A 112901-nucleotide genomic window follows, 5' to 3' on the forward strand; every position below is an offset into this window, starting at 1 on the left:
CGTCTCCGCGTGAGGTGGCTACCTACGACCTCAAGCCGCAGATGAGTGCGGATGAAGTCGCGGACACATTGATCGGGAAGTGGGGGGGCTATGACCTTGTTGTTTGCAACCTGGCCAACCTCGACATGGTCGGTCATACCGGCATTATCGAAGCGGCCAATCAGGCGTGTGTCACGGTTGACGCCTGTGTGAAGCGCATCGTTAACACGGTCATCGAGTCCGGCGGACGCGTTCTGCTTACGGCGGATCATGGCAATGCGGAGCAGATGATAGCCGAAGACGGTTCGCCGCATACGGCCCATTCCCTGAATCCGGTGCCTCTTGTCTATATTGAAAAAGGGTGCGAAAGTGTGGCCCTTGATGAAGGAATTCTCGGCGACCTCGCACCCACCATTCTCGGATTGTGGGATATTGAACTGCCTGCTGCGATGACAGGCAGAAACCTGGTGAAAAAAGGATGACAATGGCTGACTCAAAGAAACCACTGACTCCGGTCAAACCTGCGGCCATGGAGATGATCTTTCTCTATCCGTGTCCCCACTGCAGCCGTGAGGTTCCGCTTATCGCACCATCCAGACCTGCCATGGCCCAGTGTGATGCCTGTCGCGAAAACTTCCCCATTGTCCCGGTGGATGACCGCACTATCCGCTATATGAAGCTTATTTTGGCAGGTGGTAAAGCGGGAATTGATCCCGACTTTTTGTAAAATTTTGTATTTTATCCGCCAGCCAAAGAAAATCCCTTGTTTTGGCTGGCTTTTTTTATGCTAGAGATTTTCTAGAGTTTGTCTGGAAAATGCTGTCTGCTGTGATCGTTGACAAAATTATTGGAAAATAATTTCAGACTGTTTTGGTCTGGTCTGTGAATTGCTATGTCTTCCCCTGTTGATTTTAGATAAATTAATGGGAAATGGTGTATAAATGATAGGGAAAAAATCCTATATGGCGGTAAATATGAGAGTATTTGGAGCAGTGCTTTTACTGGCAGGTTCCGCAATCCCGGCATGGGCGTCAAACGATCAGGTTACAATTCTGTCAGCAGAGGTGGACCAGCTTCAGTGGTTGCTCATGGCAACAGGGGTGCTGGCCATGGTGGCTTGTATGCTTGCCGTATTGGTGACTCGGCGATATTTCAACAGTAAATACAGCGTGTTGATAAAGTTTGTCTCGCTTCTTTCGCGTGGGGAAAGTCCTGCGCAATTGCCTGAAGGGAAAGATGACAATTTTGGTGTAATTTGTAATGAGTTGAACCAAATTGTTAATAAGATTGAGCAGTTAGATTCGCGGGTAATTGAGTGCGAAAATGTAGCTCAAGCTGCGGACAGCAAGACATGTGAAGCCTTGGAGCAGGCTGCAACTGCTCGCGAACAGGGGGAACTTGCCCGCTGTCAGGGCCTTCTTTCCGCAGCCGAGACACTGGATCAGTCGGTCCAGTCCATACGCAATCAATCCAATCAGCTTGAGACCGCTTCTACCAAGGCCCAGGAAGGGGCCGCTGAACAGCAACGGTTTATTTCCGAGGCCGCGTCGGCAATGGAAGAAATGAATGCGGCTGTCAGTGAGACCGCTGAAAGCGCAGCGTCTGCGGCTTCCGAAGCGCAACAGGTTATGGAGCGAGCCTCCGACGGTTCAGGCGTGGTCAGCAAGACCCTGCAATCCATAGGCACAGTGTCCGAGAATGCCGTGTCGTTAACCGATCAGGTCGCCGGCCTTGGCACACAGGCTCAGGGCGTGGGGCAGATCATGGGAGTCATCTCGGATATCGCGGATCAAACCAATCTTTTGGCGCTCAATGCTGCCATTGAGGCCGCCCGTGCCGGTGAAGCCGGACGAGGGTTTGCGGTCGTGGCCGACGAAGTGCGTAAATTGGCTGAAAAAACCATGGACGCTACCAGAGATGTCGGTGTGGCTATCGAGGGAATTCAGGCGCACGTATCCCAAACCATTGAAGGGGTTCAGTCCATTGCCTCGTTGGCTGATGAGGCTTCCGGTTTGGCTCAGGAATCCGGTCAGGCCCTTGAGGAGATTGTTTCTCATTCGGGCGCCAGCGCACAGCGTATCAGTGGCATTGCCGCTGCCACGTCTCAACAGTCGATCGCAAGTGAAGAAGTCACCAGAACCATCTCGGAGATCAATTCGATTTCCGCTGAAACCGGCAGAGGTATGGCGGAAGCTGCCGAGGCCTTGAATAAACTGGCCGGTGGTGTGGATGATCTGACAACCATGACCGGAGTTTTTCGTCTCGTGGGTAATGGCAAGGTTCAGGAAATACTTGGCGAAATGGCTGGCACTCAGGATATTCAGTCCGGGGAACGGGCGCGTCAGGAGAACGCCATGCGTCGCGTACTCAGAAGCACTGAGTATCTCGAACTGTTATATATCACTGATGAAAAAGGTACGCAGACTGTCAGTAATATCGGTGGCCATGTGTCAGGGTATAGTGAGGATGCTTCGGCTTTTGGGTCGAACTGGGCGACACGTCCCTGGTTCCGTGGAGCCATGGATAACCGGACATACTACATTTCGGATGTCTACACTTCTTCTGCATCGGGTGAGAGCTGTATCACTGTTTCCAGCCCTTTCTTTGACGGGAACGGTAATCCAAAGGGCGTCATCGCCGCCGATGTCAGGGTGGCCATCTAGGACTTTCGGGCGCTTTTGGGCGAATACTGCATCAGGGCGTTGCCCGCAATGATCAACCCGAGGCCGGCAACGGTGGCAGGCAGTATCTCCTCTCCCAGAAGGAAGTAAATGAATATGAGGGAGAGGAAAGGGGAGAGGAAAATCAGATTGGCGACTCTGACGGTTCCGCCGCCATCCGGTTGTGCCGCGTATTTCATTGCCGTGAGCCAGAGGGCAAAGGTGATGCCCATCTCGAAAAATCCGACGTAGCCCGCTGCCAGTGTTGAACTCAGCGTGAGTGCTGGGAGTTCCGAAAAGAAGAGTGTGGCGCTGAGAATGAATGGAAAACCACAGAGAAAGCTGAGGAGAAGTCCTGCTAAAGGGTCGGCTGTGCTTCTGGTGTTGAAAATCCAATAGAGCGCCCAGATGATCGTGCTTGCCAGTGCCAGTCCCACGCCGGTGAGATTGGTGAAATGAAGGGATAGGACATCGCCGTGGGTCGAGATGACCACCACGCCGAAATAGCTGAGCAAAATGGCTCCCAGGTCCTTGAGAGAGAGTTTTTGTCCAAGCAGAGGTACGGACAGGAGCGACAGGGTGATGGCCCACGTATAATTGATGGGCTGCGCCTCCTGCGCCGGTAGCAGGTCATACGCCTTGAAAAGAATCATATAGTACAAAAACGGATTGAGTAATCCGAGCAGGAAGCATCTGGCTTTTTCGCGCGTTTCCATGTGCAGGAGTGTACGCAATTTCCCCTGGTAGGCCATGATGCCGCCGAGCGCCAGGATGGAGGCGATACAGGCGCACAAAAGGAGCTGGAGGGGGTCCAGGTGTCTGAGTGCGATTTTGAAGGCCGAGGCTACCGTGGACCATATGCCCACGGCAACCAGGCCGAATATGAGCGCTTTTTGCTGATTGGTCACAACTAGATAATGACGTGTTTCTTGATATGGTTGACCACTTCATCGATTTCGTCAGTAAGGATGAAGAGATCAAGATCTTCTTCCTTGCAGAAGGCATTGCTGATCAACTGTTTTTTAAACCAGTCGATGAGGCCAGACCAGTAGTCCACACCGAACATGACGATGGGGAAGGGCTTGATGCGGTGAGTCTGGATAAGCACCAATGCTTCTGACAGCTCGTCCAAAGTGCCATAGCCTCCAGGCAGGGCCACGTAGGCCATGGCGTACTTGATGAACATCAGCTTGCGAATAAAGAAATATCTGAAATCACTGCGTATATTTAGATATGGGTTGTTGTGCTGCTCCATGGGCAGGTGGATATGTAGTCCAATGGACTCACCGCCGTTTTCATATGCGCCTTTGTTGCCGGCTTCCATGAGACCGGGGCCGCCTCCTGTGATGATGGAGTATCCTGCCTCGGAGAGCGCCTTGGAAAGCTTGACAGTCTGTTGGTAAAGCGGGTCCTCGGGCTTGGTCCTGGCCGATCCGAACATTGATACGGCAGGGCCGATGTCGGACAGGTTTTCAAAACCATCCACAATCTCGGACATGATCTTGAAGAGCCTCCAGGACTCCTTGATGGAGAGGTCGTCGATGAGGAACTGCTTAGAGCGTTGAATCATTGTTTCTCCTTGGATTATCAAAGTGAATTGTTGCCTGAATGCGGTTAATGAGGCATGTAATAGTGACAGCTAACACTGTGTTTCGATGTCAAATCACTACACTTATTTCGTCATGTGCGGAAGTGGATTGTTCATACTCCTTCCAATAGAACTCATCATGGGGATCATTAATGAAAATTACTTTCATGGGCGCAGCCCGAACCGTCAGTGGCTCCTGTTATATTCTTGAATGCGGCTCAACACGGTTCGCGCTTGATTGCGGTCTGCATCAGGGTAACAAGGAGATCGAGAAGCGCAATTGGAATTTTGATCAATATAATGGAAAACAGCTCGATTTCATTTTGATTACTCATGCGCATATAGATCACACCGGTCTGCTTCCGGCCCTGGTCTCCAAGGGATTCAAAAATCCTATTTATTGTACGGCGGCCACGCGGAGCCTGCTTGAGATCATGCTCCTCGACAGTGCGCATATACAGGAGATGGAGGCTGAATGGGCCAACCGGAAGCGCCTGCGTGTCGGGAGTCAGCCCATCAGGCCGCTGTACACCACCACGGATGCTGAAAATACGATGCCTCTTCTGGCAACCGTTGAATATGCCAAGACATTTGAGCCTGCTCCAGGTATTAAAGTCACCTATAAAGATGCCGGGCATATTCTCGGTTCTGCATTTATTGAAGTGGAGTACGAGCAGGACGGCAAGTCGACCAAATTGGTTTTCTCCGGAGATCTCGGGCGTCCGGAACAGTTGATCATAAGCGACCCGACAGAGGTTGATTGTGCTGATTATCTCTTTCTTGAGTCCACATATGGCAACCGAAATCACAAGGATGAGGCGGGCAGTATGGACGAGCTCGCCGAGGCTATTGCCTATAGCTATGAGCATAAGGAAAAGGTGGTTATCCCCGCATTTGCCGTGGAGCGTTCCCAGCAGTTGATCTATACCCTGTTCCTTTTGCAGAAGCAGGGTAAAGTGCCGGCGGATATGCCAGTCTATCTGGACAGTCCCCTGGCGATTCGAGCTACGGAAATCTTTCGCAAGCATCCTGAATTCTTTGACGAAGAGACGCGGAAGCTCTTGGCGAATGGAGAGAACCCACTGGACTTGCCGAATCTGCATTTCACGGAAAGCCGGGAGCAATCCCAGGCCATTAATGAAACACGCGGCCCTGCCATCATTATATCTGCCAGCGGTATGGCGAACGCCGGTCGCATCAAGCATCATTTGCGTCATAACCTGTGGCGCCCTGGAGCCAGCGTGGTTTTTGTCGGCTGGCAGGGTGTCGGTACGCCCGGCAGAAAGATTTTGGGGGGTGCCAATAAGATTCGCCTCTTCGGTGAAGAGGTTGCGATTAATGCCAAGATCTTTACCATTAACAGCTTCTCTGGCCATGCCGGTCAGGATGAGCTGATGAACTGGCTCGGCACCATGAAAGGCAAGCCGGTAAAGGTGATCCTGGTCCATGGCGAGGCTGAGGTCCAGGAGGAATTCGGTGCGCTTATAACTGATAAATTCGGTTTTTCCGTTCATATTCCGGAATACATGGAAGAGCTGGAACTTGAACCCGGGGCCGAATTCATGTCTGTGGTGGACATGGAGGTCGCGAGACCGCGTGTGGACTGGGAATTCCTGCTGGCAGATTCTGAGAATTTGTATGCAGAATTGAAGAAACGTGTTCACGATGTGGAAAACCGTCCCTGGGTGGATCAGGCCGAGCTGCGAGACAAGTTGCTTGACATCAATCGAAATATCGTTGAGCTCGTCTCCGAGATGTAAATATGCGAATAGTTGGTGGACAATATAAAGGCCGCAGGATCAAGACCTGCGAAGGGCCGGGATATAGACCCGCTACCATGAAAGTGAGAGAGTCCATCTTCTCCATGCTCATGGCGCGTGGTATATGCTTTCCCGATGTCCGGGTCATCGACATGTTTGCCGGGTCCGGCAGTCTGGCTCTGGAATGTTTGAGCAGGGGAACCACAACTGCGTGGTTTGTCGAGAAAAGTGCCAAGGCCGCGGGGCTGATCAGGAAGAATCTGGCAGAGCTCAATGTGCCGAAACAGTACTCCAAGGTGGTCAGCAAGGATCTTTTCGGCGTTCTGTCCAAACAACCGGAAGAGCCCTTTGATCTGGTATTCATTGACCCGCCTTACGGGAAAGATCTGTTGATTCCGGCTTTGGAAAAAGCGCTGAAGAATGGGTGGATTGCTTCGGGAGCCTTTGTGTTGGCCGAAGTTGAAACTGCGATAGAGGCTCCCACCGAGGGGCCGATTGCTGATATGGAATTGTTAACAGACCGAGAATATGGTCAGACCAGGATATTTTTATGGCGGAATTGAACCCCAGATTGGCTGTGTACCCAGGCACCTTTGACCCGTTGACTATGGGACACGTCAGCTTGACGCGGCGTGGTCTCAAGGTTTTTGATAATGTTATTCTTGCCGTTGCCAAGTCCACGCCCAAGAAAACCCTTTTCTCCATTGAGGAGCGTGTCGCTCTTGCTCGGGAAGTGTTCAGGGATGAACCTCGAATCACGGTCGAGCCTTTCGACTGCCTGCTCATTGATTATGTAGAGTCCGTCAACGCGGGGTCCATCATGCGTGGCCTGCGTGCTGTGTCGGATTTCGAGTATGAGTTTCAGATGGCCCTCATGAACCGTAAGCTGGAAAGAGAGATTGAGACGGTCTTCATGATGACGGATTTCAAGTGGATGTATCTGAGTTCCACCATCGTGAAGGAAGTTTCCCAGTATGGAGGGGATGTCCGTGGATTGGTTCCGGGGCCGGTGATGAAGGCTCTGGCCGTGAAGTATGGTTTCAAACCAGCAAGCGGGAAAAGAAAAGGGCATGAGTAGCAAGCCTCCCATTGTCTGTCTGTTGGGACCTACCGGTACCGGCAAGACCGCTGCGGCCATTGCCATTGCAGGGCGAATGGCTGCCAGTGTTATCAATTTTGATTCCCGTCAGGTGTATGCGGATTTCCCTCTCATTACGGCACAGCCCGATGCAGAGGAGCAGGCCGCATGTCCCCACTTGCTGTATGGTTTTCTGGCCACGGAAGAGAAAATGACGGCGGCCCGGTTTGTAGAGTTGGCCGTGAAGAAGATCGAGGAAGTCCGCGCAGGTGGAAGGCTGCCTATTCTGGTGGGAGGGACTGGTCTCTATCTGCGCTCCCTGCTTTCGGGGATTGCGCCTATCCCCGAGATACCGGAGGAGATTCGGGCGCAGGTTCTTGCTCGTGTGAAAAAGGACGGCCCACAGGTGATGCATGCGGAGTTGGTGAAGACTGACCCTGACTATGCGGCCAAGATTCATCCCAATGATACCCAGCGCAACGCCCGTGCAGCCGAAGTCTTTCTGGCAACCGGCAAGAACATGACCTGGTGGCATACGGAAAGTGAGCACACGCCCGCCCCCTATGATGCCCTCAAGATCGGCATGAAGATCAGGCTGGATGATCTGGAGCCGCATTTGGCCAATCGCATCGGCAGCATGCTGTCGCACGGTGCCATTGATGAATCCAGGGCAGCCTATGCGAAATGTTCGGACAGGAACGCTCCCGGATGGACCGGTATCGGCTGTGCTGAGCTGTTGGGATTTCTTCGTGACGAGTTGTCATTGGAAGAGACCCGGTATCGTTGGGTCAAGAATACGCGGGCCTATGCCAAGCGTCAGATCACCTGGTTCAACAAGGAAACCGACATCCACTGGTTTACACCAGGCGAGAATGATCGCATTGCAGATCTTGTGGAGACGTGGTTGGCAGAAAGGATTTAATCTGTCGCGATTGCACTGAGTTGCGAAGGGGTCAGATACCAATTCAAGGTCCCTTTTTTTTCGCTGACAATCATTTTGAGTTGTATGATCCCGCCATTTTCGATGGCAATATCCACATTATTCCCCGGCACGAGAATTTCCGAGGCCACTGAACCGAGCGAAGGCAGGTGCCCGGCAATGAGAATGGACTCCAGGCCGTCATATTCCCGAATATAGTGAATTGTTTCAGTGGCGGGAGTCATCGCCTTGACAGATTCGGTTACCTGAATTCTGGATGTGGGGTAGCCTGTATACTGGGCCATTATTTCGGCTGTCTGAATGGATCTGACCTTGGGGCTGGCAACGACCAGTTCAAAACGCAGGCCCAGCACTCTGGCAGCCCGTGCTGATTTTTCTACCTGCTCACGTCCTACAGGGCTGAGGGGCTGGGTGGGATCGAGTTCTTTGGACAGGCATGCGCCATGTTGCATCAGGTGGACAAGCATTCAGTCTCCAGTGGTTTGAGTGCCGCAACGCATCCTGTAGCATCCACGCAGGGGAGGGGCAAGCGGCTTGCAGAAAAGCATCAACCACGATACATGCGGTGAAGCATTGATAGTATCTGCCGGTCACGGCATTGAATATAGAGGATAGCACACCGATGTCATTTCGATTGTATTTATTTATTGCCTTGTCGTTAATCACTTTTTCCGTCCCTGCACAGGCTTTTACCGGCTTCGTGCAATACTTTGACAATGGGGGAACCATTGCCTGGGGTGACGGTGCGCTCACGGTTGTGAGAGGCATGGAAAAAAGCCCGGGTAGTGGAAAAGTGACAGCTTCTCCGTTTGCCATTCGCAAGGCCACTTCCCTGGCCCGCAAGCAGTTGCTTGGCATGATCATGGCGACGCGCATTGACTCAAGGCAGACTGTCAGCAGTTATCTCTCCGGTGAGGCGGGGGTTGCAGCACAGGTTCGGGGGCTGGTTCACAATTCATTGTTTACGGGCCCCGGCATCTATGATGAAGGTGGTACGGTAAAGGTGTCCGAAACCTTCAGGGGCAATCTGGCTGATCTCGTTTTTCCCAAGACCATTCAGTTCCAGAGTGGAATTCCGCCCAAACTGTCAACTTCGTTGGAGAAAAGTTTTGATTTTTCCGATGATGAGCCCTTGCCCGCTGGCGATGCAGCCAGTTATACCGGGGTCATCATTGACGCCCGCGGCTTGAAGATCATCCCGGCTCTGGCTCCGGTCATTTATGGTCAGGATGGATTGGGAGCATACGGGACCTTCCTTGTGAGTCGGGAGAATGTTGTCAATAAGGGCCTGGTGGCCTATGCCAAGCGCATGGACAAGCCCGTACTGAGCAGTCGGGTAGGCAAAAATCCCTTGATCGTTAAGGCCATGAGCACCTATGGCTCCTGGCGAACCGATTTGATTATTCCCACACCCATGGCGCAACTGGTCAGGGCAATCATGGAAAATGATGCCATAGCAGCCAATTGCAGGGTGGTTATTGTTGTGGATAAACCCACGATTTTGCAGGGTGAAAACTCTGCCTTGATGGAGAAGTGTAATGAAGATGCGTAAATTTTCGATATTCTTATTCCTTTCAGTTCTTTTCCTGCTTGTTGCTATCAACCCTGTGTTGGCTGCAAAAGTCACGGTTTTTACTCCTCTGAAAGAAGATATGTCTGCCATGGAGTTGCGGAAACAGGCCCTTTCCGAGGGATTTGCTCAGGCGATCATGGAAGAGGCGCAGCGCATGCTTTCCTCCAAGCTGGGGGCTGAGCGTGCAGAACTCTTCAGGCAGTATCTTGTCAATCACGGGCGGCCGTATGTTCAGGGATACAAGATTTTATCCTCCAAAGTCGTTGAAGGCGGGCTGGATATGAGTCTGGATGTGCGGGTGAACCGCAGGTCATTGCGTGACGGTCTCAAGCATATGGGTATTGTTTCTACCCTGGAGACATCGCAGCCAGCGTCTGTCATCTGGCCCAGTTCCATCAAGGAAGAGGACTTGCTCAGATTGCAGGGGCTCATGCTGTTGACAGGGCTGGAGTCTGCCGGTGACGTGTTCCCGGCCTTTACCCTGGAGAAGACGGCCGAGGGCACTTACAAGGGGCACTTGGTCGTCGAAGATCGTGAATGGGTCAGCATCAACAAAGACATGGCTGTGGTCTGGTTCGATCTCTGGTCCAAATATTTTTCTCGTACACAGAAAACTGCTGCAAAGGGCCCCTCCGAGCTTCTGACCATTTCCGGCTGGTTCTCACCTGACGGGGTCTTGGAGTTCGACAGGGTCTTGAAAAAGTGGGATGGAGCCGTCCAGAACGTCAAACTCGTCGATATGGATATGCAGGCCTCCGGTGTTGGTGCCACCTGGGGCATGAGTGTCACGGATCATGAGCGGCTGAATATGTTGTTGACCAGTTTCTTGCCGCAGCGTGGTTTGAGTTTTCATCTGCATCAGGAAGACAAGTAGAGGACTGTTGTGCCCGGGGATACCATTTGGACCATTCCGAATATTCTGACTATCCTCAGGATTTTCCTGACGCCACTCTTTGTCATGGCCTATATCAGCGAGAACTTTAACCTCGCGTGGATTCTTTTTGCCATAGCAGGTCTGACGGATGCCCTTGACGGGTTCCTCGCCCGTATCTGGAATCAGCGTACCCAACTCGGGGCCATGCTTGATCCGCTTGCAGACAAGGCTCTTCTCGTTACTTCATTTATTTGTCTGGCCATAAAAGGCTGGATTCCCAGTGGATTTACCGTGCTGGTCGTCAGTCGTGACGTCATCATCATCGGCGGACTGGCTGTGCTCAGTTTTTGGGGTGTGGATGTCAGAAGCCGCATCAAACCCATCTGGATCAGTAAGATGACCACAGCCGCTCAGATTTTCCTGGTGATTTTCGTGATGATTCAGCGTTCGTTTGATCTGGATTTCCCCGGTACCACCGGAGCCTTTGTCTGGATAACGGGCGCGGCAACTGTTGTGTCGGGGGTCGCGTACGTTCGTCGAGGCTTTGAACTCTTTTCCGAAGAGAGTGGCGAGGTATAAGAAAAGCCCGACTGCATGACAGCCGGGCTTGAAATTTTCGTATGCGAGCGGGTTAGCTTTCTTTCTTGTCTTCACTCTTATCCGATTTAGGGGTGACATCAATTTCTTCAGGCTCATTGGTGGCCTTTTTGAAGTTGCTGATGGCTCTGCCGATGCCGTCGCCGATCTGCGGTAGTTTTTTCGCGCCAAAGATGAAAACAGCAATGGCGAGAATGATAAGAAGTTCAGGTACTCCGAGTCCGAACATATATTGCCTCCAATTCGGTGAATGTCTTCACGATTATACGATGTCAGTGCATATACACCCGGGCCATAACACAGTCAAGGACTCCGATCTCTTTACGTGTTGGCATCAGGGTGAAATTATGCATGGTTTCCACCTTTACAATTAGGTGTGTGGGTCTTACATCAAACCAATCGGCATGCGGCCAGAGTTGGCATGCAAGTCCGTATGAATACGAACAAAGGTGAACATGGGCAATATCAAGAGACTCCCCGGCGATTCATGCCGACACTATGCGTTGGGTCACTGTTCCTATCAGGAATGGCTCAATCCGGGGTACACCCGCTCTTGGCGATGTCAGGTTATTGAACGATGGGAATCCGCCTTTGATGATTTTTTGGCCCGAGCAGAGGGCTTTGGTGTGGAGCAGGACGCTGTCCCCGATCTCTGGAACCGACAGTTTCAACGGTTGGCCCGAGAGGTGTTTCACTGTCAGCGCTATGTTTTTGAGCCGGGGGCTCCGGCCCTTGCTTGTCGCCATCAGGCTGAGGGCGTCTGTATTCTGTCGCAGCCCAAGTGCCATGGGCGATGTCGCCATTTTGAACGTGATGCTCATGAAAATGAGACTAAATAGCTAGTCAAGGAGTCTTCATATGCTGCTCTCTTTTCCGTATCTGCACCCCTCGTTGTGGTCGGGGGAACCGCTTGAGGGGCTCACCTTTTTTGATCCCGGATTGGTGGAAAAGCCTTTTGATAACGGTTTCCGGCCCGACAATCTGCCCTTGGATTTCAAGAATGCCAACGCATTGATCAATGATTGCATCAACTTTGGTGAACAATTCAAAGATCCCAGCGAAATGGCCTATTTCGGAGCGGTCACTGCCGACGATTTTTACGAAGGGTCGTCCATGTCCATCCAGGCGCAATTGACGGAGCGTTTTACGGACGTTCTGGAGAAGAACCAGAAGGAGCGAGAAGAAAAGGAAGCGCGCTCCAAGGCGCAGTTCGTCCTGTTGCTTGCCTGGTTTTTTGAAGAGCGCATGATTGAACTGCAAGGACTGGAGCAGGGCGTCAAGGATTCATGGAAGTCCATGGATAAGACCATGGGCGTTGAGGATGAAGATCGACTGGAAAAAAGGGTGGTGGACCTTGGCAGCGCCGAGAGCCACACCGGAGGCGTATCCGACGGACAAACCATCCCGCTGCCCTGGAAACGGGTTATAGAAGCCTTGCCCGGTTTTATTCCTGAAGGGACGGTCCTTGTCTGTGGAGACAAGGAGGTGCAGGAGGCATGGGAAGAGTACGGTATTGAGTTTTCGCAGGAGAAAGACGGCTTGTTCACAGCTACGCTGCCTGCCTGGAAGTTTGCCGGACGCCGTCGGGCGCCCGAAGATATGCCCCTCGCCCTCAGGGATGTGACCGTTGCGGTCATAAAATAACAAACGGAGTTGTTCATGGCGCTTGCCAACCCAATAATGGACCTCAGAGTGCTTGAAGGGGTGAAGACCGTTGTCTTTGACTGTGATGGCGTGCTCATCGATTCCTATGAAGCGAACATGCGCTATTACAGCGCTATCAAGGAGCAACTTGATCTGCCGCCACTGACGGAATCAGAAAAGGTTTTCGTGCATAGCCGTACCCACAAGGATGCCGTGCAGCATATTGTGCCGGAAGGGCAGTTTGACGAGGCATGGAAGGTGGTTCAGAATTTTGATTCCACTTCCCTGTATCAGTATCTCAAGCGGTCTGAAGGTATTCGTGAATTTGTCTGGTGGCTGCGGGATGCAGGGTTTAGGCTGGCCGTTAATACCAGTCGAGGGGAGTCCATAGGGTTCATCCTCAATATGATGGACCTGGAAGGCTTTTTTCTCCCGGTTATTTCATCCGAAAAGGTCTGCGCACCCAAGCCGCATCCTGAAGGGTTGCATACCATTATGCGCGATCATGACATAGAGCCTCATGAGCTTGCGTATATTGGCGACTCCAAGGTTGATGAGTTGGCGGCACAGGCCGCTGGCGTCCGTTTCTGGGCCTATAAGCACAGTGCCTTGAGGGCTGATGTGCACATCGAGAGTTTTTGGGACATCAAGGCCGCTATGCAGCGGTGTTATTAAGCGCGAATTCGGCTATTTTAAGCTTGATTCTTGCTATTCGCTGTGCGAAATTACCATCATTGATAATACTGGCGGGCTTTGTGCTCTGCCACCCGGAGGAGATATGGAAGGGTTCTTGGGCTCAATCGTCCAGGCTACGGCTTTTATTTTGGATTCTGTTCTTACAATTTATATGTGGGTTGTCATCATCTCCGCGTTACTCTCATGGGTCAATCCAGATCCATACAATCCTATCGTACGCTTTTTGCGAGGCGTGACTGAGCCTGTTTTTTACAAGATTCGCAGTTGGATGCCTTTTGCCGTTATCGGTGGTTTTGACCTGTCTCCGATAGTGGTTCTTATTGCTATTCAGGTGTGTAAGATAGTTGTTGTCCAAAATCTCATGAGACTCGCACTCTCCTTGAGTTCCGGGTATTCCATGTAGTCAACGAAAAGGAGGACTGTCATGACAGTTTCCAAGATTGATTTGCTCAATAAACAGTTTTCACGAGGGGTGTTCGGATATTCCCGAGTGGAGGTCGATCAGTTCATGCTTGAACTGGCCGAAGTGTTGGGCGACGCAGCGGATAACCAGAAAAACATGCAAAAGAAAATCAAGCGCATGGAGAAGACGTTGAGAGAGTTTCGTCAGCGGGATGAAACCCTGCGAGACACTCTCATGTCGACCCAGAGAATGGTGGATGACCTGAAGGTCACCGCCAGCAAAGAGGCGCAGATCATTCTGGATGAGGCCCGCGTCAAGGCTGACGCGACCGTCCAGAAAGGGCATAGTAGACTGGCCCAGATTCATGAGGAGATCGAGTCTCTGAAACGGACGCGGACACAGTTTGAAATCCAGCTCAAGGGGTTGTTGAATTCACACCTTGAAATGTTGGAAATGTCAGATCCGGAGCGGGACAAGATCGAAGAGATGGAGTCCAAGCTCAAGTATCTGCAAAAGGTTGACTGATACGGAGTGTGAAAATTTCAAAGCCGGAATTTGTCAGAAAACACAGTGATGGGTGGCGTTTGTCAGTCTGGGTACAACCCGGAGCTCGCAAGAGTGAAGTCGCCGGGGAGTATCAGGGATGTGTAAAGATTCGCCTTGCCGCTCCTGCTGTTGACAACAAAGCCAACAAAGGGCTGGTCAAATTTCTGGCCGAAAGGTTGAAAATGAAAAAAAGTCAGGTAGCTATCATATCCGGTTTTACCAATCGGAAGAAGCTGTTGACATTGGATACGGCAGTTGAGCCGGATTGGGGGATTCTTCTTCCAGATGGCAACTGCGATAACCTGTAAAAAGGAGTAGCACATGGAAGCCAGTGACCTTGAACTCATTGAGAAGCACGGGGTGGAAGACACTCAGATTAAGGCTTTGTGGGATCAACATTCTGTGTACGAAAAAATGTTGGAAAAACTCGAAGCCAAGAGCTACCAATCTCCCACCGAGATTCAGGAGATAAAGGAACTCAAGAAAAAGAAGCTGGCAGGCAAAACTCAATTGCAGGGCCTGCTCGATAAATACCGTACTTCGGAGGCATAAAATGAAATTGACCGGGGCCCAGATTCTTTTGAAGTGTCTGGAAAAGGAAAATGTTGATGTCATGTTCGGTTTCCCCGGGGGAGCCGTGATTGACATTTATGACGAGATTCCCAAATCCTCTGTTGAGCATATCCTAGTGCGTCACGAACAGGGTGCCATTCATGCTGCAGACGGATATGCCCGGGCCACTGGCCAGGTTGGAGTCTGTCTCGTCACTTCCGGTCCCGGTGCTACCAACACGGTAACCGGTATTGCAACAGCATATGCCGATTCCATCCCGGTAGTCATTATAACTGGCCAGGTGCCACGGGCGCTCATCGGCAACGATGCGTTTCAGGAAGTGGATACCGTGGGCATCACTCGGCCATGTACCAAGCACAACTATCTTGTTCAGGATATCTCTGAACTCCAGAGTGTCCTCAAGCAGGCATTTTACCTGGCCCGGTCCGGTCGCCCCGGACCGGTCCTGGTAGACCTGCCCAAGGATGTTCAGCAGCAGTTGATTGAATTCGATTATCCGGAAGATGTCTCCATGCGCAGCTACAAGCCAACCAAGAAGCCGCACATCGGGCAGGTTCGCAAAGTGGTCAAGCTGCTCAAGAATGCCAAGAAGCCGCTTTTTTATACGGGCGGCGGCGTTATTACGTCAGGTAGTCACGAAGAGCTCACATGGCTGGGCAAGGAGCTTAATATCCCTGTGACTTCGACCCTCATGGGGTTGGGCGCCTTTCCCGGTGATGATGATCTTTTTCTCGGTATGCTGGGCATGCACGGGGCGTACGCCGCAAATATGGCAGTGAACAACTGTGATCTGCTTCTGGCCGTTGGCGCACGATTCGATGACCGTGTAACCGGCAAGGTGGACACCTTTGCGCCCAATGCCACCATCGTACACATTGATGTGGACCCGACTTCCATTCAGAAGAACGTGTCTGTGCATGTGCCGCTGGTTGCTGACTGCAAGTCGGCTCTGGCTGCCCTCAAAAAAGAGACTGAGGCGACTCTCGGTGACTTTGACTGGGCGGAAAGCTATGGGGACTGGGTGGAGCAGGTTAAGGGATGGGCCAAGGAACATCCGCTTACGTACATCGATGACGGTGAGGACATCAAACCGCAATACGTTGTCGAAAAAATTTATGAAATTACCAAAGGCGATGCCATTATCGCTACGGAAGTCGGTCAGAACCAGATGTGGGCTGCCCAGTTCTACAAATACACCAAGCCCAACACCTTGTTGACTTCCGGTGGCCTTGGGACCATGGGCTATGGTTTTCCCGCGGCTTTGGGGGCGCAACGCGCATTCCCGGACAAACTGGTTATCGACATCGCCGGTGATGGTTCGATTCAGATGTGTATCCAGGAAATGATGACCGCGGTCTGCAATAAGCTGCCCGTGAAAATAGTCATCCTCAACAACGGCTTTCTCGGTATGGTCCGTCAGTGGCAGGAGCTTTTCTATGAGAAGAACTACTGTTCCACCTGCATGGACGCTCAACCCGATTTCGTTAAACTGGCCGAAGCTTACGGAGCGGTCGGGTATCGAGTGACTGAGAAGGACAAGGTCGAGTCAACGCTGCGCGAAGCCTTTGCTGTGGACAAACCGGTCATCGTGGATGTTCGTGTGACCAAGGAAGAAAACGTTTATCCCATGGTTCCGGCTGGCGCGTCGCTGACCGAGATGCTGTTGGTTTAGGAGGACGCCATGACTAAACACACACTTTCCGTCACCGTTGAGAATGAACCGGGAGTCCTCTCCCGAGTGGTTGGCCTGTTCAGTGGGCGTGGATTTAATATCTTTTCTCTGAATGTGGCTCCAACGCTGGAAAAAGACGTCTCGCTCATGACTATCGTAGCCGAGGGCGATGATAATATCGTGGAACAGATCGTCAAACAGCTTCGCAAGCTGGTTCCCACAATAAAAGTCAAAGATCTTACCGAATTAAAGTCCGTGGACCGCGAAATGGTCCTTCTCAAGGTCAATGCAGAGGATTCAAAACGCGCAGAAATTCTGCGAATTGTTGACATCTTCAGGTGCAAGGTTGTAGACGTCAGCGTCGACGAGGTAACCATTGAGGTAACGGGCGACCAGGGAAAGATAGGCGCACTCGTCAATCTGCTCACCCGTTTCGGCATCAAGGAGATCGCTCGGACTGGTAACGTTGCTATGCAGCGTTCCATGCAGCTCGACCTATAATTTGCAATCAGGTAAAACACCGGGCCAGGGGTTTTTACCCCTCGCCCGGGTTTTGTACGTGTTTATATAATCAAGACATTGTGGCCCGTATGGGCAAAAAATACTGAGGAGTTATTCCAATGAAAGTGTATTATGAGAAAGATGCTGATCTGAGCCTGTTGAAAGATAAGACCGTGGCCGTTGTGGGTTACGGCAGCCAGGGCCATGCCCATGCTCAGAACCTGCGTGATTCCGGTGTCAATGTCATCGTGGCACAGCGTCCCGGTGGCCCCAACTATGATCTCGCCAAGGAACACGGCTTTGAGCCCATGTCCGTAGCCGACGCTTCCAAGCAGGCTGACATGATCATGATTCTGCTGCCCGATCAGCACCAGGCTGCTGTCTTTGCAGCTGAGATTCTCCCGTACCTTGAAGAAGGCAACGTCATCGCCTTTGGTCACGGTTTCAATGTTCATTTCCAGCAGATCGTTCCTCCCGCAGGTGTCGACTGCGTCATGATCGCTCCCAAGGGCCCCGGTCACCTCGTGCGCCGCACCTACACCGAGGGTGGAGCTGTTCCCTGCCTCGCCGCTGTCGCCACTGACGCTTCCGGCAAGGCTATGGATATCGCTCTGGCATACGCCAAGGGTATCGGCGGCACTCGCTCCGGTGTTATCGAAACTACTTTCAAGGAAGAGACCGAAACCGACCTCTTTGGTGAGCAGGCAGTGCTTTGCGGTGGTTTGACCGCTCTGTGCAAAGCCGGATTCGATACGCTGGTGGAAGCCGGTTATCAGCCTGAAGTCGCGTACTTCGAGTGCCTGCATGAGCTCAAGCTCATCATTGACCTCATGTACGAGGGCGGCATGGCCAAGATGCGTTACTCCATCTCCGACACCGCTGAATACGGCGACTACGTCACCGGCCCCCGCATCATCACTGACGAAACTCGTGAAGAGATGCGTCGTGTGCTGAAAGACATTCAGGAAGGCAAGTTCGCTCGTGACTTCATTCTGGACAACAAAGCCGGTCAGGTTGGCCTCAAGACCATGCGCCGCATCGGTGCCGAGTCTCAGATCGAAGAAGTCGGCGGTCGTCTCCGCGAGATGATGAGCTGGCTGAAAAAGTAGTTCTGGTAGATAAAAAGACTATTCCAGGTCCCTGCCAGCGTGCTGGCAGGGACCTTTTTTTATACCCTGAATTCTATTTTCCTCTCATCATTTTCTCGTGCTCAACTGGTGGCTGTTCTCGTTGTGTGAATCGTCATTGATTTGTGACTCAATATTTGCTTGACCCCAAGATAAAACGTCTATAAACCACGCTCTTCAAATCGCTTGAGAGGGTAGTTTCATGACAATGGATGTTCTGTTTTTAGGGATACTTATATTTCTGGCCGAAGTTGCGGTGTTGACCCTGGGTACTGTCCGCACCATGGTGACCGTACTGGGTGAATCAAAAGCGGCCTTTTTTTTGGGCTGTCTGGAGATGACTCTGTGGGTCTTCGGTACGGCTGCGGTGATGCTCAAAGTCGGTGACGAACCGTTTTTGGGGGTCTGTTATGCTGTCGGATTTGCCGGTGGCAACGTTGTTGGCATTCTGGCTGAAAAAAAGCTCGCGCTCGGCAATGTCGTTGTGCGCATCATCAGCGCATGGAAAGGGCATAGCATCGCCGAGGCAGTGCGTAATGCCGGTTTCATGATCACCACAGTGGCGGGCGAAGGGTCGGATGGCCCGGTCACAGTCCAGTTTGTCGTCTGCAAACGAAAGGACATGAAACACCTACTGGTTGTTGCCCGTGAAATTGATCCTGATCTCTTTTATACTTTTGAGACTGCGGGAGGGGCGAGTGAAGTCCTTAGCCCGTCCGGTAGTCGTGTGGCTAAGCTTCTTGGTCCTATCAAACGAGTTGTTCCACAGATGTAAAAAAAAGCCCGGCTCATAAAGCCGGGCTTTTTTGTTGTAGTAGCTGCTGAATCACATGCTCTTGATGTTTGTTTTGGCAAGAGACTGTCGCTGTACGGTTCCTGATTTTGGAGCAGACTATTGACCGAGCAACGCTTCCTTGAAGTTTATCCCCGGGCCGGGGTTAGGGCCGATCCAGGTTGCGAGAATCGCATCCGCAAAATCCTTTCCCGGAATAGTTCCCTTGGTCGCTCTTTTGACAATCACGGTTGTCCCTCTGCGGGGTTCATAGATGAAGGTCATGGATTCATCTTCCTTGATATCACTCATCATTTCGGCCAATTGGTCGAATTTGGCCCTGAGTTCAGGCGATATCGGAGCGACGTTATTTTCCAACCCTTCATACCAGGCGTCGTTGATTTTGCTGGCTTCAACATCATGTACGAAATACATGACCAGCATGCGAGTTTCGTCTTTCTGCAAAATAGCGTCAGGATCTGTCGATTTCTCAGCGAGATACAGCCCCGCGACGTACACATCAACAAAGAACTTTTCGCGCAGGGCAATGCCGTTCAGGTGCAACATCTGTCCTGCTACGGTCTGTGAGTCGAGCATAATCACACCTGCCTCCTCGGCACTTCGGGCCGGGGTGATGCAGGCCAGTGATATAAGCAGGGCTACGATGATGGACGCGTATTTCATGAATCCTCCCTTAAGAATCCAGTTGGTCGATGAATTGGCTTAGAGCCGCATTGAATGTTTCGGCTTGTTCATAAAAAGGCAAATGGCCGCTTTTGTCCAGAATCACGAACCGCGATTCCGGTATGGAGCCAGCGATATACCTGCCTGTGGAAGGCCCGTAACACATGTGTCTGGAGCGGCCATACATAACGAGTGCGGGAACGGTGATGGTAGGCAATACCGAGGTATAGTCACGCTGTACATAGTCTTCATAAATGTCGGTGGCAATGGATGCCGGCACACGTAATTGCTCCGACTTCATCCATTTACCGGCATGAGAGGGCGCATCATCCGAAAGATGCATGGCGTTGATGAAGCGGTCTGCAAATCCTTCACGATCATCTGCAATTGCCTTGAAATCCGCATGCATCGCAGCGGTGTCGTGTCCTCGGCATGTATGGGGATTCCACTGAGCCGGGGACATGGGGTAGGGAGCTGACTCCACCAACCCGATGGCTGCAAGTTTGTTTGCGCCATACTTTGACCAGTATTCCAGTACAATGGAGCCGCCCATTGACCACCCAAGGAGCATGATGTCCGTCAACCTGAGCGCACAGATGACTTCGCGAACATCAGTCGCATAGCGAGGAATAGTATGTCCGCGCGGCGTTGTTTGAGATCGGCCATGCCCCCGCAGGTCAATGGTGATTATCTGATATTTCTCGGCCAGGAGGTGCTGCCGCCTCCAGAAGAGGGAACTCATGGTCCAACCATGGATGAACACGATGGGACGGCCCATGCCACGTATGTCGACCCAGAGTCGAACGCCGTCTGTTGTCTGCACCCATCCGGCCACCTGATTTTCATCAATGGTTTCCACAGCCTCGAATAAATCCATGCCGTTACGATCCCTTTGGGACTGGTTTGATATCGATGACCGGTGTGCCGTCAATGGCTTCCAGCGGTTCGATTACCAGAGTCAGCGGTTCCTCTATGGCGACCAGTGTGACGCGGTGTAACCCTATGGGGTTGGGACGGAAAGGGGAGCGTGTGGTGAAGACCCCACGCTTGGGACGTTCCGTCTTGCCGCGAGGGTGTACCATGAGCACGTCGCGTTCCGCTTTGTGGAACCATGTGAATATTTCGAGTTGCGCACCGGGAGCCATGGAATCAAGGCCTTGGGCATAGGCCGGATCGATGACGATTTTTGCCCTGACTGCACCGGGTTCCGTTTCCATTTTGGGCGCATTGGTCAGGTCTTTGATGTTCGAATGAATTGTTCCGATAATGACGAGTTCCTTGTCCATGTCTTCCTCCGATTATTTTCCGAAGTGATCGAATCCGGTCGCTGTGAAAGGAGCCCCATTGAGCGTGATCCCTGCTGATTCGGTGACGGTCCCGATGATTTTCAAACCGGGCACAGAGCCGACCTTGTCCAAGGCATCCGGACTGACCGCGCCGAGCAGGGCATAGTCTTCCCCTCCCAGCATGGCCACTTCAAGAGGGGCGGTTCCGATTGTCTGGGCAAATGAAAGAACATTACCATGGAGAGTGGTTTCTTCTATTGTCAGGTCTGCACCACGTTCGGGACCAAGCAGACGCGGAAGGTCCCGTGCGAGTCCGTCTGACAGATCCATGAGAGATGTCACTCCGGCAGCGTTGAGCAGGGTGCCGATCATGACTTTCGGCTTGGGGCGGAGGTGCGCCATGACCGCTGCGGGCAGGACCTCCCTGGCTGCTACGCCAGTCGCTTCCAGCGCCATCAGGCCGGATCGGGCCAGCCCGATATCGCCCACAATGAAAAGCAGGTCGTCGGGAGAAGCGTTGCCGCGGGAAATAAACGTACCGGAACCGCCGGCAACGCCGAAGATGGTGATGGATACGCCGAGCTTGTCCGCTCGGCTCAGATCGCCACCGGCAAGGGCCAGTCCGCTCTGACGGGCCAGCATGGACATGGATTTGAAAAATTCATCCCAGAATCCGTTGTCCAGGTCTGCCGGAGCCATGAGGTCCAGAGAAAATGCAACGGGTTTGGCTCCCATGGCCGCGATATCACTGATATTGACGGCCAATGCCTTGTAGCCGATGTCGGCTGCGGAAAAATAGTCCCGCCGGAAATGAACGTCTTCGATAAAGAGGTCTGAGGACACGCAGTATTCATTTGCGGCCAGTATAGCGCAATCGTCACCGCGTCCGAGTTTGAGAAACTCGTGATCACGGGGGAAATACGTGTCTATGAGTTCAAGGAATTGTTCTTCACTTTTCATTCGATATCTCTACTTCTTTTATAAGAATTTCAGGTAATCTCCGATGATGACCTTGAGGCCGAATCCAAAGAAGTTCACCCTGTATTTGTTCGGTTCGATATAGGCAATAATCTTGCCTTTTCCGTAAATTTTGTGCTCGCATACCCCGAGTTTCTTTGGAGAAGCCTTGGGGTTTGAAGGAGGCTCCTCGATCGGATCGTCCTCGAAAACAGGGGACGGACGCGATGCAGCCGGTCGCCTTCGTTGCTCCAATCCACCGCCATACGACTCGTTTAAACGGTCATATACAGTCTCTGGCAGTTCCATGATGAACGGACTCGGCAGGGTGGGTTCCGACATGCCGCTGGCCCTGTTGAATACTGAACTGGGGACAAAGAGCATGAGCTGTTCCTTGGCTCGGGTACATGCCACATACATGAGGCGACGCTCTTCTTCCAGGTCCTCGGCCCGTTGCATGGCCTTGCGGGAGGGAAATCGGTCTTCGACGAGATCAATGATGATGACACCGGACCATTCGAGGCCTTTTGCCGAGTGGACCGTTGAAAGGACCACTGCATTTTCCTTGCGCTTTTCCTCTTCCGGGTCGCCGTCAAGGCTGAGGTCTCCGAGCAGGAGTTCCATATCCGTATAATTGACCGCGATCTGACTGAGCTGCTCCAGTCCGGCCTGACGTTTGGGGTAATCGTCAGGATATTTTTCAATCAGAATGGGTTGATAGAAGGCGAGGACGGATTCGAGCACCGAGGCAGGGCGTGCCGGTGTTGACCTGAGTTTGTTCAGTTCAACCAGCAGCTCCTTGAGCGGGTCGTGCTTCTTCATCATCTTGGCCAGATACTTTTCATCATCCGTGTGCATAGCCTTGTAAATCTTGGCAACGGTCTTGGGACCGACTCCCTTGATGTGATCCATGGCGCGTTGCCATGCCAGGAGGTCATGCGGGTTGAGCACGAGGCGCAGGTAGGAGAGGACATCCTTGATATGCGCTGCCTCATGGAAGCGGATACCGCCGAATTTCTGGTAATCAATGCCCACACGGGTCAGGGCGACCTCCAGCGGGAAGGATTGATAGCCGGCCCGAAAGAGTACGGCTACATCGTGGAGCATATACTTGCGCTTGAAATCGAGTATTTGGTCCACCACCAGCCGTGCCTGCGTCTGATCGCTGAGCGGGTAGACCACTCTGGGCAATCGGTCGCTCTTGAGCTCGGAGTACAGGTTCTTGTCGAATTTGGTGGTGGCACCTTTGAGAATTTCGTTTGTCAGGTCCAGGATGGGCTGTACGGAGCGGTAGTTCTGCTCCAGCCGTATGACCTTGCACCCTTCAAATATTTTAGGATATTCAAGTATGTTGGCGACATTGGCTCCCCGGAAGGCATAGATGGATTGGGCATCGTCGCCCACAGCCATGACATTGCCTTTGGTCCCGGCCAGGTATTTGACAATCCGCGCCTGTACAAGGTTGGTGTCCTGATACTCGTCCACCATAATGTATTTATAGCGTGTCTGAAGCTGGTTCCTCAGCGGTTCGTTTTTCTCCAGCAGCTCATCCAGCAGGAAGAGCAGATCATCATAGTCCACCAGGGCGTGTTCGCGCTTGAACTGACGGTATCCGTCGGCAATCTCGTTGAAATCGTCCAGATAGGGACTGAGATGGTAGGCCTCGCGTTCAAGGATGGCTTCAATGGTCAGTTCCTTGTTACGGGATTTGGTGACCATGTCGAGCAGGGTGTTTTTTCTGGGATAGGAGCGGTCGCCCTTGCCGAGTTTGAGCGTGTCCTTCACTTCTTTGCAGATGTTTTCACTGTCTGCCCTGTCCATGAGGGTAAAGCCATTGTCGAACCCGATGTCCATGGCGTTTTGGCGCAGGGTGGCATAGGCGAAAGAGTGAAAGGTACCGCCGGAAGTCCCATGCAGGGAGCGGCCAAGGATGGACTCGGCGCGTTGCAGCATTTCCTGGGCCGCCTTGCGGGTAAAGGTCAGCAGCAGAATCTGGGAGGGATCGACACCCATTTGTACCAGGTGGGCCAATCGATAGACGATGGTTCGTGTTTTGCCTGACCCGGCTCCGGCAATGACCAGCACCGGACCTTCTGTGGTCGTGACCGCTTCACGCTGGGCTTCATTGAGTTCGTTCTCGAAATCTATGCTCATGTATCTATCTGTAATCCAAAGTATTGTAGTATTTCTCGGCCAATGTGTCGCATCTGTTCTGGGTGCGCACCAGCGGTATCTGAAAAAATTGCTCCATCCATGGTATGTGTCCCGGTCCGTCCATGCAAACCAAAAATTTCTTTGCGATCGAATTTCGCTTTGAGGTCAAATCCGGGACAGGACTGGCAGAGCAGATCCGGTAGCTGGTCGGAATCAGCACCGGGGTATAGCTTTGAACCGAGGTGGACCGCTTCAAGGACTTTCTCGCCTTTGAAAGTCAGAGCCGACAGCTCGCGACTGAGTGAGGTCAAGAGTGTTGCTCGTTCTTCAGGTGAGATGCGGCCGCGGCCGAATCGTTCCTGTGTATGGATATAAATACGGCCTGGATCAAGTGCAAAGGCTTTGGAGTTATCCGATATCTTTGAGGGGTCCCATTCGTCATCAGGGGGGGCTGTCAAAGATAGATAGCCCTGCTTTTTGAGCCATGTATTGAGACATACCTCGGTTTTGAGTTCCGAAAAACCATGGTCTGCCATGACCAGTAGCCGTTTGGGACCGGACAACGCATCAAATTTATTCAGAAAGACCCCGAGAGCATGGTCCCACTCCGCCAGGAATGTCATGCAGGCCATATGAAGCGGATTATCCTGATGCAGTACCGCATCCATGAAGAAATGGAACAATCTGTCGGTCTCGGTGAAGACGTGGACAAAGCAATCCCATGACAAATCATTCCAGAGCATTTCCAGAGCATTGAGGCGAGAAGTCAGTGTTTGTCTGAGTTCGTCCAGCAAGTAGTTGAGGTCGCTTCTTCCTCTGCTTGTGTCCGCTTCAAGGACGTAGCCTGCTTCCGACAGCTTTCCGGCAAGGAAGGGCGGGTAGGCGGCGTGGCGCAGTTCCTGAGACACGAACCCGGAAATGCCCATGCCGCGCATAGGCTGTACCGGGTATGTGTTGGGCAGGTTGATGAATCGTGACACAAAACCGGCTTCCCCGAGTCGGTCAAATATTGTCGGCCCGGAGATGTCATTGCGGTTGGTGATGCGGAGTGCATATGTCTTTGGATTGATATGGGAAAATCCAAAAATACCGTGCTCTTCCGGTCCAGCGCCCGTGAAGAATGAGGTCCAGTTGACCGGAGAAAGTTCCGGCAATTCAGCTTGGACCGTAGTTGCTTCCTGGGCAATGCGTCCCATGTTCGGCAACGAAACCCCAAGCGTTTTGGCAACGGCAAGGGGAACGCCGTCCAGGCCGAGAACGACCAATCGTTTTCGCGACTCGGAAGAGAGAAGCAGCGACATGGTCTAGAGGATAGTTGCTTCGAACTTCTTGAGGAAAAACGAAGGATTGTATGACATCTTTGCTTTGCGAAGGCCCTCGTCTCCCAGGTCCTGTTCCCGGTTGACGTTGGTATAATCCGATGCTTCGTTTTCCAGAAACAACTGGTTGATCGCCTGATATACACCCTTGAAGCGGATGTCGCCTTTCTCGAAATGGATGACGATGGAATCATCACACAGGGGTTCAGCAACAGTATAGGCGATCACTTTGTCTTCTACACGCAGCGTCGCGCCCATGAGGCCTTTGATCTGATCAAAGTTATGCAAGACTCTGGTTATGGCGCGGTTCTCTGCCTTGAGTGCTTCAGAAGGATTGTTTTCTTCGTACCACTTGTACCACTCGTCCTGCATTTCCAGCACTTCCTCCACACATTCGGGGGCCATTGGTTCGTATGTATAGAGATAGTTTTTCTTGAATTGATTGAAAAGATTCTTTTTCTTGTGGAATTTCTTCCCCTTGAGCGCAATCAATTCTTCGATGGAGTAGATGTAGTCCCAGTGTCCCCGATTCTCTTCGATGAGGATATTGTTGCCATAGGCTATGGACCACAATCTGGTCAGAGCCTCCGGTACTCGAGTGAATCGTCTTCCTTCCTGCATGGCTTTACAGCCGACCCAATCATATTTTTCCCAAGGGCCGACAGGTGCCCAATAGACAAGATCCGGTTTGGTCTGTCGTATAAAACATAAATCTTTGTGGAAGGCCCATTCAAGGCCGTAGTGCTCGGCCCACCCGTATACGTTGGCAAATGAGAAATCACTTGTCAGTAGTTGGGGACAGCCTGTGAGGGCGTTGTGGTATTCTTCCTGTTTGTCAAGATTGATTGGTTCGAAAATCAGAGACATTGGAATCCTTTAGCGGTTGCCGTTTCTGGATTTGATCATAGCGAAACGTTGCCAGTTTTTGAAGGTGAAGACGTAGAGTAAAATTGAGGATTGGACAATCTGGGAGCAGAACATGGCTATCCAGATGCCTTCGGCGTTTTCCATATAAACATGGCCAAGGCCGTATGCCAGCGGGAGACGAAGCAACCATGTTGCCGCTCCCATGATTATCATGTTGTACAGGGTTGCCCCGGCTCCATTGAGCGCTCCGGCCAGGATCATGCTGATCAGGGTAAACGGGATGGCGAGCATATTCCATTTGAGATAGCAGATGGCTTGCGCCGCGACCGTAGCATCTCGGGTCAACAGACCGACCCATGGTCCGATAAACTGCCAGACCACAAAGGAGAAGAGGGTGATCGAAATGAGGCCTATGCGAAGGATTCTGAAGCCGAATTTTTTGGCTTCTTCCGGCTGGCGTGCTCCCAGATAGTGACCAATGAGAATGGCCGCAGTTGTATTGAACGCAAAGGCGGGCAGAAAGAGCAAGGCTTCAATGCGTAAACCTATAGCCATTCCAGCCAGGGACTCGACAGCGTGCCAGGGCAGGGCGGCAGTGATCGCATAGAGCACCAGATAGCCTGAATGCCAGACAATCTGCATGAGCCCGGACGGCCATGCCACCTTGAAAAGATAGGGCATTGCCCGTTTCATCCAGCGCCAGGGGGCAAAGCTTTCGAGTTTCAGCAGGCCTTGGCTGGACAAAATGATCATATTAAGGGCTGCGGCCGCAGTCACCGAACCGAATGTCGCCCAGGCAACCCCTTTGAAGCCGAGGTTGGGCATGCCGAACCAGCCCAGGCCCAAGCCCAGGTCGAGTATGGTGTTGATTACTGTGGTCAGGATCATGGAGTAGAGAGGGTACATGACCTGTTTTCGTGCCCGAAAGATGGCGTTGGTGATGATCAGGAGATAGTAGGGCGGCAGGAGGTAGAGATAGACCTCCATGAAGTATTCTGTCACCGGGCGCATTTCATGTGGTACCTGGAGAGCCAGGAGAAGCAGGTCCTTGAGCGGCAGTCCGACTATGGTGAAGATGCCACCCAGGAGACCGGCCAGGATTATACAGAGGCCGACGTAGCGTTTGACACGCTTGAACAGCCCCGCTCCCAGTGATTGGCTTATGGCGGCAACAGAACCGTTGGCAACGGCCATGGCTACCACGAGCAGAAAAAACAGTGATTGGGAGATGATACCGAGGGATGCCTGGACTTCCCGGTTAATGTACCCTGCTACCCATACGTCCGTTAAGCCTATGAGGAAGTGAAACAACATCATGAGAACCTGAGGCCAGGCCAGGTTCCAGATGGTGCGGTAGGGGGCGCGGGACATGTCAGCAGTGAGAGTGTTGGTCATTATATGAGTCGGGTAGTTTGAGGCGGCTATTGGTAGCGTGCCGATAACAGATATAATAGGTCTTTATTTTTCAATGCCAAGGGGGAATGCCGATTTTTCCTGTGGGAAATTCGTCTCAAAACAGATTGTGTACTTGGTCTGCTTTCTGTAAGGTGTCCCCATCACTTTGGCGGTGCTTATTTCAACGATAACAATCTGTTTTAATAGTATGTGGTTATTCCATTGTTGGATAAGATGAGTATGAATATGAATATGAATATGCGGATTCTGGTGGTTGATGATTCAAGTACCATGCGTCGGATCGTAAAGACTGCGCTCAAGAACATTGGGCTAACCAATGTTGTTACGGCTAACGACGGCAAAGCTGCTTGGGATGTTGTTCAAAATGATACCATTGACCTCATTTTGTCGGATCACAAGATGCCCGTAATGTCAGGAGAGGAATTCCTGATTCGAGTGCGTGGTCATGAAGACTATAAATGCCTGCCGTTTATCATGATCACGGCAGAATCCTTCCGTGAGAATGTGCTGAAAGCCATAAAGCTCGGTGTTTCCAACTATATCGTTAAGCCATTCAGTACAGAGCAGCTCAAGGACAAGATCGAAAAGGTCTGTAGCGCTCCCTGTAACTAGCTACAAGCTTTAGTCATGCTGGTGGGGAGTGTCCCCTTCCTCGTGCACATGGGTATGTGTGTGCGGTTTGAGTTCGCCCGGTCGGATTTGCCCATCGCGTATGGCGATGAGCCGGTCGGTTGTGGCAGTCAGAAAGTCGGGATCATGGGAAACCACCAGTCGTGCCATGTCGAGATTCCGGAGAATCCCTATCAAGCGGTCCTTGGCTTCAGGAGAGAGACCCGTGGTGGGTTCGTCCAGAATGAGTACTTCGGGCCGCATGGACAGGATGGTTGCCAGAGCGACCAGTTTTTTTTCGCCGCCGGAGAGCCTGTGGGGGATGCGACCTTCAAACCCGCTCAGGCCGACAGCCTGTAATGCCTCTTGAGCCCTGCTGGCTGCTTCATCCTTTGATAATCCCTGGTTGAGAGGGCCGAAAGCGACATCATCAAGAACAGTGGGGCAAAAGAGTTGGTCATCGGAATGCTGGAACAGGAATCCGATCCTGAGCCGGGCCTCATTGAACATGTCTTTGTCCGTCATGGTGGTGCCAAAGAGTGCTATTTCGCCGGTATTGGGGGTTATCAAGCCCATGAGAATATGCAGCATGGTTGTTTTGCCAGCGCCATTAGGACCAAAAAGCCCCAGCTTCTCACCATGATGCAAATGGAAGGTCAGCCCATTCAGCGCGTTCTCTCTGTCAGGGAAGGCGTACACAATATTTTTCAGTTCGATGATCGCGTGGCTCATAGTGATCCTTTCTGCATGAATCCCAAGTAAATCAAGCCTGCGCTCACGAGCAGGCAGAGCACCAGGAAGCCGTAGTCTCTCGGTTTGGTCTCGAATTCGGTCAGGGTATAGAAACGTCCCTTGAAGCCTCGGCATTGCATGGCGCTTTGTACCCGTTCGGCGCGGTCCCAGCTTTTGACGAGCAGCATTCCCACCAGCCAGGCATATGAGCGATAGGTGTGGGTATTGGTGCGCGGTTTGAATCCGCGGGCCTGCATGGATTGGCGCATGGTACGATACTCGTCGTGGATGACGAAGATATAGCGATAGGTGAACAGGAGGATGTGGCAGAGTTTGCGCTGAACGCCGAGTTGTTGCATGGCCGGGCCAAGGTTCTGTACAGGGATGGTGCCGATCAGAGCCATAAGTGCCAGGACGATGGCGTTGGACTTGATCGTGATTAGCAGGGCCAGATTCACCCCTTCGTTGGTCGCGTGGAATGGGCCTAGGGACAGAATCGGGTCACCCGGCAGGGAAAAGGGCAGAAACAGCCAGAGAAAGGCTATGAAGAAATTGACCACGAACAACCGTTGCAACGCTTTCACACTGTTTAACCGGGCCATTTTGATCAGTAATAGTCCGAAAGCCAGAGCCAGCCAGGCAGGTTGATTCACTGTCAGCAAGGCAACGGGGATGGTGACAATCAATCCGCACACCAGGCGAATGCGCGGATCTGCCTTGTGAATGAATGAATCGCCCGAGGCGAATGGTTCTGAAAGAGCGGCCACTAAGTATCCTTTTCCCCTGAAATATGAGTATTTTCAGTCAGGGAAAAAGGAGTAATACAAAACTGAAAGCCGTGCAACTAAGCAGGGTCTGCACTCAGTCCGACTTCCGGCGCGATATCCTTGATGGATGCGATGGCAATGGTAAGGAATTCGCCCAGTTCAAGGCCGATTTTGTCACATTCACGAATGCAGTCTCGATTGACGCTGGCTGCAAAAGCCTTGTCTTTCATTTTCTTTTTTAGGCTTTTAACTTTCATTCCATCTATCTTGGTCGGTCGGACGAGCGCTCCGGCATGCACCAGTCCAGTCACGGTTTCGCCGCAGCGCAGGGCAAAATCGAATTCGGTACCCGGGGCTTCCGAGCCATTCATGTCGTATGCGTGGCGGCGAATGGCGGCCAGCGCTTCCTGTGGGAGCTTGTCGCCGATGATGTCCACGGAGTCCAGGCCATGACGGTCATGTACTTCCTTGGTTACGCTGTAGTCGAGGTCGTGCAGCAGGCCGGTTAAACCCCAGAGTTCTTCATCCTGACCAAGTTTTGCGGCAAGCCCACGCATGACAGCTTCGGATTCCAGTGCATGATTGATAAGGTTGATCTCGGTGTTGTGTTCTTTGAGCAGAGCAAAGGCTTCGTCACGGGTTATCATGGTCTCTTCCTTGTGATGAATTGTGAAGTGGCGTCAGTATGCATGCGCAACTGTTACTGGTCCAGATACAGATTGAGCTTTGTATGGGCGTTACAGTTCGGACGGAGTGTGCAGCCAACAGGCGACCTGAACGCCGGTGTCCAATGCCATCAGCTCAGGACGGCCGTTCCTGCATTTTTCGAATGCCTGGGGGCACCGTGGATGAAACGGACAGCCGGTGGGCGGATTCATGGGTGACGGCAGGTCCCCCGTCAAAGCGATGCGTTCGGGCTGTCTTGTCGGGTCCGGAAGCAGAAGGGCGGACATGAGCGCTTGCGTATATGGGTGCTTGGGGTCCTTGAACAGCACTTTGCTCGGTCCGATTTCCATGATGCGTCCGAGGTACATGACCGCTACCTTGTTTGAGATATGGCTGACCACGGACAGGTCGTGGGAGATGAACACGTAGGTTAACCGCAATTGAGTCTGAAGGTCCTTGAGCATGCCGAGGACCTGTGCCTGTACGGAGACATCCAAGGCGGACACAGGCTCGTCGCAGACTATGAGCTTGGGGTCGAGGGCCAGCGTTCGCGCCACGGCCACCCGTTGGCGTTGCCCTCCGGAAAATTCATGAGGATAGCGATTGCCATGTTCAGAGCGGAGACCGACCAGTTGTAAAAGATAATTGACCTTTTCACGTCGCTCTTCTTTGGAGCCAATGTTGTGAATATCCAGGCCTTCACGGATGATGGAACCGATCTTTTGCCGTGGATTCAGTGAGGAGTACGGGTCCTGAAAGATCATTTGCATTGATCTGCGCAATTTCTTCTGGTCCCAGCCCGCCAGGGTCTTGTTATCGAAGATCACCTCGCCGCCGGTCACCTTTTCAAGTCCCATGATGCACTTGGCCAAGGTGGATTTGCCGCAACCGGATTCCCCCACAAGTCCAAGAGTTTCACCTTGTTCCACCTGTAAACTGACACCATCCACGGCACGAACTGTGCCCGATTGGAGTCCCAGCAAACCACTGGTTACCTTGAAATGTTTGGTGACGTTGATGAGTTCGAGTAATGGCGGCATGGGGTTAATCATCCTCATAGAGCCAGCATCGAACTTGGCGGCCCGGTTCCGGTTCCAGAAGTGGGGGTACCATGAGTTCGCATTTTTGGAATTTCCTGGGACAGCGAGGATGGAAGCGACACCCAGTGGGCAGGTTGAAAATGGAAGGGACAATCCCCGGAATGGGGGTCAGGCGTGTGGTTTCGCCCAGTGTGGGCACTGAAGCGAGCAGCCCTTGCGTATATGGGTGAAGTGGGGCCGCATAGAGTGTCTTTGCATCTGAGAGTTCAATGATTTTGCCAGAATACATCACGGCTACACGTTGGGCCATGCGCGCGACTACACCAAGATCATGTGTTATGAGCATGAGTGAGCCGTTGATACGTTCCTTGAGCTCGTTCATGAGGTCGAGAATCTGTGCCTGAATGGTCACATCCAGAGCTGTGGTCGGCTCGTCTGCGATGAGTATGTCAGGATTGCAGGCCAGTGCCATGGCGATCATGACACGCTGGCGCATACCACCGGAAAGTTCGTGCGGATAGGAGGTGGCGATCTTGGCCGGGTTGGGGATGCCCACCAGGTTGAGAGCGTCCACGGCCTTTTTCAGAGCTTCCTTTTTGTTGAACCCCTGATGTAGTCGAAGAGGTTCGGCAATTTGATCGTTGATGCGGAAGACCGGATTCAGCGCGGTCATGGGCTCCTGGAAGATCATGGAGATGGCATTGCCCCGAATCTCCATGAGTTCGTTTTCAGACATCTCCAGAAGGTCCTGGTCTTTGTACAGGATCGTCCCTTCGGTGACGCGACCGGGCGGATCGGGTATGAGTCCGAGTATGGAGAGCGCGAGGACAGTCTTGCCGCACCCGGATTCGCCCACGATGGCCAGGGTTTCCCCTTGCATAAAGGAAAGGCTGACGGTATCCACCGCCTTGGCTATACCTTCGTGTGAGGCAAAGCAGGTCGTCAGCTTGCGTATGTCGAGTAAGGGTCGGTTCATTATGACTTCCACAGGTTCGTCGTTGTATACGGCATATTGCGTCGAACGTAAACGAAATCGGGGATATGAAATGGCACAAGTGGCAATAGTGGGCGGTGGACTGGCAGGATGTGACTGCGCATGGCAGTTGGCTGAGGCCGGAACCATGGTCACGCTCTATGAGATGAAGCCGGACAAGCATTCCGAAGCGCATTCCGAGGATGGACTGGCCGAGTTGGTTTGTTCGAACTCCTTTCGCGCCACAGGTCCCAGTGCTGCGGTCGGGTTGCTCAAGGAAGAGATGACTGCGTTGGGCAGTCTGATCATGGAAGCGGCCATGGCAACGCGTGTCCCTGCTGGTGGGGCGCTGGCCGTGGATAGGACACTGTTCTCCGAATATATCACTGACAAGATCGAAAACCATGCCTTGATCACGGTTGTTCGTCAGGAGATTTCCTCTCTTGATGCCGAGGAGTTGCAGGGGGCTGATGCCGTCGTCATAGCTGCCGGACCTCTGGCCAGTGCAGAACTGACTGAAAGCCTCATGGCTTCTGTCGGTGATGAGCGTTTGTATTTCTATGACGCTATCGCGCCGATTATTTCCCGTGATTCCGTTGATTTCGATAAAGTCTTTTGGGGATCACGCTGGAAGCCGGAGGACGATGATTACCTCAATTGTCCCATGTCCGAAGAGGAATACACGGCGTTTGTTAAAGCTTTACTTGAAGGTGAGAAGGTCCAGCCGCGCGACTTTGAAAAGGAGATCCACTTCGAGGCCTGCCTGCCTGTCGAGGCCATGGCTGAGCGTGGTGAGATGACGCTTGCCTTTGGGCCGCTCAAGCCGGTGGGGTTTGTTGACCCGAAAACCGGAGAACGTCCCTTTGCCATTGTCCAGTTGCGCACGGAGAACGTGGACAAGACCTCTTTCAATCTCGTCGGTTTTCAGACCAAGCTCAAATACCCGGAGCAAAAACGTATCTTTCGCATGATTCCTGGTTTGGAAAATGCCGAATTTCTTCGTCTCGGATCCATTCACCGGAATACCTATGTCAATGCGCCACAGGTGTTGGACGAAACGTTGCAGCTCAATGCAAAGCCGGGATATTATCTGGCTGGGCAGATCACAGGTGTGGAAGGATATCTTGAATCGGCCGCCTGTGGCCTCTGGCTGGGACTCTCCCTGTCGCGTCGCCTTCATGGTAAGGGCCTGGTCGAACTCCCACCGGAGACGGCTCTGGGGGCTTTGTTGAGCCATCTGCGGACTGAACCGGTCAAGCAGTTCCAGCCATCCAATGTCAATTTTGGTCTCATGCCCGGGCTGCAAAAGAAGATGAAGAAGAAGCTGCGCAAGGAAGCCTATGGAGTGCGGGCGCAGGAGGCGTTTGCCGAGTGGTTGAACGCAGCCGAGCTGAAGGATACCGAGGTATAATCTTATGAGGCATATCATGAATCGCAATGGTTCGGAGTGTTGCCAAAAAGTGTCTGCTGACGCACTGTGACGGTGTGTAGTAATGATTGTATTCCTCAACCAACAGGAGATCGACCATGGCCGATAAACCATATGGTCCTCAGACTCTGGCTCTGCATGCGGGGCATACGCCTGACAGCGACACGGGGTCCCGTGCCGTCCCCATCCATCAGACCACGGCTTATTTGTTCCGTGACGCGGATCACGCAGCAAACCTCTTTGCCCTCAAGGAACCGGGATATATTTATACCCGCCTCATGAATCCGACCACAGACGTGTTGGAGCAACGATTGGCCGCCTTGCATGGTGCTGCAGGTGCGCTGGCAACAGCCTCTGGTATGGCTGCCATTTTTTATACGGTCACAACCATCACCTCGGCCGGACAGAATTTTGTCACGGGTTCCAACCTTTATGGCGGAACACAGACGTTGTTCGAACACACGTTGAAACGCTTCGGTATCGAGGTCCGGTTTGTGGACTCAAGCGATCCAGCCAATTTTGAAGCGGCCATTGATGAGAATACGCGGCTGGTTTATTCCGAGGCTATTGGCAATCCTCGTTGCAATGTCGATGACTTGCTGGGCATTGCAGCCGTGGCGCACAAGCACGGTCTGCCTTTTGTCCTTGATGCCACAGTTGCGCCCCCGCCCATATTCAATCCTTTTGATTTCGGCTGTGACATTGCGGTGCATTCGCTGACCAAGATTATCGGTGGTCATGGTGTGGCCATGGGCGGAGCCATAGTGGAGAAGGGCGACTTTGATTGGGGAGCATCAGGCAACTATCCCGAGTTGACCGCTCCAGACCCGACATACAACAATGTCAACCTCTGGGAAGTACTGGGGGGAGCCGACAGCAAGCAGTGTCCCGTCTTTACGACCAAGGTAAGAATAGGCTTGTTGCGCGATACGGGCGCAACCATATCGCCGCACAACAGTTTTCTCATCATTCAGGGGATGGAAACCCTGCCGTTGCGTGCTCGCCAGCACTGTGAAAACGCACAGAAGGTGGCCGAGTTTCTGGAAACGCATTACGCGGTGGAATGGGTGAATTATGCCGGTTTGGCCAGTCATCCTGATCATGATCGTGCCAAGAACACCTTTCCGATGGGGCCTGGCGCTGTCTTCGGCTTTGGCGTTAAGGGCGGTCTCGAAGCTGGCCGGAAGTTCATTGAGTCAGTAGAGTTGTGTTCACATCTGGCCAATATTCTTGATGCCAAGACATTGGTCATTCATCCGGCATCTACCACACATGGACAATCCACCCCCGAAGAACAGTTGGCAGCCGGCGTACCTTCCGATCTCATTCGTATCTCCATCGGCCTGGAAGATATAGAGGATATCATTGCCGATCTTGATCTGGCCCTGTCCAAATCTCAGCGATAAGACTTGATAGAACCTTGAGAAAGGCCTCTGCATTGTGCAGGGGCCTTTATGTTTTTATTGCATAAAGGTGTTAGAATATCGGCGTTGCTTTTTGCTGTTGAATAGCCTACTATTCAAGTGCCTGTTCTAACAAGGAATTGGGTAAATCATTATTGTTTCAGGAGGCCTCCGGGGGGCGTCAGTGAGGTCTATATGCGTCAAGCGTCTTTAGTTTTGGCCCTGTTTGTCTGCGTGATTCTTGTTCTGTCAGCGTGTAAGGCGACTTCCCATAAAGCGGGGAGCGGATTGTCGGATTCATTGTCAGCCAGGGTTGACGCCTTGCTTGATCAGGGCAAGTACAATGAAGCATCTGACTTGGTTGTCGCCAATTATTCCTTTTTTTCCAGTAATATCAAAGATTCCGAAATTTCAGCTATGACCAAGCGACTGGTCAAGGCGCTTGATGTGGCTTTGTCGCCACAGATCAATGCACTCGCTCATGGGGCGGTCTCGGTGCAGTGGCCTGCTGAGCGTGTGGCATGGCCGCAGGTTCAGGAAAAGATGGTGACTTTGGAAAAGTTGGTTGCAGAACTCAATACTGTACATGCTTTCAGGTATGTGGAATTGAGACCGGCATCCTATACTGCTGCTGTGGCTACCTATGAAGAATGCGTGCAGAAAATTGTGTCGGATGCTCCTGTGGCTTTTGCACGGTATCCCCTTGGGAGCGGGCAGGATTTTTTTGACGCGTATCCTGTGTCACTCGATGCATCGGCATTTCTCGCGGCCAATGAAGCAATCTGGCGGGATGCTCTTACAGCAATGTCGCATGCTCAGGTCGAGTCGTTTTGCAAGGTCTATGGAGCGACGCTGCCGGATGCTGCGCGCCGGAAGTTGGGGCAACGCTATTTCACCACCTTGTGTCCGTCTCCCAAGACCGCGGATTTAACCAATATCCTGGCCGCTTACGAGCAATGTCGCTCAGTGGGACTTGAGCCGGACTCCATACCTGATCTCAAGATTGCTTTTTTGCAGGTCACCAGTCCGGACCTCATCAAGGACAAGGCTCTTGATTTTGGCCTCAATGTGCGCCTTGACCTTCCTTTTGATGCTTCCAGGGCAAGTATGCGCAAGGCGTTCAATCATGAAGCCGTGAAGGAAGCGGACATTCTTATTCTCGTCAATATAGCTGTATCAAAGGTCAGGCGGGTCGTGGCCCGGCGGGAGAAGGTCAAATCCACCTTTGTCAGTGGGTATACCAAGGAAGTGAACCCGGAGTACGAGATCGTCAAAACAGAGCTTGAATCTGCCACGGCGGAGCATACGGCTGCAAAGAACAAGGAAGTCACGCCCTGGATGTATTCCCTGACGCTCAATCTCATGGAGGAGTCTGCCAAGGATGATCTTGTGGAGGAGACAGGACAGTCTCTGCAGGCCGTGCGGGATACATTCAGAAAGACGCCCCAGTATATTTCTGTAGCCCAGTATCATCCGTATCAGGTGATCAAGGCTCATATGGACATCTATAAGTTTGCTACGGTGCACTATTATGTGGTGGACAAACGGAAGAGTGAATTCTTCAGGGATACTTTTGATATCAGTGAACAATCCTATTTTACGGTTTGTTATGCCATGGAAGATTCCGATCCCAACCGGGAAATGTTCATGCAGACCTCCGTGCTGGAAGATGATGTGGTTCGGTATGAACTTGAACCGGCTACTGTCAGGTTGTCGGACCTTCTGAATCAGTTTGTCAGTCGTCCGGCAGAGGCCGCACGGTTTTCATCCATGGCTGACGTGCAGAGAGCGTTTATCGCAGACAGAAGCGACGCACAGCTGGCTCGAAAAAATGCGACCTATGGCTACGATAAATATGCTGATAAACGGTTTGACAGTGTCGTGGTGGTCAGGAACACGGGCACTGGCATTGGGACCGGATTTTATGTGACCGACAACATGGTCCTGACAAACTATCATGTCGTGGAAGAGTCCCAATATGTTCAGCTGAAAATGTTTGATCAACGCGAGATGATGGGGCGTGTTGTTGCCAGAGACGCCCAACTTGATCTGGCGCTGATACAGGCGGATGTGCGTGGCCGGCCAGTTTGCTTTTATGACAAAAGGGAACTGCCGCTGGGCGAGTCGCTTGAGGTCATTGGGCATCCGGACGGACTGGAGTTTTCCATCACTCGGGGAGTCATCAGCTCTCTTCGCCGGACCGCTCCCATCAACTTTGCACAGTCCAGTGCCGAGGTCCTGTATATTCAGACAGATGCGGCCACCAACGGTGGCAATTCAGGTGGGCCGGTATTCTATGGCAACTCTGTCGTCGGGGTGCAGGACTGGGGCGTGACACATCTTGCATCCGGCGTGGCTGCTCAGGGGTTGAATTTCTCAATTCACTATTCGGAAGTTTTCAAGTTTCTCGATGATCAAGGCATCACAGTGTGCAAGGGGAGTAAATAAATGTTCAAGAAAAGACAGACGTTACCGATTGTATTGGCCTTGGTTCTCGTTTTGACCGCATGTGTTGCCCGGCAACAGAATCCGCATCAATTGGTTGAGGATGAAAAGACCGGGTATTCTTATGGAGCGATTAAAGATGGTGAATTCATTGCCGATCCGGCCATGTTTCGCAATGCAAAGCTCAAGTTGCGCATACGTAACACCACGGGTGATTCCTCTTTGGATATAAAGATTTTTCGTCAGCAGTTGGAAAAGTCGTATGGTGATCTTGGGTATGAAATCACTGATGGTGACGACTTCGGCATCTTGCTGGATGTCAATGTCCGTTATTTCGGTCAGGTGACTGAAATGCTGCCAGCGGAATACTCCTTTCTAGGTGCCGCGGCAGGAGGCGTTGTCGGAGCGACTCCCGGCATACAGAGCGGGCGATCAGCAGATTCGTTGACCGGTGCAGCAGGGGGAGCCGTCGTTGGTGCGGCTTTGACTGAAATTATGCGTAACTATGCTACGGAAGAGACGTTTATTATCATTTCGTCCATCACCATGGGAACAGTCATGCCGGAGCGTGTTGAAGATGAAACGACCATCTCTTTTGTGACCGGCAAGAAAGTGAAGGAAAAGAAAACCAACTTCAAGGGATTCAGGTCTCGTGATACGGTCAATCTCGCTGTGTACGCAGGGGGAATGATGGCGGCCAAGTCGGATATCATCAACGAGGTGCGAGCTCGTCATCTCCGCATATTGCGGGACATAATTTAAGACTTACTGAAACCGAGGGAATGCGAGACGAGCCTTTGGCCCCAGAACTCAATCGGTTATTGGTTTTTTGTTTGATCGATATGTGGTTTGGTTAGTGAATAAAAAAATCCCCATCAAAACGACGGGGATTTTTTGTTTCATGCATTTAGAACAGGATGTTTTCAGGGGGTCTCCGTTCCGGGACCACTTCCTTTTCACCCGAGTCTTCATTGTATTCCTTGCTGACATACAGGGCACAGTAACAGGCTCCGTATTCCTTGACGTCGTCCTCGCGGTAGGTGCAGGGGCAGACGATGTCCTTATCAGCTTCATATTCGCCATTGGCCAGTCGGCAGGGGCAGGCCATATAGCCGAGTCGTTCCTTGTTGATGAGCAGGCTTTCAAGGAGCGGCATGGTCATTTCCATGTCCTTGTTGAAGTAGTATCCCTTGGGCTCCTGCACTTTTTTCAACATTTCGTAGAGTTGTTTGGCATCCATGGCTATCAATCCTCCAGAGCTTTGTCGATTTTGTCCTTGTGGTAGCCGACCACAACTTTATCTTTGATGATGATGGTTGGGAAAGAGACGGCCGGATTGTGATTCTTGATTTCGTCGACGACCTGTTTGCGTTCATCTCCGGAGAGCTCATCTACGTGAATGCATTCATATTTGACACCGCATTCATCCAGATACTTTTTTGCATTTCTGCAATGTATACAGGTGGAAAGGGCGTAAACCTTAATGTCGTTCATTTGAAATGCCTCCATGTCGAACGGTTTGCTCGACGTTTGTTTATCAGATCTTACCGCCTCATCAGGCTCTTTGAAAATGAGTTTTTTAAACAACGTACTGATGAAGTTGGCCATATCAATCTCTCTTCATGGTGAGTTCCAATCTCCTGACAGCAAGTGAGCAGAGGAACGTGAGAATAAAGTACATTACGAAGACCAGGGTCCAGATTTCAAAGCTCCGGTAGGTCGTGGTCATGAGCTGTTGGGCCTGGAACGTCAATTCTTCGATGGAAATGACGGAGACGATGGCCGAGTCCTTGACAATTGATATAAACTGTCCGGCCAGGGCTGGCAACATGCGTTGTATGGCTTGGGGAAAAATAACATGCCGCATGGCCTGAGCTTTTGTCATGCCCGTGCCCGTGGAGGCTTCCCATTGTCCGGGGTCAATGGATTCGATGCCGGCTCGGACTATTTCGGCGATATAGGCGGCTTCGAACAGTGCCAGTGTGATCAGTGCGGATACGAATTGTGGAAAGCGATTCATGGGGCCGAATAAATAGCTCAGCACGTCTTTTGTCTCAGGATTCATGGCATAGATGAAGTTATCCATGTGCAGAAGCGTCATGATCTGATCGCCGATGAAAAAATAAAAGATGAATATGAGCACCAGTGGAGGGGTGTTCCTGATAAGTCCCACATAGGTGCCGGCAATCAGTCGTTTGAAGAGACTGCGTGAAACGCGAAAAAAACCGATGAGGGTGCCAAGGGAGATGGCGAGCAGGCCTGACCATATGCTGAGCCTGATTGTTGCGAAAAGACCGAGCGTGAGCAAGCCGGGTTTCCACGATTGCGTTGGTTCATCAAACCGTAGCAGGAATTGCGGGATAACACTCCAGTTCCAGTGGTAGTTCAGCCCTGTGACGGCCTTATAGGCGATGAAGCCGAACAGCCCTGCCAGAGCCGCCAGTATGGCGGCATCCAGCAGGGTTATGCGTATGCGGGTTTTGTGTATGGTTGGCAAAGAGAGGCTCGACTACTGAATCTGGTTTTCCCATTCGTTGGTGTAGAACCAGTATTCGTATCTGTTCTGGAGCCAGCCTTTGCTTGAGGTGTACAGGACCCAGTTGTTGAGCCAGTTCAGGAAGTCGGGATCGCCTTTTTTCACGGCAAACGAAATCGGTTCACGAGTGAAATCCTCCTTGAAGGGCAGGAAGAGCTGGTCGGGGTATTCCTTGGCTAGGTTCATGGGGAGCGGGTTTGAAGCGACCACGGCGTGGACGCGCTCGTTGAGCAGCTCCTGAATCGTCTGGGATTCTTCGTCAAAGAAGAGAATCTTGGCCTTGGGCAGGAAGTTTTTGGTGACTTCCGCGGCAGTGGTTCCAAGGCGAACGGCGACAGTGGTGGCCGGATTGTTGAATTCGGAGGCCATGGTTCGACCGCCTGCCAGTTTTTTGCTCGCAACCACGGACATACCGGAGAATTCGTAGGGAATGGAGAAGTTGACTTTGAGATTGCGTTGAGGAGTGATGGACATGCCGCCGATGATGATATCGAACTTTCCGGTCAGGAGTGCGGGGATGATGCCGGACCACTTGGTGGGGACAAATTCGACTTGAACGCCCATGTCTTCAGCCAGTTTTTTGGCGACATCGATTTCAAAGCCGATGTATTCCCCGTTTTTGTTCTTCATGGCCCAGGGCTTGAATGTATCAAAACCGACTTTGATAACACCGCGTTTGAGAATGGTGTCGAGCTGGCTGGTTTTGGCTGGAGCTGCTTTCTCTCCAGCTTTTTGCTGGACTGGTTGCTGGCTGCATCCAATGATGAGCGCGAGCAGACATGAAAGGCAGGTGAGGGTTGCAAGACGTACAAGTTTCATTCTTTTCTCCTTGTTCCGGCAGGTGCGAGGCCGGGCTGCTGTTATTTGCAGGATTCCTGGGCAAAAGTTACGTGTGACACCCCGAGAATGGCGATCATAACTGTACTGCCTGTTTTGACAGTTCTCCAGATAGTCATGGTGTTCTCCAATTCCGGTTAATGGTTAAATGGAAAAGCGTTGCTCCAGTATTCTCACAATCCCTGACAGGATTAAGGTGATGACAAGATATATGGCGGCAACAGTAAACCAAATTTCAAAGGTCAGAAATGTTTCCGCATCAATCATGCGGCCCTGTTGCGTCAGGTCCAGAATGGCCACGGTCGAAACCAGCGCGGAATCTTTGATCAACGACACGGCCTGGCTCGTGAGCGGAGGCAGGACCCGGCGAATGGCCTGGGGCAGAATGATGTGACGGTACATGGGCGCAGAGGACATCCCGAGGCTTTTGGCAGCCTCCCACTGTCCCTTGTTAATGGAAGTGATACCTGCTCGGAATATTTCGGATGCGTAGGCGCCTTCAAACAGGCTGAGCGCGATAATGGCTGACCAGAATCCGCTGACTCCCAGAATGGGAGCCAGCACGAAATAGATGAAGAATATCTGGATAAGCAGCGGGGTGTTACGGATTATTTCCATATAACAACGTGCCACGCCACGTGCGGCCCATGAATTGGTCATACGCATGAGCGCGGTTCCCAGGCCGATCATCAGCATGAGCAATAGACTGATGGAGGTTATCTGAAAGGTGACGCCCAGCCCCTGCATAAGGAGTCCCCACCTGAATCCCTCGTCAGTGAATTGCCCGAGATATTGGGGAATGCGATACCATTGCCAGTTGTATCCGAGCCGTTGGGTGCCTATTGACAGCAGTATGGCAACAGCGGCCATCACTGCGATATATTTGGCAGTGTCGATTAACACCGAAGCCGGTATTCTTGAAGGAGATGGTGGCTTGACGATCTGGTCGATAGGCATGAACTCGTATGAGGGTAAGCGGGTTATGCGATGACTTGTGTCATTGCTTGAGAATCACCATATCAGAATCGGGCAAAGAATACAGGCACTATTCTTTTACCCTTCAGTGAAATGAGAGGGTCAGGCCTTGTCCTCCAAAAGCGGATCGATGATTTCCCTGATGCGTGTGAACACATCTTCCGGGGTGGAAGCAGCGGAAACCACTTTCATGCGATCCTTGTGGAATGCGGCCCAGGTCAGGTAGCCTTCGCGAATGCGATCGTGGAAAGTGAGGTGTTCAGCTTCGAATCTTCCTTCTTCCTTGGCTTTGCCGTCCTGGATGTTGCGAAGTGTGGCTCGTTTCAGACCTATTTCAGGGTTGATGTCCAGAACAATGGTCAGGTCGGGCCACAAACCGTCTACTGCGACCTCGTTGAGCTCTTTGAGGACCTGTGTGTCCAATCCGCGGCCATATCCCTGGTATACGATGGTAGAGTCAGCAAAACGGTCGCAGAGTACGATTCGTCCGGCTTCCAGCTCAGGACGAATGACCTGCGCGATGTGTTGGGCACGATCTGCCAAATAGAGAAATAACTCCGTGATAGGGGTGATATCCTTGTTGTCCACATGGAGAAGCATCTTTCTGAGCTCCTTGCCAACGCGGCTCCCGCCCGGTTCCAGGGTCAGGAAGACTTCTTTGCCTCTGGATTCAAGGTATTCGGTGAGAAGCTTTATTTGAGTCGATTTGCCGGTGCCTTCTATGCCTTCAAAGGTAATAAACATTGGTTCTCCGGTTTCTCGTTCTTCTTGGCAGATGGGTCTGGGGTTGTCGGGGCGCGATACACATTGCGCTCAAGGAAGCGCATGTAAGGAGACCACTCCTGACCATTTTTGTCCATGTCTACATAGGCTTGTTCGATAATATTCAGCTTTGCGTCCATGTTGTCCACAAAGTGGAGGACAAATGCCTCAGGCGTTTTCGGGCGTACAGGCGCTCCGAAATCGTGCTCACCATGATGGCTGGTGATCAGGTGGCGCAGGTGCAGCTTGAGACTTTCATCCAGCGATTTGGCTTTCTTCAGAAACGGTTCCAGCTTATTCTGGCCGATCTGGATGTGGCCGAGCAGACGACCTTCGTCCGTATAGTCGTTGGTCAGACCGCCGGAAAGTTCCCACGCTTTTCCGAGATCATGGAAGATGGCGCCGGCGAGCAGTGTCTGGCGATCCAGAGTAGGGTAGACATCACACTGCGCCATGCAGGATCGGGCTACCTGCAACGTGTGTTCAAGCAATCCGCCTACATATGCGTGGTGGACGGTTTTTGCTCCGGGGGCCGAAAGCAGGCGTGTACGAATCTCTTCGTTGCCGAGCACATTTTTGCAAAACAGCTTCCATGGCTTGTGTTTCATGTGTTCGGTAACAAGTTCCTCCACGGCCTCCATAAGCTCTTGAGGCGGTACGGCGGATGTGGGCAGGAAATCGCCCATATCCACATCAGGATGGGGTGTCTCAAGGAGTTCCATGTGGTCGACCTTGAGTTGATTCTTGTCTCGGTAATTTTCAACAAAACCTTGCACATGGGCCATCTGTCCGGGGGCAAGAGCAGGATATTCCTGGCTTTTCGGACTCCATATTTTGCCGTCGATTTTACCTGTGGCATCTTGAAATGTAATGTTCCAGTATGGGCCGTTTCGAGACTGTGCCTGGTTGGCCGATGCCAGGAGAAAAATATCATTTACCGGTTGGCCGGGAGCCATATCATGAATATATTGCGACTTTTTTCCCACGAATATTGCCATTGAATAGAGGTTGAGGTAACCCCGCACATACGAGTATCATCGCACGGGATGCGGGGTGCAGGATAATTGGGTTCCGCTTCAAGTTATGAACCTGATTTCACAGGTATTGTCAAATCAAAGCTCCATAGGTGACGTAGTATGAAGATCCTTCTTGCCAATGATGACGGTATACAGGCCATAGGTCTTCGGACCCTTTATTTTGCTCTGATAGAAGCGGGCCACGATGTCCGCGTGGTTGCGCCGGTCACGGAACAATCCGCAGTGGGACACGCCGTAACCCTGTCCATGCCCATCAAGGTCAAAGAGTTTAAGGAAAACGGATTCGTGGGGCAGGGGGTGTACGGAACGCCGGTTGACTGCGTGAAGTTGGGGTTGTCCACACTGTTGGATGGGCCTCCGGAGCTGGTTCTCTCCGGTATCAATGCCGGGGCAAACGTGGGCGTTGATATCCTGTATTCGGGCACTGTCTCCGCCGCCACGGAAGGCGCGCTCATGGAGATTCCGGCCATGGCCGTATCCATGGACAGTTTCAATCCGAAGGATTTGAGGGGACAAGCCCGTTACTGCGTCGACCTGTTGCCCCAGATTCCATGGAAGGAGCTCCCCAGAAAATGCGTGGTTAATCTCAATTTCCCGGACTGTCCCATTGAAGAGGCCAAGGAACTGATTGTGTGTCCGCACACAAGGGCTTCCTATACAGATGAATATGATACCCGTTTGGATCCCCGTGGGAATCCGTATTATTGGCTGAAGGGGGCTATTCCGCCCGAGCGTATCAGCGCTGACCGAGATCGCGCGCTGTTGACGGAAGGACATATTACAATGACACCGCTTCATTTTGATTTCACAGATCGAGACACGTTGGATCTGCTGAAACAGAGCGGCTTATAAACACCGTTGACGGAAAATCATTGTAAAAGTATGGTTATTGCCTTCAAAATTGATCAGGATTGATAAAAGCACACTTCTTAAGGAGGAGTCGTAATGGCTGTTAAAATAGGGTTGAACGGATTTGGACGGATCGGACGTTATCTGGCACGCCTGTTGTCTGAAGAGAAAGACCTGGAATTAGTGGCAGTTAATGCTCGTGCTTCAAACGAGGATCTGGCCCATCTGCTGAAGTATGACTCCGTGCACGGTCGCTTCCTTGACGTGGAGCCCACCGAAAAAGGGTTCAAGGTGTGTGGCAAGGACGTGACGGTCACACGCAATGCGCCGGGTGAATGGATTTGGGGTGATCTCGGCTGTGATATCGTGGTTGAGACCACTGGTAAATTCCGGGATCGTGCAAGCTGTGAAAAAATGCTCGCCTGTGGTGCCAAGAAAGTGCTCATTTCTGCCCCTGGTTCCGAGCCTGATGCAACTGTTGTCATGTCTGTCAACGATGACCTGCTCACCCCCCAGCACAATATTATTTCCAATGCCTCCTGTACGACCAACTGTCTGGCGCCCGTGGCCAAGGTCATCAATGACCTGTATGGCATCAAGCACGGCATCATGACCACGGTGCATTCCTACACCATGAGTCAGCGTATTCTCGATGGTTCTCACAGCGACATGCGTCGTGCTCGTGCCTGTGCCGTCAACATGGTTCCGACCTCAACCGGCGCGGCAAAGGCGCTTGGTCTGGTTATTCCCGAGCTTGACGGTGTGTTGGACGGCATGGCGATCCGTGTCCCTACAGCGAATGTTTCCCTTGTTGATCTGGTTTGCGAACTCGATAAGCCTGCAACGGCTGAAGCGGTCAATGCCGCTCTCAAGGCAGCCTCCAACGATTCCATGGGCTACACTGATGAGCCGCTGGTTTCTGTCGACTTCATGGGCTCCACCTTTGGTGGCGTGGTCGATAGCTCTCTGACTCGTGTCATGGGCGGCACCCAGCTTAAGCTTATCATCTGGTATGATAACGAAGCTGGCTTTACCAACCAGCTCCTGCGTTTGACCAAAAAGGTCGCCGGAATGCTGTAAGGGGCCTTGTCTCCGATATGCAAGACCGCTCTGCCTTGGCAGGGCGGTCTTTTTGTTTGGCGAGTTTATGAGTGTATCACTGTCCGGTTTGTTGTGGGATACGATGTATGAGCCCTAGAAAAGTAAAGGCCGGACACGCAAATGCGTACCCGGCCTTGTTTGTTGGAATGTGTTTCTTTATTTTTTGTGGTCGTCTTTGAACAGCTTGAAATTGATGGAATCCACCACAGCCTGCCAGCTTGCTTCGATGATGTTGTGGGAGACGCCCATGGTCGTCCAACGGTCCGTACGGTCGCCACTTTCTATCAGGACGCGGACAAAGGAGGCTGTACCACCTGTGTCACGGACCGCACCGGACAGCACGCGCACTTTGAAGTCGAGCAGTCTGATTTCACTCAGTCTGGGATAGAATCGCTCCAACCCTTTGCGCAGTGCGCGGTCAAGGGCGTTGACCGGTCCCATGCCTGTGGCGGCAGTGTGTTCCTGTTGTCCCTTGACGTCGACAATGACTGTGGCTTCGGTGAAGGGCTCAGCATCTTCCTCTCGCTTGGCATCCACCACAAAGAAGTTCTGGAAATGGAAATAGTTCAGCGGTTTGCCCAGCGCTTCACGCAGGACCAACTCGAATGAGGCATCTGCTACTGAATATTCGTAGCCCATGCTTTCCTTCAGCTTCAACTCCTTGAGCAGACGGTCCACTGTTGGATCGTCTTTTTTCAGTTCGTAACCGAGCTCGTTGGCCTTGAACAGGATGTTGGATTTACCCGACTGATCAGAAAGCAGAACGCGTTGTTCATTGCCCACGGTTTCCGGCTCAATATGTTCATACGTGCGGGAATCCTTCTGGATTGCACTGACATGAACACCAGCTTTGTGTGCAAAGGCGGAAGCGCCCACAAAAGGCTGGCGCATGAACGGGCGCAGGTTGGCAATCTCGCTGACGAAATTGGAGGTCATCAAGAGTCTGGACAGGTTTTCGCTTCCAATGGATTCGATCCCCATCTTGAGTTGCAGGTTCGGAATCACTGAACAGAGATTGGCGTTACCGCATCGCTCGCCGTATCCGTTGATGGTGCCTTGAACCTGTGTAGCTCCATTCCGTACAGCGGCCAGTGAGTTGGCTACAGCCAGCTCTGAGTCATTGTGAGCGTGGATGCCGAACTGGGCCTCGGGGAGTGCTTCCGTAACAGCCTTAACTGCTTCGGCCACTTCATCGGGCAGGGTGCCGCCATTGGTGTCGCAGAGAATGAGTCTGGAAGCACCGGCTTCATGAGCAGCCCGGATGGCCTGTATTGCGTATTCCCTGTTGTTCTTGAACCCGTCGAAAAAGTGTTCGGCATCAAAGATGACTTCATCCACTCGCTCATTGAGATAGCCAACGGAGTTGGCAATGAGCTCCAGATTGCGTTCGAGAGGAATACCCAACGCAGTCGTGGCGTGGAGATCCCAGGTCTTGCCAAAGATGGTGATAACCGATGTTTCGGCGGCCAATAGTCCGGCCAGGACAGGATCATTCTCCGGGGTACTCTTGGCCAGATGCGTCGAGCCGAATGCCGTTAGTTTGGCATTCTTAAATGTATGTCCTTTTATTTCATCAAAGAATTTCTGATCTGTAGGGTTTGAACCAGGCCAGCCACCCTCGATATAATGGATGCCCAGATCATCCAGCTTGTGGGCTATGTGGATCTTGTCCTGGTGTGTCAGATTCAGTTCTTCGGCCTGTGCTCCATCGCGTAAAGTTGTATCATATATCGTAACGTGTCTCATTCAAATTACTCTCTGTGTTCGCCTTTCTCCAAGTTGAAGGCTTTGTGGAGTGTGCGTACAGCCAGTTCGGTGTACTTGTCGTCGATCAGACAGGTGATCTTGATCTCCGAGGTGCTTATCATCAGGATATTAACGTTCTCATCGGCAAGCGTTTGGAATGCTCGGGAAGCAACTCCAGAGTGGTTACGCATGCCGACGCCGATAATCGACACCTTTGACACGTTTAGGTTATGATCGAGTTCCTCGTAGCCAATTTCGTATTTGAGCTTTTCCAGGGTATTCAAGGTCTGCTTTACATCGGCGCGGGGGATAGTGAAGGTCATGTCTGTCAGGCCGTCTTTGGACGGATTTTGGATGATCATATCCACAAGAATCTTCTGTTCTGCCAAGGGGGAAAAAATCTGGGCGGAAACGCCGGGTTGGTCCTTGACGTGCACCAGAGTGATCTGGGCTTGATCCTTGTCGTATGCGATCCCGGAAACGAGAACAGATTCCATGCTTTCATCCTCCTGCGTGACTATAGTGCCCGGCTCATCGGAAAAAGTTGAGCGGACATGAACGGTTACATTGTATTTTTTGGCAAATTCCACGGAGCGGATCTGGAGCACTTTAGCGCCCATGCTGGCCATCTCCAGCATTTCATCATAGGCGACACGGTCCATTTTCCGGGCATCCGTACACATGTTCGGGTCGGTGGTGAACACGCCCGGCACGTCAGTGTAAATCTCACAGACATCGGCATCGATAGCGGCGGCCAGCGCTACGGCAGAGGTGTCGGAACCACCTCGGCCCAACGTTGTGATGCGCATACTCTCGTCACACCCTTGGAAACCGGCAACCACTAGTATGTCGTATTCCTTGAGCATTTCCTTGAGTTTGCTTTCATCAATGTCGACAATACGCGCCTTTCCATAAGCACAGTCTGTCTTGACCGGCGCCTGAAAACCCAGCACGGAACGGCTTTTTACGCCCTGTTGTTTGAGAAGCATGGAGAAGAGCGCACAGGAGACTTGTTCGCCGGTGGAAACCATGGAATCTACTTCAGCCGGATCAGGGTTGTCGGACCATTCTTCTGCTAGGGATAGTAGTCGGTTGGTTTCGCCGGACATGGCCGATAGAACCACGATGACTTTGTTTCCCTCGCGATAAGGGCGCAGGACTTTCTGCATGACCTGTTTCTGACATTCAAGATTACGGACCGAGGTTCCACCGAATTTCTGTACGACGATATTCATTTTCGTTCTACTTCTCGTCTCTTGTGGTTGTGATTTCGGACATCAAAGATATTACCAGTTCATGTGCCGTTCTTCCCATTGCACGCAATGTAAGGCTTCGTCCAGTCTCAGAAGGTGTCCATTTCAAAAAAAGTGCGTGTTTTGGCCATAAATCGGCTTCTAAGAACTGAATCCACTCGACCACGGTGACCATTTTGGGGTCTTCCAGACACTCGAACAGGGCATCGTCAGGCGGCATGCCTTCAAGCCTGTAGAGGTCAAAATGGGCTACTGGCGGTTGTGTGGGGTACAGATTGAATATGTTGAAGCTTGGACTTGAAACTTCTGCCTGATCCGCTCCCGGCAGGGACTCTACCAATCCTCTGACCAGGGTTGTTTTGCCTGATCCGAGGTCGCCTTGCAAGAGCAGGGCGGGCGGAACTTCGGCGCGCACCATGGCTTTGCCCAGGGTGCGCCCGAATTGGAGAGTGGCCTCTGGGTCTTTGAGATATACTTCCAGTTCCATTGAGTGCGTTATGTGTTTTGCAACAGGGTTTTGAGGACGTCTTCCTTGCCCACGACACCGACGAGCTTGCCGTCTTCAAGAACAGGCAGGGTATATAACTTCTCGTTGGCCATCATGGTGGCAATATCTTCGATCGAGGTTTCCGGGGTGATGAATGTGGGGGTCGGCGTCATGGCGTCGCCGACCTTGGCGGCGGCAATCTTGGTGACCTCGGCTTCCAGTTCATCCTGGGAAGACAGCGGGAATACTCCGTCCAGCAGGGTGAAAAACGAAGGGAGGGTGATTCTTTTCTGCTGAGCCACCAGATCGGACTGGCACAGGACACCGACGACTTTTCCGTCATCAATGACGGGGGCGCCGTTGATCTTGTTGTCCAGCAGTGTCTTGGCTGCGGTGGCGATATCGGTCTCAGGAGTCAGAGTGATGCATTCCGAGGTCATGAGTTCTTTGGCTGTAAGCATAGGAATACTCCTTGTACGTTAAGAAGTTACCACTTTGGGTAACATGTTGATGATGTCTGATGCCATATTGCCGCGTTTAGGGAAGTCCTCCCGCAGGGCATGTCCGGCCAAACCATGCCAGAAGACTCCTAGGCAGGCCGCGTGCATGGGGGAAAGCGCCCGTCCCAAAAGCGTACCGATCATGCCTGCGAGAATATCGCCTGAGCCGCCTACGGCCAGATTCGGTTCTGAAAACGGACTGTGGCAGGTCATGTCCGGGTTTGTAACGATCGTTCCAGCTCCTTTGAGAACAAGAGTAGCCTCAGAGATTGCCGTAAACGCCTTTGCGGTACCCAGTCTGTCGGACTGGATTGAACGGATATCGGTTTTGAGTATCCGCGCCATTTCACCCGGGTGGGGTGTGAGCACGGTTTGCTCTGGGAGCGCATTCAGCAATTCCGGGTAATTGGCAAGGGCAAACAACCCATCTGCATCCAGGACCAAGGGTATGGAGCATTGCGGGATGAATGCTTTGAGAAATTCCTGTGTGTGGGATGATCTGCCGATACCGGGACCGACCACCACAGCGTCGTAAGTCGTAAGAGCTTTGAGGAGCGGGTTGACCATTTCCTCATTCCATTCGTTGCCGCTGCCCATGATCAGGGTCATGATTTCCGGGGTGTCGGCTTTGATGGAGTCAGCCAGTCCCTCTGGGCAGGCCGCCGTGACCAGGCCCGCTCCGGAGCGGAACGCACTCATGGCAGCAAGGTGGGCTGCGCCGGTCATGCCGGGAGCCGCTCCCACAACAAGAACATGACCGCTGCTGTTTTTGTGCATATCCGGTGTTTGTGGTGGCAGGGTGTCCATGATCGCCCCGGTGATCAGGTTATGGCTGGCCGGGTGGTCATTCTGGACTTTGAGCGGAATGCCGATAGGGCAGATATGAAGAATGCCCGTATACGTTTCGGCTTCCGGCATGATCAAACCCAGTTTGGCCGCTTCAAAAGTCGCTGTGACATCTGCCACGACCGCTTCAGGCTGGGGAGTCCCGGTCAGACCGTTCAGGCCTGACGGGATGTCCACGGAAAAGACGAAAGCCCGCTCTCCAAGACGGTTCATGGTTCGGACCAATTCCAGGTAGTCCTCGTGGAGTTGTCCGTCAAAGCCGGTGCCGAGCAGAGCGTCGATGATGATATCGGGCTGGGGGAGCGTGTTCAGGTCCACGTTGGCAAGGTGAATGAGCGGGACATCGAGTTTTTGCGCCCACAGCAGGTTGGAGCGTGTTTCTCCGCGGTATTGTTTTTTCGGTCTTGTGTGATAGACCGTGACGTTGGCGCCAAGGTCGATCAGAGCGCGGGCCATGGCAAATCCATCGCCGCCATTATTGCCCGAACCGGCAAAGCAGATGATGTCCTGGCCCTCGACAGAGCCGAATTCAGCCAATAAGGCGGTGATGGATTCACGGCTGGCGGATTCCATGAGTGTGGCACCGGGAATGCCGATGGATGAGATGGTGACGCGATCCCAGTTCATCATTTCAGCGGGAGTCGGCAGAGGCAAGAGCATAATTGTCTCCAGTTATGGGGTTGGACTAGCCTTCCAATATCACGGTGGCAGCGGCAGTGTCACGCGAATGGGTCAGGGTGATATGCGCACTGGTGACACCCAGCTTTTCACATTCCTCACGTCCTCGACCAAGAAAGGCGATTTCCGGCTTGCCGCTGGGGCCATGCAGTATTTCGATGCATTTGAAATGGATACCCTGGGAAAAGCCGGTTCCAAGCGCCTTGACAGCAGCCTCCTTGCCGGCAAACAGGGCAGCCAAACGATTGATCGGGAAATGTTCGGGCAATTGCCTGATCTCATTGTCCGTCAGTATCCGTTTGGCAAAGCGGGAGCCATACTGCTCCCACAGCGCCTTGATGCGGTCCAGTTCCGCGAGATCAAGCCCAATCCCCTTGATCATGACTAGTCCGCGAATGTCCTGACGAGTTCCGCCATGTCCCTGACAGCGCGGTCCAGCCCCACATACATGGCACGAGCCATGATGGCGTGACCGATGGAGTACTCCTTGATGCCGGGAACATCCTTGAAGTTCAGGATATTGCGATAGTTCAGACCATGGCCGAGGTTGACCTTGAGGCCGATGTCCTGCGCAAGGGCAATCCCTTTGAGAATTTTTTCGAGTTCAACGTTGCGTTCGTCGTTTTTTTTGGCATCCGCATAATGGCCAGTATGGATTTCAATGAATTCAGCACCGGTTTTATGCGCGGCTTCTATCTGTTTGGGGTCAGCATCGATGAAGAGAGAGGAACGGATTCCCTGTTCGTGGATCGGGGCCAGATAGTCCGTGAGTTCCTGTTCGCGCCCGATGCAGTTCAGGCCGCCTTCTGTGGTCAGCTCCTGCCGTTTTTCCGGCACCAGACAGACCATCTCGGGGTTGATGTCGAGGGCGATTCCCTGCATCTCTTTGGTGGCTGCCATTTCCAGATGCAGACGGGTGTTGCAGGTTTGCTTGATCAGCTCAACATCCCGATCCTGAATATGTCTGCGATCTTCGCGAAGATGGACGATAATGCCGGTGGCCCCGGCCATTTCCGCCATGTAGGCGGCGGTGACGGGTTCAGGCTCTATGCCCATTCTTGCCTGGCGCAGGGTCGCTACATGATCGACGTTGACAACGAGTACCGGCATCTTATCTTCCTCCAGAGTGCGTGATTTTAACGTATCTTCAAAGATTAAGCCTTCTTGTTTGGAATGGCAATAGCTATGCCTCCTGTACTGTATAATATGATTTGATTGACGTATTCGATATGTCAGGATATCGGCTTTGCCTGAGTGTAAAACGAAAAGTTATCTGGAGTTGTATAATATGAATGTTTGTATCGTTGGCACCGGGTATGTGGGATTGGTTTCCGCAGCCTGCTTTGCCGAAATGGGTAATAATATTTTTTGTGTAGATGTGAACCCCAATGTAGTGGAAAAGCTGAGAAAAGGTGAAGTTCACATTTTCGAGCCGGGGCTTGCAGCCATCGTCAAGCGCAATAATGAACAGGGGCGCCTGCATTTCACGACTGATCTCGGTGAAGGGCTGAATGAAGCGGACGTGGTTTTTGTTGCCGTGGGCACCCCTTGCGGCTCTGACGGAACCTGCGACCTTTCCTTTGTGGAAGCCGTTGCCCGTGAAATTGGCCAGAAGATGACCACTCCCAAAATTGTCGTGGATAAGTCCACCGTTCCTGTCGGGACCGCAGATCGCGTTCGTACTCTTATTGCCGAAGAGCTGGACAAACGTGGTGAATCCATTGATTTCGATGTCGTTTCCAACCCCGAGTTCCTCAAGGAAGGGGATGCTGTCAACGACTTCATGAAGCCGGACAGGGTTATTGTGGGTACCGAGAACGAGCAATCGGCACAGACTCTTAAGACTCTTTACGCCCCGTTTGCCCGCAGCCGTGAAAAGCTGATCGTCATGGGAACACGCTCGGCAGAAATGACCAAGTATGCCGCCAACTGCATGCTGGCCACCAAGATTTCCTTCATCAATGAAGTCGCCAATATCTGCGAACGGGTCGGCGCCAATGTCTCTGACGTGCGCGCCGGTATCGGTTCAGACAGCCGTATCGGGTACAGCTTCATCTACCCCGGTGTTGGCTATGGTGGATCCTGCTTCCCCAAAGACGTCAAGGCGCTCATCGGAACAGCCCAAGAATACGGCTACGATGCCAAGCTCATTCGTTCCGTGGATGAAGTGAACAATGCCCAGAAGCATGTTCTGTCCACCAAGATTCTTGATTACTATGAGCCTCAGGGCGGCGTAGAAGGGAAGGTGCTGGCATTGTGGGGCATCGCCTTCAAGGCCAATACCGATGATATCCGTGAGGCCTCAGCCATTGAAGTCATCAAGGACCTGACCGCCAAGGGTATGAAAATTCGGGCCTTTGATCCTGAAGCGAATGAACGTGCCCGCGAGGAAATCGGTCATATCGAAAACCTTGAAATCATGGACGACCAGGACGCTGTTCTGGAAGGTGCGGATGCTCTGGCAGTGGTCACTGACTGGAATCAGTTCCGCAATCCTGATCTGGATAACCTCAAGGCCAAGCTCAATGCACCTTTGGTCTTTGATGGACGCAACCTCTACCAGCCTGAAGAGATGGGCAAGGCCGGTTTTGCGTATTTCAGCATCGGCAGACTGCCTGTAAAATAGTACTGATATAGTAGATAATAAAAGAAAAGCTCCCCGTCTCATTTGAGGCGGGGAGCTTTTCTTTGTAAAAAATTGTAGACTAGAACTGACCCTTGTAGCATGTGCGGTATTGAAGTTCCTGAAGAATAACTCGTTCATATTCCGGGTTGTATTCAAGGTCAGTCTGTTCTTCCTGGTCCAGCATCTTGGCGAGTTGCTGCGTCTCTTCCCAGAAATCAAGCAGTTCTTCGTCGGCCAACTCCTTGACCTGTTCCTCCAAAGAACCGTGATTGTTTAAATTGGCGTATTGACCCATATGGCGCCGATCCGTCCTTGTTTAAAAAGTCAAAAAAATCAATTGTGTAGATGTTGTACGGGGCTAACTTTATTCGTTTCTCATATGGTCGTCAACTCTCCTTTTTGCTCTATTCGTTATAAATTGTTCAACGGACTTTTTTCATTGATGAAAAAAATGATGTGGCCATGTTCAGACAGGGCCGCAAACCAAGTCGTTGCAGGGAATAGTCGGCATACGGTGTTTTCATGGGACTGGAGATTCTGATTGACAAAATACGGGGCAATTGACAGATTCAATCAGTGAAAATCGTGTATGTTTTTAGGCGTGAGCCATTCAAGGGCAGGGTACAATGAGCGTTGAAGTTGAAGATATCGAGCTGGAAGAAAGTGAAATAGACCAACAGTTGACACAACTCGTGACCTTTTCCATTGGCGAAGAGGAATTCGGGGTCAATATTCTTCAGGTGCAGGAGATCATTCGTACCATGGAGATTACCAATGTGCCCCGTGCTCCCGAATTCGTGGAAGGCGTCATTAATTTGCGCGGCAAGGTCATTCCTATTGTGGATATGCGCCGGAGATTCGGTCTTGCTTCCAAGGAACATGACAAATACACCCGTATTATCGTCATAGAAATCGAGATGATAGTTGTGGGATTTGTCGTGGATGCCGTTTCAGAGGTCCTGCGTATCCCGACCAATTCAGTGCAGCCTCCGCCGCCGGTGGTGGCCGGAATGGATTCCGACTATATCGATGGTGTTGGTAAGCTGGAAGACCGTCTTCTTATCCTTTTGGATCTTGATTCGCTATTGGATAATGAAGAAAAGGAAGCGCTAAGCACTGTTTAGGCTCAATAAATACTTGATGACAAGCCGCCTTTCACCCGTTAGGGAGTAGGCGGCTTTTCCTGTTTTTTGCAGCGTCGTTCAACCCATAGACTATCACAATACAATGCCTTCATTTCCCAAGGAAATATCCGAATTCATAAACGGTTCTGTCGACGCGGTTCGCATTTTCAAGAGCGGGCCGGGTAGTCAGGCACTCATGGCCGGTTCTCTTTTGTCCAAAGGAACCAATGTGGTCATGGTCGTGCCGGGCGTGACGGAATTCAAGGAAATGCAGGCTCTGCTCAGTCTTTTTTCCACTGAACAGTCGGGGCGTATTGAGCAGCCGGCCTGGGATCGCGATTGGGTGTTCCTGCCGCCATACCATTCCAAAACACCGGACGCCGAAAGCTGGAGTGACCGTTGGGCTGCCCTGTATGGGCTGACATACGGCTCCAAACCGTGTGGCGTGCTGATGACGTCGGATAACATGTTGCCGCATTGGCCGGACGAGTCCGTGTTGCGGGACAACTGGGTATCGCTTTCCAAGGGAGAGGAGATGTCGCCGGACATACTCCTTGAGCAGTTGGTCTCGTGGGGATATGTCCGACGGAAGCTCGTTTCCGGTCCTGGCGATATGGCCATGCGGGGTGATATTCTTGATATCCACGCACCAGGGTATGCGCTGCCGTTGCGGTTTGAATTTTTTGGCGACATGCTTGAGGAAATCCGGCTGTTCGACCCGGCCTCCCAGCGTTCAAAGGCTGATTTGATCGAAGCCACCTTGCTTCCGGTTTCTCCGGGCATCACGACCGATGTGGAAGCGGATCGGACTAGAGCGTTCTGGGAAAAGCTGCGCAAGACAGGCGAAATGACTGCTGCTCAGGAACACGCTCTCTCCGAACGGCTGGACGCCAATGATGGCTTTGTCTGGCCAGGAGTCTTTTATGAAAATGCCGTGGGACTTGAAACCTATTTTCCGAAGGATGCGGCCTATCTGTTGTCATCCGGCAGCACATTGCGGGCGCGACTTGAAGATCGGGACCAAGGGTGGCGAGATTTCATCAAGTCCGAAGAGCGTGACAAGGGGGTGACCTGGCCCAGAAGGTACATCGGTCGTTCTCATGATGGAGCACGCAATGTATGGCAGAATGCCCGGCAACTGGTTTTCGAAGAACTGAGTATTGGCAGGGAAAAGATTGGCGTTGATCTGGCCGAGACCCCGTACAGTGAATTTGCGGATATTTTTTGGCAACCAGAGGCGTCGCGTCGTCCGTGGGCAGCCCTCATGCAGGGACTCAAGGATTGGCACAGCTCCGGGATGACCACGATTCTCAGCTTTCGCACGCAGCGGTCGCGGAGCAAGTTCCTGAATCTGGCAGACCAGGAAAAACTCCCCATGAGTCTGGAATTCACTCCGGGAAGGCGCGGCATATACGCGCTGGTTTCCCCCTTGCGAAAGGGGATGGAACTGAGCTGGACACAGACGCGAATTCTGGGTGAGGAGGTCTTCCAACCCCAGGCCGCACAGAGTCATGTGAGCCGGGACAAGGCGTTCAAGGGCCTTGAGCGGTACGATGATCTGACCGAAGGCGATTTGTTGGTGCACAGGGATTATGGTCTGGCACAGTTCGGCGGTCTGCATCACATGTCTTTGGGGGCAGGGGCCAACGATTATCTGCTGCTCCTCTTTTCAGGAGAAGACAAACTGTATCTTCCTGTGGATCGTCTCAAGCTGGTTCAGCGGTTCAAGGGGCCTGAAGGCGCGAAGCAGCCGGCCCTGGATAAACTGGGCGGCACCCGGTGGGCAAAGACCACGGCCAAGGTGCGCAAGGCCATTGAGAAGATCGCCCACGAGTTGGTAGAGATGTATGCCTTTCGCAAAGTGGCCAAGGGATTTGGTTACGGACCGATTGACGACATGTATGCCGAGTTTGAAGCCACGTTCGGCTTTGAGGAAACGCCGGATCAGGACAAGGCTGTCAAGGATGTGTTCCGCGATATGGAGAAACCCGAACCCATGGATCGGCTTGTGTGCGGAGACGTGGGCTTTGGCAAGACAGAGGTCGCTTTGCGCGCTGCATTCCGGGCTGCTCTGGAAGGGCATCAGACCGCACTTCTCTGTCCTACGACTGTTCTGGCAGAACAGCATTTTCAGACTTTTGAAAAGCGGATGGAAGGATTCCCTGTGCGGGTGGGCATGCTCAGCAGGTTTGTTTCTGCCAAGCATCAGAAAACAACCATTGAGGCCGCAGCCCGAGGCGAGATAGATATTCTCATAGGTACGCATCGATTGCTCTCAAAGGATGTGGAACTACCCAATCTTGGCCTGCTTATTTTAGATGAAGAACAGCGGTTCGGTGTCAAGCACAAGGAAAAGCTGAAGCATTTCAGACAAAATATTGATGTACTGACACTGACGGCCACGCCCATCCCCCGTACTCTGCAACTTTCCCTGTCCGGCATCCGCGGGCTGTCTGTCATTGAAACGCCGCCTGTTGATCGCAAGCCTGTTGAGACCGCCATCATGGAGCGGGAGGCATTGGAACTCAAGGCTGTGCTCAAGCGTGAGCTAGAGAGAGGCGGGCAGGTCTACTGGGTGTACAACCGTGTGAACGGTTTGGCTCAGGTGGCTGATTTCGTGCGGAATCTGGTCCCTGATGCCAAGGTAGCCATGGCCCATGGGCGTATGACAGAGAAAGCTCTTGAGGAGTCCATGCGCAATTTCTGGCATGGAGAGGTGGATGTGCTCGTGTGCACATCCATAGTGGAATCAGGGCTTGATTTTCCCAATGCCAACACCTTGATCGTGGATCAGGCACAGCTTTTTGGTCTGGGCCAGTTGTATCAGCTTCGTGGCAGGGTTGGTCGGAGCGAACGGCAGGCTTATGCTTATTTCGTAGTGCCTTCCATAGATAATATTACGGAAATAGTGCGCAAACGCTTGCGTATCATTCTCGACATGGATTATCTGGGTGCAGGTTTCAAGGTCGCAATGGAGGACTTGCGGCTTCGTGGAGCAGGGAATATCCTCGGTGAAGCGCAGTCCGGCCAGATAGCCAAGATTGGTCTGGAATTGTTCCTGGAGATGCTGGAGGAAGAGGTGCGCCGCATTCGCGGCGAAGCCGACACCCGGATGAGCGACCCGGAATTGAATTTTGTTTTTGAGGCACATATTCCCAACGGGTATATTCCGGACTCAAAGGAAAGACTTCGTTATTACAGAGGGTTGTCTTCTGCTACAACCGAGATGGAGTTGCGGGAGTTTGAAGCGGAAATACGTGATCGCTTTGGAGTCATGCCTGAAGAGCTGGAGGCCTTTTTCGGCGTCCTTCGATTGAAGCAGACTTTGTCCAGGCTTCAAGCCGCCCGAGCCGAGCTGTATCCCGGCAGAGTGGTTGTCACGTGGACAGACAATGCTATCGCTGTCAGCCCAGAGAAGCTGATGACATGGATCAGTGGGCAGGATGGGCAGGCAAAGCTCATTCCCCCGGCCAAGCTTGAGATTCGTTTCAATGAAGGAGAGTCCATGCGGCATGCTTTGGAAGAAACCGCAGTCAGCCTGGACGCCATGCTAGATACTGAACCGAATGGTGAACAACAGTAGTTGAAGAGAGAATATTTTGCGTAAATTAATTGTGTTGCTTGTCTTGCTGGTTTTGGTTGGCTGTACTGATGACGCCGAAGATATCGGTATTGTCGCTCGGGTGAACGACGCCCCGATCTATTTGTCTCAGTTGGAATTTCAGCATGACCAGTTTCAGGTGGACAACGTTGGGGCCTATGTGCCCAGCGTGGATAAGTTGCGCAATGAATACGGTGATATCCTTGCAGACCTCATAGTGCAGGAGCTGGTTGCTCAGGAGCTGGCCCGTCAGGATTTGGCGGTGACGGAGAAAGACGTACGTACAGCAGAAGACGCTGTCCGGGCCGACTACTCTGAAGGGGCGTTCGAGCAGGTTTTGGTCGAAGAATACATAGATCTGAAGGCCTGGCGTCGACAGCTCCGTTACCACCTTGCCCAGAAGAAATTTTTTCATCATGTCCTGAGGTCCAAGATCAAGATTGATTACAAGGAAGCGGAAAAATACTATCGAGACCATATTTCCGATTTTTATCTGCCCGAGAGCATGCGTATCCTTGTTGTTCGCGGTCCAAGCAGAGAGCTTGTTGAGAAAGCGGTGGAGACGTATCTGAAAGACAAGAACCAGATGGATCTGGCAACGGCTTTCGGTGAGGTTGAAACCCGTGAAGTGATGGTCAGGGAAGGACGTTTGTCCGCTGCGTGGAGAAACGCTATCAGTGGACTTGAGCCAGGACAGGCCAGCAGCGTTCTGACTGATCGATTCGGATTTGAGACATTGGTTTTGCTTGAGAAGAGCAGTGCCAAGGTGCTTGAGCCAGCCCAGGCATACCCGCTTGTGGAGGAGGCTCTGCTTGAGCAAAAATTGCAGATCGCCTTCGATTCCTGGCTCACTCAGGCCCTGGCAACTGCCAGGATTTCCGTGAGTGAACACCTCCTGGCTCAGGCCATGGATTCACTCGGACAGGAGCCACCCGAGCAGGAAAATGAGGCCGTGCAAGGCTATGAAGAAGAAACAGTCCCGGCGGAGCAGGATCAAACCGACAGTGGAAGTTGATTCGGCTCGTTCGTTGCATAGTCGGGGCAAAGTGATTAGAATTTGTCACAATGCGATGTCGAAAAATGACATTCGCCTATTCTTAAGGAGTAAATGAGTGGTCAAATATTGTTCTCTGTTCATGGTAGCCGTACTGGTTTTGTTGACCTCTTCAGCGAGGGCGGAAGAGGTTCTGATCAATCGTATCCTGGTGAAAATTAATGATACGATTATTACCGAGTATGATCTGAACCAGGAGTTGAAGCCTATTCTCAAACAGATCAAGGGAAAGGAGTTGAACGCTCAGGAACAGGCGCAGTTCGATGCATTCCGTATTAAGACACTGGAATCGATGGTTAACGATATCCTTATTCAACAGGAAATTGCTCGCTTTGATATCCAGGTCACGGATGAAGAGATTGATAAGGAACTGACCCGCATGAAAGAAGAGCGCTCGATGGATGATGATGCGTTCGCTGCACAGGTTGCTGAAGATGGCCTGACTATTGAAGAGTTTCGTTCCAAGCTGAAGAAGATCATTCAGAAACAAGAGTTGATTGGATATATGGTCAATCAGAAAGTCCTTGTTACCGATAGTGAGATTCAGGCCGAGTACGATGCGCATATCGATGATTATACGCTTGAAAAAATGGTCAATCTGGCCATGATTCTGCTGCCTTCGAACATTGGCGCGGCAGAAGTGAAGAAACGGATTGAAGACGGTGAAATGACCTTTGCCGAAGCCGCTGCAGAATACAGTATCGGACCTGATAGTGATTCTGGTGGTGTTATCGGAGAGGTCGCATACGCTGATATGTCCAAGGATTGGACCAACGCCATTGATGGTTTGAAAGCCGGACAGGTGAGTGAGCCGCTCATCATCAATGGGAACGAAGCCCTGCTTTCTCCCGTTGCCATCATGGACAACCAGGTTGTCCCGATTGAGGATGTAAAAGACGGTATTTACAGACGATTGATGAAAGAGAAGCGAGTGACTGTTTTTGATGAGTATTTTAAGAAATTGAAACAAAGTGCGGTCATCATTTATATGGATAAGACATTGATGCCTGAAAATGGAGCGTCCTAATGAATTTTCAAGAACTTGGTTTGATTTTGAAACGGGAGCGGGAAGCAAGAGGGCTCTCTATTGAAGCGGTTATGGAAGCAACGAAGATTAGCCACGTCAACTTGGTTGCTCTTGAGGCCGGAGACAGTTCCGCCATGCCTCATCCCGTGTATACAAAAGGATTTGTCAAGAGCTACGCGCGGTTGCTCGATCTGGATGCGGAAGAGCTTTCCATGATTGTGGATCAGGAGTATCAGACAGATGAAACCGACCGTGATACCATCGTCGTTTATGAGGTTTCTCCTTCTGCGGAAAAAGCGTTTCATGAAGCCGATGCTCCACCGAAAACGCGTTCTGTCTGGCCGTCTATTCTCCTTGGCGTCATTGCCATCAGTCTGGTTCTGGCGCTCCTCTTTTTCCTGAATATGAAAGACGAGAAGTCTGCTGATTCAGGGCTGGAATCCCCGGTGGTTACTGAACAGCCGGTTGTTGAAGATGCTCCTGTTGTTGAAGAGATGCCGGCTGTAGAAGGGGCGGAAGAAGCGCCTGCAAGCGAAGCTGCGCCGGTTCGGGAGGGAGAACCGGTAGAAGAGGAATCGTCGTCCCCGGCGGCGGTTCCAGAGGCTTCGGTGACGTCGCAGACACAGGCGGACCCCGTGGCTGAGTCGGATGCACAGGTCGACGCAGAGTTGGCTGAACAAGGCAAATATGCCCATGTACTTGTTATCCGTGCCATTTCGGACAAGGGATGCTGGATTGGTGTCTGGAAGGGCGACGAGACGCGGATGTCCAGTGACTTTGTACTGACCAAAGGCGAACCTCTTAGGCTCATGTTCAACAGCGCCCGGAGGATTCGTATCGGTAATGTGGCCGGTGTGACCATAACATATAATGGCAAACCGTACCCGATCACCGATGCTCGGGGCAATATAAAGACGCTTCGGTTCGGCTCGGCGAACTAGAGAGCTACTGTACAGGACGCGACTGGCATGAACGCCACCGAAAAAGCTCTGGTACTCAAGGTCGGGCGCTTTCGGGAAGCCGATTGTTGGGTCAAACTCCTTACTCCCTCCAGAGGCGTATTCAACGCCTTTGCATTTGGCGGCTGTCGCAGTCGCCGCCGCTTTGTGGGATGTCTTGATCCCTTAAGTCATGTGCTCTTCACCATCGGCTCCAATAAAACCGGTACCTATACCGTGCTTGAAGAGGGCACACTTCTCCATAATTTCCCTGCGGTTCGAGAAGACCCGGCCACGACCGGACTGGCCGTGAACTGTATGAAGTTCATCGATGCTGTCGAAATCGATCCAGCTGATGCCAGACAAGCGTATGAGTTGCTGCTTGAAACTTTGTATATGCTTGAAAAAGGCGGTGGCAGTGCGGATTTTACCCCGTGGTTGTTCAGAGCGAAGCTGGTCTTTGAAATGGGCTTTCAACCTGATTTTTTGACATGTGGCGAATGTGGTGTTTTGGTAGCCGGTCAGGAAGGGTGTCAATTTGGTGTGGAAAAGGGCCAGGTGGCCTGTCGGACTTGTCTTTCAAACGGGAAACCGTTAGAAGGACTGGCTCGACCAATTTCTACCGGCGTCTTGCGCGCTTTGGACTGGATTCAACACAGTCGGCCCGCCGATTGGACCACGGTTTCCATGGATAATGAAGTCCGGCGGCAATCCAGCCAATTGATCGAGTTGTTCGTTGCGTATCACCTGGGCCTGTCCTGGGACAATGGCATGTATAAAAAGGTATGATTGGGAGCAATCAATGAATTTTCAGGACGTTATACTGAAATTGCAGAACTTTTGGGCAGACTACGGATGCGCCGTGGTTCAGCCCATGGATATCGAATGCGGAGCAGGGACATTCAATCCCTCCACTTTTTTCCGCGTTATCGGTCCCGAACCGTGGAAGACAGCCTATGTGGAACCTTCCCGGCGTCCGACTGATGGACGATACGGTGAAAACCCCAACCGCTTGCAGCATTACTATCAATTCCAGGTTATTCTGAAGCCGTCTCCGGACAATATTCAGGAACTGTACCTTGAAAGTCTGGCTGCCATCGGAATCGACGCTGCCGCCCATGATATCCGTTTTGTCGAAGATGACTGGGAATCACCGACTCTTGGTGCCTGGGGACTTGGTTGGGAGGTCTGGCTCAACGGTATGGAAGTGACACAGTTCACGTATTTCCAGCAGGTGGGTGGTATCGACCTCAAACCTGTATCCGTTGAAATCACCTATGGTCTTGAACGGCTCTCCATGTACTTGCAGGAGAAAGAGTCCGTGTATGATCTCATGTGGAATGATGAGATCACCTACGGTCACATCTTCCATCAGAACGAAGTGGAGATGTCCAGGTATAACTTTGAGTTGTCTAATTCCGACATGCTTTTCGATCTCTTCAACAAGTTTGAGGCCGAATGCCTCAATTTGTGCGAGGAAGGACTGCCCTGGCCGGCATACGACTGCTGTCTCAAGTGCTCCCATTCCTTCAATATGCTGGACGCCCGTAGCGCAATCTCCATTACTGAGCGCGCCACATATATCGGGCGGGTACGCAACCTGGCTTCCAAAATTGCCAGGCTGTATGCAGATCAGCGGGAAGAGATGGGTTATCCCATGCTCAAGAAGTAACGACACGAATTCATATAAGTAAAGAGAAGAACAATGGCCGAATTCATTTTGGAAATCGGAACCGAGGAAATGCCCGCCCGCTTTGTGCCCAAACTGGCAGCAGAGCTTGAGGCGGCGTTCACCAAGTCCCTTGCTGGCGCCATGGTCGAGAATGCTGGCGTTACCTGCTATGCAACTCCGCGTCGCATCACAGCCCAGGTGGCGGACATAGCGTTTGAGCAGCAGCAGGAAGAGGAGACCGTTACCGGACCGCCTACCCGTATCGCCTATGACGACGACGGCAATCTGACCAAGGCCGGTGCCGGTTTTGCCAAGACTCAGGGCGTGCCTGAAGATGCGCTGTTCAAGATGGAGACCGGCAAGGGTGAATATCTTGCGGCCAAAAAAACAGTGGGTGGCGGCAAGACCGCAGACATTCTGCCTGAATTGTGCGTTGCTGCCATTGAATCACTTTCCTTCCCCAAGAAGATGCGGTGGGGCGGATATGACTTCGCTTTTGGTCGCCCCATACGGTGGCTGCTCGCCCTGTTGGACGACACCGTCATTGAATTTTCAGTGGAGAATATGACTTCCGGCCGCACGACTCGCGGACATCGGGTCATGGGCCCCGGTCCCTTTACCGTGGACTCCACTGCCAGCTACTTTTCCGTAATCAAGGACGACTGCAAGGTCGTCATCGACCCGGAAGAGCGCAAGAAGACTATTGTCGAGGAAGGAAACAGGCTTGCCAAAGAACTTGGCGGCGAGATCGTTTGGGTTGACGGCCTGCTTGATGAGGTCGCCAACCTGGTTGAATATCCCAAGCCGCTCATCGGTGACATTGATACGCTGTATCTGGAATTGCCTCGCGAGGTCCTGCTTACCTCCATGCAGTCTCATCAGAAGAGTTTTGGCGTACAGGGGCCCGATGGCAAGCTCATGCCGCATTTCCTGACCACCTTGAACATCGAACCGCAGGATGTGGCTTTGGTCAAGAAGGGGTGGGAACGAGTGCTCAAGGCCCGTCTGGAAGATGCTCGTTTCTTCTGGGAAGCGGATTGCAAGGTCGACATGAACACCTGGCTGGACAAGCTGGAGAATGTTGTTTTCCTCGGTCCTCTTGGTTCTGTGGGCGACAAATCACGTCGTATTGAAAGCCTGTGCGGCAAGCTGGCGGAGACCCTTGGCGAGTCCAAAGGCATTCTGCCGGGTGAAATCGAGAAATATGCCATGGCCGGTCGACTGGCCAAGGCTGACCTTGTCTCCGAGATGGTCATTGAATTTGACAGCCTGCAGGGCAAGATGGGCGGTATCTACGCCGATCGCGCCGGAAAAGGCGACATCGTGTCTCAGGGTATCTATCAACAGTACCTGCCCGCAGGGCCGGATACTCCGGTGCCGTCCAGCCTGGCTGGAGGCCTGGTTTCCATGGCTGACAAGGTCGACACCATGGCCGGCTGTTTCGGTTTGGGCAAAGTCCCTACAGGGGCAAATGATCCGTATGCCCTCCGACGGTGCGCTCTCGGTATCTCTCGCATCATCATGGAGCACGAGTTGGATGTTGATCTGGAGGCTTTGCTGACCTGGGCGCAGGGGGCTTACTCCGGCGTCAAGTGGAAGGTGGAGCAGGCAGAGGCGTTGGACAAGCTCAAAGACTTTTTCGGACAGCGTTTGCGTGCATTGTTCATCGGTCAAGGATTCGAGACTCGTGTGGTGGACGCCGCGCTTGGTGCCGGATTCAACGACATCCGTACCTTGAAGGCACGGCTGGAAGCCTTGAGTGCATTCAGCAAGGCTGGTGATTTCGAGCAGGCGGTGCTGACCTTCAAGCGTGCAGCCAACATCATTCGTAAACAGGGTGATGAGGCTGGACAGGATTTGACTGGCATGTATGCGGTTGATCTGTTCGAAGGCGAGGCTGAGCAGGCTTTTGGCTCGAAGCTGGACGAATTGGCTCCCCGTTTCGATGACCTGTGGGAACAGAATGATTTTGAAGGCCTGTTCGGTCTTCTTGGCGAGTTGCGGCCTTCTGTAGACGCCTTCTTCGACAATGTCATGGTTATGTGCGATGATGCGACTGTTCGCCTGAATCGCCTGAACCTGCTCAAGGCGTTGGTCGATCGACTGGGTCGTCTTGCAGATTTTAATGCGTTGCAAGTGTAGGCAGAATCTAGAAAGTGCTTGACATCAGAGGAAGAGTCCATATAAAAGGCACTCCCTTTGGGAAGAATAGCAAACAATAGCTTTTTAATACGATAATTAATTGATCAGGAGAAATTACCTTGGCTAATCACAAATCCGCCCTGAAAAGGCACCGTCAGAGCTTGAAGCGTCGCGCCCGCAACCGTATTTCCAAAACCCGCATCAAGAACACCGTCAAGGCTGTTCGTGAAGCGATCGAGGCAAATGACGTTGCACAGGCTCAGGAAGCTCTCAAGGCCGCTACCTCCATTCTGGACAAGGCTGCCCGCAAGAAGATTATCCACCAGCGTCAGGCTCAGCGTCGCGTCGCTCGTCTTCAGACTGCTGTCAACAAGATCTCCGCGTAGCGTAAACTTCGATCTCTCCTGATCGCGATTGCGTATGGGGGAGTCTTTGAGTGCCGGTTAGTCCGGTATTCTTGAAGAGCTGCCGACATGGATTATGTAGCCCGCTGCACTCAGTGCAGCGGGCTTTTTGCGTTGGTTTTATGGCGATATGTCTTGAAATTGAAGAACGTTTGGTCAAGGGCAGAGAAGATGTCTCTTTATCGTCCCTGATCAGCAATATCCTGAAGATCGTCCTGATTCAGGATGGTGATCTCCTTGCCATTCAGGGCGATGAGTCCTTCCTCGCTGAACCGTTTGAAAATTCGCGAGAGCGTTTCCTGAATAGTGCCGAGATAGAGGGCTATCTGGCCTTTGGGCAGATCAAGCTTGAAGGTGTCCGAGTCCTGAGAAGAGTGCAGCAGCAGGAGGTATGAAGCCACCCGCGCCGGAGTCTCCTTAAGACTCAGGTCATCGATTTTATTGACCAGAATCCTGAGACGTTGAGAGAGCATGGCCATCATTTTCATGACCAGGTCAGTGTCTTCCCTGAGTATTCGTTCAAATTCATCACGGGGAAAGAACAGCGTTTCGCATTTTTCTATGGCTTCACAGTGTGCCGGAAAAGTACCGCCCTCAAACACAGGAACTTCCCCTACGGCTTCACCTGGACCAAAGACATGAAGAATTTGTTCTTTTCCGGCTGGGGAGGTGCGGAATATTTTGACCCGTCCTGATACTGGCGCAAAAAAACCATTGGCCGCTACATCCGCCAGAAACAGAGTTTCTCCCTTCCTGAATTTTTTGATCACAGCTATATCTGCAAGCTTGAGGAGCTTTTCGTCAGGCAGCCCTTCAAAAAAAGTGATGGCCTTGAGTGCAGCCAGTTTATTCATGATATAATATTCTCCATTTTTCTTTTTGATACGGTAATTTGACCTAAGTCATGGTTCCCGTCAAAAAAAATGTCCATTGTGGCGTCACGGAGATTGAAAAACGTGAAGAAGCCCTTTTTGACCATACCGATCCTTGCATTGCTGCTTCTGGGTGCTCATATGCTCAGGCAGGGTGACTTCGGCCTGACCGCATCATGTGCGGTTTTGGTCGTGTTGTTGTTCTCCCGACAGTCATGGGTCCGTCCGGTCACGATCGTCTCTTTGCTCGTTGCCGGATACGTATGGGCAGAGGCAACCGTGGAGTTGATTTCATTTCGACAGGCGTTCGATCTTCCCTGGAAGCGGCTGGCATACATTATGGCGGGTGTCATTCTCCTTAATGTAGCGGCTCTGGGACTCATGCTCACCCGTTGGGCGCGTCGATGGTTTGATCGCGGTGAGGAGAGAGCGTCTGCCAGGGCGGCCATATTTATCCTCACATGTGTAAGCCTCGCCTTAGCCCGGAGTCAGGTTTCCTTCCCCATACTTTTGCTTGATCGCTATCTGACTGGGTGGGGATGGTTCGAAATTTTCGCCTTGTCCTACTATGCCCAATGGATTGGTTCCATGATGCTGTTGCCCAAGGGGCACAGAAGAGTACGCCCACGCATCTGGGGGCTGTTCTCAGCGCTCTTTTTCCTTCAGTTGGGACTGGGGCTCATCGGTATGGATGCCATGCTCATGACGGGGGCGCTGCATCTTCCTGTGCCGGCTCTTATCGTGGCGGGCCCCATCTTTCGCGGAGGCGGATTCTTCATGCTCATCTTGTTCTCCGTGACCGTACTGCTGGTGGGGCCAGCATGGTGCAGCCACCTCTGTTATATTGGAGCCTGGGACGATTGCATGAGCCGTCTGGGACCTCGACCTGCTCCTGGTAGAACCCTCGGACGGTTGAGCCTCCTCGGACGCGGTACAACCCTGGCCCTGGCTGTTACAACGGCATTGGCCCTGCGCGTTGCTGGCTTCCCGGCAATCACTGCAGTGCTTTTTGCTGCCGGATTCGGGCTGGTGGGTGTCGGAGTAATGGTCTTTGTCTCCCGCAAGCGAGGCATGATGGCGCATTGTACTGCATTTTGTCCCATGGGGTTGGTGGCGAATATCATGAGCAGGATTTCTCCCTGGCGCATAAGGGTAGGGGAAGACTGCACCCGATGTGGGGCCTGCTATACCCAGTGCCGATATAATGCTTTGGACGAGAGCAGGGTTGCTGCAGGGAGTCCCGCCCTGTCCTGCACCTTGTGTGGCGACTGCGTATCAGTCTGTGCCCACAAGCAGATCAGCTACACGTTTCCCGGATTGTCTTCAGATAATGCCAGAACCGTATTCATCGTTTTGGTTGTCAGTCTGCACGCACTGTTTCTCGGTGTCGCCAGAATATAAATTTAACGTAAAAATAAAAGGATAATATAATGATAAGCAAAAGAAAGATGATCACCATCAATGAAGAGTTGTGTAACGGTTGCGGTCAGTGTGTGCCTTCCTGCGAAGAGGGGGCTCTGGCCATAGTCGATGGCAAGGCCAAGCTGGTCAAGGAGATATATTGTGATGGACTGGGAGCCTGTCTGGGTGATTGCCCCACAGGGGCCCTCAAGGTCGCGGTTCGCGAAGCCCCTGATTTCAACCCTGACGCCGTTGCCGAGCACCTGAAGGCTCAAGGCCGCGAAGTGCCGGACCATATGCCGAGCCCCGAGTCTTTGCGGCTGGATGGTCCCGGCGGCAGCAAGCTTGCAGGCGGATGCCCCGGAGCAGCCATAAAGACCATGATTCCGTGTGGGCAGACCAATATTCCCATAGCAACGCCTGCCGGTGGTTCCGCTCTGTCTCATTGGCCCGTGCAGCTCCGTCTTGTGCCACCTACCGCTCCGTTTCTCAAGGACGCGGATCTGTTGCTGACAGCGGATTGCGTACCGGTGGCCATGCCCAGCTATCATGGTGAGTATGTGCCGAACCGCGTGGTTCTCATGGGGTGTCCCAAGTTTGATGATCAGCAGTCATATATCGAGAAAATCGCTGATATCATCGTTGCAAATGAGTTGAAGTCCATCACTGTCATGGAGATGGAGGTCCCGTGTTGCTCTTCAATGAGCGTGATTCTGAACGAAGCAGTCAAGCGTGCCGGCAAGAGCGTTGATGCTGTCCGTGTGACGGTGGGGCGTAACGGCAGTGTCTTGGATACAGTTCCTTTGAACTTCCAAATGTAGGAGATATACAATGAAGAAGATTGAATTATTCAACGAACACGGCTTCAAGGACTTGACCTTCTCCAATTTCCTGGTGCATGAGTCTGAGTTCATGAAGGTGATCAATTTCAACTTCAAGGCAGGGCAGAAGCTGCCCATCCATTCCCATGACCTGGAAGGAGAGTTGACGTTGACCATCCTGGAGGGCGTGGGTGAGTTCCTCGCTGCGGACGGTGCGTCCATGCCTGCCCACCCTGGTGACGTGCTTGTTTCCGATATTGCGGAACCTCACGGCGTTCAGGCAACCACGGACATGCGTGTGCTCGTCACCATAGCTCCCCCAATTTAAAATGAAAACACAAGAATTCATAGAACAACTTCCCGTGCGAGCCGTCATGCATCGAGCTGACGGCTCGTTCACGGTTGTCCCTCGTGTGGCCCTTGGCAGTCTTTCCGCCGATGCTTTGGCAAAGATCAATGCTGTTGTGCAGGAGTACAGCCTTGCGGGTGTGCGTCTGACTGCCGGACAGCACATGATGATTGATGGAGTGTCCGAGGACATCCTGTCTGATGTCGTTGCCAGGCTTGGTGAGGTGGGGGACACGTACAAGTACAAGGTTCAGGCGTGTCTCGGAAATACCGGTTGCAAGTTCGGTCAGCGGGATTCCATGGAATTGGCCCGCAACCTTGAGGCTTTTCTTGACAAGTTCAATCTTCCAAGCAAAATCAAGGCCTCTGTATCCGGTTGTTCCATGTGCTGCGTTGAGTCCATGGTTCGTGATATCGGATTGCTCGGCAAGAATGTGGGGTGGACCGTTTCTTTTGGTGGCAATGCCGGAAAGAAGCCTCGGCAGGCGGATGTTCTGGCTGAAGATGTCACCTCGAAAGAGGCGTTCGAGATCATTGGCAAGGCGCTTGATTTTTATGCTGAAAACGCCAGGATTAAGGAGCGCACGGCACGATTTGTGGAGCGTGTGGGAATTGATGCGGTTAAAGCCGCTGTGTTTGACGTATAAGTAAGTTTATTTGGAGCGAAAATAATGGCTGAAAGTGATACCCCCAAAGGCGCGATACTCCAGCGCGACAAGAAAACCTATGCAATTGTGCCGCGAACCCCTGTGGGACTGGTGACTCCTGATGTTCTTGAAGCCCTGGCTCGTGTCGGGCGCAAGTTCGAGATTCCCATCATGAAGATCACCTCCGGGCAGCGTATCGCGTTGGTCGGTCTCGGCAAGGAGCAGGTAGACGAGGTCTGGGAAGATCTCAAGATGGAGATAGGGCCTGCTGTGGGGCTGTGTGTCCATTATGTGCAGGCATGTCCGGGCACGGAAGTGTGTAAACTCGGTGTTCGGGATTCTCTCGGCCTCGGTTTGGAGCTGGAGGAAATGTTTGTGGGCAAGGAGTTGCCTGCCAAACTCAAGGTTGGTGTTTCCGGCTGCCCCATGTGTTGTGCCGAAAGCTATGTCCGCGACGTTGGCCTTATCGGCAAACCCAAGGGCTGGACGGTCGTGGTCGGTGGTAACGCTTCTGGCAGGCCGCGCATTGCGGATGAATTGGCCCAGGATTTGACACGCGACGAAGCCAGGGAGTTGGTGAGCCGTTTCCTTGACTACTATCGAGATACTGCCGGAAAACGGACTCGTTCAGCGCGCATGTTGAGTAAAGTGGGTATTGAGGCCGTTAAAAAAGCGGTTCTTTAGGCTGATAATACAGTGTTCAACGGCGGCCCTGTCTGACAGGGCCGTCATTTTTTATCTATCGCATATTCTTGATGTATATAGTTTTTCATGATGTTGCACTGGTTGCAAAACATGCGTAGAGGTAAAGTGGTTTAGCATTCTTATTACAGGAGAGATTATTTGAGGGTCATCATCATAGGTGCCGGTGAAGTTGGTTTTCATATCGCACGACGATTAGCAGTGGAAAACAAAGAAGTTGTCGTTATCGACAAAGATGACGAAGCGCTGCGAAAAATCGTCGAATCTGCTGATGTGCAGACCGTCAAAGGGTCCGGTAGCAGTCCCCAGGTTTTGTTGGATGCTGGTATTGAGGAGGCTGATATCTTCCTTGCCGTCACCGATTCCGATGAGATCAACCTTATTTCCTGTTTTTTTGCCAATATGTTGGGCAGCGATGATGTCACCAAGCTCGCCCGCATTCGGCATGAGATGTATACTGATTACAAGCACCTGCTCACAGAGCAGGGGGCCAACATCACCAAAATCATCAATCCTGATGAAGAGGTGGTCAACTCGGTGCTTCGACTTATGTCCGTGCCGGGAGCCGTGGAAATCAATGAGTTTGCCGACGGCAAGATTCGACTTATCGGCGTGAACCTCCCGGACAAGAGCCCGATCGTGGGGAGCCAACTCATTCATTTGCGGGACAAGATCGGCGATGAACTCGGCCTTGTTATCGCGGCTCTGGTTCGTGATGACGAGCTCATTATTCCAAGCGGTCTTGATGTCATCAAGAAAGATGACGTGGTCTACTTTGTCTGTGACGTGCGTGATCAGGATGAAATTCTGGAACGGCTCGCCATATCAACCGAACCCGTTCGCAAAATCATGATTATTGGTGGCGGTAATATCGGCTTCAAGCTCGCCAAGGCCCTGGACAACAAATATTACCACACGCGTGTATTGGAAAATCGTCAGAAGCGATGTGAATTTCTTTCCGAGCACCTGGATAGACCTATTGTCCTCATGGGCGACTCCACTGATCAGGAAATTCTCCGTGAAGAGAATATTCAGGACATGGATATGGTCATTGCCGTGACCGGCGATGAAGAGACAAACATCCTTTCCTGTCTTCTGGCCAAGAGTCTTGGCGCCAAGAGTACGGTTACACGAGTCAACAATTTCGGTTATATGCCGCTGATCGAACCAATAGGTATCGATTATGTGGTGTGCCCACGTCTATCTGCGGTCAATTCGCTGTTGCATTTTATCAGACGCGGCAGGATCATGTCTTCCGTGGCCATCAAGGGCGATGAAGCCGAAGCGCTCGAAGCCATCGCACACGAAAGTTCACCTATTGTAGGCAAAGCGGTCAAGGATCTCGGGTTCCCGCGTGGGTGTCTGGTTCTGTGCTTTCAGCGTGGTGATGAGGTTGTCATCCCCCGTGGAGATACCATTGTGCAGCCCAATGACCGCCTCATTATCATTTCAACAAGGCAGACCATCCCAAAAGTGGAGAAGGTCCTGACGACCAAGGTGGAGTACTTTTAAATGCGTTGGCGTTATGTGCTCCATGTCATAGGCGCGTTGGTTGCCTGTGTAGGGCTGACCATGGTTCTGCCGTTGATGTGGGGATTATACTATGGTGACGGCACCGCCTTTCCTTTGGGGTTGTCGCTGTTCATCACCGTGTTTCTTGGTGGGACCACTTTTCTGATTTTTCGTGATCCGAAATCCAAGAAAATTCCCATGACGCATCGGGAAGGCATGGCTATTGTCGCATTGGGCTGGTTCGTCGCCGGTGCTTTCGGAGGGCTGCCTTTCTATCTGGGCGGAGTCTTTGAGAGTGTCGTCGACTGTGTGTTCGAGTCTCTGTCCGGCTTTAGCACCACCGGGTCATCCGTGCTGACCAACATTGAAGCCATCCCCCGCGGACTGCTGTTCTGGCGCAGTTTGACACATTGGCTGGGTGGTATGGGAATCATCGTTCTGTCTTTGGCGATCCTTCCCTTTCTCGGCGTCGGTGGTATGCAGCTGTATAAGGCAGAAGTGCCGGGGCCGACACCGGATAAGCTCAAGCCTCGGATCAAGGACACAGCCATAACCCTGTGGAAGGTCTATGTCCTGTTCAGCGCAATCGAGACCGTGCTGCTGATGTTCGGTGGTATGGATTTTTTTGACGCGCTTTGTCACACCTTCGGCACCATGGCCACTGGTGGATTTTCCACCATGAATACGTCTGTAGCGGCCTTTGACAGTGCATATATCGATTATGTCATCACCATATTTATGCTTATTGCAGGGGTGAACTTCAGTCTGCACTTCATGTTGCTCAAGTGGCGCCCGGCGGTGATGTTCAAGGACCCGGAATTTCGTGTCTTTATTGGCATGACTTTCGTTTTCTGTGTGATCATCACCATCGTGGTCTATCTCGCAGGGAACTACGATAATGCCGCTGATTCAATTCGATATACGTCCTTTCAGGTGGCCTCCATTTTGACTACCACCGGATACGCCACAGCGGACTATGAGCTTTGGCCTGCCGTGGCTCAGTCCATCTTGCTGTTTTGCATGTTTGTCGGCGGATGTGCCGGCTCAACAGGGGGTGGCATGAAGGTCATGCGTATCATGGTGTTGTGTAAGAAATCCTACAAGGAATTGTTTCGACTCATTCATCCCAGATCCGTCAGCCATGTAAAAATGGGCAGGATTGTGGTCAAGGATGATGTTATCAGTGGTGTGTTTGGCTTTTTTATTCTTTGGATTGGGCTTTTTGTTCTGGCTGGCATGGCCGTGTCTGCAACAGGTGTGGATGTGACCACGTCGTTTGCTGCTTCCCTGGCCTGCATCGGAAATATCGGCCCTGGTATCGGCGGCGTCGGTCCTACGGACAACTTTGCATGGCTGCCTGACACCGCAAAATGGGTTCTGACCTTTTGCATGGTGCTCGGTCGTCTTGAGATTTATACAGTCATCATCCTGTTTGTGCCGGAGTTCTGGCGGAAATAGGATTGCAGGCAGAAGAAGTATGAAGGGTCGGTTCCAATGGGGCCGCCCCTTTTTTTATCCGTTTGGAGACCGTTGTTTTGCGTAGAATTCTGCCTTGTTTCAGGTTGTTAGGTGTGCAGTAAGGGCATGCTGTCAAAATGTGTACGAGCGTCAAGGCTCTTATGCTGGTCTCATGGTATAAAAAAAGGGCGATGCAGTTCTGCATCGCCCTTTATATTGTTCTGGGGCTTTTATGCGCAGACGTCGAGCATGCGCTGGAGGGCCAGACGAGCTGGTTCCTTGATGTCGTCGCTCACTGTCACAGGAGTGGCAGTCTCCAGTGTCAGCAGTTTTTGCGCCAGCTTTTCAACGGTAATCTTGCCCATGTCTTCACATTGGTGTGCCATGAGCGGTTTGATGGTCTTTTTGCCTGCATAGAGGGCCGTCAGACGGTTTACCAGGTTCTCTTCGGTGCCGATGTATACAGTCGCTCCCTCGGAGGCTTCCTCGGCGTATTTGATAAGAAAGGTGGTGGACCCGTCACCATCAGCCGCTGCCACCAGAGCGGGATCGCACTCGGGGTGGACCACGATCTTGGCATCGGGTTCATTGGCGCGGATGGTTTCCATGCTTTCCAGGGTGAATTCTTCGTGGATAGGACAGTAGCCGGGCCAGATGATAAAGCTCTTGTCGGCGACAAGTGCCGGATCGACATGCAGCGCGGGATCACCGTCAATGACATCAACGGGCAGGATGATGCGCGTATCCTCCGGCACGTTCAATGCGTTGGCCGTGTTGCGTGCCAGATGTTTGTCCGGGAGGAAGAGGACGCCGTCCCCCTGTTTCAACGCCCAGGCAAGCATGGTTTTGGCGTTGGCCGAAGTGCAGACCGAGCCGCCGTATTCGCCGACAACGCCTTTTACGGCTGCCGAGGAGTTGACGTAGGTGAGAGGGATGATATTGCGCCCGTTCTTTTGCAGGATATCGAGTACATTTCTTACACGTCCGGCTTCGGCCATGTCTGCCATGGGGCAGGTGGCGGTCGTGTCCGGAATGTGGATTTTCTGGCCTTCACGGCTGAGTGTGGCCGCAGATTCGGCCATGAAATAGACGCCGCAGAAGACGATGTGTTCGGCGTCGAGGCTGTCGATTTTGCGCGAGAGTTCCAGAGAGTCGCCACGGATGTCAGCGAACTGTATGACTTCGTCGGACTGGTAGTGGTGACCGAGAATGGCCAGGGAGTCCCCCATGGAGGCCTTGATTCGTTTTATGGTGTCAGCAGGGTTTTCCACAGTGTTCCTCTTTATCCTAAAGGTACGAATTGCATACTGAAATCAGCAAATGGTGCCGAATGAGTCAATTTGCCTACAGAAATATAATTTGCGCCAAGTTCCGCTTTTTCCCTGATGTTTTCAAGGCTTACATTGCCGCTGATTTCGGTTTCGATTGAGTCCGGTACGATACCGAGCGCCTTGGTGATGGTCGCGGCGTCCATGTTGTCGAACATGATACGTTTGATTGCGCATTGGCTGGCTTCTTCAACTTCTTCGAGAGTGCGGCATTCGACTTCAATGGGAGGGCAGGGCTTGTGGACTGTCTGCAATTGGTGGACAGCCTGAGTGATCGAGCCGGCACGGTCAATGTGGTTGTCCTTGAGCATGAGCATGTCAGACAGGGTCAGCCGATGGTTTTTTCCCCCTCCGGCGAGCACTGCGTATTTTTCCGGGAAACGGAGCCCCGGGAGTGTTTTGCGTGTGTCCAGCAACTGTGTCTTGGTGTCTTTGATGGCATCCACATACTGTGCGGTCAGATTCGCTATCCCGGACAGGTGGCAGAGGAAGTTCATGATGACTCGTTCCGCCTTGAGTAACTGGGTGGCCGGACCTTGCAGAGCGGCCACCATGGTCCCCTCTGAGACTGTGTCGCCATCGTCCACATTGAGGTGGGCCTGACATTGGTCGCCACCGAACTCAAGGACAAGGGGAATAATGGGCAGACCGGCTACAACGGTCTTCTCTTTGGCAACGATCATTGCCTGCGCCATGTCATCCTCATTGAAAAGTCCGGTGCTGGTCAGATCAGAGGCGTCTTCAGCTAGAGCTATGCGTATCGTGGCCAGAAGAAACATCCTGGCTTCGGCTGTGAAAAAATCGTCGAAAGTGTTGGTAGACATAGTGTTAATCCGATTTTTATTGGGTAATAAATGGCAACTATAGTACGGAGATGTTTTCGTCAAGGAAAGCCGTAGTTGATGAAATATTTCACAACAATATAACGTGTGAATCAGGAGATTGCTTTGACCTTGATCGCTAATTGGGCTAGGGGTTTTGCCCATGAGTGTTAAAGAGGAAAGAGCCCCTTTCACGGGCGATGACAACGATACTCCGACCCTGGCAGAGATCGAAGCACAGCATCCGGCTGATGCGGCTGATACTATTGAAGGGCTGGATATTATTGATCAGGTAAAATTCATCAAGCAGCTTCCTATCAAGGATGCTGCCAAATCCATTGCGGAGATGGAAGACCTGGATCAGCAGGAGCTCATCACGAACCTGAATCGGGGATTGGCTGCTCGTATCCTTGAGCAGATGCGTCCCGATGACGCCACAGACCTTCTTGATGGTCTTCAGGATGACCTGCAGAAATCCCTCTTGAGTCGCATTGACGCTGAAGACAGGGCCGAACTCAAAACGCTGCTGACATTTGACCCCGATACCGCCGGCGGTGTCATGAACACCGAGGTGGTCATCCTCGATCAGGACCTCAATGCCGATCAGGCAGTGTCCAAGATCCGTGAAGAGGTAGAGGATAAGGAAATTCCTTATTATGCCTACCTCACGGACAAAAAAGATCGACTGGTTGGGGTTGTCTCCTTACGCGATATTCTTCTTGCGAAACGTGGCGTGATTCTCAAGGAACTCGTCAAGACGCAGAACCTCGTGACCGTCGGTTACAATATTGACAAGGAAGAAGTCGCCCACCTCATTGCTCACTATAATCTGCTTGCGCTCCCTGTTGTTGATTTCGGGAACCGGCTTCTTGGTGTTGTCACTGTTGACGATGTCATCGACATTATTCACGAAGAGGCTTCCGAGGATATGCAGGCCATGGTTGGTGCCGGTGCAGACGAAACCACGGATTCTCCGTGGCTGTACTCTGTGCGCATGCGTCTTCCCTGGCTCATCATCAACGTAATTTTTTCCGCTATTTCTGCGTGGGTCGTGCACCTTTTCGAAGGCAACATAACTCAAATGGCCGTACTTGCCGTACTCATGCCGGTTGTTGCCAACCAGGCCGGTAATACTGGACAGCAAGCGCTGGCCGTCATGATCCGTCAGTTGGCCATGGAACGTTTTGACAGAAAACGGGCGTGGCTGGCCGTGCTGCGCGAACTGCGTATAGGCTTGCTCAATGGTCTTATCATCTCGTCACTGGTCTTTTGTGCAGCGTTCGCGGTGACGGGTAAGTTGGGGTTGGCTTTGGTTATGTGTGGTGCGTTAGGAGTGGATATGGTTCTCGGAGCTTTTGCCGGAGCCTCAATCCCGTTGTTACTCAAGGAGTTGGGGCGTGACCCCGCTCAGGCTTCGAGTATTTTTCTGACAACCATAACCGACTCCATGGGATTCTTTTTCCTGCTCGGTTTGGCCGGGTTGGTCCTGCTTACCTGATGCAGGTTCTCGGCAGCCGGCAGCCTCAATTAATAAACGAACAGGGCCGTACCAGATTTCTGGTACGGCCCTGTTCGTTTATTGTCGTGGAGAGGGGAGAGGATTAGTCCAGCCCAAGTGAGGCGAGCAGGTCGTCCACATCACCCTGATTTGAGTCCTCAGTGGGGCCCATAAGCTTTGAGCTGGCCTGGTCCTTGGCATCCTTGGAAAGGGCCTCAAAGTCCTTCTCAGGCTCAACCTCGCGCTGTTGGATCATCAGACCCGTGGAGAGCATGACCTCTCTGACGATCTGTTCGATCTGACGGATTGAGTTGATGATTTTTTTGATGCGTTGACCGGTAAGGTCCTGGAAGCTGAGGGAGATCATGATATTGGACAAATCCATGCCGAGGGTGTCGTTAATGGATTTGAGCTTTTCGCGGTTGGACTTGGTCACGCCACCAGACTCGAACCCTTTGACTATGGATGCGACCGACCCTTGGAGTTCCTGGAGTTTCTCGACGATATCGATAATCTCAACAGCCGCTTTTTCAGTAGTCTGCAATACGGCGTCGAGTTGGTCGGACGTTTCCGAGAAGAATTCTTCGGGATCAATATCGGCTTGGATTTTGCGAATTTCCTTGCCGCCGCGAGCGGCTTTGACTTCCTGGTAGATTTGCTTCAGCCCACCCTGGAGGTCCTCATTGACCCGGCGGTAGAATTCTCCTTCCAGCAGTGCCGTGGAAAGGTTCTTGGCGATTTCCCGTTCAACTGATTTGGTGATGGCATCCTTCAGGCTCGTGACGAGCTGTTCGGAGACCTCGTTCATCAGTTCTTGTACCAATTCATCATTGCTGGTCATATCTGGGCTCCTGGGGCGTGACTATATTTTTGAATTGCGGATTTGTTCGCGTTGCTGCTTGAAGACAAATTGAACGATGGTTTCCATGTCCGAACCGCGCATATCCACGAATTCGAAACGGTACAGCCCCGTATCTTTTTCACGCTCCAAAATACGACCTTTCGTGCCGGCCATGGTCAGCGGAACCTGGTTGAGAGTGAGGATTATTTCTAGAGGAGCCTCCGATTCGAATGTTTCGGAGGAGCGGAACCGTATACCGGCACCCGATATTTCCACTACCTCTATTTCAATGGGAAAATCGGTCTGTATGTAATCCTTGCTCAACAGACCGATTACCTGGTCCAGCTTTCGGTCCATATCGATCAGAAAGGAGGTCACCTCATTGGGTAGCTTGCTCTTTTTGAAAAGCTCCTTGCGGGATGTGGTGGTATCCACATTGGCACCGGTGAAGAGCTGGGGAGAGTCAATGGAGTGCATAAGCCTGGCATTGGCTTTGAGCCTGACAGGAATGCGTGAGAATGATCGCTTTTCTTCACTCATAATGGACCCCGGGCAGTTTATTGCCTGTTGTTTTCATCCAGATCGAGAGTCATTGCTTTGACCGGACAGATTCGTGTGCACATGCCGCAAGCCGAACATTTGTCCACGTCAAAGATAATGGTCTTGTCTGATTTCTCGAGAGTCAGGGCATCAGTCGGACACATGGCAGTGCATACGCCACAGTGGATGCATGACTCTTCGTTTCTGAATATTTTGTGGGCGACAGGGGTGATCCTGACACCGTTTTCCTTGAGGTATCCGATTCCCCGATGGAATTCTTCTTCCAGGCCTGAGAGTTCCAGAGTCATGGTACCTTCATGGCGTGGGCTAATATCCGCTTTGAGAATATTGAAGCTCAAATCGTAGTTGCGGAGGAGATTGCACACAACCGGCCTGCCGGAGACTTCCGGAGGGAAGGAGAGATAGACTATTTTTCTGAAACCTTTGATTATTTCTTTCATTAGGACATCCTGATTGATGTATATGGCATAGTAGGGATGATCGCAATTATTTCATCTTGTCGAGAGTCCGCTTTGCCTGAGTGGCTTCAACAGACTTGGGGAACTTCTTGACGACTTCCTGCAAACGCATCTTCGCCAGTTCGGGCTTTTTCATGTAGCCCCATGAGTACCCGGACTTAAGCAGGGCTGCCTTGTACTTCGAGCTTTTTTGGTACTTTTCAATGACGTCTTCAAACAGAATGACCGCGCGGGCGTAGTCCTTGAGTTTGTAGTAACACTGTCCCTGCCAGAAGACGGCGCTGGGAGTGAAGGAGTGCTTTTTGAACGTATCGGTGAACTCGGCCCAGTAGGAACGTGCCTTTTCGTATTTGCCTTCCTTGTATAAGGTATACGCCTTGTTATAGAGAGCCTGGGCCGGATCGGCGTCTGCCGGAGGCGTTGCTTGAGCTGTCTGCTCTGTTGTGGAGCCAGCAGGAACCACGGCAGGCGTGGCCGTTGCCGCACCATTCTGCGTCGTCGGAGTGGCGGGTTGCAGGGCTGCGCGTTCATTCTTGGACTTGTCCAGATCAACCTGGAGTTCGTTTTCAATGGCAAAGGACAGGTCGTCCACTTGTTTTTTGAGAGCGTCCATGGTCACGCCAGACTCGGCCGTACCCAGCTGGGTGTCCATCCGTAAACTCATGTCATCCAACTGCCCATGGATCTGAGCAAGTTCGCTGCGTATGGCCTGTATGTCAGCCCACATGTCAGCAGATCGCTCCCGGATAGGGGAGTTGGATTTTTCTATTTCCTCTTTGAGAAGCATCTTGGATTCTTCCAATTCGCTTTCAAGCTGTTTGACCCTGTGCAGGTCTTGTTGTCGTTGTCCCTGCATGGCTTCGACTTCATTTCTGGTGGCGCAGCCAGCCAAAGCACATAAGGTGATGATAGCTAATACTGGTATGAACTTTTGAACTATTTTCTTCATTGAATTTTGCTCCCTCTATTTCTGCCTATGAAAAGGTAGGCGGTTGCTCCGAAAATGGGAATGAAAATACAAATCTGCATCCAAAGACTTTTCTCACTGGCTGATGCGAACGTTCGTTTCCAGACATCCAATATTGCCCAGACGCTGTATGAAAAGCAACAGCCGACCAGGACAAGGATGAGTGCCCATCCTGTCGTGGACAGAGCTGAAAAATCCGCAAACATAAACTCTCCTTTTACGGCTGGATTATTCCTGAGCCGTTTTGCGACTGAAGAACATGGACAGGAGGACACATCCGGCCCCCACGGTTAATGCACAGTCTGCGATATTAAAGGCGGGCCAATGATAGGTGCCCACATAAAAGTCTAAAAAGTCGATAACAGAACCGAGCCAGATACGATCAATGGCATTACCGACAGCGCCTCCGGCGATCATGCCCAGGCCGGAAATCATCCATGCGTCGTTATCCTTTACGGACCTGAGCATGTACCCGATGACGACGATGGCCACCAGGGAGACCGCAACGAACATGGGGCGTTGCCAATTGATTTTTTCATCGTCAAGAAAGCCCCACGCAGCACCCTTGTTGAGTACATGCACCAGGTTGAAAAGGCCGGGAATGACCTCTTTGCCTGTCCAGACTTCCATTACATTGAACACAGTCAACTTGGTGATCTGGTCAAGGGCAATGGTAGCCACCGCCCAGAGAGATGCCAGTGTATACCGGTTCATTGATTCGTTACCCCAGGGTTTTCAGGACCGCAGTGCAACGGGGACAGGCATCGGGGTAAGCCGGGTCGGTCCCGAGGTCTTCGCAGATGCGCCAGCACCGTTCACATTTTTCTCCAGTGGCCGGCTCAACGCTTATTTTGATGCTTTCCAGTTCTTCCGCCTGGAATGCGTCAGCAGGAGCCTTGTCCGTGTCGTCAAGGACCAACTTGGAGACGATGAAGAACTCCTTCGGGGCGATGTCGTCGGAGGCAACCAGCTTCTGTATTTCTTCAGGGGCAAACAGGGTGACCTGTGCGTCGAGGGATTTGCCTATGACGCGATCTTTGCGTTTGGGCTCAATGGCTTTGTTGACTTCACCACGGATGGTAACCAGCGATTCCCAGCGGGTGCGTTCTTCGTCGCTCATGTCCGTTGCATCTGGAGTAAAGCGGAGTGCGAACACTGTCTTGTCCTGAGGCAGGGCAGCCTTGATGGCCTCGGGGAGGTTCTGGAATGCTTCCTCTGCGGTGAAGGAGAGGATAGGAGCCATGTCCTGTAACAGCATAAGCAGAATCTGCCAGAGCACGGTCTGTGCAGAACGACGCTTGAGGCCGTTTTCTTCCTCGACGTAGAGTCGGTCCTTGAGGATATCAAGATAGAACGCGGACAGGTCGACGACACACAGATTGTGCAATGTGTGGTAAACCTTATGGAATTCGAATTTCGTGTAGGCTTTCTGAATGGCTTCATGATGACGGGCGACCATGTCCAGAGCATAGCGGTCCAGAGGCGGCATGTCGGCTACATCCACTTTGTTCTTGGGGTCGAAATCATTCAGGTTGGACAGCAGGTAACGGCAGGTGTTGCGGATGCGGCGGTAGGCGTCCACAAGCCTGTTCAGCGTCTCATCGGAGATACGGATATCTTCCTGGTAGTTGGAGGCTGACACCCACATGCGCAGGATCTCGGCTCCATATTTGTCTATGATCTCCTGAGGCGCGATGACATTGCCGATGGATTTGGACATCTTGCGACCTTCGGAGTCCACCACGTATCCGTGCGTCAGGACCGTCTTGTAGGGCGGTACTTCCCGTGTGCCCACAGAGGCGAGCAGAGAGGAATGGAACCAGCCGCGGTGCTGGTCAGAGCCTTCCAGGTAGAGATCAGCGGGGAATCGGGTCTCATTGCGCTGTTCGACAACGGCAGCAAAGCTGGTTCCTGAATCGAACCAGACGTCCAGAATGTCGGTTTCACGTTTCCAATGAGTGCCACCGCACTTCTTGCAAGTCAGCCCCTCGGGGACGATGTCCTCAAGCGGGGCTTCGAACCAATAGTCACAGCCTGTCTCATGTGCGGCATACTTGTCGCATAGGTCGTATACCCACTGGTGGTCGAACCATGTCTCGTCGCAATCTTCGCAGATCAGTGCAGAGATGGGGACGCCCCAGTTGCGCTGACGGGAGATACACCAGTCAGGGCGGTTGGCAACCATGTTGTAAATACGTTCTTCACCCCAGGACGGGACCCATTCGACTTCATTACGTATGGCGTTGAGCGAGCGCGAGCGCAGATCGTTTTCATCCATGCCCACGAACCATTGGGTGGTGGCGCGGAAGATGACAGGCTCCTTGCAGCGCCAGCAGTGGGGGTAGGAGTGGGTGATGTCTTCGGAAGCCATGAGGTTGCCGACTTCAGTCAGCTTTTCGATGACCTTGGGGTTGGCATCCCAGACGTTCAGACCTGCAAAATGTTCGACTTCCTCAAGGAATTCACCACGATCATTCATGGGGGAGTATACTTCAAGACCGTACTTGAGGCCGGTTTCAAAGTCTTCACGTCCATGGCCCGGAGCGGTATGGACACAGCCGGTGCCTGTCTCGAGGGTGACGTAGTCGGCCAGTACCACCTGTGAAACGCGGTCGTATATGGGGTGCTTGGCCTTCAAGCCCTCCAACTCTGCGCCACTGAAGGTGGCGAGCACCTTGGGGGTGTCCCAGCCGAACCTGCCGGTGCATTCTTCGAGCAATCCTTCCGCCAGCACATACAGGTTGCCGGCGGCTTCAACCAGCACGTAGTCGAAGTTGGGATGAACAGCCACGCCCATATTGTCCGGAATGGTCCAGGGAGTGGTGGTCCAGATGAGGATAAAGAGCTTGGAAACATCGACGTTGGCAATTTTCTTGAAATTTTCGTCAGCCAAGGGGAAGCGGACATAAATAGAGGGGGAGGTGTGATCCTCGTATTCCACCTCGGCTTCGGCCAGGGCAGTGCGGCAGTCACAGCACCAATAGATGGGCTTCTTGCCACGAACGACGCCCTCACGTTCCATGAAGTGCCCCAGTTCGCGGGCGGTGGCTGCTTCGTATTCGGGCTTCATTGTCATATAGGGATCGTCCCATACACCGAGTACGCCCAGGCGTTTGAATTCCTTGCGTTGGGTGTCTAGCCACTTGGCTGCGTAGGAACGACAGATTTTACGGATGGTCAAGGTGTCGAGTTCCTTGTCCTTTTTCTTGAGCTCCTGTTCCACCTTGTGTTCGATGGGCAGGCCATGACAGTCCCAGCCCGGGACGTACTGCGCTTTTTGTCCCTGCATGTTGCGAGACTTGACCACGATATCCTTGAGGACCTTGTTGAGCGCCGTGCCCATGTGAATATGGCCGTTTGCGTAGGGAGGGCCATCATGGAGAACGTATTCGTTCTCTGCATCACCAGCGGCAACCATCTCGTCGTAAGCCTTGGTTTCTTCCCAGAACTTGAGCGTTTCAGGCTCGCGTTGTTTGAGATTGGCCTTCATGGGAAATTTCGTTTTTGGCAGGAGCAGGGTCTTTTTGTAGTCGCTCATGTGTTTCTTTATCCTCCGGAATCCGTATATTTCTTTAGATGAAAGTTGGTGTTCAAAAGAGTCGGCGTAGCTTGGTATAACGTTGCTTGGAAGTCAAGCATTGCACCGATTTTACGTATGCTTGCACATTGTTTACACTCTGGTGGAAACATGATTTGTTCATATTCGACCAAGCAGGTCTACTTTATTACATCTTTGAATAAGGAGCGTATATGGGTATTCATGAAAAAGAACGAGAACTATCTGAGATAAAAGAACAATATGTGAAAAAGTCATCATGTGTTCTCTTTGTTCTGCTTGCTTTGCTGGTAGGAGCTTTTGTGGGCAATACCATCACAATGTTGTATATCGGGCAACAACAGGAGCGTGCGAATTTGTCGCAGCCTGTGCCGCCGCAGCAACAGAGTGCTCCTGATCAGCATGACGCCGATCCCGTGGCATTGGCCAACATTGAAAGGGAGGCCATGGACGATCCAACCAACGCCGCAAAATGGGTTGCCCTAGGTAATTTCTGCTTTGATCACAATCTGCCTGCCAAAGCTGTGACTGCGTATGAGCGTGCATTGGAGTTGTCTCCCATGCAGGTGAATGTCTGGTCGGACCTCGGGGTCATGTATCGTCGTACCAAGCAGTTCAAGAAATCGGTTGATGCCTTTGCGCATGCAGCGTCATTGGACAAGGCGCACGTTACGTCTCGTTTCAATATGGGGATCATTTATCTGCATGATCTGAATGATCCGGCTTCTGCGTTAAAGATCTGGAAAGAAGTGCTGTCCATTGATCCCAATGCCAAGACACCTTCAGGGCAGAGTCTTGCCGATTTGGTCAAGGATCTGGAAAATAAATAGTGATTACAAACAGAAAAGGGGCGTGATGCATATGCATCACGCCCCTTTTTTTGTGCCAAATTGTAGCTAGATGCCGCCGCCGTTTTCAAATGATTGCTGCATGGCTCTGGATTGGACGATCTGTGCTCCGGCAGGGACATCGCGTGTTATCCAGACGTTACCGCCGATGACGGCTTTCTTGCCGATGGTCACTCGGCCCAGGATGGTCGCTCCCGAGTAGATGGTGACATCGTCTTCAACAATGGGGTGCCGCGGCAATCCCTTGATAAGTCGCTCGTCGTCTCCTTTGGGGAAGCTCTTGGCACCTAGTGTAACACCCTGATAAATGCGGACATTATCACCAATAATCGTTGTCTCACCAACAACGGTACCCGTGCCGTGATCAATGAAGAAGTTTTTGCCTATGGTCGCGCCGGGATGAATGTCTATCCCGGTGTCTGAATGGGCCATTTCTCCAATGATGCGAGGGATGATATCCACACCCAACAGGTAGAGTTCATGGGCAATCCGATGGTTGGTCAACGCCCTGATAGACGGGTAACAGAATACGGTTTCGCCATGCGTCTTGGCAGCAGGGTCACCATCATAGGCTGCTTCGACATCGCCCAGCAGATACTGTCTGATCATGGGCAGTTTGGTTATGAATTTCTTTGCGATACATTTGGCGCGTTCTTCACAGTTATGACATCGGTCCGTGTCTGTGGATTCACAGACAAAGCAGTACCCACGGTTGATCTGATCACTCAGTTTGCGCGTGAGCCGATCCAGTGTGGAGCCTATGTAATAGGGCATTGTCTCAGGCGTGATCTTGGACGGACCATGATACCCGGGAAACAACACGCTGCGGAGATCTTCAACGATCTCGGAGAGGGTTTCCACTGACGGCATGGGGGCGTCGACCATATACCGATGGGACGCGGGGCCGTGTTCGCCGGATTCCACCAGCAGGGCCACCACATCGGGGAGGGTGTATTCACCGTTTGTCATTACTCTGTCCTTATTCAAAGAGAGGGGTGCTCAAGTACCGTTCGCCGGTGTCGCAGACAATGAAAACGATCATCTTGCCGGCGTTTTCCGGACGTTTTGCCAATTCAAGGGCGGCAGCGCAATTGGCTCCGGAAGAAATTCCGCACAAGATGCCTTCTTTCATGATCATTTTTTTGGCTGTTTCCATGGCTTTCTCATTCGCCATTTGAACGACCTCATCAATGACGTCGGTGTTCAGAACACCGGGGATGAAGCCCGCGCCAATGCCCTGGATCATGTGAGGGCCGGGAGCGCCACCAGACAAAACCGGTGAGGCTTCAGGCTCTACAGCGACTATTGAAATCTCGGGATTCTTTTCCTTGAGGACTTCGCCGACACCGGTGATTGAGCCTCCGGTTCCGACGCCCGCCACGAAAATATCAACCTCGCCATCAGTGTCTTCCCAAATTTCGCTGGCAGTGGTTTTTCGATGAGCTGCAGGGTTATCTGTATTTTCAAACTGCTGAAGTATATGAGCATTATCTGTTTCTTCAACAATCACTTTAGCTTTTTCTATGGCTCCTTTCATGCCTTCAGAAGCAGGTGTCAGTACCAGTTTTGCGCCAAACCCCTTGAGGAGTTTGCGTCGTTCGATACTCATGCTTTCGGGCATTGTCAGGATAAGGCTCAGCCCTTTTACGGCGCAGACAAAGGCGAGACCTATGCCTGTGTTGCCACTGGTCGGTTCAACCAGAACAGTGTCCTGGTTGATGACGCCGGAGGCAAGGGCGCTTTCGATCATGTTTTTGGCAATACGATCCTTGACTGAACCACAGGGGTTGTTGAATTCCAGCTTGGCAACCAGTGTGGCGTTCAGTCCTTTGGAAAGCTCATTCAAGCGAACCAGTGGGGTCTTCCCGACGAGTTCTGTCATGTCTTGAGCTATTTTCATCGGTTTCTCCCCTGTTTGTTGTGATTATGCGCCCAGGCCATTTTTGTCGGCAGAAAATGGTGACATCTTGCGTAGATTGCTGATGATGGGAGGCAGGTTTTCAAGTACGACATCGATTTCGGCTTCCGTGTTGAATCGACTCAAGCTGAACCGTATGGAGCCATGAGCAAAGGTGAACGGTACGTCCATCGCTCTCAGGACATGAGAGGGTTCCAAAGAGCCAGAGGTGCACGCGGAGCCGGAGCTGGCTGCAATTCCGAACTGATCCATCATCAGCAAGATGGCCTCACCTTCGACATAACCAAAAGAAATATTGGATGTATTCGGCAGGCGATTGTCTTTATCGCCGTTGAGGATGGAGTCAGGGACAGCGGCCAACAGGCCCTCTTCAAGCTTGTCTCGCAGGGCGCGGACAACGGTGTTTTCGTCTTCCATATTTTGCTGGGCGAGCTGGCATGCCTTGCCCAGGGCGATGATGCCTGTGGTGTTCTCGGTTCCGGCCCGGCGGCTGCGCTCCTGGTGTCCCCCGATAAGGAATGGCCGAAAGGGCAGTCGTTTACGGACATAAAGCGCGCCTACCCCTTTGGGAGCGTGGAGCTTGTGACCGGAGAGTGAGAGCATGTCCACGGGGATTTTTTCCAGATCAATGGGTATCTTGCCTACCGCCTGTACTGCATCGGTGTGAAAGATCACATCGTTGTCTTTGGCGATCTGCGCCATTTCTTCAATGGGATAAATATTGCCTGTCTCATTGTTGGCCCACATGACAGAAACAATCGCCGTGTCCGGGCGGATAGCGGCCTTGTACTCTTCGATATCCAGCCTGCCGTGTTCATCGGTGCCAAGATAGGTTACTTCGTAGCCTTCCTTTTTTTCCAGGAACTTGCAGAAGCTCAGGATAGCCGGATGTTCTATTGCGGTTGTGATGATATGTTTCTTTTCCGGCTGGGCGTTCAGGGCGGATCTGATGGCCGTATTGTCAGATTCAGAGCCGCAGGAGGTAAAGATGATTTCATCCGGTTGGCAGTTCAGAATGGCGGCAACAGAAGCGCGGGCCTCCTTGATCTTGACGCCGACCTGCCCGCCGAAGCGATGCATGGATGAAGGGTTGCCGTACAGTTCAGTGAAGAACGGTTGCATGGCTTCAAAGACTTCAGGATCCACCTGCGTGGTGGCATTATTGTCCAGGTAAATTGTGTCCATGCTATGCCTCCTGGACCTTCAGGCCGGGATCGACCATTTCTTTCAGTTTGGCCTCGACCAGATTATGCAGGGTGGCCTTGCTTGATGGACAGCCGGAGCACATTCCCTGGAATCGTACAGAGACGACCTGGCCGTTGACATCCACAAGCTGGATATCGCCCCCGTCTGCCTGCAGGGCAGGGCGTATATGGTCATTGACGACCTCGCCTATGAGGTGGATACGCTGAATGTTTGTCATGCCCTCGGCAGGAAATGCCGCCTGAGCAGATGGCGTGGTGCAAACAGCTTGTTCGCCGTGAGCCTCACCCAGAAGTCTTTGCAGATCGTCCAGACACTTGCCGCAACCTCCACCAGCTTTGGTGAAGTTGGTAATATCTTCGACGGTTTGCAGGTCATTTTCCTTGATTGCACGGAGGATCTCCTCGTCGAACACTCCGAAACATTCGCAGATCAACTCGCCTTCGTGGGAATGTTCGGCTTTGGTACCGGCTTCGCCGCGCATGTTTTTGATCGCTTGTTCCAGTGCTTCCTGGCCCATGACGGAGCAGTGCATTTTTTCGCGAGGCAGTCCGCCAAGGTAATCGGCAATGTCCTTGTTGGTCAGCTTTTCGGCTTCATCCACGCTTTTGCCGATGAGCAACTCGGTCAATGCCGAGCTGGATGCGATGGCACTGGCACACCCGAATGTCTGGAAGGTTGCGTCCGTGATGATATTGTTGTCATCCACCTTGATATACAAGGTGAGGGCGTCGCCACAGGCGAGCGAACCAACTTCGCCGATGCCGTCCGCGTCTTCCATTTTACCGACATTTCGGGGGCTTAAGAAATGATCTTTAACTTTGTCCGTATATTCCCACATAGTATTCTCCAGGTATTGCGAAGAGTCTTCTTGTTACGTTGATACAGGCAGAGAGTTCTGCAGAATGGATAAAGTAAGTATTCCTGCATAGTCTGTAAAGGTTCCAACTGAGAAAAAGGAGGAAGGTATAGGTTTTACAGAGACATGAGGCCGGGCACCTGTGAGGCTTTTTCATAAACAGCCATGACTTCATGTGAAGAACACATGGTCGATGTCATGGTTACGCTGGTGTATTTTCCGGTCTTTGATTCGCGTGTCTGGAGTTCTTCCTTGGGAAAAAGGGCGACAAGCAGTTGTAGATTTTCCGTGGGGACAATGAATTTGTAAATGTATGGACACGGCCAGTCATGGCACTCATCCAGGGTTTGTTTGAACTTCTCGATTTTGTCTGACATAAGATATCCTCATCCATTTTTTGTGGCAGGGTCTATATTTTTTTGTGCAAAGATGTCAAATTTCAGGTTGCACCATTATGAGTCGGCAGTATAGTAGTGAATCAATCATGTAAATTGAATATTTATAACACCATTTCATCTCCATTTGAGGTATGGTACGTCCAGCTGGTGGCATTATTGTTGTGAAAGGGTTGTAAGGGGCGAAATGATTGATATAGTTGATGTTCTAATTGTAGATGACGAACGAATCAACCTCAAGTTGGTTGAAGGCATACTCAAGGGTCATGATATCAATCTCGTTCAGGCTTCTTCGGGCCCCGAGGCTCTGAAAACCTTTGCTGAGCATGATTACGCCGTGGCCCTACTTGATGTCATGATGCCAGGTATGGATGGGTTCACTCTTGCGGAAGAGTTGCGGAGTTCTGAAGCAACCAAAACAATCCCCATAATTTTCATTACTGCCATCAGCAAGGAACAGCGTCACGTTTTTCGTGGGTATGAAATTGGCGCTGTGGATTATCTGTTCAAGCCTGTCGAGCCGGAAATACTCAGAAGTAAAGTCAGTATATTTGCCGAACTCCATCGCAAAAAGCGTTCTCTTGAAAAGGCCAGTCATCGGTTGGAAACCACCGTTGCAGAATTGGAAGCCTCCAAGGCAGCCTTGGAAGCCTCGGAGCAACGGTATCGCATGGTAGCCGATTATATCTATGATTGGGAAAGCTGGATAGATGGTGATGGAAAGCTGATATATATATCACCGTCTTGCGAGCGTATAAGTGGATATCCTCCGGCACGTTTTTTAGAAGAACCCAACCTCTTGCAAAAGATTATTTATCGTGACGATTTGCCGGGGTGGGTCAGTTTCATGGAAGACGATACCGTCAGCGGTGAAGAGAGTTTGGAATTCAGAATATATCATCAGAGTTCAAAAACCCGCTGGGTGAGTCTGGCAAAGCATTGCATTTCAGACAAACACGGCGCGCCGCTTGGTGTGCGAACCAGTGTGCGCGATATCACCAATCGCAAACGCATGGAAAGGCAACTGGAACACACTGCTCTCCATGATCTGCTGACAGGGTTGCCCAACCGTGTTCTGTTTCTGGACAGGTTGAGTCAGGCTACCGAGCGCTCAACCAGAGCCAAAGAGTATTATGCTGTTTTATATATAAATTTGGACAGATTCCAGGCGGTGAATGATCACTATGGTCACAGTGTGGGTGACAAGTTGGTGATCGAAGTAGGCAACGCGCTTAAGCGTATAGTGCGACCGACGGATACCGTTGCTCGTTTTGGCGGAGATGAATACGGCGTATTGCTTGAAGGGTTAGCAAAGAAGTCTGATGCCTATAGGCTTGTTGAGACGGTTCATGCCATGTTCGGGAAGGCCTTTGTGATTGATGACATTACATTTTCTGTTTCTGCCAGCATAGGATATGAAATCGCCTTGAATGGCGACATGGACACCGAGGATATCGTTCACAACGCTCAGGTAGCCATGAACAAGGCCAAAGAGGATGGGAAGAATCGCATTGTAGCTTATGAGCAGAAAATGCGTGAAGGCATTGTCAATGTTCTAGCGGTTGAGAATGATTTGAAACGGGCCCTCAAGGCCAGGGAGTTTCAGGCTTACTATCAACCAATTGTCAATTTGGCTGATGGAACTCTCTATGGTTTTGAGGCTCTGGCCCGGTGGATTCATCCTGAACGCGGCATGGTTAATCCCGGTGAGTTCATTCCCGTGGCCGAAGATACGGGATTGATTGTCGAGCTTGGTTCTCAAATTCTGGAACAAGCCTGTACGACCATGAACCAGTGGCGTGAAAAGTATCCGATTGCGAATAATCTGACTGTCGCGGTCAATATCTCTGCCAAACAGTTTGCCGAATCCTCTCTTCCCACTGAGGTGGAAGATATCCTGCAACGGTCCGGGTTGCCTTCGGACAATCTAAAATTGGAGATCACCGAAACAGTCGTCATGCTCGATGCCATGAAGTCGGTTAATCAGTTGAATTTCCTGAAAAGTCTAGGGGTTATGTTGTCGATTGATGACTTCGGCACCGGCTATTCTTCCATGAGTTATCTCCAGAAATTTCCTACGGACCAGCTCAAGATCGACTTGAGCTTTGTCCAGCGAATGGAAAAGGCGCCCGAGAATATAGAAATCATCCGGGCCATCGTGAACATGGCTCATTCTTTGCGTCTACGTGTGGTGGCAGAGGGTATCGAAACCGAGCGCCAAAGGGACTTGCTTTATTCCCTGCAATGCGATTACGGTCAGGGCTATCTGTATTCAAGGCCGCTTCCGGAAAAAGAAGCCGAAGATTTTGTCAAGAATTCTGACTAGCTAACAATCATACTCAATCCCTCTGGAGGGTTTCCTCATGAACCTCAGCCCCCCGCAACTGATCACCTGGATTATCGGTGTCATCATTGGCGTACTTGGCATTCTTATTCAAATTGACGTTATGTCCATCCCGGCTCTTGAAGATATCGTCAGGCCGTTTTGGTTGGTCGCCACCGGTTTTATTATTCTCGCTGCATCAAATTTGTTCAGGAATCTCTAGATAGACTGTTTTACAGTACCTTATTTGATTGAAAAGGGGGCTTGGCGAGTATCGTCAGCCCCCTTGTTGTTTTTTCTTGTTGTATGATATCATCTTTACACTTATTTGTTTATATGTATTAAAATTTGTTTGAAATATGTGTAGAAGGAGATGTGGTATGGATAAGCTGAAAAAATGGCGCCGAGCAGAAATATCACGTATACGCGGTGATATGGATAGGCTCTTTGACGATTTGTGTTCAGACTTTGATCTGCCGCTTATGACGTGTCGCATAACCGGAGATCTTGATCTGCAACAAAAGGATGACATTCTGGTCGTCAAATTGGAATTGGGGACCATAAACCCTGAAGATGTTCAGGTTTCCGTTCTGGATCGACGACTTATCATTTCTGCAGTCGTTGTCGACAATGGTTCGGCTCAGAGTAGAATGCACCAGTTCAGAAAGGAAATCAGACTGCCGTGCATTATCCGTACGGATGAAGTTCAGGCCAATTTCAAGGACGGAGTGTTGGAGGTACATCTGCCTAAGTGCCCGAAACAGTCCGGTCAAAAAGTTGAGATATCCAGGAAGTAACCCAACGGAGATACGTTATGGTCAAGAAGAATTCCTCACTCGAAATTCCCGTGGAATCGCTGAAGTGGTCTCTTCAGCCCAAGCAACTCTCGTTCAAGACCACCGATGACCTGGAACCACAATTGGATATTATTGGCCAGAAGCGGGGCGTTGAAGCCTTTCGTTTCGGCATGGGCATGCACAAGCGTGGATACAATATCTTTGTGACCGGAGAGCCTGGTACAGGCAGATTGGCAGCGGTCGAGAAGCTTCTTGGTGAAACGGCTGACAAGACAGAGACTCCCAGTGACCTTTGCTATGTAAACAATTTCAAACAGCCTGAGGCCCCAATAATGCTTCGGTTCAAGCCGGGCGAGGGCAGCCGGTTCAAAAAGGATATACAAGCCTTTCTTGATACCGTGGCGCGTGAAGCTCCACTGCTTTTTGAAAGTGAAGAGTATATCAATCGAAAAAATCAGATTTCCGAAGCGCATGAAAAGAAGGTCATGAGTTTTTATCAGGCCATTGAAGCCCAGGTAAAGGATACCGGCCTGGTCGTGGTTCGCATGCAGATGGGGACCATACAACGCCCTGACGTGGTCCCGTTGGTGGATGGTGAACCCAAGCGTATGATTGAGCTTGAAGAGCTGGTCGACAAGGGGCGGTTTCCTTCCGAAGAATTTGAGCGCCTGCGCGACAAGCGTTTTGAATTGAAAGAAGAAATTGATCAAATAGTCCAGGATCTCAAGGCGCTACAGAAAGATGTCAGCGAAAAATACCATGAGGTTGATCGCCTCATGTTCACGGCATTGGCAGAGGATTTCATCAAGCCGCTTCGAGAGACGTACCCTGATGAAAAGGTGTTGAAGTATCTGGATGCGATCCTGAAGAACATGAGCAAGGATCTGGACGCTATCAAGTCCTTGGGAGCACCTCCCCAGCAAGGACCGATTCCCGGCATGATTATGCCGGGTGGGCCGCCAGCCGAGATTGTTTTTCAGGCATATCAGGTGAATCTGCTTGTGGATAACTCCGACAATGGCGGGCCGCCGATTATCGTAGAATCCTATCCGACCTATCGCAATCTGTTTGGTTCAATTGAACGGGTCATGGATCGCAATGGCGGCTGGCATACCGATTATACCAAAATCAAGGCCGGGTCGTTTATCAAAGCCAATGGCGGATATCTTGTGATCAACCTCATGGACGCCATCATGGAGCCGGGGGTTTGGCAGACGTTGAAGCGCGGCCTCAAGATTGAACAAATCGAGATCGAAACCTTTGACCCTTACTATTTTATCAGTGCCACCGGTCTGAAGCCGGAACCCATTGACATGGAAGTGAAAGTGGTCGTGTTGGGCAGTCCGTATCTGTATATGATTCTCAAGAATTACGATGAAGATGTGCCCAAAATATTCAAGGTTCGTGCGGACTTTGAATCATGTATGAACCTTGACGATGACTCCGTGTTTCAGGTGGCGAGGTTTATCAAAGCCGAGGTGGACAGTGATAATCTGAAGCCGTTTGATGCCAGCGCTGTAACGGCTGTCATGGAAGAAGCGGTCCGTTGGACAGGGCGCCAGGAGAAGATATCCACGGCCTTCCCGGTCATGAGCGATTTGTTGGCCGAAGCAGATTATTTTGCTTCTCAGGCCAAGTCCAAGGTCGTCAAGGGGGAACATGTCAAGGAAGCCATCAATGCCAAGATCTATCGTTCCAATCAGATTGAAGAACGTATTCAGGAAATGATTGATCGTGGAAGCCTGTTCGTTGATACGGATGGTGAAGTCGTAGGGCAGGTTAATGGGTTGGCTGTGTACTCCATGGGGGACTATGCTTTTGGCAAGCCTTCCCGAATCACCGCTGTTACATCCTTGGGAAAGGAAGGCATCATTAATATTGAGCGAGAGGCCGATATGTCCGGGCCTACCCACAACAAGGGGATGCTTATTCTGTCCGGCTTTCTGCGCAACCGTTTTGCTCAGAACAAGCCCCTCTCGTTGGCTGCCAGCATCGCGTTTGAGCAGTCCTATGGCGGCATAGACGGTGACTCGGCTTCTTCGACGGAGTTGTACGCGTTGTTGTCCAGTCTGTCTGGGAAGCCTTTACGTCAGTATATCGCCGTCACCGGTTCTGTGAACCAGAACGGTGAGGTGCAGCCCATTGGCGGAGTGAATCAAAAGATCGAAGGATTTTTCCTGGTTTGCAAGCATGCTGGGCTGACCGGAAAGCAGGGCGTCATGATTCCAGAAGCCAACATCAAGGACCTGATGCTCCGTGATGAAGTTATCGAGGCGGTCAAGGACGGTTCTTTTACCATCTGGGCAGTCAAGACGATTGATCAGGGGATTGAGATTCTGACTGGCGTCAAAGCCGGTGTGCGTGGAAAGAATGGATCCTACCCCAAGGGATCAATCAATCAGTTGGTGGATACCAAACTCCAGCAGCTGGTGGATCAGCTCATGGCCTATGGCAAGGATGAAAAAGACAAGAAGAAGCCCGCTGCCAAGAAGGCTCCGGCCAAGAAAAAGGTGTCTGCTCAGGTTGGGCCTCTCTCCAAGAAAAAGGGACCGATTCAATAGAGTGTTGTGAGTGAAAAACAAAAGGGTTACGGTTCTGTCCGTAACCCTTTTTTTTGGAGATCAAGTATGAATTTGTTGCGTTTGAACATCTGGAGAAAACTCATCATTGTCGGATATGTCGTTGCCCTTGCAGCCATGTTCGGCCTTGATTGGGGCTACCACTTTCATATTGGCCATGCGGTTCGTCTTTTTGTCGGGGCCGCGGCCTTTTGGGTCGTTGTCGACAAGCTGTAACTATGAGTGATCAGAGAATGATCGCTCTATATACAGTCGGTTAACGTCTTGGTTGTCATGCTTTTGGGAAGTTGATTTCGACGATTTCAGTGACTTCGTCGAGCCAATTTTTCCTTTCTTCATCCGTGCTGGTCACAATGATGCGAAACATGCGTCTGGTCACATCCGGCACACCACACAGGTCAAAGATACAGTCCTTCCAGATTCGTTGGAGCGGATCACCAAAAATGGTGTCTTCACGTTCGGCAGATGTGTTTGATGTGTTGAAAACTATGGCCTTGTCAGCCTTGAGCAACCCGACAGGCACTCCTTCTCCCTTATCTCCCTCAACGAAATCATAGGCCACCCCCGGACGCATGATACGATCGACCCATCCGGTAAGAATGGCAGGGGGCATGCCCCACCAGTTGGGGTGAACAATAATGATACCGTCTGCGTCAGCGGCTTCTTTGCATTGTGTGGCAATGGTTTCAGGGAGGGTGCCTTCACGGGGAATTTCATCGCCCGGTAGATTCGGATCAAAGCCCTCCTTGTAGAGGTCATGCAACGTGACTTGGTGCCCATTTTGTTCCAAAGTGGTGGCCGCCTGTTTGGCAATGGCGTGATTAAAGCTTGTTTCATTCGGGTTGGCGAGGACGATCAGTATGTGCATTAGGGGCTCCTTTTTCAGTGTTGGTATCAGATAATATCTTTATGAAAAATGGCAAGTATGAGGAATATGAGGAAAAGGCTTGACCTTTTTAATTGCTCCTATTATTTCCAATTCGTAGATACAAAAAGGATTTATCCCATGTCGCGTACACAGAACACCCTCTCTCTTCTTTCTGCTAGCCTACCCGTAGTTAGCGTAGTCGTCGTAGTAGACGTAGTAGTATGTGGTGTTCGCTGGGACGCGCCATAACGGGATAGCTTTTACGCTAAATTCAACCCCCGTCGGTGCGTACCGGCGGGGGTTTTTCTTTGTACCCCACCGGATGGATCGACACAGAACAGGAGGCTCACCATGAAATTCAATGGAGCTGAAATCATTATCAAACTGCTGGAGCGACAGGGAATCGACACCATAGCCGGTATACCGGGTGGCGCGAATCTCCCGCTGTATGATGCTCTGGGGCAAAGCGATGGTATCAGGCATATTTTGACCCGCCATGAACAGGGCGCAGGCTTCCTGGCTCAAGGCATGGCGCGAGTGAGCGGCAAGCCAGCGGTTTTCTTCGCGACTTCCGGTCCGGGTGCCACCAATACCCTGACAGCCATTGCGGATGCCAAGCTCGATTCCATTCCCATAATCTGTATTACAGGGCAGGTGCCCTTATCCATGATCGGCACGGATGCCTTTCAGGAAGTCGACACCTATGGCCTGAGTGTACCGATTACCAAGCATAATTTTCTGGTGCGATCTGTTGAAGAACTGCTGGACGTTATTCCGGCCGCCTTCCGTATCGCATCATCCGGTCGTCCCGGGCCGGTGGTCGTTGATATCCCCAAGGATGTTCAGATGGCCGAACTTGAGTTTGATGACTGGCCTGAAATCGGCACGCCCGATGTCACTCCTGAGTTGATAGACGGGGAGTTAGCCCGCGCCGCCAGCATGATTAATCAGGCCAAAAAGCCTATTCTGTATCTGGGCGGCGGCGTGATTCAGTCTGATTCTTCTGCCGAGGCCCTGGCACTGGCCGAAAAGGGGGGTATCCCTTCAGCGGTGACTCTCATGGGACTGGGCATCATGTCTACAGAGCACCCGTTGTGTCTGGGAATGCTCGGCATGCATGCGGCCCGATACACCAACATGGTCCTTGAAGAGTGCGATCTGCTTATTGCCATCGGCGTTCGCTTTGACGATCGTGCAACCGGCAAGGTCCCGGAGTTCTGTCCGCAGGCCAAGATCATTCACATGGACATAGATCCGAGCGAGCTGGATAAAATCAAGATGGCTCATGCGTCCGTTACTGGTGATGTCGGTGATATCCTGCGTGCATTACTTCCACTCGTCGAAGAGAAAAAGCGGTTGGAGTGGAATGCCGAGGTGCAAGGTCTCAAGTCGACCAATCCCATGATTGTTCCCGCATCCGATGATACCACTTCCCCGTATGGCGTAATCCTCAAAACAGCTGAATTGGCCGGTGAAGACGCCATTATCTGTACGGATGTCGGACAACATCAGATGCGCACTGCCCAGGCATACCCATTCAAGAAGCCGCGTTCATGGCTGACATCGGGCGGGCTTGGAACCATGGGGTTTGGCATGCCTGCCGCCCTGGGAGCAGCCCTGGCTGCCCCTGATTGTCCGGTGATCTGTTTCAGTGGTGACGGATCGATCATGATGAATATTCAGGACTTGGCGACCGCCATGGAATATGACATCCCGATCAAGATTATACTGACCAACAATAATGCTTTGGGCCTTGTCCGCCAGCAACAGGACTTGTTCTACGGCAAGCGGTACACGGCATCCGATTATTCCAAAAGCGTGGATTTCATGAAGATTGCTGAAGGGTTCGGCATTAATGCGCACGATCTCGGCACAAGCAGTGATCCTGCCGCCATATTGGCCGAGGCCCTGGCAGAGCCCGGACCTTCTTTGATTCATGTGCCCATAAGCCCGGATGAGCCGGTATATCCCATGGTCCCCCCCGGAGCTGCCAACTCCGAAATGATTGGAGGTGAAAAAGATGTATAAACAGACTGTTATCGAGTTGTCCGTGAACAACCACCCTGGTGTCATGTCGCACATTTGCGGTCTTTTTGCCCGAAGGGCGTACAATGTTGAAGGAATAGCCTGTATGCCGGTGAACGGCGGGGGGACAAGTAAAATCTGGTTGCTGGTCAATGCTGATGAGCGTTTGGATCAGATGATCAAACAAGTGGATAAATTGGAGGACGTACTCGGAGTTGGACGCCATGACGGGGGACATGACGTTTTTTCCAAGATGTCTGAATTCGTATAATAAATGAGTTTTGAGTTCCTGTTTGAAGGCCGGTGGAAACCGGCCTTTTTTCATGTCTTTCGGAAACGTGGATACACCCTAAAGTTATTGCTTGTGCTGTCGATAACGCTTTTGGGTGAGTTTACTGTATGCCCGGGAGAAGCCATGGCCTTGAGCGATATCGAAAAGAATTTCATCTACAGCTATTCAAGCCAGCTGTTGCAGCAGGACATGCTGACCAACCAACTCTTTGGATCTTCGAAAGTGGGTCAGGATTTGCGTAGTCTGGTGCTTGGAGAGCAGCGCAGGGCAACTGTTTTCACTAATCCGTTCGAGCAGGCTATCAGCGGCACCTTGCGTGCTGATGCCGACACTACGCGGCAGGCATCACGCAATGTCGGCGAAGCTGCCGCCATGATGGGCGTCGCATATACCCAGATGGCCACCATCAATGACGCTCTTAATGATATGGAAGACATTATCGATCAGATTGACAGCGGTGAGCTTGACGGAACCAGTGCCGTCGTACAGGCGGATTACACGGCCTTGCGTGACAAGATTACCGGGGCCATCTCCAATGCCGATTACAACGGTATTGCCGTGCTGGACAGTTCTCAGTGGGACACCAATCAGATTGATGCGGACGGCAACGTGTATATTCAATCCAGCGGCTCGGGTGGATTCAACATAACATTTCATTCCGTTGATGATCCTTCCAATGGGGTGAACTGGTCTGATTTGGACGGAGCCGCTCTTGGAGTTGATGGTACAAGGGCAACACAGCTTGGGTACGTTCAAAGCCTTCAGAGCGAAATGTCGGCGATTATGGAGCTCTATGACGGCAAGGTGGACAGTCTTCAATCTCAGGAAACAAGTCTTCAGGGGCAGGCCCAGCTTTTGGATCAGGCAGCACAGGCTCGCATGCCGTCCGATCCTGATTATTCGCTGGAAAAGTTGCTGGCAGATCTGATCTTGAAGAACACCGGAACTCTTGTCGACAGCAGCGGGTAGCAGGGCGTTCAGATTGCTGGAATTTATCCCCCAAGAGAAGAGGCTCCTCTGTTACTTCATTAGAACCATCTATCTATGATGTTTTCGGGGAAGCAGCCTAACAAGTAGTCGCTGACCTTTTGATTCTTCATCCAGAAAAAGACAAAATCTTCTCTGCCGGTTACGTCGTCAGCTACAGGAAGGCAGATCATCGAGGCTTCAGGGCAGGATGCCGCGAAATGTTCTATTAAATCTATTCTGTAATTGCGATAATGCCCTTGGAGTTTTGATTATGCGCAATAATTTCCGAAAGCCCAATAGGTCGTCTTCAACCGGCGATTCCTTGGCGACAGGAGCTGTGGTCCGGCTAGCATTGGGAGTTTGAAAGAACGTAAAAAACAAAAAAAATCGCCTTTCATATGAAAGGCGATTTTTCTTGATATATGGAGCTGACGAGCAGGATTGAACTGCCTACCTCGTCCTTACCAAGGACGCGCTCTACCGATTGAGCTACGTCAGCATTCCGTCTGTTTTCGATGAAACGCCGGACCGGTTTGACTCGGTCCAGCGGGGTGCTTCATCGTTTGGTCGGGATGAAAGGATTTGAACCTTCGACCCCTTGAACCCCATTCAAGTGCGCTCCCAGGCTGCGCTACATCCCGACGCGAAGTGAGTAACTATCTGTGACCGGTTTCGATGTCAATAAGTTTTTGAAAAAAAATTTCAACATGGTGTTTTTTTTAAGGATTGGCATTCCGAAATGTGGCCTTTGTCGCGTTCTTTCATTAGAAGGAGAATTATAATGGTTTTTTTTAGTGAGTACATATTATAGGTTAGGCATGAAAGGGGTTACTTGTTGCCGACTTTGAGTGTATGATGTCATCGTGTTCGACATTATATGGTTTGAAAATCTAAATCAATCAGGGGGGCTGTCATGGTTGATGAGGCACTGAAAGATATCAATCAATTTTTGACTTTCACGTTGGGCAAGGAAATTTTTGCCCTTGATATCGGGACTGTACGGGAAGTCTTGGAGTTGACCTCCATTACCAAAATTCCCAGAACGCCTGAATTCATGCGTGGTGTTATCAACCTGCGCGGGCATGCTGTTCCGGTTGTCGACATGCGGCAGAAGCTGGGCATGTCTCAGGGCGAAGATACAGTTGATACCTGTATTATTATCGTCGAGATCGAATTCGAAGGTGAATTCACGATCATGGGCGCATTGGTTGATTCCGTGCGTGAAGTTTTCGAGATGACGCCTGACACCATTGAACCCGCTCCCAAGATGGGTGCTGCAATCAACGCAGAATACATCAAGGGAATGGGGCGTCAGAACGAACAGTTCATCATTATTATCGACATTAACAAGATCTTCTCCGCAGAAGAGCTGGCCATGGCCAAGGATATGTCCAGCATGGGTGGCGGTGCCGAACACGCCGCCGCAGCTGAGGCCGTAGCGCCTGCAACTGCATAAAAAAAATTACCCCCGTCCGAAAGGGCGGGGGTGTTGTTTCATCTTCCGGGAGTTGCGGTTTACGATTCCCAGTTCATCATTTTGTCCCAGTGCACCTTGCCCTGGGTCTTTTTTTGCTTGCGAAGCAGTACATATATAGCACCTGCTCCGCCATGCTTTGGTTGAGCCGTGCAGAAAGCGAGCACGACACGTCGGAGCGGCTCCTTTGTCAACCAGGTTTCAATGTTCGTTCGCAGTACAGACTGGCCTCCAGGCGAGTTCTTTCCGCGTCCTGTTACAACCAGAACACAGCGATGGCCCTGAAGGTAGCTTTCGCGAATGAAGAAGAGCAGGTTTTCCTGTGCCTGGTCCGTTGTCATTCCGTGCAGGTCGATATGCCCGGCCGTGCTCAGTGAACCAGACTTGAGCTGCTGGAATATCTTGATATCAAGGCCACGTACGTAACCGTACATGAATTCTTCCGTGTATTCGAGCTCAAACTCGATGTCTCCCCGCATGAATCGTTGCAGATCGTTTTGGGCTTCTTCTTCGGAAGAAACGGTTTTATTCGCGTTGATGTCGACCTTTGGTGCGACCTGCCGCCCGCTTGTTCCTTCAATTTGTTTTACCCCCCGCATGGCGGCCATGAAAACTTCTTCGTCTTCAGGCTCATTCCGGGGGTTGACTTTTTCTTCTGGAGGCGCATTTGTCTTGTACGGAAGGGAATAGATGTCTTCTTTTTCCTTCTTGAATTTGATCTGCTTGAGATCTTCCAGATTCTTTATGTGTTTTTTTCCCATGACTCATCCTTCTTTTGTGAGGCCGAGTATATCCAAACTCCCCATGGGAGCAAGTGAAAGAGTGGGCGCTCCGGACACCATGATTTTCTGGACTTCACGAGCTGGCTTACGTATTGAGCCTTTTTGCACAATGATTCAAAGTGAGGGTATACATGCTGACCATAGAAGACCTGCATGTCAAAATCGGCGATAAAGAGGTCCTCAAGGGGATCAATCTTGAAATAAATGAAGGGGAAACGTTCATTCTGTTCGGACCCAACGGTTCGGGCAAGACATCCCTGCTTATGTCGCTTATGGGATTTTCCGGCTATAATATCACCAAGGGTAAAATCATCTTTAAGGGTGAGGACATTACCCATGCGCCCATGTACGAGCGTGCACGCCTCGGCGTCGGCATGTCGTTTCAGCGTCCTCCGACCATCCACGGTCTGCGCACCCGACATTTGGTGCAACGGTGTTCCCGCAAGGGCGAAGTAAACACCGAGCTGTTGGCTGCCACAGTCAACATGACCGAATTTCTTGATCGTGATATCAACGCTGGTTTCTCCGGTGGTGAGATCAAGCGCTCCGAACTGCTGCAGCTTATGGCTCAACAGCCTGATCTGGTGCTTTTTGACGAGCCGGAATCCGGTGTCGACATGGAGAACATGCAGCTGGTGGGCAAAGTGGCCCGTGATGTGCTGGACGGGAACTTTGATGTAGCTCCGGACCTGACCCTCAAGGAACGCAAGGCGCGTACCAAAACGGCTGGTCTGATTATCACGCACACCGGGTATATTCTGGATTACGTGAACGCGGACAGAGGTCAGGTCCTCTATCAGGGCCATCTGTGCTGTGAAGGGCGTCCCAGGGACATTCTGGACCATATCCGGGAACACGGATACCAGGAATGTGTCCGTTGCATGAACTAGCAACTCCTGATGGAGATTTGATATGAATAAAGTCGATCTTTCCAATTTTAATTTTGACGGCGTGGAGCAGGAGTCCATCTCCGACCTCACTGCCTTGTCCGATGAAGACAAGGATCAGCTTCTCATGGCCGGTGTGGTTTCAGACCTGAGCACCCGTTCCGCTTCCTATCTGCAAATGGACCAGTCCGCTGTCCATTGTCAGTCTTCGGACGACGGTGTGGAGATCATGGACATCAAGGAAGCCCTCAAGAAGTATGACGGTCTCAAGGAATACTTCTGGACCCTGGTGGACAAGGACAAGGACGAATATACACGAGCAGCCTATGACAATCTGCATGGTGGATATTTTATCCGTGTAAAAGCAGGTGCCAAAATCAAGGACCCCATTCAGTCCTGTCTCATGCTCAAATCAGAGAATGTCGGGCAAAACGTCCATAACCTCGTGATTATCGAAGAAGGTGCAGAGGCGCATATCATCACGGGATGTTCTGTTGCTCATGGCACCAAGGCTGGAGCGCATCTCGGCATTTCCGAGTTCTTCGTTCAAAAGAACGCCTCTCTGACATTTACCATGATTCACAACTGGTCCGAGGACGTTGCTGTGCGCCCTCGTTCTGCAGGTGTCGTGGAAGAGGGCGGCAAGTTTCTGTCCAATTACGTCTTGCTCAAGCCGGTCAAGGATTTGCAGATGTATCCCTCCATCGAGATGAACGGCCCCCATTCCGTGGCCCGCTTCAACTCTGTGGTCGTGGCCACAGAGGGTTCTCATCTTGATATGGGCAACCGTGTTGTGATGAACGCACCGCACACCCGGTGTGAAATCATCGCTCGGACCATTTCTTCTGGTGGCACCATCATCAACCGTGGGCACATTGGTGCTCATCATGTCCCGAGCAAAGGACACCTGGAGTGTCAGGGGCTTATTTTGGGTGGAGGCCGTATCTGGGCTATCCCCGAGTTGGATGGCACGGCTGAAGGTGTCGAGCTTTCTCACGAGGCCTCTGTGGGTAAGATTGCCCAGGAAGAAATTGAATACCTCATGGCCCGCGGTATGGACGAAGATGAAGCAACGTCCACCATTGTTCGTGGTTTCCTGAATACGGATATCATGGGGCTGCCTGATCGTCTCCAAAAGGAGATCGACAAGCAGATTGAGGAATTGCAGTCTTCTGATGCTATGTAGTTCTATTTACATGAATATGATGGGGCAGAAGCTGCGGCTTCTGCCCTTTTTCTTTATTTGCGACCGGGAAATTCTCCTTGAACAATCCTTCATGTCGTACTAAGCAATGGCGGTAATTATCAATCTCAGGGAAATAACACGATGACGAAGAAAGAAAAAATTCTTGCCTCTGCCCAGGAGATATTCGCTCGATGCGGATATGCTGGAACAACTATGAAAATGGTTGCCGAAAAAGCCGGGGTAGCCTCTGGTCTGGTTTTTCATTATTTCGAATCCAAGGAAAACCTGTTCATGGTGGCCGGCAGTGAGCTGATTGACGCCATGATTGGTGTGCTGCGTGACAAAACCGCAGACTGTGCCAATGGCTGTGAAGCCTTGGGCGTCTTTGTGAAGACATATCTGGATTATACCATTCAAAATGAGAAAACCTTTCCAACCGTTATCCGGTGTTCTCCGTTCAGCGATGATAACCCCGATCTTGATCGAGAGAAGATTGGTGCCAAATTCCGAGAGCTTATTGATCTGATTGAGGAATATATTCAGCGTGGAGTGGGGGATGGTTCTATCCGCGCATTGCCGATTTCCCAGACCGCATTCATGGTTTACGGTACGATCGTCGGTGCCGTACGTACTCGTTTTCTTGCTCCTTACGAAATCCCCGGCTTATATGAAGAAGCCTGTGATTTTGTCATGCGGAGCGTTTGCGCGCCTGAATAAGTAGATCATGCCAGGGTATCAAGGACATCTCGCCGGAGGCCTTTTCTTCGGCGTCATGGGATTGGTAGGGGCCGTCCTGCTGGGTTGGCTTGTGTTCGATCCCCTTTTGGCAAGTGGATTGCTCGGATTTTGTCTGCTCGGCGCTCTGTTTCCGGATGTGGATACCAATTCCAAGGGACAGAATCTGTATTATGCCGTCTTTGTGGTGGTTGATCTGGGACTGATACTGCTTGGTTACTATGTATGGGCAGCCTGGTTCGGCCTTTTCTCCATGCTCCCTGCTGTTGGGTCGCATAGAGGGTGGACGCATACATGGTGGGCCATGTTTCTGGTTCCCGTGCCGATTTTGTTGATTCCGTTGTTTGTCAGGGGAATCGAGAGTCTACCGTATTTTTTACCTTTCTATGCCGCTTTCACGGCAGGATACCTGTCTCATCTGATTCTGGATGGGAAATTCAAATGATTTCAGTGATCACAATGTGATCACTGGGGATCTTCCAAGAGCTTTTTATAGACGGTGGTGTACTGTCTTGCCATGGTCTGATCCGTATATAATGACACGGACTCAGTACCGGTTCTGACCAGTTCTGTAGCCAGTTTTGCGTCGGTTGCTATGCGGGCAATGGCAGTCGCCAGTTCAGACGCGTCGCGATTACGGAAGACAAGGCCATCATGCTCATGGGTGACCAGTTCCAGGTTCGAGGGCAGGTCAGAGGTTATGACAGGGGTCTTGGTTACCCAGCCTTCCTTGATGACCGCGTTAGAGCCCTCACCGTCCACTGATGGGATGATCAGAATGTCGATTTCAGGCAACACCTCACGACTATCCCTGTACCCGAGAAAGAGAATGGAGCCGGCCAAACCGAGATTCTCGGCCTGGAGTTTCAATTCCTGTTGCAAGGGGCCATCACCGGCGATCATACACTGCCAGTCGGGCATGGTGGGGTCTTCTCTGAGGTGAGCAAGGGCTTCGATGAGTACTTCGAATCCTTTTTGAGTGCTGAGTGCACCCACTGCGCCCAGAGTGAGAACAGGGTGTTTTCTGTCCTCCTCGGTATACATTCTCGCGTCAATTCCGCTGTGGATCGTGGATGTTTTATCTTCCGGGATTTCACAGGAAACAAGGACTTCGCGAATCTCTTCACTGACAGCGACCAGAGCATCGCCAAGCAGGTATTTGTTTCTGCTCCACCCCGGTTTGAGCCGGTAGGAAACGCGACGGCTGTGAACCAGCTTGAATCCTCCCTTGTGCTTTTTGATCAACGCAGCCAGAGAGGCGCCTTTTGCGTCGTTGGTGTGCACGATATCCGGTTGAAACGTTTTTACGAGTTTATTCAGCTTCCAGATGTTGAACGGATTGTAATCTCGGGATGAGGGCAATCTGGTAAAAGGAATCTCGGCTTCTTCAAGCAAAGCTATGAGTGGGGCGTTGCCTGGAACGGCAACCATTGGCTCGAAGCCGGGCGTACGGGCCAGAAATCGGGCAAGGTAAAAGACCTGCCGCTGTCCACCACGCATGATTGTACCTAAATCGAGAAGCAATACCTTCAAAATATAATCCTTTATTTCAAAACCTTGGCAGTCATTTCTGAAACAGCTTCAAGGCTGGGGCAGATGGCAAAACCGGCTTTTGCCATGGTGGCGAGTTTGTGTTCAATACCGCCACCTTTTTCCAGGATGGCCCCGGCATGGCCCAAGCGTTTGCCGGGAGGAGCTGTCTGGCCTGCGATAAAGGAAATGACGGGCTTGTCGAATCCGGTTTCCATTACGTATTCAGCCAGATTCTCTTCTGCCTGCCCGCCGATTTCACCAAGTACGACAACAGCTTTTGTCTCATTATGATTACGAATCATTTCAAACATATCAACAAAATTTATTCCGATAAACGGATCGCCCCCAATGCCGACGCAAAGAGATTGACCGATACCAGCCGTGGTCAGCCGGTCTGCGACTTCGTAAGTCAGTGTGCCGCTGCGGGAGAGGACTGCAACAGGGCCGGGCATGAACGGAGTGGTGGGCAGAATGCCTATCTTGGTTTGCCCCGGGACGATGATTCCTGGCGTATTGGGACCGACTACACGGGTTGGCGAGTCCTTGATCTGTTCGAACGTGGCGAGCATATCGTGCTGGACAATGCCTTCCGTGATGCAGACGGCCCAGGGGATTGCGTTGCCAGCGGCCTCGGCAACGGCGTCTGCCGCCATGCGGGGAGGGACGAAAATGATACTGGCACCGATCTCATGGGAACGTTTTGCCTCTGCAATGGAGTTGTATACCGGCACTCCGAGGACTTCCTGTCCTCCCTTGAACGGAGTGACTCCGGCAACGACATTGGCGCCGTATTCCAGCATGAGTCGAGTGTGGAGTTGGCCCTCACGGCCTGTGATGCCCTGCACGAGGATAGGAGTGTGTTTGTCGATACCGAATACAGCGTCGTTTTCGTATCCTGTGGGAGCCGGGCGTGTGCCGGCTGCTTGATCCATGGGAGCCGGGAAGTCGACAACCTGTGCGTCTGTCGGCTTCAAGGTGTCGAGGATATCAATGGCGGACTTCATGTCGGCGGCCATGTGGAGATTGTCCACATGCAGTTCCTTGAGGATTTTCAGACCTGACTCGGCGTCTTTGCCAGACATGCGAACCACGATGGGTTTTTGAGGGGCGTTGCCGCCGAGTGCTCCCTGCATTGCCAGAGCGACCTTTTCACAAGAGAGTATTCCACCGAAAAGGTTGATAAAAATAGCTTTGACCTGATTGTCTCCAAAGAGAAGCTCCAATGCTGTTTCCATTCGTTGTTGATCAGCAGCTCCCCCCAGATCCAGAAAATTGCTGGCAGGGAGTTTGGAGAAGTTGAGCAGGTCCATGGTGGCCATGGCCAAGCCGGCACCATTGACCATCAATCCGACCCAGCCAGGAAGTTTGACGAAAGAAAGGCCGGCATCGCGTGCAATATTTTCTTCCGGCGTAGCGTGTTCGCGCTGGTACAAGGTCTCCATTTCGGGAGTCAGGTCCGCGTAGTTGTCATCCACCTCAACTTTACCGTCCAAGGCGATGAAATTGTTATCAGGCGTCATGATCAAAGGGTTGATTTCTGCCATCAGCAGACCATTATCCAGCATGCCGTTGAACAAATTTGTCAGCAGGGTGGCGAATTCCTTGAGCTGTTCCTTTTGCAGGCCGAGGTGGAAAAAGGCCGCGCGGATCTGGTTGGGTGCCAGCCCGCCGGGCAGCTTTATTTCCTGCACAAGCAGGTTGTCTGCGCCGAGATTCTCGATCTCCACGCCGCCTTCTCGACCAATCGTCAGCAGGATGCAACGGCGTTCACGGGAAACTGTCAAAGAGACATAGAATTCGCGAACGATTTCCGCGCCGGGTTCAACCCGAATGAAGGGAACAGTGTGCCCTTTGATTTTCAACTCGAAAAGCTGCCTTGCAGTCTTTGAAAAATCGGCTACATCATCAATGCGTAGAATACCGCCAGCTTTACCGCGTCCACCTGTAAGTACTTGTGACTTAAGGAACCATGGTAGTGGAAAATCCGGTTTGAAAGCGGTTTCCTCCCCAGGGAAAACTGCATAGCCTTCGGGGACCGGGATACCGGCTTTATCAAAAAGAGTTTTGCTCTTGTGTTCGTTCAGCAGCATAGGGTGCTCCGGATTGATGATGTTTGGACGCTGGCACTCTAGTGGGTTTGAGCCGTTGAATCAACGTAAATATGTTGACCAGAGGAAGTTTTAGGGAGAAAATACGACAGAAATTATCAATTCAAGTAATCATACTAGGGGAAGTCGTGTCCAATATCGAAGATTTTGCCGATCAACTCCATCAGAGTGTCGTCACAGACATGGCAGAGTCGTACTTTGGAGCAAGAAAGGATCTCGAAAGTACCACTGCCGCTTTCTATTCTCTTGTTGATGATTTGAAAAAGACGATTCCGTCCTTATTTCAGGCGATTGCCCGTCTTCATGCCTTGCTGCTCGATAGTGAATCCAAAGACGATTTTTATACCGCTCTCGGCATGGTCCCGTCAGATATCCCTGATTGTGTCGTTTCGCCGGAACCGCAGGGGGAACAGCCTTTTGCGTTGACCATGCGTGGGCGATACATCAAATGTGTTCGTATGGCTTATGAAGATCTGTATTGTATTTCAGAAGAATATCTCAACGGACGGTATTATGATAACCCTGAACAGCCAGGGCGAAAGTTGAGAACGATTCATTACTTGAGAATAAAGGCGTTGGCTGAGCATATCAATTACCGAGTTCAACGGATCAATGATGATATGTCCACAACAGCAATTTTGCGGCACGTCAAGGAGTTGGACCCTGTTCAGATGTCCAAGGAAAGAATTATGGGCGATGTCTGCCTCATGGAAGGGTGTGAGCTGGATATGGACATGTGCTTCACGCCTATTGATTTCACTCATTTGGAACTGCCCGAGATTGTCGAACTGCCAAAACCTCAAAAAGTGAAAGGCTGCATCGTGCAGTGGTGCAAAATCCTGTACGCTTCACGAAAAGAGGACATAGCTACAGCCATGTCTTCCTTATATTTAACAGATTAAGACAATTGTATCTTGCCGAGTTCAAGCTCCCAGTCTTCTTCTGAAGAGGTTCTGGGAACAAAGGCGTCCGGGTTGTGGTCAATGAATGAAGCGTTGAGATCTTGAAGATCTCTGTGATCCGTGAGTACAACCAGCTTGAATTCGTCCGCAGTATCAATACCGGTCTTCATTTCCATGGTCCGCATGGTTTTGATATCATCGATACCTGTGTCATACAGCATGCTGGTTCCCATGAGTACGGCGTCATAGGGGGCTTGTCCGATCTGACGTTCAAAAAGTCGAATGGCTTCCTCGCCCTGTGTGGCTACAGCGCATTCTGCAAATTTGCTGAGCGTCATGGCCATGAGCATGCAGGACTGTTCGTTCTTGTCAACTATGAGAAATCGTTGCATTAATATTCTCCAAAAAAAGCAGAGATTTAACCGTCTGCGTTGATCCGGTCGAGCATCTTCTTGAGTGTTTCGGATGTCTCGCTTTCAGGAACCTGGCAGGTGCCGACAGCCTTGTGTCCGCCACCGCCGAACGAGAGCATGAGTGAGCCGACGTCTGTCTTGCTGGAGCGGTTCGTGATGGAATGTCCCACAGTGAAGACGACGTTCTGTTTCTTGAATCCCCAAATAATCCGGATGCTGACATTGCATTCCGGGAACAGCGTATAGATCATGAAACGGTTGCCGCAATATATGGTCTCCTGGAGACGCAGATCCAGCACCACGACATTGTCGAATACTGTCGAGTTGTTCTTGAGCATCTCGATGAACTTCGGCTCATCAGTGCGATATTTTTCGATACGCTCCTGCACGTCAGGCAGTTCCAGTATTTCATAGGAGGTCATGGTGCGGCAGTATTCGATCATATCCAGCATGAGCTGATAATTGCTGATTCGATAGTCGCGATAGCGTCCCAGGCCGGTACGCGGGTCCATGATGTATCCAAGCAGAATCCAACCGGACGGATCGGTTATCTCTTCCACTGTCAGATTGGCTGAGTCCACTTTGTCGACGGCGTTCATGAAGTCACTGAAGGATTGGGGAAATTTGTCAGCGCCATAATACTCATAGATAACGCGAGCACAACTGGGCAGGGGCTTGCTTTCTCCTTCAAATTCAAAGTCGCCGAGGCGATCCTTTTCGCTTGTGTGATGGTCAAACCAGAGACCGCAACCTTCGACGTACGGGACATTGGCCAGAATGTCCTTCTGGGTCACCTCAACTTTACCATCCTGCAAATCCTTGGGATGGGCAAAAAGGTAGTCGTCGATGATGTCCAGGTGTTTCAGCAGGGTGGCACAGGCCAAGCCGTCAAAATCGGATCGGGTAACGAGTCGCATCTGTCTCTCCAGTATTGTCGATTTCCTTAATGTCTTTCAATAAATGCTGTCTTCAAGTTGTCAGCGTTAGTATCATTAGACGTTCCATGTTTTTTTGTCAAAAAAAAGCCGTTAGTTATTACTTTTTTCAACCAGCTTTTGCGCTCTAAGTTGACGAAGAATTTCACCGGATTTCTTTTTTAAATTCATATCTTTTGGATTGAGCCGCACGGGGAGTATGCGCCGCAGATCCTCTTCGGCCTGATGCAGAATGTTGGTGCCGTGATCGGCTTTGACCAGGCGAAAAAGTGGTTGCAGCGTTTGGGAAAGATGGAGGTCCATGAGCAGGTCCACTTTTGTCCCCGGTCTCAGTGCTGGGTATTGAGCGGCAACCATGTGCCATCTGGCAGCTTTCATGCCCGCAGTTTTAAAGACATTGGCCATGCGAATTCGCATAGCCAGGGTCTCTGCATGCTCGATTCCCACCCTGTCGTGCCCATGGTGGCTAGGAAGTTTTTCTTTCGAAGTCAAAGGCTTACCAATATCATGACAGAGTCCCATCCACACGCTCACAGGGTCGCCATTGAGGCGATCCATAACCTGACACGTATGCTCCAGAACATGGGTGTCGTGATAGGCTGGCGGGCCTGCCGGTATGATCGATGCGTGTTCAAATTCCGGAAACCATGGCTGCAGGCAATTCGCCATATCGAGCAAGCGAAGAAAGTTGCCAGGGGCCGCCCCGGCAAGGGCCTTTCTTACTTCTGTGCCAATGCGGTCTGGAGCTATTGTTGAGAGCAGCCCTTTGTGAGCCGTTTCTCTCATGGACTGTATCAACTCCTCATGGGGAGTGAAGTCAGGCATTTGCGCCCAGAATCGAGCCGCACGGAACACCCTGAGTGGGTCGTCTTCAAATGAACGCTCGGAAGCAGGGCGGAGGATTTTGTTGCAGGTATCATCAAAACCCAAGGGGTGGCAGATTAAATTTCCGTCTTCATCGAGCAATTGTGCATTGACAGTCAGGTCTCTGGATTTTAATTCTTCCAGCAATGAGGCGGCACGAGGCAAGGAAAATTCGATGCGGTCAATCAGAAAGACAGGGAAGGCCAACCCGACCTGTTTTGCGTTTGGAAAAGCTGCCTGGAATTCTTCACAATTCGTCTCGGTTACGAGATAGTCCCTATCAGAAATTTCTCTGCCAAGCAGGAGATCGCGGACTGCGCCGCCAGCCAAATACACTCTCATTGGGATTACTTAGCACAAGGTAAAGCATGCTTCCACAAGGAATATTTCTTAAAAAAACGGATTTTGCCCCTCTCTCCGCAATGCATGGACTATGGAAAGCAGATACGTTCTCCTTTGGACCATGGGAAGAAGTCGATATCCCTGACGCCTCCTGGTTGAAGGCAGGGAATGCCACCTCCACCATTGTGGTGGCCCATACCTGCGGTTCGACCATGGAGATGGCCCGTGAACTTGTTGTCCAAGGGCATCTGGGGGAGTGGGGCGCTATCATTTCCGCAGTTCAGACGGGTGGACGGGGACAATTGAGACGTCCCTGGAAGTCGTTGTCAGGAAATCTGCACGCCTCGATAGTCCTGCCAAAACAACCGGCATCCGGGCTGTGGGCAGGCCATATGAATACGCTCCTGCCACTGGTTTCTGGCTATATAGTGACCTCTGTTTTGGAGAAACTCGGGGCAGCCGTTACAATCAAATGGCCAAATGATATTCTTCAATTAGGTCAGAAGGTTGGCGGTATGTTGATAGAAGAAAACAAGGATACATCTATTTTGGGTTTCGGGTTGAATCTTGCTGATTGTCCTCCTGAGTCCGATTTACGCGAAGATCATTCGGTCCCTGCAGCCAAAATCGTAATACCATCCTTCTCTGGTGGGCCTCTCTCCCTACTTGAAACCCTTGTAAACCGTGGGAGAAATGTGTATGAAGTCATGCTCGACGAGATTCCGCCAGCACAACTTCTTGTGTTGATCGAGAACAACCTTGCCTGGATAGGGAAGGATGTCTTGGTCAGGGAAGGAGGTGAGACCCCCTATAAGGCCGTAATTGTGGGCCTTTCCCCGAAAGGTGGACTCGTACTACGTCATCGTGGAAAAGAGCGGGTTGTATTTTCCGGCTCGATCTTTCCTCTCTAGGCACCGCATCAGGCAGGGCGAGTGCTCGGAGTCGTATTTTTGTCATATTTTGTTTAGGAGACCAGTGAAATTCATGTCGAAGTCCTTTGAAGAGGTACTTAAAGAGGTCAAGGGGAAGCGGATTCTTGTAGCCAACCGGGGTATTCCGGCCAGGCGCATCTGTCGTTCCATCACCGAAATGTTCAATGCCAAGGCGATCATGACCGCCACCGACGTTGATAAAACCTCTCCTGCAACATCTGGTGCCAATGAGCTGCTTATGCTTGGCGCCGACCCTCGTGCCTATCTTGATTTGGACAGGGTCATTCGTGAAGCCAAGGCCAATGATGTTGTCGCCATTCACCCTGGTTGGGGATTTGGCGCAGAAGATGATTCGTTCCCGGCAAAATGTAAGAAAGCGGGCATTATATTTATTGGCCCCCCCCAGGAACCCATGCGCATCCTTGGCAACAAGGTTGCGGTCCGCAAGCTTGCAATTGAGCAGGACGTGCCGGTCGTCCCTGGTTCTGAGGGCGCCGTTTCCATTCCGGAAGCTCGTGAGATTGCTAAGGAAATCGGCTTTCCCGTCATGCTCAAGGCAGAGGGTGGCGGTGGTGGCCGTGGTATTTATGAAGTCTATCAGGATGAAGACCTTGAAAACGCGTTTGCCAAGGCTTCGGCTCTGGCGCAGGCTTCTTTCGGTAATCCTCGTCTGTATGTCGAAAAACTGCTGACCTCCATCCGTCATATCGAGATTCAGGTCATTGCTGACCAGCATGGCAACATTTTCTGCCTGGATGAGCGGGATTGTACTGTTCAGCGGAATCACCAGAAGCTGATTGAAATCACTCCTTCTCCCTGGCCCGGTTTCACACCGGAACTGCGCGCCCAGTTGAAAGAGTACTCGCGTCGCCTTGTTGCCGCTGTCGGATACCACTCTCTGGCCACAGTCGAATTCCTGGTGGACACCGATGGCGTGCCGTACCTCATTGAGGTCAACACTCGCCTGCAGGTGGAGCACGGTATCACCGAATGCCGGTATGGTATTGACATCGTTG

The 112901-nt window shown here is 51.7% G+C and carries 117 protein-coding genes and 2 tRNA genes (2 of these 119 cut by a window edge); 63 read left to right on the top strand and 56 right to left on the bottom strand.

The window, feature by feature from the left end:
* From gpmI to SRBAKS_RS01215, 3 genes are all read left to right on the top strand, one after another.
* Positions 1-461, top strand: partial view of a 2,3-bisphosphoglycerate-independent phosphoglycerate mutase gene (gene gpmI / locus SRBAKS_RS01205; RefSeq protein WP_229592769.1) — the 3' end only. 1069 nt of this gene lie to the left of the window's left edge; only the last 461 of its 1530 coding nucleotides appear in the window; the start codon falls outside the window, past its left edge; it ends in the stop codon at positions 459-461.
* Between the two features lie 2 nt (positions 462-463).
* Positions 464-706 (top strand): hypothetical protein, encoded by a 243-nt coding sequence (locus tag SRBAKS_RS01210; protein WP_229592771.1) that lies wholly within the window; start codon positions 464-466, stop codon positions 704-706.
* 634 nt (positions 707-1340) lie between these two features.
* The gene (locus SRBAKS_RS01215; RefSeq protein WP_229592773.1) at positions 1341-2642 is read left to right on the top strand and encodes a methyl-accepting chemotaxis protein; all 1302 of its coding nucleotides are present in this window, start codon (positions 1341-1343) and stop codon (positions 2640-2642) included.
* On the opposite strand, the gene SRBAKS_RS01220 is transcribed toward SRBAKS_RS01215, so the two are convergent.
* Positions 2639-3547 (bottom strand): DMT family transporter, encoded by a 909-nt coding sequence (locus SRBAKS_RS01220; RefSeq protein WP_229592775.1) that lies wholly within the window; start codon positions 3545-3547, stop codon positions 2639-2641. The genes SRBAKS_RS01215 and SRBAKS_RS01220 overlap by 4 nt on opposite strands.
* 2 nt (positions 3548-3549) lie before the next feature.
* On the bottom strand, positions 3550-4209 hold the full coding sequence (locus tag SRBAKS_RS01225; RefSeq protein ID WP_229592777.1) for an LOG family protein: 660 nt from the start codon (positions 4207-4209) through the stop codon (positions 3550-3552).
* A gap of 170 nt (positions 4210-4379) precedes the next feature.
* On the opposite strand from SRBAKS_RS01225, the gene SRBAKS_RS01230 reads away from it, so the two are divergent.
* From SRBAKS_RS01230 to miaA, 4 genes are read left to right on the top strand one after another with little or no spacing between them, the layout of a single operon-like run.
* The gene (locus SRBAKS_RS01230) at positions 4380-5987 is read left to right on the top strand and encodes an MBL fold metallo-hydrolase RNA specificity domain-containing protein (RefSeq protein WP_229592779.1); all 1608 of its coding nucleotides are present in this window, start codon (positions 4380-4382) and stop codon (positions 5985-5987) included.
* A gap of 2 nt (positions 5988-5989) precedes the next feature.
* Entirely contained in the window at positions 5990-6550 is a 561-nt protein-coding gene (gene rsmD / locus SRBAKS_RS01235; protein ID WP_229592781.1) for a 16S rRNA (guanine(966)-N(2))-methyltransferase RsmD, read from the top strand.
* Positions 6538-7065: a pantetheine-phosphate adenylyltransferase gene (gene coaD / locus SRBAKS_RS01240; protein WP_229592783.1), complete on the top strand. Its 528-nt coding sequence runs from the start codon at positions 6538-6540 to the stop codon at positions 7063-7065. The genes rsmD and coaD overlap by 13 nt, the downstream gene beginning before the upstream one ends.
* Positions 7058-7987: a tRNA (adenosine(37)-N6)-dimethylallyltransferase MiaA gene (gene miaA, locus SRBAKS_RS01245; protein WP_229592785.1), complete on the top strand. Its 930-nt coding sequence runs from the start codon at positions 7058-7060 to the stop codon at positions 7985-7987. The genes coaD and miaA overlap by 8 nt, the downstream gene beginning before the upstream one ends.
* On the opposite strand, the gene sixA is transcribed toward miaA, so the two are convergent.
* Positions 7984-8472, bottom strand: a complete 489-nt coding sequence (gene sixA / locus SRBAKS_RS01250; protein ID WP_229592788.1) for a phosphohistidine phosphatase SixA — start codon at positions 8470-8472, stop codon at positions 7984-7986. The genes miaA and sixA overlap by 4 nt on opposite strands.
* Positions 8473-8627: 155 nt before the next feature.
* Between sixA and SRBAKS_RS01255 the strand changes: the two genes are divergently transcribed.
* Genes SRBAKS_RS01255 through SRBAKS_RS01265 form a run of 3 tightly spaced genes read left to right on the top strand, consistent with a single transcriptional unit; the run spans position 8628 to position 11031 of the window.
* Entirely contained in the window at positions 8628-9557 is a 930-nt protein-coding gene (locus SRBAKS_RS01255) for a hypothetical protein (RefSeq protein WP_229592791.1), read from the top strand.
* Positions 9544-10452, top strand: coding sequence for a hypothetical protein (locus SRBAKS_RS01260; RefSeq protein WP_229592793.1), 909 nt, complete (start codon positions 9544-9546; stop codon positions 10450-10452). The genes SRBAKS_RS01255 and SRBAKS_RS01260 overlap by 14 nt, the downstream gene beginning before the upstream one ends.
* Positions 10453-10461: 9 nt before the next feature.
* Complete coding sequence (locus SRBAKS_RS01265; RefSeq protein WP_229592795.1) at positions 10462-11031, top strand: CDP-alcohol phosphatidyltransferase family protein; 570 nt, start codon at positions 10462-10464, stop codon at positions 11029-11031.
* Between the two features lie 52 nt (positions 11032-11083).
* On the opposite strand, the gene SRBAKS_RS01270 is transcribed toward SRBAKS_RS01265, so the two are convergent.
* Positions 11084-11278 (bottom strand): twin-arginine translocase TatA/TatE family subunit, encoded by a 195-nt coding sequence (locus tag SRBAKS_RS01270; RefSeq protein WP_229592797.1) that lies wholly within the window; start codon positions 11276-11278, stop codon positions 11084-11086.
* Positions 11279-11504: 226 nt separating this feature from the next.
* Here SRBAKS_RS01270 and SRBAKS_RS01275 point away from each other — a divergent pair, with 226 nt between their 5' ends.
* From SRBAKS_RS01275 to SRBAKS_RS01325, 11 genes are all read left to right on the top strand, one after another.
* Positions 11505-11888, top strand: coding sequence for a hypothetical protein (locus SRBAKS_RS01275; protein WP_229592799.1), 384 nt, complete (start codon positions 11505-11507; stop codon positions 11886-11888).
* Positions 11889-11907: 19 nt separating this feature from the next.
* Complete coding sequence (locus tag SRBAKS_RS01280; RefSeq protein ID WP_229592801.1) at positions 11908-12693, top strand: hypothetical protein; 786 nt, start codon at positions 11908-11910, stop codon at positions 12691-12693.
* 15 nt (positions 12694-12708) lie between these two features.
* Positions 12709-13368: an HAD family hydrolase gene (locus tag SRBAKS_RS01285; protein WP_229592803.1), complete on the top strand. Its 660-nt coding sequence runs from the start codon at positions 12709-12711 to the stop codon at positions 13366-13368.
* A gap of 103 nt (positions 13369-13471) precedes the next feature.
* Complete coding sequence (locus tag SRBAKS_RS01290; protein ID WP_229592805.1) at positions 13472-13792, top strand: YggT family protein; 321 nt, start codon at positions 13472-13474, stop codon at positions 13790-13792.
* A gap of 21 nt (positions 13793-13813) precedes the next feature.
* A complete protein-coding gene (locus SRBAKS_RS01295) occupies positions 13814-14317 on the top strand; it encodes a DivIVA domain-containing protein (protein WP_229592808.1) in 504 nt (167 codons plus the stop codon).
* A gap of 8 nt (positions 14318-14325) precedes the next feature.
* The gene (locus SRBAKS_RS01300; protein WP_347339442.1) at positions 14326-14646 is read left to right on the top strand and encodes a DUF167 domain-containing protein; all 321 of its coding nucleotides are present in this window, start codon (positions 14326-14328) and stop codon (positions 14644-14646) included.
* Between the two features lie 13 nt (positions 14647-14659).
* Positions 14660-14890: a DUF465 domain-containing protein gene (locus SRBAKS_RS01305; protein ID WP_229592810.1), complete on the top strand. Its 231-nt coding sequence runs from the start codon at positions 14660-14662 to the stop codon at positions 14888-14890.
* Position 14891: 1 nt separating this feature from the next.
* Positions 14892-16583 carry a biosynthetic-type acetolactate synthase large subunit gene (gene ilvB, locus SRBAKS_RS01310; protein WP_229592812.1) on the top strand — a complete coding sequence of 564 codons (1692 nt, stop codon included), beginning with the start codon at positions 14892-14894 and terminating at the stop codon, positions 16581-16583.
* A 9-nt stretch (positions 16584-16592) separates the two neighbouring features.
* Entirely contained in the window at positions 16593-17084 is a 492-nt protein-coding gene (gene ilvN / locus SRBAKS_RS01315) for an acetolactate synthase small subunit (RefSeq protein WP_229592814.1), read from the top strand.
* 119 nt (positions 17085-17203) lie between these two features.
* The gene (ilvC, locus tag SRBAKS_RS01320; protein WP_229592816.1) at positions 17204-18193 is read left to right on the top strand and encodes a ketol-acid reductoisomerase; all 990 of its coding nucleotides are present in this window, start codon (positions 17204-17206) and stop codon (positions 18191-18193) included.
* A gap of 220 nt (positions 18194-18413) precedes the next feature.
* Positions 18414-18986: a DUF2179 domain-containing protein gene (locus SRBAKS_RS01325; protein ID WP_229592818.1), complete on the top strand. Its 573-nt coding sequence runs from the start codon at positions 18414-18416 to the stop codon at positions 18984-18986.
* Between the two features lie 117 nt (positions 18987-19103).
* On the opposite strand, the gene SRBAKS_RS01330 is transcribed toward SRBAKS_RS01325, so the two are convergent.
* Genes SRBAKS_RS01330 through SRBAKS_RS01365 form a run of 8 tightly spaced genes read right to left on the bottom strand, consistent with a single transcriptional unit; the run spans position 19104 to position 27645 of the window.
* On the bottom strand, positions 19104-19667 hold the full coding sequence (locus tag SRBAKS_RS01330; RefSeq protein ID WP_229592819.1) for a chalcone isomerase family protein: 564 nt from the start codon (positions 19665-19667) through the stop codon (positions 19104-19106).
* Between the two features lie 10 nt (positions 19668-19677).
* Positions 19678-20544, bottom strand: coding sequence for an alpha/beta fold hydrolase (locus SRBAKS_RS01335; RefSeq protein WP_229592821.1), 867 nt, complete (start codon positions 20542-20544; stop codon positions 19678-19680).
* 4 nt (positions 20545-20548) lie between these two features.
* Entirely contained in the window at positions 20549-20953 is a 405-nt protein-coding gene (gene tsaA / locus SRBAKS_RS01340; protein ID WP_229592824.1) for a tRNA (N6-threonylcarbamoyladenosine(37)-N6)-methyltransferase TrmO, read from the bottom strand.
* A gap of 12 nt (positions 20954-20965) precedes the next feature.
* Entirely contained in the window at positions 20966-21913 is a 948-nt protein-coding gene (thiL, locus tag SRBAKS_RS01345) for a thiamine-phosphate kinase (RefSeq protein ID WP_229592826.1), read from the bottom strand.
* An 18-nt stretch (positions 21914-21931) separates the two neighbouring features.
* Positions 21932-24064, bottom strand: a complete 2133-nt coding sequence (locus SRBAKS_RS01350) for an ATP-dependent helicase (protein WP_229592828.1) — start codon at positions 24062-24064, stop codon at positions 21932-21934.
* Complete coding sequence (locus SRBAKS_RS01355; protein ID WP_229592830.1) at positions 24061-25365, bottom strand: alkaline phosphatase family protein; 1305 nt, start codon at positions 25363-25365, stop codon at positions 24061-24063. The genes SRBAKS_RS01350 and SRBAKS_RS01355 overlap by 4 nt, the downstream gene beginning before the upstream one ends.
* A gap of 3 nt (positions 25366-25368) precedes the next feature.
* Positions 25369-26250 carry a DUF2156 domain-containing protein gene (locus SRBAKS_RS01360; protein WP_229592832.1) on the bottom strand — a complete coding sequence of 294 codons (882 nt, stop codon included), beginning with the start codon at positions 26248-26250 and terminating at the stop codon, positions 25369-25371.
* A 9-nt stretch (positions 26251-26259) separates the two neighbouring features.
* Entirely contained in the window at positions 26260-27645 is a 1386-nt protein-coding gene (locus SRBAKS_RS01365; protein ID WP_229592834.1) for an MATE family efflux transporter, read from the bottom strand.
* A 246-nt stretch (positions 27646-27891) separates the two neighbouring features.
* Between SRBAKS_RS01365 and SRBAKS_RS01370 the strand changes: the two genes are divergently transcribed.
* Complete coding sequence (locus SRBAKS_RS01370) at positions 27892-28278, top strand: response regulator (protein WP_347339443.1); 387 nt, start codon at positions 27892-27894, stop codon at positions 28276-28278.
* Positions 28279-28287: 9 nt separating this feature from the next.
* Here the strand turns inward: SRBAKS_RS01370 and SRBAKS_RS01375 are convergent, their stop codons facing one another.
* The 5 genes from SRBAKS_RS01375 to SRBAKS_RS01395 form a co-directional block, all read right to left on the bottom strand.
* On the bottom strand, positions 28288-29007 hold the full coding sequence (locus SRBAKS_RS01375; RefSeq protein ID WP_229592838.1) for an energy-coupling factor ABC transporter ATP-binding protein: 720 nt from the start codon (positions 29005-29007) through the stop codon (positions 28288-28290).
* Positions 29004-29774, bottom strand: a complete 771-nt coding sequence (cbiQ, locus tag SRBAKS_RS01380; protein ID WP_229592840.1) for a cobalt ECF transporter T component CbiQ — start codon at positions 29772-29774, stop codon at positions 29004-29006. Before cbiQ ends, SRBAKS_RS01375 begins: the two co-directional genes overlap by 4 nt.
* Positions 29775-29851: 77 nt before the next feature.
* Positions 29852-30421: an HD domain-containing protein gene (locus SRBAKS_RS01385; protein ID WP_229592842.1), complete on the bottom strand. Its 570-nt coding sequence runs from the start codon at positions 30419-30421 to the stop codon at positions 29852-29854.
* A 90-nt stretch (positions 30422-30511) separates the two neighbouring features.
* Entirely contained in the window at positions 30512-31480 is a 969-nt protein-coding gene (locus SRBAKS_RS01390) for an ABC transporter ATP-binding protein (RefSeq protein WP_229592844.1), read from the bottom strand.
* 4 nt (positions 31481-31484) lie between these two features.
* Positions 31485-32456 (bottom strand): ABC transporter ATP-binding protein, encoded by a 972-nt coding sequence (locus SRBAKS_RS01395; RefSeq protein ID WP_229592846.1) that lies wholly within the window; start codon positions 32454-32456, stop codon positions 31485-31487.
* A gap of 70 nt (positions 32457-32526) precedes the next feature.
* Here SRBAKS_RS01395 and trmFO point away from each other — a divergent pair, with 70 nt between their 5' ends.
* The 4 genes from trmFO to traT all read left to right on the top strand — a co-directional run bounded on the left by trmFO (position 32527) and on the right by traT (position 38492).
* Entirely contained in the window at positions 32527-33864 is a 1338-nt protein-coding gene (trmFO, locus tag SRBAKS_RS01400) for a methylenetetrahydrofolate--tRNA-(uracil(54)-C(5))-methyltransferase (FADH(2)-oxidizing) TrmFO (protein ID WP_229592849.1), read from the top strand.
* A gap of 116 nt (positions 33865-33980) precedes the next feature.
* Positions 33981-35288: an O-acetylhomoserine aminocarboxypropyltransferase/cysteine synthase family protein gene (locus tag SRBAKS_RS01405; RefSeq protein WP_229592851.1), complete on the top strand. Its 1308-nt coding sequence runs from the start codon at positions 33981-33983 to the stop codon at positions 35286-35288.
* A 192-nt stretch (positions 35289-35480) separates the two neighbouring features.
* Complete coding sequence (locus SRBAKS_RS01410) at positions 35481-37733, top strand: S1C family serine protease (RefSeq protein ID WP_229592853.1); 2253 nt, start codon at positions 35481-35483, stop codon at positions 37731-37733.
* Entirely contained in the window at positions 37734-38492 is a 759-nt protein-coding gene (gene traT, locus SRBAKS_RS01415) for a complement resistance protein TraT (RefSeq protein WP_229592855.1), read from the top strand. It begins immediately after the preceding gene.
* A 145-nt stretch (positions 38493-38637) separates the two neighbouring features.
* Here the strand turns inward: traT and SRBAKS_RS01420 are convergent, their stop codons facing one another.
* The 7 genes from SRBAKS_RS01420 to SRBAKS_RS01450 form a co-directional block, all read right to left on the bottom strand.
* On the bottom strand, positions 38638-38970 hold the full coding sequence (locus SRBAKS_RS01420; RefSeq protein WP_229592857.1) for a ferredoxin-thioredoxin reductase catalytic domain-containing protein: 333 nt from the start codon (positions 38968-38970) through the stop codon (positions 38638-38640).
* Between the two features lie 5 nt (positions 38971-38975).
* Entirely contained in the window at positions 38976-39338 is a 363-nt protein-coding gene (locus SRBAKS_RS01425; protein ID WP_347339444.1) for a glutaredoxin family protein, read from the bottom strand.
* A 1-nt stretch (position 39339) separates the two neighbouring features.
* Positions 39340-40227 (bottom strand): amino acid ABC transporter permease, encoded by an 888-nt coding sequence (locus SRBAKS_RS01430; protein WP_229592859.1) that lies wholly within the window; start codon positions 40225-40227, stop codon positions 39340-39342.
* Positions 40228-40239: 12 nt separating this feature from the next.
* Positions 40240-41085: a transporter substrate-binding domain-containing protein gene (locus SRBAKS_RS01435; RefSeq protein WP_229592861.1), complete on the bottom strand. Its 846-nt coding sequence runs from the start codon at positions 41083-41085 to the stop codon at positions 40240-40242.
* A 162-nt stretch (positions 41086-41247) separates the two neighbouring features.
* Positions 41248-42060, bottom strand: a complete 813-nt coding sequence (locus SRBAKS_RS01440) for an amino acid ABC transporter permease (protein ID WP_229592863.1) — start codon at positions 42058-42060, stop codon at positions 41248-41250.
* Positions 42061-42180: 120 nt separating this feature from the next.
* Positions 42181-42822 (bottom strand): dTMP kinase, encoded by a 642-nt coding sequence (tmk, locus tag SRBAKS_RS01445; RefSeq protein WP_229592865.1) that lies wholly within the window; start codon positions 42820-42822, stop codon positions 42181-42183.
* Positions 42798-43826 (bottom strand): 3'-5' exoribonuclease YhaM family protein, encoded by a 1029-nt coding sequence (locus tag SRBAKS_RS01450; protein WP_430708952.1) that lies wholly within the window; start codon positions 43824-43826, stop codon positions 42798-42800. The genes tmk and SRBAKS_RS01450 overlap by 25 nt, the downstream gene beginning before the upstream one ends.
* A 150-nt stretch (positions 43827-43976) precedes the next feature.
* On the opposite strand from SRBAKS_RS01450, the gene surE reads away from it, so the two are divergent.
* Both surE and gap read left to right on the top strand, forming a co-directional pair.
* Positions 43977-44729, top strand: a complete 753-nt coding sequence (gene surE, locus SRBAKS_RS01455; protein WP_229592867.1) for a 5'/3'-nucleotidase SurE — start codon at positions 43977-43979, stop codon at positions 44727-44729.
* Between the two features lie 93 nt (positions 44730-44822).
* Positions 44823-45806 carry a type I glyceraldehyde-3-phosphate dehydrogenase gene (gene gap, locus SRBAKS_RS01460; protein ID WP_229592869.1) on the top strand — a complete coding sequence of 328 codons (984 nt, stop codon included), beginning with the start codon at positions 44823-44825 and terminating at the stop codon, positions 45804-45806.
* Positions 45807-45983: 177 nt separating this feature from the next.
* On the opposite strand, the gene cimA is transcribed toward gap, so the two are convergent.
* From cimA to SRBAKS_RS01495, 7 genes are read right to left on the bottom strand one after another with little or no spacing between them, the layout of a single operon-like run.
* Entirely contained in the window at positions 45984-47573 is a 1590-nt protein-coding gene (gene cimA / locus SRBAKS_RS01465; RefSeq protein ID WP_229592871.1) for a citramalate synthase, read from the bottom strand.
* A gap of 5 nt (positions 47574-47578) precedes the next feature.
* The gene (locus tag SRBAKS_RS01470) at positions 47579-48808 is read right to left on the bottom strand and encodes an aspartate kinase (RefSeq protein WP_229592873.1); all 1230 of its coding nucleotides are present in this window, start codon (positions 48806-48808) and stop codon (positions 47579-47581) included.
* 7 nt (positions 48809-48815) lie between these two features.
* Positions 48816-49313 (bottom strand): tRNA (adenosine(37)-N6)-threonylcarbamoyltransferase complex ATPase subunit type 1 TsaE, encoded by a 498-nt coding sequence (gene tsaE, locus SRBAKS_RS01475; RefSeq protein ID WP_229592875.1) that lies wholly within the window; start codon positions 49311-49313, stop codon positions 48816-48818.
* An 8-nt stretch (positions 49314-49321) separates the two neighbouring features.
* On the bottom strand, positions 49322-49774 hold the full coding sequence (locus tag SRBAKS_RS01480; protein WP_229592877.1) for a CBS domain-containing protein: 453 nt from the start codon (positions 49772-49774) through the stop codon (positions 49322-49324).
* 18 nt (positions 49775-49792) lie between these two features.
* Positions 49793-51319 (bottom strand): NAD(P)H-hydrate dehydratase, encoded by a 1527-nt coding sequence (locus SRBAKS_RS01485; protein WP_229592879.1) that lies wholly within the window; start codon positions 51317-51319, stop codon positions 49793-49795.
* 25 nt (positions 51320-51344) lie between these two features.
* Positions 51345-51719: a holo-[acyl-carrier-protein] synthase gene (locus SRBAKS_RS01490; protein ID WP_229592881.1), complete on the bottom strand. Its 375-nt coding sequence runs from the start codon at positions 51717-51719 to the stop codon at positions 51345-51347.
* A 2-nt stretch (positions 51720-51721) separates the two neighbouring features.
* Entirely contained in the window at positions 51722-52447 is a 726-nt protein-coding gene (locus tag SRBAKS_RS01495; protein ID WP_229592883.1) for a pyridoxine 5'-phosphate synthase, read from the bottom strand.
* Between the two features lie 178 nt (positions 52448-52625).
* Here SRBAKS_RS01495 and SRBAKS_RS01500 point away from each other — a divergent pair, with 178 nt between their 5' ends.
* Entirely contained in the window at positions 52626-53963 is a 1338-nt protein-coding gene (locus SRBAKS_RS01500) for a UDP-glucose dehydrogenase family protein (RefSeq protein ID WP_229592886.1), read from the top strand.
* A gap of 79 nt (positions 53964-54042) precedes the next feature.
* On the opposite strand, the gene SRBAKS_RS01505 is transcribed toward SRBAKS_RS01500, so the two are convergent.
* Positions 54043-54258 (bottom strand): hypothetical protein, encoded by a 216-nt coding sequence (locus SRBAKS_RS01505; protein WP_229592890.1) that lies wholly within the window; start codon positions 54256-54258, stop codon positions 54043-54045.
* A gap of 331 nt (positions 54259-54589) precedes the next feature.
* On the opposite strand from SRBAKS_RS01505, the gene SRBAKS_RS01510 reads away from it, so the two are divergent.
* The 9 genes from SRBAKS_RS01510 to rpsT all read left to right on the top strand — a co-directional run bounded on the left by SRBAKS_RS01510 (position 54590) and on the right by rpsT (position 65907).
* Entirely contained in the window at positions 54590-55087 is a 498-nt protein-coding gene (locus SRBAKS_RS01510) for a chemotaxis protein CheW (RefSeq protein WP_229592892.1), read from the top strand.
* A gap of 103 nt (positions 55088-55190) precedes the next feature.
* On the top strand, positions 55191-58670 hold the full coding sequence (mfd, locus tag SRBAKS_RS01515) for a transcription-repair coupling factor (protein WP_229592894.1): 3480 nt from the start codon (positions 55191-55193) through the stop codon (positions 58668-58670).
* Between the two features lie 16 nt (positions 58671-58686).
* Complete coding sequence (locus tag SRBAKS_RS01520; protein ID WP_229592896.1) at positions 58687-59703, top strand: peptidylprolyl isomerase; 1017 nt, start codon at positions 58687-58689, stop codon at positions 59701-59703.
* A 97-nt stretch (positions 59704-59800) separates the two neighbouring features.
* Positions 59801-60769, top strand: coding sequence for a SurA N-terminal domain-containing protein (locus tag SRBAKS_RS01525; protein WP_229592898.1), 969 nt, complete (start codon positions 59801-59803; stop codon positions 60767-60769).
* A complete protein-coding gene (locus tag SRBAKS_RS01530) occupies positions 60769-61710 on the top strand; it encodes a helix-turn-helix domain-containing protein (RefSeq protein ID WP_229592900.1) in 942 nt (313 codons plus the stop codon). Before SRBAKS_RS01525 ends, SRBAKS_RS01530 begins: the two co-directional genes overlap by 1 nt.
* A gap of 27 nt (positions 61711-61737) precedes the next feature.
* Positions 61738-62496, top strand: coding sequence for a DNA repair protein RecO (gene recO / locus SRBAKS_RS01535; RefSeq protein WP_229592902.1), 759 nt, complete (start codon positions 61738-61740; stop codon positions 62494-62496).
* A 13-nt stretch (positions 62497-62509) separates the two neighbouring features.
* Positions 62510-63379: a glycine--tRNA ligase subunit alpha gene (glyQ, locus tag SRBAKS_RS01540; RefSeq protein ID WP_229592904.1), complete on the top strand. Its 870-nt coding sequence runs from the start codon at positions 62510-62512 to the stop codon at positions 63377-63379.
* Positions 63380-63412: 33 nt separating this feature from the next.
* Positions 63413-65521 (top strand): glycine--tRNA ligase subunit beta, encoded by a 2109-nt coding sequence (glyS, locus tag SRBAKS_RS01545; protein WP_229592906.1) that lies wholly within the window; start codon positions 63413-63415, stop codon positions 65519-65521.
* A 119-nt stretch (positions 65522-65640) separates the two neighbouring features.
* On the top strand, positions 65641-65907 hold the full coding sequence (gene rpsT, locus SRBAKS_RS01550) for a 30S ribosomal protein S20 (RefSeq protein ID WP_229592908.1): 267 nt from the start codon (positions 65641-65643) through the stop codon (positions 65905-65907).
* Between the two features lie 197 nt (positions 65908-66104).
* Here the strand turns inward: rpsT and SRBAKS_RS01555 are convergent, their stop codons facing one another.
* Entirely contained in the window at positions 66105-66779 is a 675-nt protein-coding gene (locus tag SRBAKS_RS01555) for a Crp/Fnr family transcriptional regulator (protein ID WP_229592910.1), read from the bottom strand.
* A 102-nt stretch (positions 66780-66881) separates the two neighbouring features.
* Between SRBAKS_RS01555 and SRBAKS_RS01560 the strand changes: the two genes are divergently transcribed.
* From SRBAKS_RS01560 to SRBAKS_RS01590, 7 genes are all read left to right on the top strand, one after another.
* A complete protein-coding gene (locus SRBAKS_RS01560) occupies positions 66882-68198 on the top strand; it encodes a 4Fe-4S binding protein (RefSeq protein WP_229592912.1) in 1317 nt (438 codons plus the stop codon).
* Between the two features lie 29 nt (positions 68199-68227).
* A complete protein-coding gene (locus SRBAKS_RS01565; RefSeq protein WP_229592914.1) occupies positions 68228-69019 on the top strand; it encodes an ATP-binding protein in 792 nt (263 codons plus the stop codon).
* 10 nt (positions 69020-69029) lie between these two features.
* Complete coding sequence (locus SRBAKS_RS01570) at positions 69030-69347, top strand: cupin domain-containing protein (RefSeq protein WP_229592916.1); 318 nt, start codon at positions 69030-69032, stop codon at positions 69345-69347.
* 46 nt (positions 69348-69393) lie between these two features.
* Positions 69394-70014 (top strand): nitrite/sulfite reductase domain-containing protein, encoded by a 621-nt coding sequence (locus SRBAKS_RS01575; RefSeq protein WP_229592918.1) that lies wholly within the window; start codon positions 69394-69396, stop codon positions 70012-70014.
* 24 nt (positions 70015-70038) lie between these two features.
* Positions 70039-70698, top strand: a complete 660-nt coding sequence (locus SRBAKS_RS01580; protein ID WP_229592920.1) for a nitrite/sulfite reductase domain-containing protein — start codon at positions 70039-70041, stop codon at positions 70696-70698.
* A 159-nt stretch (positions 70699-70857) separates the two neighbouring features.
* Positions 70858-72228 carry a Trk system potassium transporter TrkA gene (gene trkA, locus SRBAKS_RS01585; RefSeq protein ID WP_229592922.1) on the top strand — a complete coding sequence of 457 codons (1371 nt, stop codon included), beginning with the start codon at positions 70858-70860 and terminating at the stop codon, positions 72226-72228.
* A complete protein-coding gene (locus tag SRBAKS_RS01590; protein ID WP_229592924.1) occupies positions 72229-73686 on the top strand; it encodes a TrkH family potassium uptake protein in 1458 nt (485 codons plus the stop codon).
* 230 nt (positions 73687-73916) lie between these two features.
* Here SRBAKS_RS01590 and nadA read toward each other — a convergent pair whose 3' ends face one another.
* Together nadA and nadC are read right to left on the bottom strand one after the other, a co-directional pair.
* Entirely contained in the window at positions 73917-74957 is a 1041-nt protein-coding gene (nadA, locus tag SRBAKS_RS01595) for a quinolinate synthase NadA (protein WP_229592926.1), read from the bottom strand.
* An 11-nt stretch (positions 74958-74968) separates the two neighbouring features.
* Positions 74969-75838: a carboxylating nicotinate-nucleotide diphosphorylase gene (nadC, locus tag SRBAKS_RS01600; protein ID WP_229592927.1), complete on the bottom strand. Its 870-nt coding sequence runs from the start codon at positions 75836-75838 to the stop codon at positions 74969-74971.
* A gap of 160 nt (positions 75839-75998) precedes the next feature.
* Between nadC and mgtE the strand changes: the two genes are divergently transcribed.
* Positions 75999-77333 (top strand): magnesium transporter, encoded by a 1335-nt coding sequence (gene mgtE, locus SRBAKS_RS01605; protein ID WP_229592928.1) that lies wholly within the window; start codon positions 75999-76001, stop codon positions 77331-77333.
* A 103-nt stretch (positions 77334-77436) separates the two neighbouring features.
* Here the strand turns inward: mgtE and SRBAKS_RS01610 are convergent, their stop codons facing one another.
* The 7 genes from SRBAKS_RS01610 to ileS are packed head-to-tail and all read right to left on the bottom strand — an operon-like array spanning position 77437 to position 83698.
* On the bottom strand, positions 77437-78174 hold the full coding sequence (locus tag SRBAKS_RS01610; protein WP_229592929.1) for a protein phosphatase CheZ: 738 nt from the start codon (positions 78172-78174) through the stop codon (positions 77437-77439).
* Positions 78175-78195: 21 nt separating this feature from the next.
* Positions 78196-78714 carry a PilZ domain-containing protein gene (locus SRBAKS_RS01615; protein ID WP_229592931.1) on the bottom strand — a complete coding sequence of 173 codons (519 nt, stop codon included), beginning with the start codon at positions 78712-78714 and terminating at the stop codon, positions 78196-78198.
* 17 nt (positions 78715-78731) lie between these two features.
* On the bottom strand, positions 78732-79175 hold the full coding sequence (locus tag SRBAKS_RS01620) for an NIL domain-containing protein (protein ID WP_229592933.1): 444 nt from the start codon (positions 79173-79175) through the stop codon (positions 78732-78734).
* A 46-nt stretch (positions 79176-79221) separates the two neighbouring features.
* Positions 79222-80142, bottom strand: a complete 921-nt coding sequence (locus tag SRBAKS_RS01625) for a tetratricopeptide repeat protein (protein WP_229592935.1) — start codon at positions 80140-80142, stop codon at positions 79222-79224.
* Positions 80139-80366, bottom strand: coding sequence for a PLD nuclease N-terminal domain-containing protein (locus SRBAKS_RS01630; RefSeq protein WP_229592937.1), 228 nt, complete (start codon positions 80364-80366; stop codon positions 80139-80141). The genes SRBAKS_RS01625 and SRBAKS_RS01630 overlap by 4 nt, the downstream gene beginning before the upstream one ends.
* A gap of 22 nt (positions 80367-80388) precedes the next feature.
* Positions 80389-80874 (bottom strand): signal peptidase II, encoded by a 486-nt coding sequence (gene lspA, locus SRBAKS_RS01635; RefSeq protein WP_229592939.1) that lies wholly within the window; start codon positions 80872-80874, stop codon positions 80389-80391.
* 7 nt (positions 80875-80881) lie between these two features.
* On the bottom strand, positions 80882-83698 hold the full coding sequence (gene ileS / locus SRBAKS_RS01640) for an isoleucine--tRNA ligase (protein WP_229592941.1): 2817 nt from the start codon (positions 83696-83698) through the stop codon (positions 80882-80884).
* Positions 83699-83910: 212 nt separating this feature from the next.
* On the opposite strand from ileS, the gene SRBAKS_RS01645 reads away from it, so the two are divergent.
* Complete coding sequence (locus tag SRBAKS_RS01645; RefSeq protein ID WP_229592943.1) at positions 83911-84546, top strand: tetratricopeptide repeat protein; 636 nt, start codon at positions 83911-83913, stop codon at positions 84544-84546.
* 66 nt (positions 84547-84612) lie between these two features.
* Here SRBAKS_RS01645 and epsC read toward each other — a convergent pair whose 3' ends face one another.
* The 5 genes from epsC to SRBAKS_RS01670 all read right to left on the bottom strand — a co-directional run bounded on the left by epsC (position 84613) and on the right by SRBAKS_RS01670 (position 88921).
* Complete coding sequence (gene epsC, locus SRBAKS_RS01650; protein ID WP_229592945.1) at positions 84613-85533, bottom strand: serine O-acetyltransferase EpsC; 921 nt, start codon at positions 85531-85533, stop codon at positions 84613-84615.
* Between the two features lie 10 nt (positions 85534-85543).
* Complete coding sequence (cysK, locus tag SRBAKS_RS01655) at positions 85544-86464, bottom strand: cysteine synthase A (protein WP_229592947.1); 921 nt, start codon at positions 86462-86464, stop codon at positions 85544-85546.
* A 24-nt stretch (positions 86465-86488) separates the two neighbouring features.
* Positions 86489-87667 carry a cysteine desulfurase NifS gene (gene nifS / locus SRBAKS_RS01660; protein WP_229592949.1) on the bottom strand — a complete coding sequence of 393 codons (1179 nt, stop codon included), beginning with the start codon at positions 87665-87667 and terminating at the stop codon, positions 86489-86491.
* 1 nt (position 87668) lies between these two features.
* Positions 87669-88526 carry a Fe-S cluster assembly protein NifU gene (gene nifU / locus SRBAKS_RS01665; protein WP_229592952.1) on the bottom strand — a complete coding sequence of 286 codons (858 nt, stop codon included), beginning with the start codon at positions 88524-88526 and terminating at the stop codon, positions 87669-87671.
* A gap of 134 nt (positions 88527-88660) precedes the next feature.
* Complete coding sequence (locus SRBAKS_RS01670) at positions 88661-88921, bottom strand: DUF493 family protein (protein ID WP_229592954.1); 261 nt, start codon at positions 88919-88921, stop codon at positions 88661-88663.
* A gap of 205 nt (positions 88922-89126) precedes the next feature.
* Between SRBAKS_RS01670 and SRBAKS_RS01675 the strand changes: the two genes are divergently transcribed.
* From SRBAKS_RS01675 to SRBAKS_RS01695, 5 genes are all read left to right on the top strand, one after another.
* On the top strand, positions 89127-91265 hold the full coding sequence (locus SRBAKS_RS01675) for a two-component system response regulator (protein ID WP_229592956.1): 2139 nt from the start codon (positions 89127-89129) through the stop codon (positions 91263-91265).
* A 37-nt stretch (positions 91266-91302) separates the two neighbouring features.
* A complete protein-coding gene (locus SRBAKS_RS01680; RefSeq protein ID WP_229592958.1) occupies positions 91303-91485 on the top strand; it encodes a hypothetical protein in 183 nt (60 codons plus the stop codon).
* A 157-nt stretch (positions 91486-91642) separates the two neighbouring features.
* Positions 91643-92059: an Hsp20/alpha crystallin family protein gene (locus SRBAKS_RS01685; protein WP_229592960.1), complete on the top strand. Its 417-nt coding sequence runs from the start codon at positions 91643-91645 to the stop codon at positions 92057-92059.
* 17 nt (positions 92060-92076) lie between these two features.
* Complete coding sequence (locus SRBAKS_RS01690; protein ID WP_229592962.1) at positions 92077-94620, top strand: Lon protease family protein; 2544 nt, start codon at positions 92077-92079, stop codon at positions 94618-94620.
* Between the two features lie 66 nt (positions 94621-94686).
* Positions 94687-94854, top strand: a complete 168-nt coding sequence (locus tag SRBAKS_RS01695; protein WP_229592964.1) for a hypothetical protein — start codon at positions 94687-94689, stop codon at positions 94852-94854.
* A gap of 55 nt (positions 94855-94909) precedes the next feature.
* Here the strand turns inward: SRBAKS_RS01695 and SRBAKS_RS01700 are convergent, their stop codons facing one another.
* Positions 94910-95506: an NAD(P)H-dependent oxidoreductase gene (locus tag SRBAKS_RS01700; protein ID WP_229592966.1), complete on the bottom strand. Its 597-nt coding sequence runs from the start codon at positions 95504-95506 to the stop codon at positions 94910-94912.
* Positions 95507-95857: 351 nt separating this feature from the next.
* Between SRBAKS_RS01700 and ilvB (SRBAKS_RS01705) the strand changes: the two genes are divergently transcribed.
* From ilvB (SRBAKS_RS01705) to SRBAKS_RS01715, 3 genes are all read left to right on the top strand, one after another.
* Positions 95858-97534, top strand: coding sequence for an acetolactate synthase large subunit (ilvB, locus tag SRBAKS_RS01705; protein WP_229592968.1), 1677 nt, complete (start codon positions 95858-95860; stop codon positions 97532-97534).
* Positions 97527-97802 carry an acetolactate synthase small subunit gene (gene ilvN / locus SRBAKS_RS01710; protein ID WP_229592970.1) on the top strand — a complete coding sequence of 92 codons (276 nt, stop codon included), beginning with the start codon at positions 97527-97529 and terminating at the stop codon, positions 97800-97802. Before ilvB (SRBAKS_RS01705) ends, ilvN (SRBAKS_RS01710) begins: the two co-directional genes overlap by 8 nt.
* A 144-nt stretch (positions 97803-97946) precedes the next feature.
* Positions 97947-98792 carry a flagellin gene (locus tag SRBAKS_RS01715; RefSeq protein ID WP_229592973.1) on the top strand — a complete coding sequence of 282 codons (846 nt, stop codon included), beginning with the start codon at positions 97947-97949 and terminating at the stop codon, positions 98790-98792.
* 423 nt (positions 98793-99215) lie between these two features.
* On the opposite strand, the gene SRBAKS_RS01720 is transcribed toward SRBAKS_RS01715, so the two are convergent.
* Positions 99216-99291, bottom strand: a tRNA-Thr gene (locus SRBAKS_RS01720).
* A gap of 65 nt (positions 99292-99356) precedes the next feature.
* Positions 99357-99433 (bottom strand) — tRNA-Pro (locus SRBAKS_RS01725).
* 272 nt (positions 99434-99705) lie between these two features.
* On the opposite strand from SRBAKS_RS01725, the gene SRBAKS_RS01730 reads away from it, so the two are divergent.
* The gene (locus SRBAKS_RS01730; protein WP_229592976.1) at positions 99706-100248 is read left to right on the top strand and encodes a chemotaxis protein CheW; all 543 of its coding nucleotides are present in this window, start codon (positions 99706-99708) and stop codon (positions 100246-100248) included.
* 59 nt (positions 100249-100307) lie between these two features.
* On the opposite strand, the gene SRBAKS_RS01735 is transcribed toward SRBAKS_RS01730, so the two are convergent.
* Complete coding sequence (locus SRBAKS_RS01735) at positions 100308-101027, bottom strand: Smr/MutS family protein (protein WP_229592978.1); 720 nt, start codon at positions 101025-101027, stop codon at positions 100308-100310.
* 152 nt (positions 101028-101179) lie between these two features.
* On the opposite strand from SRBAKS_RS01735, the gene SRBAKS_RS01740 reads away from it, so the two are divergent.
* From SRBAKS_RS01740 to SRBAKS_RS01755, 4 genes are all read left to right on the top strand, one after another.
* Positions 101180-101938: an ABC transporter ATP-binding protein gene (locus SRBAKS_RS01740; RefSeq protein ID WP_229592980.1), complete on the top strand. Its 759-nt coding sequence runs from the start codon at positions 101180-101182 to the stop codon at positions 101936-101938.
* 22 nt (positions 101939-101960) lie between these two features.
* On the top strand, positions 101961-103121 hold the full coding sequence (locus tag SRBAKS_RS01745) for a SufB/SufD family protein (RefSeq protein ID WP_229592982.1): 1161 nt from the start codon (positions 101961-101963) through the stop codon (positions 103119-103121).
* Positions 103122-103262: 141 nt separating this feature from the next.
* Positions 103263-103838 carry a TetR/AcrR family transcriptional regulator gene (locus tag SRBAKS_RS01750; RefSeq protein ID WP_229592984.1) on the top strand — a complete coding sequence of 192 codons (576 nt, stop codon included), beginning with the start codon at positions 103263-103265 and terminating at the stop codon, positions 103836-103838.
* A gap of 7 nt (positions 103839-103845) precedes the next feature.
* Positions 103846-104301 carry a metal-dependent hydrolase gene (locus SRBAKS_RS01755; protein ID WP_229592986.1) on the top strand — a complete coding sequence of 152 codons (456 nt, stop codon included), beginning with the start codon at positions 103846-103848 and terminating at the stop codon, positions 104299-104301.
* A gap of 20 nt (positions 104302-104321) precedes the next feature.
* Here the strand turns inward: SRBAKS_RS01755 and SRBAKS_RS01760 are convergent, their stop codons facing one another.
* Complete coding sequence (locus SRBAKS_RS01760) at positions 104322-105389, bottom strand: glycosyltransferase family 4 protein (protein ID WP_229592988.1); 1068 nt, start codon at positions 105387-105389, stop codon at positions 104322-104324.
* Between the two features lie 11 nt (positions 105390-105400).
* Positions 105401-107479, bottom strand: coding sequence for a succinate--CoA ligase subunit alpha (gene sucD, locus SRBAKS_RS01765; RefSeq protein ID WP_229592990.1), 2079 nt, complete (start codon positions 107477-107479; stop codon positions 105401-105403).
* 71 nt (positions 107480-107550) lie between these two features.
* Here sucD and SRBAKS_RS01770 point away from each other — a divergent pair, with 71 nt between their 5' ends.
* On the top strand, positions 107551-108399 hold the full coding sequence (locus tag SRBAKS_RS01770; RefSeq protein WP_229592992.1) for a hypothetical protein: 849 nt from the start codon (positions 107551-107553) through the stop codon (positions 108397-108399).
* On the opposite strand, the gene SRBAKS_RS01775 is transcribed toward SRBAKS_RS01770, so the two are convergent.
* The 3 genes from SRBAKS_RS01775 to SRBAKS_RS01785 all read right to left on the bottom strand — a co-directional run bounded on the left by SRBAKS_RS01775 (position 108396) and on the right by SRBAKS_RS01785 (position 110947).
* Positions 108396-108791: a hypothetical protein gene (locus SRBAKS_RS01775; protein WP_229592994.1), complete on the bottom strand. Its 396-nt coding sequence runs from the start codon at positions 108789-108791 to the stop codon at positions 108396-108398. The two genes, SRBAKS_RS01770 and SRBAKS_RS01775, sit on opposite strands and share 4 nt — an antisense overlap.
* A 26-nt stretch (positions 108792-108817) precedes the next feature.
* Complete coding sequence (locus tag SRBAKS_RS01780; protein ID WP_229592997.1) at positions 108818-109729, bottom strand: DHH family phosphoesterase; 912 nt, start codon at positions 109727-109729, stop codon at positions 108818-108820.
* A 111-nt stretch (positions 109730-109840) separates the two neighbouring features.
* Positions 109841-110947 (bottom strand): tRNA nucleotidyltransferase/poly(A) polymerase-related protein, encoded by a 1107-nt coding sequence (locus tag SRBAKS_RS01785; protein ID WP_229596888.1) that lies wholly within the window; start codon positions 110945-110947, stop codon positions 109841-109843.
* Positions 110948-110979: 32 nt separating this feature from the next.
* On the opposite strand from SRBAKS_RS01785, the gene SRBAKS_RS01790 reads away from it, so the two are divergent.
* Positions 110980-111864 carry a biotin--[acetyl-CoA-carboxylase] ligase gene (locus SRBAKS_RS01790; RefSeq protein WP_229592999.1) on the top strand — a complete coding sequence of 295 codons (885 nt, stop codon included), beginning with the start codon at positions 110980-110982 and terminating at the stop codon, positions 111862-111864.
* 73 nt (positions 111865-111937) lie between these two features.
* Positions 111938-112901: the 5' portion of a pyruvate carboxylase gene (locus SRBAKS_RS01795; protein WP_229593001.1), read on the top strand. 2735 nt of this gene lie beyond the right edge of the window; only the first 964 of its 3699 coding nucleotides appear in the window; its start codon is at positions 111938-111940; the stop codon falls past the right edge of the window.

The sequence above is a fragment of the Pseudodesulfovibrio sediminis genome, from assembly GCF_020886695.1.
Lineage (GTDB): Bacteria > Desulfobacterota > Desulfovibrionia > Desulfovibrionales > Desulfovibrionaceae > Pseudodesulfovibrio > Pseudodesulfovibrio sediminis.

Excerpts from the sequence above, each read along its gene's own strand:
- SRBAKS_RS01350 (WP_229592828.1), bottom strand. The coding sequence starts at position 24,064 with ATGAGCATAGATTTCGAGAACGAACTCAATGAAGCCCAGCGTGAAGCG.
- tmk (WP_229592865.1), bottom strand. The coding sequence starts at position 42,822 with ATGTTTATTACCTTTGAAGGCATAGAAGGCACCGGCAAATCGACTCAA.
- SRBAKS_RS01360 (WP_229592832.1), bottom strand. The coding sequence starts at position 26,250 with ATGTCTCTGATTTTCGAACCAATCAATCTTGACAAACAGGAAGAATAC.
- cimA (WP_229592871.1), bottom strand. The coding sequence starts at position 47,573 with ATGAGACACGTTACGATATATGATACAACTTTACGCGATGGAGCACAG.
- SRBAKS_RS01690 (WP_229592962.1), top strand. The coding sequence starts at position 92,077 with ATGGTCAAGAAGAATTCCTCACTCGAAATTCCCGTGGAATCGCTGAAG.
- SRBAKS_RS01375 (WP_229592838.1), bottom strand. The coding sequence starts at position 29,007 with ATGAGCCACGCGATCATCGAACTGAAAAATATTGTGTACGCCTTCCCT.
- SRBAKS_RS01385 (WP_229592842.1), bottom strand. The coding sequence starts at position 30,421 with ATGATAACCCGTGACGAAGCCTTTGCTCTGCTCAAAGAACACAACACC.
- epsC (WP_229592945.1), bottom strand. The coding sequence starts at position 85,533 with ATGACAAACGGTGAATACACCCTCCCCGATGTGGTGGCCCTGCTGGTG.
- SRBAKS_RS01685 (WP_229592960.1), top strand. The coding sequence starts at position 91,643 with ATGGATAAGCTGAAAAAATGGCGCCGAGCAGAAATATCACGTATACGC.
- SRBAKS_RS01645 (WP_229592943.1), top strand. The coding sequence starts at position 83,911 with ATGGGTATTCATGAAAAAGAACGAGAACTATCTGAGATAAAAGAACAA.
- SRBAKS_RS01555 (WP_229592910.1), bottom strand. The coding sequence starts at position 66,779 with ATGAATAAACTGGCTGCACTCAAGGCCATCACTTTTTTTGAAGGGCTG.
- SRBAKS_RS01730 (WP_229592976.1), top strand. The coding sequence starts at position 99,706 with ATGGTTGATGAGGCACTGAAAGATATCAATCAATTTTTGACTTTCACG.
- SRBAKS_RS01335 (WP_229592821.1), bottom strand. The coding sequence starts at position 20,544 with ATGGATTTATTCGAGGCTGTGGAAACCATTGATGAAAATCAGGTGGCC.
- ileS (WP_229592941.1), bottom strand. The coding sequence starts at position 83,698 with ATGAGCGACTACAAAAAGACCCTGCTCCTGCCAAAAACGAAATTTCCC.
- gap (WP_229592869.1), top strand. The coding sequence starts at position 44,823 with ATGGCTGTTAAAATAGGGTTGAACGGATTTGGACGGATCGGACGTTAT.
- SRBAKS_RS01625 (WP_229592935.1), bottom strand. The coding sequence starts at position 80,142 with ATGAAGAAAATAGTTCAAAAGTTCATACCAGTATTAGCTATCATCACC.
- SRBAKS_RS01275 (WP_229592799.1), top strand. The coding sequence starts at position 11,505 with ATGGGCAATATCAAGAGACTCCCCGGCGATTCATGCCGACACTATGCG.
- sixA (WP_229592788.1), bottom strand. The coding sequence starts at position 8,472 with ATGCTTGTCCACCTGATGCAACATGGCGCATGCCTGTCCAAAGAACTC.
- SRBAKS_RS01405 (WP_229592851.1), top strand. The coding sequence starts at position 33,981 with ATGGCCGATAAACCATATGGTCCTCAGACTCTGGCTCTGCATGCGGGG.
- SRBAKS_RS01210 (WP_229592771.1), top strand. The coding sequence starts at position 464 with ATGGCTGACTCAAAGAAACCACTGACTCCGGTCAAACCTGCGGCCATG.
- SRBAKS_RS01740 (WP_229592980.1), top strand. The coding sequence starts at position 101,180 with ATGCTGACCATAGAAGACCTGCATGTCAAAATCGGCGATAAAGAGGTC.
- mfd (WP_229592894.1), top strand. The coding sequence starts at position 55,191 with ATGCCTTCATTTCCCAAGGAAATATCCGAATTCATAAACGGTTCTGTC.
- SRBAKS_RS01530 (WP_229592900.1), top strand. The coding sequence starts at position 60,769 with ATGAATTTTCAAGAACTTGGTTTGATTTTGAAACGGGAGCGGGAAGCA.
- SRBAKS_RS01330 (WP_229592819.1), bottom strand. The coding sequence starts at position 19,667 with ATGAAATACGCGTCCATCATCGTAGCCCTGCTTATATCACTGGCCTGC.
- SRBAKS_RS01590 (WP_229592924.1), top strand. The coding sequence starts at position 72,229 with ATGCGTTGGCGTTATGTGCTCCATGTCATAGGCGCGTTGGTTGCCTGT.
- SRBAKS_RS01370 (WP_347339443.1), top strand. The coding sequence starts at position 27,892 with ATGAATATGAATATGCGGATTCTGGTGGTTGATGATTCAAGTACCATG.
- trmFO (WP_229592849.1), top strand. The coding sequence starts at position 32,527 with ATGGCACAAGTGGCAATAGTGGGCGGTGGACTGGCAGGATGTGACTGC.
- SRBAKS_RS01390 (WP_229592844.1), bottom strand. The coding sequence starts at position 31,480 with ATGCCGCCATTACTCGAACTCATCAACGTCACCAAACATTTCAAGGTA.
- SRBAKS_RS01770 (WP_229592992.1), top strand. The coding sequence starts at position 107,551 with ATGTTGACCAGAGGAAGTTTTAGGGAGAAAATACGACAGAAATTATCA.
- SRBAKS_RS01225 (WP_229592777.1), bottom strand. The coding sequence starts at position 4,209 with ATGATTCAACGCTCTAAGCAGTTCCTCATCGACGACCTCTCCATCAAG.
- SRBAKS_RS01700 (WP_229592966.1), bottom strand. The coding sequence starts at position 95,506 with ATGCACATACTGATCGTCCTCGCCAACCCGAATGAAACAAGCTTTAAT.
- SRBAKS_RS01355 (WP_229592830.1), bottom strand. The coding sequence starts at position 25,365 with ATGTCGCTGCTTCTCTCTTCCGAGTCGCGAAAACGATTGGTCGTTCTC.
- SRBAKS_RS01260 (WP_229592793.1), top strand. The coding sequence starts at position 9,544 with ATGAAGATGCGTAAATTTTCGATATTCTTATTCCTTTCAGTTCTTTTC.
- SRBAKS_RS01495 (WP_229592883.1), bottom strand. The coding sequence starts at position 52,447 with ATGCCGGTACTCGTTGTCAACGTCGATCATGTAGCGACCCTGCGCCAG.
- mgtE (WP_229592928.1), top strand. The coding sequence starts at position 75,999 with ATGAGTGTTAAAGAGGAAAGAGCCCCTTTCACGGGCGATGACAACGAT.
- SRBAKS_RS01675 (WP_229592956.1), top strand. The coding sequence starts at position 89,127 with ATGATTGATATAGTTGATGTTCTAATTGTAGATGACGAACGAATCAAC.
- ilvB (WP_229592968.1), top strand. The coding sequence starts at position 95,858 with ATGAAATTCAATGGAGCTGAAATCATTATCAAACTGCTGGAGCGACAG.
- thiL (WP_229592826.1), bottom strand. The coding sequence starts at position 21,913 with ATGAAAAGTGAAGAACAATTCCTTGAACTCATAGACACGTATTTCCCC.
- SRBAKS_RS01755 (WP_229592986.1), top strand. The coding sequence starts at position 103,846 with ATGCCAGGGTATCAAGGACATCTCGCCGGAGGCCTTTTCTTCGGCGTC.
- SRBAKS_RS01735 (WP_229592978.1), bottom strand. The coding sequence starts at position 101,027 with ATGGGAAAAAAACACATAAAGAATCTGGAAGATCTCAAGCAGATCAAA.
- rsmD (WP_229592781.1), top strand. The coding sequence starts at position 5,990 with ATGCGAATAGTTGGTGGACAATATAAAGGCCGCAGGATCAAGACCTGC.
- ilvC (WP_229592816.1), top strand. The coding sequence starts at position 17,204 with ATGAAAGTGTATTATGAGAAAGATGCTGATCTGAGCCTGTTGAAAGAT.
- traT (WP_229592855.1), top strand. The coding sequence starts at position 37,734 with ATGTTCAAGAAAAGACAGACGTTACCGATTGTATTGGCCTTGGTTCTC.
- SRBAKS_RS01230 (WP_229592779.1), top strand. The coding sequence starts at position 4,380 with ATGAAAATTACTTTCATGGGCGCAGCCCGAACCGTCAGTGGCTCCTGT.
- ilvN (WP_229592970.1), top strand. The coding sequence starts at position 97,527 with ATGTATAAACAGACTGTTATCGAGTTGTCCGTGAACAACCACCCTGGT.
- SRBAKS_RS01775 (WP_229592994.1), bottom strand. The coding sequence starts at position 108,791 with ATGCAACGATTTCTCATAGTTGACAAGAACGAACAGTCCTGCATGCTC.
- SRBAKS_RS01580 (WP_229592920.1), top strand. The coding sequence starts at position 70,039 with ATGGCTGAAAGTGATACCCCCAAAGGCGCGATACTCCAGCGCGACAAG.
- miaA (WP_229592785.1), top strand. The coding sequence starts at position 7,058 with ATGAGTAGCAAGCCTCCCATTGTCTGTCTGTTGGGACCTACCGGTACC.
- surE (WP_229592867.1), top strand. The coding sequence starts at position 43,977 with ATGAAGATCCTTCTTGCCAATGATGACGGTATACAGGCCATAGGTCTT.
- SRBAKS_RS01570 (WP_229592916.1), top strand. The coding sequence starts at position 69,030 with ATGAAGAAGATTGAATTATTCAACGAACACGGCTTCAAGGACTTGACC.
- SRBAKS_RS01615 (WP_229592931.1), bottom strand. The coding sequence starts at position 78,714 with ATGAGTGAAGAAAAGCGATCATTCTCACGCATTCCTGTCAGGCTCAAA.
- SRBAKS_RS01780 (WP_229592997.1), bottom strand. The coding sequence starts at position 109,729 with ATGCGACTCGTTACCCGATCCGATTTTGACGGCTTGGCCTGTGCCACC.
- SRBAKS_RS01305 (WP_229592810.1), top strand. The coding sequence starts at position 14,660 with ATGGAAGCCAGTGACCTTGAACTCATTGAGAAGCACGGGGTGGAAGAC.
- SRBAKS_RS01620 (WP_229592933.1), bottom strand. The coding sequence starts at position 79,175 with ATGAAAGAAATAATCAAAGGTTTCAGAAAAATAGTCTATCTCTCCTTC.
- SRBAKS_RS01480 (WP_229592877.1), bottom strand. The coding sequence starts at position 49,774 with ATGCTTACAGCCAAAGAACTCATGACCTCGGAATGCATCACTCTGACT.
- tsaA (WP_229592824.1), bottom strand. The coding sequence starts at position 20,953 with ATGGACAAGGAACTCGTCATTATCGGAACAATTCATTCGAACATCAAA.
- glyS (WP_229592906.1), top strand. The coding sequence starts at position 63,413 with ATGGCCGAATTCATTTTGGAAATCGGAACCGAGGAAATGCCCGCCCGC.
- SRBAKS_RS01325 (WP_229592818.1), top strand. The coding sequence starts at position 18,414 with ATGACAATGGATGTTCTGTTTTTAGGGATACTTATATTTCTGGCCGAA.
- SRBAKS_RS01470 (WP_229592873.1), bottom strand. The coding sequence starts at position 48,808 with ATGAATATCGTCGTACAGAAATTCGGTGGAACCTCGGTCCGTAATCTT.
- ilvB (WP_229592812.1), top strand. The coding sequence starts at position 14,892 with ATGAAATTGACCGGGGCCCAGATTCTTTTGAAGTGTCTGGAAAAGGAA.
- cysK (WP_229592947.1), bottom strand. The coding sequence starts at position 86,464 with ATGAAAATAGCTCAAGACATGACAGAACTCGTCGGGAAGACCCCACTG.
- recO (WP_229592902.1), top strand. The coding sequence starts at position 61,738 with ATGAACGCCACCGAAAAAGCTCTGGTACTCAAGGTCGGGCGCTTTCGG.
- SRBAKS_RS01255 (WP_229592791.1), top strand. The coding sequence starts at position 8,628 with ATGTCATTTCGATTGTATTTATTTATTGCCTTGTCGTTAATCACTTTT.
- SRBAKS_RS01395 (WP_229592846.1), bottom strand. The coding sequence starts at position 32,456 with ATGAACCGACCCTTACTCGACATACGCAAGCTGACGACCTGCTTTGCC.
- SRBAKS_RS01500 (WP_229592886.1), top strand. The coding sequence starts at position 52,626 with ATGAATGTTTGTATCGTTGGCACCGGGTATGTGGGATTGGTTTCCGCA.
- nifU (WP_229592952.1), bottom strand. The coding sequence starts at position 88,526 with ATGTGGGAATATACGGACAAAGTTAAAGATCATTTCTTAAGCCCCCGA.
- SRBAKS_RS01610 (WP_229592929.1), bottom strand. The coding sequence starts at position 78,174 with ATGACCAGCAATGATGAATTGGTACAAGAACTGATGAACGAGGTCTCC.
- SRBAKS_RS01435 (WP_229592861.1), bottom strand. The coding sequence starts at position 41,085 with ATGAAACTTGTACGTCTTGCAACCCTCACCTGCCTTTCATGTCTGCTC.
- SRBAKS_RS01425 (WP_347339444.1), bottom strand. The coding sequence starts at position 39,338 with ATGGCCAACTTCATCAGTACGTTGTTTAAAAAACTCATTTTCAAAGAG.
- SRBAKS_RS01365 (WP_229592834.1), bottom strand. The coding sequence starts at position 27,645 with ATGACCAACACTCTCACTGCTGACATGTCCCGCGCCCCCTACCGCACC.
- tsaE (WP_229592875.1), bottom strand. The coding sequence starts at position 49,313 with ATGGAACTGGAAGTATATCTCAAAGACCCAGAGGCCACTCTCCAATTC.
- SRBAKS_RS01745 (WP_229592982.1), top strand. The coding sequence starts at position 101,961 with ATGAATAAAGTCGATCTTTCCAATTTTAATTTTGACGGCGTGGAGCAG.
- sucD (WP_229592990.1), bottom strand. The coding sequence starts at position 107,479 with ATGCTGCTGAACGAACACAAGAGCAAAACTCTTTTTGATAAAGCCGGT.
- nifS (WP_229592949.1), bottom strand. The coding sequence starts at position 87,667 with ATGGACACAATTTACCTGGACAATAATGCCACCACGCAGGTGGATCCT.
- glyQ (WP_229592904.1), top strand. The coding sequence starts at position 62,510 with ATGAATTTTCAGGACGTTATACTGAAATTGCAGAACTTTTGGGCAGAC.
- SRBAKS_RS01295 (WP_229592808.1), top strand. The coding sequence starts at position 13,814 with ATGACAGTTTCCAAGATTGATTTGCTCAATAAACAGTTTTCACGAGGG.
- SRBAKS_RS01280 (WP_229592801.1), top strand. The coding sequence starts at position 11,908 with ATGCTGCTCTCTTTTCCGTATCTGCACCCCTCGTTGTGGTCGGGGGAA.
- SRBAKS_RS01680 (WP_229592958.1), top strand. The coding sequence starts at position 91,303 with ATGAACCTCAGCCCCCCGCAACTGATCACCTGGATTATCGGTGTCATC.
- SRBAKS_RS01290 (WP_229592805.1), top strand. The coding sequence starts at position 13,472 with ATGGAAGGGTTCTTGGGCTCAATCGTCCAGGCTACGGCTTTTATTTTG.
- coaD (WP_229592783.1), top strand. The coding sequence starts at position 6,538 with ATGGCGGAATTGAACCCCAGATTGGCTGTGTACCCAGGCACCTTTGAC.
- SRBAKS_RS01630 (WP_229592937.1), bottom strand. The coding sequence starts at position 80,366 with ATGTTTGCGGATTTTTCAGCTCTGTCCACGACAGGATGGGCACTCATC.
- SRBAKS_RS01505 (WP_229592890.1), bottom strand. The coding sequence starts at position 54,258 with ATGGGTCAATACGCCAATTTAAACAATCACGGTTCTTTGGAGGAACAG.
- ilvN (WP_229592814.1), top strand. The coding sequence starts at position 16,593 with ATGACTAAACACACACTTTCCGTCACCGTTGAGAATGAACCGGGAGTC.
- SRBAKS_RS01695 (WP_229592964.1), top strand. The coding sequence starts at position 94,687 with ATGAATTTGTTGCGTTTGAACATCTGGAGAAAACTCATCATTGTCGGA.
- SRBAKS_RS01565 (WP_229592914.1), top strand. The coding sequence starts at position 68,228 with ATGATAAGCAAAAGAAAGATGATCACCATCAATGAAGAGTTGTGTAAC.
- SRBAKS_RS01490 (WP_229592881.1), bottom strand. The coding sequence starts at position 51,719 with ATGATCAAGGGGATTGGGCTTGATCTCGCGGAACTGGACCGCATCAAG.
- SRBAKS_RS01670 (WP_229592954.1), bottom strand. The coding sequence starts at position 88,921 with ATGTCAGACAAAATCGAGAAGTTCAAACAAACCCTGGATGAGTGCCAT.
- SRBAKS_RS01285 (WP_229592803.1), top strand. The coding sequence starts at position 12,709 with ATGGCGCTTGCCAACCCAATAATGGACCTCAGAGTGCTTGAAGGGGTG.
- SRBAKS_RS01440 (WP_229592863.1), bottom strand. The coding sequence starts at position 42,060 with ATGCCTATCGACCAGATCGTCAAGCCACCATCTCCTTCAAGAATACCG.
- SRBAKS_RS01750 (WP_229592984.1), top strand. The coding sequence starts at position 103,263 with ATGACGAAGAAAGAAAAAATTCTTGCCTCTGCCCAGGAGATATTCGCT.
- lspA (WP_229592939.1), bottom strand. The coding sequence starts at position 80,874 with ATGAACCGGTATACACTGGCATCTCTCTGGGCGGTGGCTACCATTGCC.
- SRBAKS_RS01790 (WP_229592999.1), top strand. The coding sequence starts at position 110,980 with ATGCTTCCACAAGGAATATTTCTTAAAAAAACGGATTTTGCCCCTCTC.
- SRBAKS_RS01715 (WP_229592973.1), top strand. The coding sequence starts at position 97,947 with ATGGCCTTGAGCGATATCGAAAAGAATTTCATCTACAGCTATTCAAGC.
- SRBAKS_RS01410 (WP_229592853.1), top strand. The coding sequence starts at position 35,481 with ATGCGTCAAGCGTCTTTAGTTTTGGCCCTGTTTGTCTGCGTGATTCTT.
- nadC (WP_229592927.1), bottom strand. The coding sequence starts at position 75,838 with ATGTCTACCAACACTTTCGACGATTTTTTCACAGCCGAAGCCAGGATG.
- SRBAKS_RS01575 (WP_229592918.1), top strand. The coding sequence starts at position 69,394 with ATGCATCGAGCTGACGGCTCGTTCACGGTTGTCCCTCGTGTGGCCCTT.
- SRBAKS_RS01510 (WP_229592892.1), top strand. The coding sequence starts at position 54,590 with ATGAGCGTTGAAGTTGAAGATATCGAGCTGGAAGAAAGTGAAATAGAC.
- SRBAKS_RS01270 (WP_229592797.1), bottom strand. The coding sequence starts at position 11,278 with ATGTTCGGACTCGGAGTACCTGAACTTCTTATCATTCTCGCCATTGCT.
- SRBAKS_RS01485 (WP_229592879.1), bottom strand. The coding sequence starts at position 51,319 with ATGCTCTTGCCTCTGCCGACTCCCGCTGAAATGATGAACTGGGATCGC.
- SRBAKS_RS01420 (WP_229592857.1), bottom strand. The coding sequence starts at position 38,970 with ATGGATGCCAAACAACTCTACGAAATGTTGAAAAAAGTGCAGGAGCCC.